Origin of the sequence: Vibrio genomosp. F6 (genome assembly GCF_005146325.1) — a bacterium.
In the GTDB taxonomy this organism is placed as follows: Bacteria; Pseudomonadota; Gammaproteobacteria; order Enterobacterales; family Vibrionaceae; genus Vibrio; species Vibrio cortegadensis.
The window spans coordinates 1-99,595 of record NZ_SYUT01000023.1 but is presented as its reverse complement, the minus strand read 5'-3'; the positions used below and the strand labels follow the sequence as shown (position 1 = coordinate 99,595).

General features: G+C 43.0%; 112 protein-coding genes, 1 tRNA gene, 2 pseudogenes and 1 riboswitch. Of the genes and pseudogenes, 38 read left to right on the top strand and 77 right to left on the bottom strand.

Annotated features, from left to right (window positions below; all coding sequences use genetic code 11):
- Window positions 1–36: 36 nt before the first annotated feature.
- The 10 genes from FCV43_RS09000 to FCV43_RS08955 form a co-directional block, all read right to left on the bottom strand.
- Window positions 37–639, bottom strand: a complete 603-nt coding sequence (locus tag FCV43_RS09000; RefSeq protein WP_136994941.1) for a hypothetical protein — start codon at window positions 637–639, stop codon at window positions 37–39.
- Window positions 640–721: 82 nt separating this feature from the next.
- Window positions 722–1,558, bottom strand: a complete 837-nt coding sequence (locus FCV43_RS08995) for a hypothetical protein (protein ID WP_136994940.1) — start codon at window positions 1,556–1,558, stop codon at window positions 722–724.
- Window positions 1,559–1,721: 163 nt separating this feature from the next.
- On the bottom strand, window positions 1,722–4,427 hold the full coding sequence (locus tag FCV43_RS08990; RefSeq protein WP_136994939.1) for a hypothetical protein: 2,706 nt from the start codon (window positions 4,425–4,427) through the stop codon (window positions 1,722–1,724).
- Window positions 4,428–4,501: 74 nt separating this feature from the next.
- On the bottom strand, window positions 4,502–4,936 hold the full coding sequence (locus tag FCV43_RS08985) for a hypothetical protein (protein ID WP_136994938.1): 435 nt from the start codon (window positions 4,934–4,936) through the stop codon (window positions 4,502–4,504).
- A 520-nt stretch (window positions 4,937–5,456) separates the two neighbouring features.
- Complete coding sequence (locus FCV43_RS08980) at window positions 5,457–5,705, bottom strand: hypothetical protein (protein WP_136994937.1); 249 nt, start codon at window positions 5,703–5,705, stop codon at window positions 5,457–5,459.
- Between the two features lie 4 nt (window positions 5,706–5,709).
- Complete coding sequence (locus FCV43_RS08975) at window positions 5,710–6,885, bottom strand: tyrosine-type recombinase/integrase (protein WP_136994936.1); 1,176 nt, start codon at window positions 6,883–6,885, stop codon at window positions 5,710–5,712.
- 83 nt (window positions 6,886–6,968) lie between these two features.
- Window positions 6,969–7,973, bottom strand: coding sequence for a hypothetical protein (locus tag FCV43_RS08970; protein ID WP_136994935.1), 1,005 nt, complete (start codon window positions 7,971–7,973; stop codon window positions 6,969–6,971).
- 195 nt (window positions 7,974–8,168) lie between these two features.
- On the bottom strand, window positions 8,169–8,393 hold the full coding sequence (locus FCV43_RS08965; RefSeq protein ID WP_016797467.1) for a hypothetical protein: 225 nt from the start codon (window positions 8,391–8,393) through the stop codon (window positions 8,169–8,171).
- Between the two features lie 109 nt (window positions 8,394–8,502).
- Window positions 8,503–8,967: a hypothetical protein gene (locus FCV43_RS08960; RefSeq protein WP_108173355.1), complete on the bottom strand. Its 465-nt coding sequence runs from the start codon at window positions 8,965–8,967 to the stop codon at window positions 8,503–8,505.
- A gap of 5 nt (window positions 8,968–8,972) precedes the next feature.
- Window positions 8,973–9,626 carry a TM2 domain-containing protein gene (locus FCV43_RS08955; RefSeq protein ID WP_108173354.1) on the bottom strand — a complete coding sequence of 218 codons (654 nt, stop codon included), beginning with the start codon at window positions 9,624–9,626 and terminating at the stop codon, window positions 8,973–8,975.
- A 241-nt stretch (window positions 9,627–9,867) separates the two neighbouring features.
- On the opposite strand from FCV43_RS08955, the gene FCV43_RS08950 reads away from it, so the two are divergent.
- Together FCV43_RS08950 and FCV43_RS20370 are read left to right on the top strand one after the other, a co-directional pair.
- A complete protein-coding gene (locus FCV43_RS08950; protein WP_136994945.1) occupies window positions 9,868–10,749 on the top strand; it encodes a helix-turn-helix transcriptional regulator in 882 nt (293 codons plus the stop codon).
- Between the two features lie 412 nt (window positions 10,750–11,161).
- Window positions 11,162–11,314, top strand: coding sequence for a hypothetical protein (locus tag FCV43_RS20370; RefSeq protein ID WP_170961631.1), 153 nt, complete (start codon window positions 11,162–11,164; stop codon window positions 11,312–11,314).
- A 123-nt stretch (window positions 11,315–11,437) separates the two neighbouring features.
- On the opposite strand, the gene FCV43_RS08945 is transcribed toward FCV43_RS20370, so the two are convergent.
- The 10 genes from FCV43_RS08945 to FCV43_RS08905 all read right to left on the bottom strand — a co-directional run bounded on the left by FCV43_RS08945 (window position 11,438) and on the right by FCV43_RS08905 (window position 19,985).
- On the bottom strand, window positions 11,438–11,869 hold the full coding sequence (locus tag FCV43_RS08945) for a DUF2787 family protein (protein WP_136994934.1): 432 nt from the start codon (window positions 11,867–11,869) through the stop codon (window positions 11,438–11,440).
- Window positions 11,870–11,971: 102 nt separating this feature from the next.
- Window positions 11,972–12,472 (bottom strand): hypothetical protein, encoded by a 501-nt coding sequence (locus tag FCV43_RS08940; RefSeq protein WP_136994933.1) that lies wholly within the window; start codon window positions 12,470–12,472, stop codon window positions 11,972–11,974.
- 45 nt (window positions 12,473–12,517) lie between these two features.
- Window positions 12,518–12,901, bottom strand: a complete 384-nt coding sequence (locus FCV43_RS08935; RefSeq protein ID WP_136994932.1) for a hypothetical protein — start codon at window positions 12,899–12,901, stop codon at window positions 12,518–12,520.
- Between the two features lie 103 nt (window positions 12,902–13,004).
- Window positions 13,005–14,240 (bottom strand): tyrosine-type recombinase/integrase, encoded by a 1,236-nt coding sequence (locus FCV43_RS08930; protein WP_136994931.1) that lies wholly within the window; start codon window positions 14,238–14,240, stop codon window positions 13,005–13,007.
- A 342-nt stretch (window positions 14,241–14,582) separates the two neighbouring features.
- Window positions 14,583–15,311 (bottom strand): hypothetical protein, encoded by a 729-nt coding sequence (locus tag FCV43_RS08925; protein ID WP_136994930.1) that lies wholly within the window; start codon window positions 15,309–15,311, stop codon window positions 14,583–14,585.
- Between the two features lie 58 nt (window positions 15,312–15,369).
- Entirely contained in the window at window positions 15,370–15,507 is a 138-nt protein-coding gene (locus FCV43_RS20365; protein ID WP_016796248.1) for a hypothetical protein, read from the bottom strand.
- A gap of 9 nt (window positions 15,508–15,516) precedes the next feature.
- Entirely contained in the window at window positions 15,517–15,663 is a 147-nt protein-coding gene (locus tag FCV43_RS08920; RefSeq protein WP_102570708.1) for an alpha-amylase, read from the bottom strand.
- Between the two features lie 538 nt (window positions 15,664–16,201).
- Entirely contained in the window at window positions 16,202–17,107 is a 906-nt protein-coding gene (locus FCV43_RS08915) for a sensor domain-containing diguanylate cyclase (protein WP_136994929.1), read from the bottom strand.
- 202 nt (window positions 17,108–17,309) lie between these two features.
- Window positions 17,310–19,223, bottom strand: coding sequence for a methyl-accepting chemotaxis protein (locus FCV43_RS08910; RefSeq protein ID WP_136994928.1), 1,914 nt, complete (start codon window positions 19,221–19,223; stop codon window positions 17,310–17,312).
- A 677-nt stretch (window positions 19,224–19,900) separates the two neighbouring features.
- A tRNA-Leu gene (locus tag FCV43_RS08905) sits at window positions 19,901–19,985 on the bottom strand.
- A 194-nt stretch (window positions 19,986–20,179) separates the two neighbouring features.
- On the opposite strand from FCV43_RS08905, the gene FCV43_RS08900 reads away from it, so the two are divergent.
- Window positions 20,180–20,656, top strand: a complete 477-nt coding sequence (locus FCV43_RS08900) for an RDD family protein (RefSeq protein WP_113795540.1) — start codon at window positions 20,180–20,182, stop codon at window positions 20,654–20,656.
- Window positions 20,657–20,698: 42 nt separating this feature from the next.
- Here the strand turns inward: FCV43_RS08900 and lptG are convergent, their stop codons facing one another.
- Both lptG and lptF read right to left on the bottom strand, forming a co-directional pair.
- Window positions 20,699–21,769 (bottom strand): LPS export ABC transporter permease LptG, encoded by a 1,071-nt coding sequence (lptG, locus tag FCV43_RS08895; RefSeq protein ID WP_017051825.1) that lies wholly within the window; start codon window positions 21,767–21,769, stop codon window positions 20,699–20,701.
- 3 nt (window positions 21,770–21,772) lie between these two features.
- Complete coding sequence (lptF, locus tag FCV43_RS08890) at window positions 21,773–22,873, bottom strand: LPS export ABC transporter permease LptF (protein ID WP_136994927.1); 1,101 nt, start codon at window positions 22,871–22,873, stop codon at window positions 21,773–21,775.
- A gap of 190 nt (window positions 22,874–23,063) precedes the next feature.
- Between lptF and pepA the strand changes: the two genes are divergently transcribed.
- From pepA to FCV43_RS08875, 3 genes are all read left to right on the top strand, one after another.
- Window positions 23,064–24,584, top strand: coding sequence for a leucyl aminopeptidase (gene pepA / locus FCV43_RS08885; RefSeq protein WP_017051827.1), 1,521 nt, complete (start codon window positions 23,064–23,066; stop codon window positions 24,582–24,584).
- Window positions 24,585–24,687: 103 nt separating this feature from the next.
- Window positions 24,688–25,137, top strand: coding sequence for a DNA polymerase III subunit chi (locus FCV43_RS08880; RefSeq protein ID WP_136994926.1), 450 nt, complete (start codon window positions 24,688–24,690; stop codon window positions 25,135–25,137).
- A gap of 147 nt (window positions 25,138–25,284) precedes the next feature.
- Window positions 25,285–28,158 (top strand): valine--tRNA ligase, encoded by a 2,874-nt coding sequence (locus FCV43_RS08875; protein WP_136994925.1) that lies wholly within the window; start codon window positions 25,285–25,287, stop codon window positions 28,156–28,158.
- Window positions 28,159–28,267: 109 nt separating this feature from the next.
- Here the strand turns inward: FCV43_RS08875 and FCV43_RS08870 are convergent, their stop codons facing one another.
- Both FCV43_RS08870 and FCV43_RS08865 read right to left on the bottom strand, forming a co-directional pair.
- Window positions 28,268–29,263, bottom strand: coding sequence for a M48 family metallopeptidase (locus FCV43_RS08870; protein WP_136994924.1), 996 nt, complete (start codon window positions 29,261–29,263; stop codon window positions 28,268–28,270).
- Window positions 29,264–30,436: a YjgN family protein gene (locus FCV43_RS08865; protein ID WP_136994923.1), complete on the bottom strand. Its 1,173-nt coding sequence runs from the start codon at window positions 30,434–30,436 to the stop codon at window positions 29,264–29,266. It abuts the gene before it with no gap.
- A 238-nt stretch (window positions 30,437–30,674) separates the two neighbouring features.
- Between FCV43_RS08865 and FCV43_RS08860 the strand changes: the two genes are divergently transcribed.
- Window positions 30,675–31,580, top strand: a complete 906-nt coding sequence (locus FCV43_RS08860) for a bifunctional helix-turn-helix transcriptional regulator/GNAT family N-acetyltransferase (protein ID WP_136994922.1) — start codon at window positions 30,675–30,677, stop codon at window positions 31,578–31,580.
- A gap of 101 nt (window positions 31,581–31,681) precedes the next feature.
- Here the strand turns inward: FCV43_RS08860 and FCV43_RS08855 are convergent, their stop codons facing one another.
- Both FCV43_RS08855 and rraB read right to left on the bottom strand, forming a co-directional pair.
- Window positions 31,682–32,491, bottom strand: a complete 810-nt coding sequence (locus FCV43_RS08855) for a glycosyl hydrolase 2 galactose-binding domain-containing protein (protein ID WP_113795528.1) — start codon at window positions 32,489–32,491, stop codon at window positions 31,682–31,684.
- Window positions 32,492–32,622: 131 nt separating this feature from the next.
- Complete coding sequence (gene rraB / locus FCV43_RS08850; protein ID WP_017051834.1) at window positions 32,623–33,039, bottom strand: ribonuclease E inhibitor RraB; 417 nt, start codon at window positions 33,037–33,039, stop codon at window positions 32,623–32,625.
- 572 nt (window positions 33,040–33,611) lie between these two features.
- On the opposite strand from rraB, the gene arcA reads away from it, so the two are divergent.
- The 3 genes from arcA to FCV43_RS08835 all read left to right on the top strand — a co-directional run bounded on the left by arcA (window position 33,612) and on the right by FCV43_RS08835 (window position 36,572).
- Window positions 33,612–34,832: an arginine deiminase gene (gene arcA / locus FCV43_RS08845; protein WP_017051835.1), complete on the top strand. Its 1,221-nt coding sequence runs from the start codon at window positions 33,612–33,614 to the stop codon at window positions 34,830–34,832.
- Window positions 34,833–35,007: 175 nt separating this feature from the next.
- Entirely contained in the window at window positions 35,008–36,012 is a 1,005-nt protein-coding gene (gene argF, locus FCV43_RS08840; protein ID WP_136994921.1) for an ornithine carbamoyltransferase, read from the top strand.
- A 170-nt stretch (window positions 36,013–36,182) separates the two neighbouring features.
- On the top strand, window positions 36,183–36,572 hold the full coding sequence (locus tag FCV43_RS08835; RefSeq protein WP_136994920.1) for a RidA family protein: 390 nt from the start codon (window positions 36,183–36,185) through the stop codon (window positions 36,570–36,572).
- 247 nt (window positions 36,573–36,819) lie between these two features.
- On the opposite strand, the gene FCV43_RS08830 is transcribed toward FCV43_RS08835, so the two are convergent.
- The 8 genes from FCV43_RS08830 to mlaF form a co-directional block, all read right to left on the bottom strand.
- Window positions 36,820–37,560, bottom strand: coding sequence for a 1-acylglycerol-3-phosphate O-acyltransferase (locus tag FCV43_RS08830; RefSeq protein WP_136994919.1), 741 nt, complete (start codon window positions 37,558–37,560; stop codon window positions 36,820–36,822).
- A gap of 113 nt (window positions 37,561–37,673) precedes the next feature.
- Entirely contained in the window at window positions 37,674–38,939 is a 1,266-nt protein-coding gene (murA, locus tag FCV43_RS08825; RefSeq protein ID WP_017052147.1) for a UDP-N-acetylglucosamine 1-carboxyvinyltransferase, read from the bottom strand.
- 9 nt (window positions 38,940–38,948) lie between these two features.
- The gene (gene ibaG / locus FCV43_RS08820; protein ID WP_017052146.1) at window positions 38,949–39,203 is read right to left on the bottom strand and encodes a BolA family iron metabolism protein IbaG; all 255 of its coding nucleotides are present in this window, start codon (window positions 39,201–39,203) and stop codon (window positions 38,949–38,951) included.
- Between the two features lie 13 nt (window positions 39,204–39,216).
- A complete protein-coding gene (locus tag FCV43_RS08815) occupies window positions 39,217–39,525 on the bottom strand; it encodes an STAS domain-containing protein (protein WP_136994918.1) in 309 nt (102 codons plus the stop codon).
- A complete protein-coding gene (locus FCV43_RS08810; RefSeq protein WP_017052144.1) occupies window positions 39,525–40,184 on the bottom strand; it encodes an MlaC/ttg2D family ABC transporter substrate-binding protein in 660 nt (219 codons plus the stop codon). The genes FCV43_RS08815 and FCV43_RS08810 overlap by 1 nt, the downstream gene beginning before the upstream one ends.
- A gap of 9 nt (window positions 40,185–40,193) precedes the next feature.
- On the bottom strand, window positions 40,194–40,691 hold the full coding sequence (gene mlaD, locus FCV43_RS08805; protein WP_113795518.1) for an outer membrane lipid asymmetry maintenance protein MlaD: 498 nt from the start codon (window positions 40,689–40,691) through the stop codon (window positions 40,194–40,196).
- Window positions 40,692–40,693: 2 nt separating this feature from the next.
- Window positions 40,694–41,476: a lipid asymmetry maintenance ABC transporter permease subunit MlaE gene (gene mlaE, locus FCV43_RS08800; protein ID WP_017052142.1), complete on the bottom strand. Its 783-nt coding sequence runs from the start codon at window positions 41,474–41,476 to the stop codon at window positions 40,694–40,696.
- The gene (gene mlaF / locus FCV43_RS08795; RefSeq protein ID WP_017052141.1) at window positions 41,477–42,271 is read right to left on the bottom strand and encodes a phospholipid ABC transporter ATP-binding protein MlaF; all 795 of its coding nucleotides are present in this window, start codon (window positions 42,269–42,271) and stop codon (window positions 41,477–41,479) included.
- Window positions 42,272–42,547: 276 nt separating this feature from the next.
- Between mlaF and FCV43_RS08790 the strand changes: the two genes are divergently transcribed.
- The 12 genes from FCV43_RS08790 (at window position 42,548) to mgtE (ending at window position 51,887) form a co-directional block, all read left to right on the top strand.
- Window positions 42,548–43,513, top strand: coding sequence for a calcium/sodium antiporter (locus FCV43_RS08790; protein WP_113795514.1), 966 nt, complete (start codon window positions 42,548–42,550; stop codon window positions 43,511–43,513).
- Window positions 43,514–43,576: 63 nt separating this feature from the next.
- Entirely contained in the window at window positions 43,577–44,548 is a 972-nt protein-coding gene (gene kdsD / locus FCV43_RS08785) for an arabinose-5-phosphate isomerase KdsD (protein WP_017051728.1), read from the top strand.
- Complete coding sequence (gene kdsC / locus FCV43_RS08780) at window positions 44,548–45,105, top strand: 3-deoxy-manno-octulosonate-8-phosphatase KdsC (protein WP_017051729.1); 558 nt, start codon at window positions 44,548–44,550, stop codon at window positions 45,103–45,105. The genes kdsD and kdsC overlap by 1 nt, the downstream gene beginning before the upstream one ends.
- Window positions 45,102–45,665, top strand: coding sequence for an LPS export ABC transporter periplasmic protein LptC (gene lptC, locus FCV43_RS08775; RefSeq protein ID WP_017051730.1), 564 nt, complete (start codon window positions 45,102–45,104; stop codon window positions 45,663–45,665). Before kdsC ends, lptC begins: the two co-directional genes overlap by 4 nt.
- Window positions 45,646–46,146 (top strand): lipopolysaccharide transport periplasmic protein LptA, encoded by a 501-nt coding sequence (gene lptA / locus FCV43_RS08770; RefSeq protein WP_017051731.1) that lies wholly within the window; start codon window positions 45,646–45,648, stop codon window positions 46,144–46,146. Before lptC ends, lptA begins: the two co-directional genes overlap by 20 nt.
- Window positions 46,147–46,148: 2 nt before the next feature.
- Window positions 46,149–46,874 carry an LPS export ABC transporter ATP-binding protein gene (gene lptB / locus FCV43_RS08765; RefSeq protein WP_017051732.1) on the top strand — a complete coding sequence of 242 codons (726 nt, stop codon included), beginning with the start codon at window positions 46,149–46,151 and terminating at the stop codon, window positions 46,872–46,874.
- Between the two features lie 48 nt (window positions 46,875–46,922).
- A complete protein-coding gene (locus FCV43_RS08760) occupies window positions 46,923–48,413 on the top strand; it encodes an RNA polymerase factor sigma-54 (protein ID WP_017051733.1) in 1,491 nt (496 codons plus the stop codon).
- 25 nt (window positions 48,414–48,438) lie between these two features.
- The gene (gene hpf / locus FCV43_RS08755) at window positions 48,439–48,726 is read left to right on the top strand and encodes a ribosome hibernation promoting factor (RefSeq protein WP_017051734.1); all 288 of its coding nucleotides are present in this window, start codon (window positions 48,439–48,441) and stop codon (window positions 48,724–48,726) included.
- A gap of 2 nt (window positions 48,727–48,728) precedes the next feature.
- Window positions 48,729–49,211: a PTS IIA-like nitrogen regulatory protein PtsN gene (gene ptsN / locus FCV43_RS08750; protein ID WP_017051735.1), complete on the top strand. Its 483-nt coding sequence runs from the start codon at window positions 48,729–48,731 to the stop codon at window positions 49,209–49,211.
- Window positions 49,202–50,059, top strand: coding sequence for an RNase adapter RapZ (gene rapZ / locus FCV43_RS08745; protein WP_017051736.1), 858 nt, complete (start codon window positions 49,202–49,204; stop codon window positions 50,057–50,059). The genes ptsN and rapZ overlap by 10 nt, the downstream gene beginning before the upstream one ends.
- Window positions 50,060–50,067: 8 nt before the next feature.
- Window positions 50,068–50,343 carry an HPr family phosphocarrier protein gene (locus FCV43_RS08740; protein WP_136994917.1) on the top strand — a complete coding sequence of 92 codons (276 nt, stop codon included), beginning with the start codon at window positions 50,068–50,070 and terminating at the stop codon, window positions 50,341–50,343.
- A 188-nt stretch (window positions 50,344–50,531) separates the two neighbouring features.
- Window positions 50,532–51,887, top strand: a complete 1,356-nt coding sequence (mgtE, locus tag FCV43_RS08735) for a magnesium transporter (RefSeq protein WP_113795506.1) — start codon at window positions 50,532–50,534, stop codon at window positions 51,885–51,887.
- A gap of 113 nt (window positions 51,888–52,000) precedes the next feature.
- On the opposite strand, the gene pmbA is transcribed toward mgtE, so the two are convergent.
- Window positions 52,001–53,344, bottom strand: coding sequence for a metalloprotease PmbA (gene pmbA, locus FCV43_RS08730; RefSeq protein ID WP_017051479.1), 1,344 nt, complete (start codon window positions 53,342–53,344; stop codon window positions 52,001–52,003).
- A 119-nt stretch (window positions 53,345–53,463) separates the two neighbouring features.
- Here pmbA and yjgA point away from each other — a divergent pair, with 119 nt between their 5' ends.
- Window positions 53,464–53,994, top strand: coding sequence for a ribosome biogenesis factor YjgA (yjgA, locus tag FCV43_RS08725; protein WP_113795504.1), 531 nt, complete (start codon window positions 53,464–53,466; stop codon window positions 53,992–53,994).
- 135 nt (window positions 53,995–54,129) lie between these two features.
- Here the strand turns inward: yjgA and thiQ are convergent, their stop codons facing one another.
- The 5 genes from thiQ to mpl all read right to left on the bottom strand — a co-directional run bounded on the left by thiQ (window position 54,130) and on the right by mpl (window position 59,846).
- Entirely contained in the window at window positions 54,130–54,834 is a 705-nt protein-coding gene (gene thiQ, locus FCV43_RS08720) for a thiamine ABC transporter ATP-binding protein (protein WP_136994916.1), read from the bottom strand.
- Window positions 54,831–56,453, bottom strand: coding sequence for a thiamine/thiamine pyrophosphate ABC transporter permease ThiP (gene thiP, locus FCV43_RS08715; protein WP_136994915.1), 1,623 nt, complete (start codon window positions 56,451–56,453; stop codon window positions 54,831–54,833). The genes thiQ and thiP overlap by 4 nt, the downstream gene beginning before the upstream one ends.
- Before the next feature lie 22 nt (window positions 56,454–56,475).
- Window positions 56,476–57,468, bottom strand: a complete 993-nt coding sequence (gene thiB / locus FCV43_RS08710; RefSeq protein WP_136994914.1) for a thiamine ABC transporter substrate binding subunit — start codon at window positions 57,466–57,468, stop codon at window positions 56,476–56,478.
- Between the two features lie 55 nt (window positions 57,469–57,523).
- A riboswitch (TPP riboswitch) is annotated at window positions 57,524–57,644 on the bottom strand.
- A gap of 38 nt (window positions 57,645–57,682) precedes the next feature.
- Complete coding sequence (locus tag FCV43_RS08705) at window positions 57,683–58,324, bottom strand: flavin prenyltransferase UbiX (protein WP_017051474.1); 642 nt, start codon at window positions 58,322–58,324, stop codon at window positions 57,683–57,685.
- A 169-nt stretch (window positions 58,325–58,493) separates the two neighbouring features.
- Window positions 58,494–59,846 (bottom strand): UDP-N-acetylmuramate:L-alanyl-gamma-D-glutamyl-meso-diaminopimelate ligase, encoded by a 1,353-nt coding sequence (gene mpl / locus FCV43_RS08700; RefSeq protein ID WP_113795497.1) that lies wholly within the window; start codon window positions 59,844–59,846, stop codon window positions 58,494–58,496.
- Between the two features lie 256 nt (window positions 59,847–60,102).
- Here mpl and fbp point away from each other — a divergent pair, with 256 nt between their 5' ends.
- Window positions 60,103–61,116 carry a class 1 fructose-bisphosphatase gene (gene fbp, locus FCV43_RS08695; protein WP_017051472.1) on the top strand — a complete coding sequence of 338 codons (1,014 nt, stop codon included), beginning with the start codon at window positions 60,103–60,105 and terminating at the stop codon, window positions 61,114–61,116.
- 126 nt (window positions 61,117–61,242) lie between these two features.
- Here fbp and FCV43_RS08690 read toward each other — a convergent pair whose 3' ends face one another.
- Genes FCV43_RS08690 through tamA form a run of 3 tightly spaced genes read right to left on the bottom strand, consistent with a single transcriptional unit; the run spans window position 61,243 to window position 67,096 of the window.
- The gene (locus FCV43_RS08690) at window positions 61,243–61,587 is read right to left on the bottom strand and encodes a gamma-glutamylcyclotransferase family protein (protein ID WP_136994913.1); all 345 of its coding nucleotides are present in this window, start codon (window positions 61,585–61,587) and stop codon (window positions 61,243–61,245) included.
- A gap of 20 nt (window positions 61,588–61,607) precedes the next feature.
- A complete protein-coding gene (gene tamB / locus FCV43_RS08685; RefSeq protein WP_136994912.1) occupies window positions 61,608–65,381 on the bottom strand; it encodes an autotransporter assembly complex protein TamB in 3,774 nt (1,257 codons plus the stop codon).
- On the bottom strand, window positions 65,378–67,096 hold the full coding sequence (gene tamA / locus FCV43_RS08680; protein ID WP_136994911.1) for an autotransporter assembly complex protein TamA: 1,719 nt from the start codon (window positions 67,094–67,096) through the stop codon (window positions 65,378–65,380). Before tamA ends, tamB begins: the two co-directional genes overlap by 4 nt.
- 181 nt (window positions 67,097–67,277) lie before the next feature.
- On the opposite strand from tamA, the gene msrA reads away from it, so the two are divergent.
- From msrA to FCV43_RS08640, 8 genes and pseudogenes are all read left to right on the top strand, one after another.
- Window positions 67,278–67,904 carry a peptide-methionine (S)-S-oxide reductase MsrA gene (gene msrA / locus FCV43_RS08675; protein ID WP_136994910.1) on the top strand — a complete coding sequence of 209 codons (627 nt, stop codon included), beginning with the start codon at window positions 67,278–67,280 and terminating at the stop codon, window positions 67,902–67,904.
- A 174-nt stretch (window positions 67,905–68,078) separates the two neighbouring features.
- Complete coding sequence (locus FCV43_RS08670) at window positions 68,079–68,630, top strand: YtfJ family protein (RefSeq protein WP_113795493.1); 552 nt, start codon at window positions 68,079–68,081, stop codon at window positions 68,628–68,630.
- A gap of 102 nt (window positions 68,631–68,732) precedes the next feature.
- Window positions 68,733–68,999: a DUF2607 family protein gene (locus FCV43_RS08665; RefSeq protein ID WP_017051466.1), complete on the top strand. Its 267-nt coding sequence runs from the start codon at window positions 68,733–68,735 to the stop codon at window positions 68,997–68,999.
- Between the two features lie 183 nt (window positions 69,000–69,182).
- Entirely contained in the window at window positions 69,183–69,857 is a 675-nt protein-coding gene (zrgA, locus tag FCV43_RS08660) for a zinc uptake protein ZrgA (protein ID WP_136994909.1), read from the top strand.
- A gap of 73 nt (window positions 69,858–69,930) precedes the next feature.
- Window positions 69,931–70,653: an ABC transporter ATP-binding protein gene (locus FCV43_RS08655; protein WP_136994907.1), complete on the top strand. Its 723-nt coding sequence runs from the start codon at window positions 69,931–69,933 to the stop codon at window positions 70,651–70,653.
- A complete protein-coding gene (locus FCV43_RS08650) occupies window positions 70,650–71,915 on the top strand; it encodes an ABC transporter permease (RefSeq protein ID WP_136994905.1) in 1,266 nt (421 codons plus the stop codon). The genes FCV43_RS08655 and FCV43_RS08650 overlap by 4 nt, the downstream gene beginning before the upstream one ends.
- A 136-nt stretch (window positions 71,916–72,051) precedes the next feature.
- Window positions 72,052–72,480: pseudogene (locus FCV43_RS08645) on the top strand (DUF3299 domain-containing protein); the annotation flags it as partial.
- A 305-nt stretch (window positions 72,481–72,785) separates the two neighbouring features.
- Window positions 72,786–73,685: a TIGR03899 family protein gene (locus FCV43_RS08640; protein ID WP_017051461.1), complete on the top strand. Its 900-nt coding sequence runs from the start codon at window positions 72,786–72,788 to the stop codon at window positions 73,683–73,685.
- A 56-nt stretch (window positions 73,686–73,741) separates the two neighbouring features.
- Here FCV43_RS08640 and cysC read toward each other — a convergent pair whose 3' ends face one another.
- The 4 genes from cysC to cysD all read right to left on the bottom strand — a co-directional run bounded on the left by cysC (window position 73,742) and on the right by cysD (window position 78,673).
- Complete coding sequence (gene cysC / locus FCV43_RS08635) at window positions 73,742–74,383, bottom strand: adenylyl-sulfate kinase (protein WP_017051460.1); 642 nt, start codon at window positions 74,381–74,383, stop codon at window positions 73,742–73,744.
- A 65-nt stretch (window positions 74,384–74,448) separates the two neighbouring features.
- Window positions 74,449–76,173 (bottom strand): SLC13 family permease, encoded by a 1,725-nt coding sequence (locus FCV43_RS08630; RefSeq protein WP_017051459.1) that lies wholly within the window; start codon window positions 76,171–76,173, stop codon window positions 74,449–74,451.
- A 142-nt stretch (window positions 76,174–76,315) separates the two neighbouring features.
- The gene (cysN, locus tag FCV43_RS08625) at window positions 76,316–77,746 is read right to left on the bottom strand and encodes a sulfate adenylyltransferase subunit CysN (protein ID WP_017051458.1); all 1,431 of its coding nucleotides are present in this window, start codon (window positions 77,744–77,746) and stop codon (window positions 76,316–76,318) included.
- A gap of 18 nt (window positions 77,747–77,764) precedes the next feature.
- The gene (cysD, locus tag FCV43_RS08620) at window positions 77,765–78,673 is read right to left on the bottom strand and encodes a sulfate adenylyltransferase subunit CysD (RefSeq protein WP_136994903.1); all 909 of its coding nucleotides are present in this window, start codon (window positions 78,671–78,673) and stop codon (window positions 77,765–77,767) included.
- A 320-nt stretch (window positions 78,674–78,993) separates the two neighbouring features.
- On the opposite strand from cysD, the gene FCV43_RS08615 reads away from it, so the two are divergent.
- The 4 genes from FCV43_RS08615 to FCV43_RS08600 all read left to right on the top strand — a co-directional run bounded on the left by FCV43_RS08615 (window position 78,994) and on the right by FCV43_RS08600 (window position 83,174).
- Window positions 78,994–80,955 (top strand): bifunctional 2',3'-cyclic-nucleotide 2'-phosphodiesterase/3'-nucleotidase, encoded by a 1,962-nt coding sequence (locus FCV43_RS08615; RefSeq protein ID WP_136994901.1) that lies wholly within the window; start codon window positions 78,994–78,996, stop codon window positions 80,953–80,955.
- A gap of 232 nt (window positions 80,956–81,187) precedes the next feature.
- A complete protein-coding gene (locus FCV43_RS08610; RefSeq protein WP_136994899.1) occupies window positions 81,188–81,757 on the top strand; it encodes a Crp/Fnr family transcriptional regulator in 570 nt (189 codons plus the stop codon).
- Between the two features lie 69 nt (window positions 81,758–81,826).
- Window positions 81,827–82,279 (top strand): GNAT family N-acetyltransferase, encoded by a 453-nt coding sequence (locus tag FCV43_RS08605; protein ID WP_017051454.1) that lies wholly within the window; start codon window positions 81,827–81,829, stop codon window positions 82,277–82,279.
- A gap of 7 nt (window positions 82,280–82,286) precedes the next feature.
- The gene (locus FCV43_RS08600) at window positions 82,287–83,174 is read left to right on the top strand and encodes a DMT family transporter (RefSeq protein WP_136994897.1); all 888 of its coding nucleotides are present in this window, start codon (window positions 82,287–82,289) and stop codon (window positions 83,172–83,174) included.
- Window positions 83,175–83,180: 6 nt separating this feature from the next.
- On the opposite strand, the gene FCV43_RS08595 is transcribed toward FCV43_RS08600, so the two are convergent.
- The gene (locus FCV43_RS08595) at window positions 83,181–83,738 is read right to left on the bottom strand and encodes a LysM-like peptidoglycan-binding domain-containing protein (RefSeq protein ID WP_113795483.1); all 558 of its coding nucleotides are present in this window, start codon (window positions 83,736–83,738) and stop codon (window positions 83,181–83,183) included.
- A gap of 257 nt (window positions 83,739–83,995) precedes the next feature.
- Between FCV43_RS08595 and FCV43_RS08590 the strand changes: the two genes are divergently transcribed.
- Together FCV43_RS08590 and FCV43_RS08585 are read left to right on the top strand one after the other, a co-directional pair.
- Window positions 83,996–84,616 carry an FKBP-type peptidyl-prolyl cis-trans isomerase gene (locus FCV43_RS08590; RefSeq protein ID WP_017051451.1) on the top strand — a complete coding sequence of 207 codons (621 nt, stop codon included), beginning with the start codon at window positions 83,996–83,998 and terminating at the stop codon, window positions 84,614–84,616.
- Between the two features lie 93 nt (window positions 84,617–84,709).
- Window positions 84,710–85,210, top strand: coding sequence for a DUF2780 domain-containing protein (locus tag FCV43_RS08585; protein ID WP_136994895.1), 501 nt, complete (start codon window positions 84,710–84,712; stop codon window positions 85,208–85,210).
- A gap of 197 nt (window positions 85,211–85,407) precedes the next feature.
- Here the strand turns inward: FCV43_RS08585 and rplQ are convergent, their stop codons facing one another.
- From rplQ to FCV43_RS08440, 29 genes and pseudogenes are all read right to left on the bottom strand, one after another.
- Window positions 85,408–85,788 (bottom strand): 50S ribosomal protein L17, encoded by a 381-nt coding sequence (gene rplQ / locus FCV43_RS08580; RefSeq protein WP_004729812.1) that lies wholly within the window; start codon window positions 85,786–85,788, stop codon window positions 85,408–85,410.
- Between the two features lie 25 nt (window positions 85,789–85,813).
- Complete coding sequence (locus FCV43_RS08575) at window positions 85,814–86,806, bottom strand: DNA-directed RNA polymerase subunit alpha (RefSeq protein WP_017051449.1); 993 nt, start codon at window positions 86,804–86,806, stop codon at window positions 85,814–85,816.
- A gap of 23 nt (window positions 86,807–86,829) precedes the next feature.
- Window positions 86,830–87,450 (bottom strand): 30S ribosomal protein S4, encoded by a 621-nt coding sequence (rpsD, locus tag FCV43_RS08570; protein ID WP_017051448.1) that lies wholly within the window; start codon window positions 87,448–87,450, stop codon window positions 86,830–86,832.
- 33 nt (window positions 87,451–87,483) lie between these two features.
- Window positions 87,484–87,873 (bottom strand): 30S ribosomal protein S11, encoded by a 390-nt coding sequence (gene rpsK, locus FCV43_RS08565; protein ID WP_004738778.1) that lies wholly within the window; start codon window positions 87,871–87,873, stop codon window positions 87,484–87,486.
- Window positions 87,874–87,892: 19 nt separating this feature from the next.
- Window positions 87,893–88,249 (bottom strand): 30S ribosomal protein S13, encoded by a 357-nt coding sequence (gene rpsM / locus FCV43_RS08560; RefSeq protein ID WP_017051447.1) that lies wholly within the window; start codon window positions 88,247–88,249, stop codon window positions 87,893–87,895.
- A gap of 148 nt (window positions 88,250–88,397) precedes the next feature.
- The gene (gene rpmJ, locus FCV43_RS08555; RefSeq protein WP_000868186.1) at window positions 88,398–88,511 is read right to left on the bottom strand and encodes a 50S ribosomal protein L36; all 114 of its coding nucleotides are present in this window, start codon (window positions 88,509–88,511) and stop codon (window positions 88,398–88,400) included.
- A 40-nt stretch (window positions 88,512–88,551) separates the two neighbouring features.
- Entirely contained in the window at window positions 88,552–89,886 is a 1,335-nt protein-coding gene (gene secY, locus FCV43_RS08550) for a preprotein translocase subunit SecY (protein ID WP_017051446.1), read from the bottom strand.
- A 20-nt stretch (window positions 89,887–89,906) separates the two neighbouring features.
- The gene (gene rplO / locus FCV43_RS08545; RefSeq protein WP_017051445.1) at window positions 89,907–90,341 is read right to left on the bottom strand and encodes a 50S ribosomal protein L15; all 435 of its coding nucleotides are present in this window, start codon (window positions 90,339–90,341) and stop codon (window positions 89,907–89,909) included.
- A 5-nt stretch (window positions 90,342–90,346) separates the two neighbouring features.
- Window positions 90,347–90,526 carry a 50S ribosomal protein L30 gene (gene rpmD, locus FCV43_RS08540; RefSeq protein WP_017051444.1) on the bottom strand — a complete coding sequence of 60 codons (180 nt, stop codon included), beginning with the start codon at window positions 90,524–90,526 and terminating at the stop codon, window positions 90,347–90,349.
- A 5-nt stretch (window positions 90,527–90,531) separates the two neighbouring features.
- Complete coding sequence (gene rpsE, locus FCV43_RS08535; protein WP_017051443.1) at window positions 90,532–91,032, bottom strand: 30S ribosomal protein S5; 501 nt, start codon at window positions 91,030–91,032, stop codon at window positions 90,532–90,534.
- Window positions 91,033–91,046: 14 nt separating this feature from the next.
- Window positions 91,047–91,400, bottom strand: coding sequence for a 50S ribosomal protein L18 (gene rplR, locus FCV43_RS08530; protein WP_017051442.1), 354 nt, complete (start codon window positions 91,398–91,400; stop codon window positions 91,047–91,049).
- A gap of 9 nt (window positions 91,401–91,409) precedes the next feature.
- Window positions 91,410–91,943: a 50S ribosomal protein L6 gene (rplF, locus tag FCV43_RS08525; RefSeq protein ID WP_017051441.1), complete on the bottom strand. Its 534-nt coding sequence runs from the start codon at window positions 91,941–91,943 to the stop codon at window positions 91,410–91,412.
- Window positions 91,944–91,955: 12 nt separating this feature from the next.
- Window positions 91,956–92,348, bottom strand: a complete 393-nt coding sequence (gene rpsH / locus FCV43_RS08520) for a 30S ribosomal protein S8 (RefSeq protein ID WP_017051440.1) — start codon at window positions 92,346–92,348, stop codon at window positions 91,956–91,958.
- A 29-nt stretch (window positions 92,349–92,377) separates the two neighbouring features.
- A complete protein-coding gene (gene rpsN / locus FCV43_RS08515; protein ID WP_017051439.1) occupies window positions 92,378–92,683 on the bottom strand; it encodes a 30S ribosomal protein S14 in 306 nt (101 codons plus the stop codon).
- 17 nt (window positions 92,684–92,700) lie between these two features.
- Window positions 92,701–93,240: a 50S ribosomal protein L5 gene (rplE, locus tag FCV43_RS08510; RefSeq protein WP_017051438.1), complete on the bottom strand. Its 540-nt coding sequence runs from the start codon at window positions 93,238–93,240 to the stop codon at window positions 92,701–92,703.
- A 23-nt stretch (window positions 93,241–93,263) separates the two neighbouring features.
- Entirely contained in the window at window positions 93,264–93,581 is a 318-nt protein-coding gene (gene rplX / locus FCV43_RS08505) for a 50S ribosomal protein L24 (protein ID WP_017051437.1), read from the bottom strand.
- Between the two features lie 13 nt (window positions 93,582–93,594).
- The gene (rplN, locus tag FCV43_RS08500) at window positions 93,595–93,966 is read right to left on the bottom strand and encodes a 50S ribosomal protein L14 (protein ID WP_017051436.1); all 372 of its coding nucleotides are present in this window, start codon (window positions 93,964–93,966) and stop codon (window positions 93,595–93,597) included.
- A 161-nt stretch (window positions 93,967–94,127) separates the two neighbouring features.
- The gene (rpsQ, locus tag FCV43_RS08495) at window positions 94,128–94,382 is read right to left on the bottom strand and encodes a 30S ribosomal protein S17 (protein WP_017051435.1); all 255 of its coding nucleotides are present in this window, start codon (window positions 94,380–94,382) and stop codon (window positions 94,128–94,130) included.
- The gene (rpmC, locus tag FCV43_RS08490) at window positions 94,382–94,573 is read right to left on the bottom strand and encodes a 50S ribosomal protein L29 (protein WP_017051434.1); all 192 of its coding nucleotides are present in this window, start codon (window positions 94,571–94,573) and stop codon (window positions 94,382–94,384) included. Before rpmC ends, rpsQ begins: the two co-directional genes overlap by 1 nt.
- Window positions 94,573–94,983, bottom strand: a complete 411-nt coding sequence (rplP, locus tag FCV43_RS08485) for a 50S ribosomal protein L16 (RefSeq protein WP_017051433.1) — start codon at window positions 94,981–94,983, stop codon at window positions 94,573–94,575. Before rplP ends, rpmC begins: the two co-directional genes overlap by 1 nt.
- An 11-nt stretch (window positions 94,984–94,994) precedes the next feature.
- On the bottom strand, window positions 94,995–95,693 hold the full coding sequence (gene rpsC, locus FCV43_RS08480) for a 30S ribosomal protein S3 (protein WP_017051432.1): 699 nt from the start codon (window positions 95,691–95,693) through the stop codon (window positions 94,995–94,997).
- A gap of 18 nt (window positions 95,694–95,711) precedes the next feature.
- Window positions 95,712–96,044, bottom strand: a complete 333-nt coding sequence (rplV, locus tag FCV43_RS08475; RefSeq protein ID WP_026026743.1) for a 50S ribosomal protein L22 — start codon at window positions 96,042–96,044, stop codon at window positions 95,712–95,714.
- Window positions 96,045–96,054: 10 nt separating this feature from the next.
- Complete coding sequence (gene rpsS / locus FCV43_RS08470) at window positions 96,055–96,333, bottom strand: 30S ribosomal protein S19 (protein ID WP_005435078.1); 279 nt, start codon at window positions 96,331–96,333, stop codon at window positions 96,055–96,057.
- A gap of 19 nt (window positions 96,334–96,352) precedes the next feature.
- Window positions 96,353–97,177 (bottom strand): 50S ribosomal protein L2, encoded by an 825-nt coding sequence (rplB, locus tag FCV43_RS08465; RefSeq protein WP_017051431.1) that lies wholly within the window; start codon window positions 97,175–97,177, stop codon window positions 96,353–96,355.
- A 15-nt stretch (window positions 97,178–97,192) separates the two neighbouring features.
- Window positions 97,193–97,495 (bottom strand): 50S ribosomal protein L23, encoded by a 303-nt coding sequence (rplW, locus tag FCV43_RS08460; protein ID WP_017051430.1) that lies wholly within the window; start codon window positions 97,493–97,495, stop codon window positions 97,193–97,195.
- A complete protein-coding gene (gene rplD, locus FCV43_RS08455; protein WP_113795473.1) occupies window positions 97,492–98,094 on the bottom strand; it encodes a 50S ribosomal protein L4 in 603 nt (200 codons plus the stop codon). The genes rplW and rplD overlap by 4 nt, the downstream gene beginning before the upstream one ends.
- A gap of 16 nt (window positions 98,095–98,110) precedes the next feature.
- A complete protein-coding gene (gene rplC / locus FCV43_RS08450) occupies window positions 98,111–98,740 on the bottom strand; it encodes a 50S ribosomal protein L3 (protein ID WP_017053626.1) in 630 nt (209 codons plus the stop codon).
- Between the two features lie 14 nt (window positions 98,741–98,754).
- Window positions 98,755–99,066, bottom strand: a complete 312-nt coding sequence (gene rpsJ / locus FCV43_RS08445; RefSeq protein ID WP_017053625.1) for a 30S ribosomal protein S10 — start codon at window positions 99,064–99,066, stop codon at window positions 98,755–98,757.
- A 416-nt stretch (window positions 99,067–99,482) separates the two neighbouring features.
- Window positions 99,483–99,595: pseudogene (locus FCV43_RS08440) on the bottom strand (elongation factor Tu); the annotation flags it as partial.

The window sequence follows — 99,595 nt, the reverse complement described above, 5'->3', positions numbered from 1 at the left end:
CATCAGGGGAGCTTTGTTGGCGTTGAATGTAACGTCTTAATAATCGTAAAACACGCAGTCTACCTTCCTAGTCAACAGAGAAACCCACTCATCAAACTCATCCACAAACCGCACCTTCGACAAACCATACTTAACCGAAATTTCATCAATACTCAGATTCTCAACCTCACCTTTGTTCTTAGCCCGACGAGCCTTGTCATTCAGCGAAGTAACAGCCTTACCTAAATCACCACCAGCAACCAGTGTCGGATTAGCAAGCAACAAATGACGCGCAGAAGGGTAGAGCTTACCTTGGTAGAACATTGGTTTAGATTGACCTTTCAGCTTCTCACGCTCGGAGTGCGGACCAGACAGCGCTTCCTCTACACCAATACCAGACTTTATGCGATTCATCAGCGTACTTTGCGCCACACCAAGCTCTTTAGCAGCCTGACGCATACTTGAGTACTCTATCCCGTCTATAACGACTTTCTTGCGGTAGTCACCTTTAGGGCGCGCTTCTAGCTCAAGGGCTTGCTCTAGTGTCCAGCCAAATTTGCTAATGCGTTCATTAACCATCTTAGGATTCAAGCCATAGTGACGTGCAGCAGCACTGCGAGATGAGAATTCTTGGTCTTCAATTTGATAAACTTTTTTCATGATTTATTTTTCCGAATAATAAGATCTAAAAAGCCCCACTAGCCAGACAGGGCAAGCCTGTCAGACTAGTAGGGCTAGAAATTTAGAAAGGTAATGACTCACTTGCTTCACGCTTACCTAAAAAGACTTTAACTTTAATAGCATCGTAAAGCGCCACCATAGGTTTCACAAGTTCAATGTTTGCCAACGGTTTGCCGCTTGAAGCCTTCCAATCTCGGAGCTTAAATCCATCAGCCCATATAGTCAGCGTGTTTACCACAGTGACATCCAGACCAAGTATTTCGACGGTATCAGCACCTTGCTTAAGAGCGTCATCTGCTAGTTTAAGAGCCGCATATCCAAGCTCTAATCGCTTTCGTGGAGCCTTAGCGCCAATCTCATGCTCTACTTGAGTAACGCCGCCAGAAACTCTCTTTATCTGAGATGACTTACCACCTACACCAAAGTCACACTCGAACTTCACATGCTTTCTATTTCGCTCATTCTGCTCTTGAATCTTTTCCCATTCACGCTCTCTAGCTCGCTTAGATGAAGCTCTTAATGATTCAACTAGACTAGGCTGATTACGCTGTTCCTCCTCCTTTTCGAGTGCTATTTTACGCTCAGCTTCAACCAACGCTAATTGCTCAGCCATAAATTGCTCAGGGTTCGCATCCATTGCAGCAATGATTTCCATGGCTTCGGGAGCCGTCATGTTACGCGCCTTAAATTCAGGAGCTATTGACTCCCACTTCTGAAATAAATTTAAGTCGCGCATACCAGCTTCAATAGTTCCGCACTTATAAAAGATAGCGCAGCCCTTGCTACCTTTAACACCTTTACCACCCGAATAGTAAGGTCTTGCTTCCTTATCACTTGGGAAAACTGAACATTTCTTACCACGAAGAATTACGATGGGATTTTTCTTAGATTTAGCCACGATAGGCTCCTTAAATATTAAAAATTGGATAAACTGCCGGAATGACGGCTATGAATTTGAATAAAGGTCATTGCGTGTGGGATTGCTGTCTTAATACCCCTACGGTGCTATGACATACAGGATGAAAAGCCCTTGAGGACAAGGGCTCATCTATAATTGATATTTACGAACTTAGCTGGCTGCTAAGCGCTGCTCGTAGCGATTCACGAGCTATAGGTTCGAAAAGTTTTTCGATTTCGAAGCTGGGAAACTTCGATTTAATTAGAATAGCTAATTTGATAGTCAGCTCCGTTAACGGTACTGCTGCTTCAATTAGCTTAGATTTACCTGCCGAACGAACTAACGTCGATTTGGTTGGGTAACCCTGCTCCGTTAGCCATGAAGCAAGTTGATTAGCATTTATGTCAGATTTAGATATGCCGCCCTGTTCATGGGCGTAGAAGCGCAGGAATAGACGCGCCATTAAGCTATCCGATGTTTCATCAGATTTAAGTCTTAGTGACTTATTGTTAGAAGCTTTCGCCATTGCTAGGCGATCCAGCCAGTTATACCAGTCCTCTAAAGTCTTTAAACAATGTTGTTTTCGCCAACGGTCAAAACGAAGGCGAGTAAACAGCATATCGTCCAACGAATAATGAGGTTTAGTTTCCAAAGCTATATGCTGTCGGTCTTTTACATCGATCATTTTTGGATTCAACAACTCTCGCTTATGATCGTATTCCATGTTCAAAAAGATCGAACGCTTTTCAAGCATTAAATCCTTATGTTCTAAAAAGCGCATCCGATTCGGTGTCAGGTAACTACCATCAACTTTGTCATCAAAAGCACGGTTCAAATACATATCCACCATATGAGCACTTTGATCTGCTACTGTTGGCTCTACCTTCACGCCGCCTTTAGCTAATACAGGTTCAAAGCCTTCACTCTCTATAACGGTATATTGAGCACGGGTTTTAGCGCCTATTAACTGACTAGCTTGATGCTTAAGTTCCAGTACCTCACCACCCGATGGATCGATACGATGATATAATTCCCTAAACCGCTGACAGATAGCACCTGATAGGTCTATTTGTTCCAAGTCAGCATTGGTTAAGAAGCCATCCGTCGTAACAGACACAACAACCTTCTCATCAGGTATACTATGAAGCATCTCACCTAACATAGCTCTAGCAAGACCAGTAGTATAAGCCGCAAAGAAAGGGTTCGTCAGTGTCGACGGGGGTAATTGCTTGGAGTATCCAGCCTGTATATCAAACGCACTTTTAGGGCGCAGTGATTGAGCCATTTTTCCGTAGCAACTATTTAGCATTTCCTTGGTTAGTTTTTCGTCAAAGCTACCTTTAACAAATGACTTACGCCTCTCTCGACCCCATTTCATGAAATCTTCGAAAATACGTACATCATTTTTCCAAGGGATAACAAACGCCTGCTTAATGGTGATCTCAGCGCCTTGGTTATAAGCGACTTCCAACTCATGACCTGTAACATACGTTTCGCCAGTGATGGGAAACAACAAACCATAATCTGAACGAACCGCCAAGCTTGGGAAGCGAGTATTCTCAGGGAACTTAAACTCAACCCATGCCATAGCACACTTGTCACCAAATAGGTCATGCAAGTCCTCAGTCATATACATTTGCTCATTCGCTAGCTCACGTAGACCTAACGTAATCGCCGAGTAACATGAAGGAATATCATAATCTCGCCAAGTATCGACTTGAGTTGGACCAGCGACAAAGCTTTCGTTTCTACCACCGTGATAGCACTGGGTTGCAAAGCCCTCTAGTGTCATACGTGCAGCAACGGGTACATCTCTTGTTATCGTTAATGGCTTATTTCGATCTGATGGCCAAATTTCTTTAGTCACCTTCTCAAAGCCAAATAAACCACGATAACCGCGCTTATCTTCCAAGCCATTCACAAAAGCTTTAACGGCAATGCCACCAATAGTGAATGGCACCGACTTTAAACCTAATGTGTGTTGGCAAAAGAGAGAAACGCGCTCAAAGTGGCGAGCACTAATAATCGCATCGGTTAAAGCATATTCAGCGAACTTTTCAGGTTCAGCTTTCAAGAACTCATCCATACGAGAAATAGAATAAGGCTCAGGGATCTCGACCTTCGGGATCTCAAGCAAATCGCCCACCGATGAAAGTGACGAACCATTCGGCGATAACAGCATCGTGTCAAAGAAAGTGATGTAGAGCGTTTTCTTATTACGCGACTTGGTATTGACCTGAAGCGGTTCCTTATCGATGCGGCGAGACATCACTTTATCAAGCTCTAGTCCGTATACATCATCAAGGCTCGCTACCGTCTTTCGCAATCCGTTTACATGTGTCTTTAACTGATCAAATGCTTTACTGAAGTTAAACAGATCAGCCGATAACCAGTGAGCACAAAGGATTATGTCAGTCGGAAAAGCATCTAATACACCTTCATCTATTGCCTTTTCGATGGCTTGAACCAAACATCGATCCAATGCCAAACGACCAGACTTTTTCGTCGATTCAGGATACAAGATAAGAGTTGAAAGTAGACCTTTATGCAGAACAGCAAGTTGATAACTCAAGATACTGTTGTACTCTCCGCAATCAGACTCGGTGTACTCTGTATCGATAGCTATTACAGGTCGCTCAAAGAAAGGAGTGACCTCTCTTTTCTTCCGCTTAACTTTCGCCTTCTTCTGCGGCTTCTTGCCGATATAAGGCTTAGCTTTAGGCTCAACCGCCTCAAACACATCAACAGGTTCTTGAACCTCCCAGCTATCCATTGCCAGCTCTTGCTTTGACTCTTGCCAACCAGCCTCAACCAAGCTGTCCATCATCGTACTGGCATCTTGCTCCAGCCATTCAAATGTCTCTTTCATCTACCTAATCTCCAAACGCAAAAAAGGCTCCACTAGGGAGCCTTAATAAGAAAATGATGTTTCATACCAAAGTGTTACTTTTGATATGCTGTCCACTCAATGGACGCCACCGTTTTTCCTTCACTAATGTCCATAAGCACATCAGCAAGTGCGTCTGCAAGACCTTCAATATCGGAGTACACTTCCTTATCAAAGATACATACTGGTCTTCCATTTAGACCGATTAGAATCAAGTTTCCAGTCTTAGGAGACTCAAATACATTCTTGATAATTCGAGCATCAACAAAACCACCGTTTTCAAGCACTATGGCGAACTTTTTTGATGGATTAACACGGTTTCTAACCTTCTCAAACAAAGCAAATGACGATTCACTTTTATCAAAAATAGTCTGTTCACCTTGAGAATCCAGTGCAAAGGTTAGCTCACCAGTATGCACGAGGGTTGTTGAAGAACCCGCATTTACAATATCATTACCATTACGAACGAATAGAGGTGCAGAAGTAGTCATAATTACTGTTTCCTATTAAGATTTCCAAATTGTTAAAGAGCGTCCATTAGAGGCTCGCTCCATGGGTATCAAAGGCTGTAGCCTTAAACACATGGGTATTATTCAATAACCGTTACTTCCACTTATTCAGTACAAAAATGGCTTTTTGTTAGGAAATAAAATTGCCGTATCAAAACACCACGTAACATCATTGAGGAAAACCCAGTATCAAAACAATTGCCTTAAACACAGGGACATTATTCAATAACCATTACTTCTACTTATTCAGTACAAAAATGGCTTTTTGCTAGGAAATAAAATCGCCTTATCAAAACACCACGTAACATCATTGAGGCAAGCCCAGTATCAAAAGCTGTTGCCTTAAACACAGGGACATTATTCAGGAACGGTTACCTCCACTTATTCAGTACAAAAAACCACGTTTGTTGGGAAATGAAATCCTCTGACAAAACACCACATAACACCATTGAGGCTGAACGCCTCAATAGTGTTATTTTTCATGCGGTTAGCTATTAACACCTTAAATCATCCATCGAGGCTTCAATGCTTGCTCTTGGGCTGCTAATTGCTGCTTCTGTAATTCAGCCAGTTCATTTTCCCAAGCAATCACATCACTTAATCTGAAACGAATAGGACTATTTCGATTAGTGCCTAACTTAAAGAATGGCGGTACAGAAGACGGGTTGCGTGAACAAGCTGTCGTGATCGATTCCAAGCTACGTTGTTGACGCTCTGCTAAGTCAGCTTTAGTTAAAATGGCGTTGTTCATGATTTTATCCTTGATGCAAATTGAATGATTGAGAGTGACCAGAGATCAGCGATGAGGCAGTATCTTGGCTCGCTTGGGTAAGTGATTGGTCACTATGAAAGGCATAACGCTCGGTTGTCGTTACGCTTTGATGAAAAAGATTTTGCTGAACCAATCGCGCATCACCTGTTAGGGCTAATTGACGGCTGGCATAGGTACGGCGAAGGTCATGAATAACCAAGTGCTCATGACAGCCAGTTGTTAAGGCAACATGTTCACGGATCTTGGCATGGCAAGCTCTCGGTGATGCAATATGCTGGTCTTCATGTAACGCAGATGGAAATAACCAAGTATTCCAAGTTATCGCCGCACATTCAGTTAGAAGCTTTCTGGCTGGCTCATTAATCGCAATGCGATAAGCACGACCATTTTTAGTTTGAGGCAACGATAAGATGGTGAAATCATGATTGATCATCTCTTTGCTAATGCTGATCACGTTACTGATACGCAATCCAAGAAAAAGACTCACCAATAATGCCTTAGCATGAAACGAACCGATCTCAAGTGCTTTATCGATGTAGTGAAACAACTCAGTATCACTTAACACGCGATCACGGATATTAGATTCAGGCCACTTTTTAATACCTTTACAAGGATTTCGGTGCAGTAATTCAAGTTCTACTGAAATAGAAAAGATTCTAGATAAAAGCGACAAGTGACGGTTAACCGTAGAACCTTTCACCTCAGTCGCTAGTCGAGTCAGGATTTGCGTAATATCAAGACGGCTCACATCACCTAGAGACAGGTGAGCAATATCACCAGCTAGACGACGCCAGCGAGTCTTAACACTTTGTATATCGCGATTATGGGTTTGCATCATCGGCAGGACATAATCAATGAAAAAATCACCGACTAATATTGATGAGGCTTTATTGTAGTAACCTTGCTCTATCTGAGCTAAACGCTCATTGGCAAGTTTTTCAAAGGCAGAAATACTCATCGCAGGCCAGTGTCCAATGACTTGATTGAAACGCTGGCCTTTAAACGATTTAGAAATACTTAGTGATATTGTATTAGCATAAAATGTAACCTGCTGATGACGAGCGCCATCACGCCGCCTAGTGATAGGTTTCTCACCTACTCTAGGACGAGGATGTGCCTTAAAGGCATCGGCAGTAAAAGAAATGGTGTTAGTTGACAAGACAAGCTCCGCTACATAATTAATACATGTAACGGATTCTATAAAGCAAAGGGAGTAGTGTTATTCAGTACAAATGGGCCGTTTTAGAGGGTTTTAACTTTGCGCTCAGTTAAGTCTATTTGTTTAAGGTGACGTCTCAGTTTAGGTAAATTTATAGATATCATCTCCAAACTAAAGTCATAAAGATCTGTAGGCGACTCATCATCAACTTCTAAAGTACAGCAATCTTCAAAGTCAGAAGCTAACTTGGAAAGTTCTATAACAAAATCTCGTTCAGATTTTCTAATTGATCGATATGCACCAGGGTCAATATTATCAATGGAGCTAGACACTCCCTTTACACATGCAGAAATAATATCTTCAGGCCCAGATGGCATAGCTTTAGACTCAAGAAGTGATTTAACATTAAGTGCATATTTGGTAACAACCGATTGAAAGTCTTGACTCGCTTTATAGACAACAGTCCGCTTTACTAACTCACTCCTGACATTGGAAATTTTTTCTTTATGTTGCTTCTTATTCGCTACGACAGCTTTATAAGGAGCAGGGTTCAAGTATTGGTGAACCACAATAATCATCTCAGCGATTTGACCAACTTCCTCAAGCAGTAACTCAACATCATCAAAATTATCTAGGCTAATTCCATCACGGGCTTTCGTCAGTTTGTCACGCGCTAAAGCAGGCATAAGCAGTTCGACAACATTCGAATTTGTTTCTACGACGTCATCAATATCAGGATATAACTCGGGAACAACCAACGAAATAAATAAAGCTTGAGCATCGGTTAACTCATCAAATCTATCTAACAGGGGTAAACCATGAAGCTCGCAGAAAGCATCATCAATGAAGTCATAGGCATTAACTCTAACGTCAGCAATAGCGTCATAGACGTAGTTTACGGCGTGGCCTCGCGTCTGTGCGGTATCAAGCTCTAATGCTTTAGCGTGATAGTTAAAACCCGTCAGCTTTTTACTCGCGCTGTTAGATAGCTCGTGTTCCTTACGGAAGGTCATGGATTGCTTGATGTTGTTTTCAAGTTCGTTACATCGCTTTTTTAGCGCAGCTTTTTTATTGGTCGGTCTAGCCAAAGGAAATCTCTTAGTTAAGATTGAGTTAGTTGAATATTGAAATCAAAGTCTAACTGCTGGGGTTCGTTACATTATTATATCTTCCCCTACCGTCTTGAAGCACACATACACATTCCCCTTATGTGATAAGCGTTGCAATAAAAATAAGATTACGAAAAAAGTGAGAGCAACAGCTCTCACTTACTCTACTTCTCTTTAATCTTCAGGGCCGACACATGCTCCCACGCAGCCACCAATTACAGCTCCGACTACAGCGGCTTCGGCTCCACACGTGCGGCCGATACTAGCCCCTATCGCCAAACCCTTCATAGCACCTGATGTACTAGGGCGAATTTTCACCTTAGTCGTTGGATACTCACGCTCAATTTCAATCGCTTTCATCGGTAGCGATGATTGCCCCAGTGTTAATAAATTCATCATTGTATTACCTCTATTTCTCTGCAATTTTCATTGCTACAAACAAAGAAAAGACCATGCTCAACTAAGAACATGGTCTTTTCGCTTAGACAGCAGCGTTAACTCGCTACCATCAATTCATGAAATGGAAGATACCGTTCATTTCCATCAAATTAGGCTTCACTTTTTTAAGGCACATCCATTCGTTATCACGTTGATTTTCCCACTCAGCTAAAGAGTCGATACCTTCGTCTTTCGTCCAGCCTTCGAAGAACTCGACGGTTTCATTAATAGAGGCAACTATGCTTTGGTGATACTGCTTTTGCTGCGATGGTTGTGATTGGGAAGCGATTTCTAATATCGTGCTGATCTCATCTAACGAGTGACCTCTATCAAGGTACTCATTTAACAGACCACCTGAAATGTAGTAACTCGCAAGGTCGGTATCAGCTTCACCGCCGTTTTTAGCTATGCCCAACTCAATCACGCTACACGCAATATAAGGGAAGGTATCTTGTTGTAAGTTAGCAGCTTGAGAAGTAAGTGCGGTTGACAATAGTGATGTTACAACTAAGGTTTTTAATAGTGTTTGTTTCATTAATATCACCAGATAAAGGTAAAAGGTTTAGGTTCGGATTGGTTGTATTTTTCATCGAAAGAGTCGGCGGACAACGTCAAGACACGAATGAACTCGACTAAAGCGACCAAGGCAGACAGTCCCGGAATTAAGAAACAGCTACCTAGATAGACAAGACCCCAACCCCAACATCCGGCATAGAACTTGTGCAAGCCAAGACCACCACCGAAAAAGGAAATCAAAGCCATTGCCAATTTAGTTTTGTTTCGACTTGCGTTAACAGGCTTATCGTTAAATGCAGGAGGATTGGTTGAAGATGTGGATGTAGCAGTAGTCGTTATATCGGTGTCATTCTGCTCTTGGAGTAATGCTTGAATGATTTCTTGCGCTTTCTTTTCCGGAGCACCAGTAGTAGCAAAGCTATCTTTAAAACCCGCTTTCACCGTGATAGAAATCGCACCATCTTCTAGCGTTCGGAAAATAAGACTGCCCCGAAGACCAAACGGGTTAATACCGTATTTCCAAGACGCTTCTAATAAACCGGATTGAGGGTCGGCTTTCTTGACCTTACCGCCAATCGAAATCAGCGTATTTTTACAAAATTCGAATACATTCTGGTAGTCATGCGTCGTTGATAACACGGCATGGTCTACACGTTCGAATTGGATTGCCTCAGACATTTAGAGTCTCCTTGAGTTGTTTTTAATTAGATGATTTTTGTAACAGTACGATTATTGCGGATACACCCGACAGGTGGTGTCGCATGAAGTTGGAAGTGTTGACGATAGTTATGGATGCCTTACAACGCATAACCTCATCGGACTGATGAAAGCTATAGCAATATCAGTAACCTTATGAATTTTGGTTAGAAATAATCATGCTCGACACGACCTGACGAGCGACCTATTTACAATGCGTAGGATGAAAGAGCATGACACCCTAGCGAAAAGACTTGGCATTATCCTGACCCGTTTAAATACTGGCGAGAAACTGTATCTGGAAGAGTTGAGCCGGGAATTTAGGGTGAGCGAAAGAACGCTTCAACGGGACTTCAACGAACGGTTAAATTACTTACCTATTCAGCGTGACGGTGCTTGTTACTTTCTTGATCCACAAGTGCTAGGTAGGCAGACCAATAATGAAGTGTCATTGCTGCTGATGAAGATGGGGTTCGATACGTTGTTTTCCGGTAAGCACTACCTAAGTAATGGCGTATTGAACAACAAGAGCGCCCCACCCTTTCTATTCAAGAATCCGCAAATCGAAGACATCAGTAAAAATGCTTCCGTGTTCGAGAAACTTATCGAATCGATACAACGCAAAAGTACCATTGGTTTTACTTGTAATGGGAAAAGTTACGATGAGTTTCATCCCTATCGGTTGGTGAATGACCGTGGACACTGGTACTTAGCCGGAACACACAGAAACTGCCTAGAGTCACTCAGAGTGGCTAAGATTCGCGAGTTAGTGCGATACGAAGATAAATATTCTCCTGACCTAAATGTTGAACACAAGCTCACTGGTCGAGGATATGAGGATGAGTTACCACATCCCGTTGAGGTGGTTATACAAATTAGCGGAAGAGTCAGCGAAACCTTCTTCAAGGAAAATAATCCCAATGACTTTCGAGAGTTAAAAGAACTGGGGTACGGTGATGTATTGGTAAGCTATACGACTAGCAACATTCAAGCATTACTGCGACTACTCAAAGCGTGGCTTCCTGATGTCGAAGTGCTGTCTCCTGATTGGGTGAGATACAAGTTGAAGCAAGAGTTACAAACCTATCTGGACGCAACCAAGTAGAAGCCATGCAGATAGCTGTAAGGTGATGTATTGCAAATTTCTGGTTGAGTCACTCTCAGTATCAGCGCCTGACATAATGCAGTCACCCGACAATCACCAACCAAGCCCTAAGCTTAAACTGACCACTATGCACCCAAATTAAACCTGTCGATGCGTAACAAGCGCAGTGATTGATTTGATGAAATGACCAACCGATACAGGGTAAGGAGAAGTGTTAAATGCCCTATTTTTACTCCGCGAAAACTAACACTTTAATAGATTAGAACAGTGCTTTTCGCTGAGTTAATTATATTAATATTATTAACTTAATCATAAGGACTTTCAGCTCAGGTTAGGCAAGGAAGCCATACCAGCTCTAGATTTAATCTACAAAAACGCTCCCATTACTTCGACATAGTAATGGGAGTCATTAATGTCAAAACACCAGCAAGAAGACAGCAACCCCGTTAAAATTAGAGTCCCTTTCCTAGGTACTTCCACCGCCCATAATAAGCCAGTCACTTCATCTTCTCTGACGCCTGAACTCAACGGATTGGCAAAACGTTGTAGAAACTTGCTCCAATGAAAAAGGCTTCCCATCACACCATGACAAGCATGGAACAATAGGAAGCCTTAGTGTCACTAGGAAGTGAGAGGCGGATTTTATGGTGCATACATGGTGCTTTCAACTTGATTCGTTAGTGATGGACTAATCTACCGTGACTTCTATCTCATCAAAGCAGTCCATTCCGATGTAACTTAGAAAGTTGGTTTCCCACATCGAGTAGAACTCCATTACCTCACTACTTGTTATTGGTAATTCCGGAACATAGGAAAAACTCGCTGTCCCACATCCGAAGTTGAAATCCACCTCTTTAACCAGTTCGGGATAGGGACCACCGCAATACGCAAAGTCAGTGATGTAATCAAATACCCATTGGTCATAGAGTCGAACAAGCCTGATTTCAACAGGATGAAAGCCGCCGTCCTCAGAGCTGTAGCTTGTATCTCGGAAGTTAATCACGACCGATTGGATCATGGGTGTCCATTTACCTGATTCGTTGATCACTCGGTTTAAAGTATCTTGAAGATCGACACTTACTGGCAGCAGTAAGCGCTCAACGTCAAAAGTTAAGTTCATAATAAAGTCTCGTTTAATTTGCTAAGGAAGCACTCTTGTTAAATGCTAGGTATGAAAAGCCAGAGTTGGCTTAGGGGATAAGGATTGATGTGAGTTTCGAGGTTATTTAGCTTCGGTTTCACCGTCCACTAATGACAGGAGTTCATCACGACGTTGCTCGTAGTCTGGCGCAAGAACGTGGAGAAACACCGATTTCTCTGACGGCAGGATAAGTAATAACCCACGCAGTGCCGCCGCCATAAATCCAGCATTATTAGCAGACCCACCTTTGAACACAGATTTAAGTACAGTGCTTTTAAACGGCTTGTCGTCTTGCTCATTTAACACAGCGACAATATCTTCAAAGGCTACCCACTCTTTACTATGAAGACCGCCACCTTCATTACCCGAAAGTCTAAGGAATAGAGCATTTAGATCATCATGTACCGAAAGCTCATAGAACACATGATTCTGAGTTTTCGGTGATAACTTTTTCGCTTTGCCTTCGAGCACGATATTAGTGAAATGGTCTACTGGATTATCGTCAGTAACCGTGACTTGTTCATTACCCTCTAATACTTCAGGTTGAACGACTTTTTCCTTTTGATTGGTTTTACGTGCCATGGGTCACCTCCATACTATTAGTGACTATTAAGATTAGATTCAGAGTTAAACTTCAGCTTGTTCAGCAAGCTTGACGACAGGGAACGTTGGACTGTTCATTGGAGCGCAGCAATACACCCCACTACCAGCCGTAGTAACAATGGCAACAGCAAGTAGCCAAGGACAGTCATCATCATTTAGTAATAAAACCCATTCAGGGTAGTTAGTGACAAAGCGTAGAAAGCTTTGATCGACTTCCGGTTCTTTACTCAAGGTTTGATCGGTATCGGACTCCTCAATCAAATACAAAGTAGTGCCAACCTCACCCCAGAACGCTTTCGTGCTTTCTTCATCACCGAATGGCTCTATCAAGTGTTCTAGCAGCTTTGCTTTCACATCATCAGGCATTGGCAATGATTCAATGTCTTCAAACTTGTTTACGATTTTCATAATTAATTTCCCTCTAATAATGAAAAAGCCCCTGTTTAGCTCATCGCTAAACAGGGGCTTTTTCTAATGTAATATCAAACCTAAATACTTAAATTCACCGCAGTCATTCCCATCGTACTTCAGGCTTAGCCGTTACCATCTCAGATAGCCTAGACCCAATTTCTCGTTGCCTTCCCACCGTTAACTTCGCATAGCGCCTAGAGCTAGATAAGTCTTTATGATTTAACTGTTTGGCTATGTCATGTAAAGGCACGCCTTGAGACGCCAATAGTGACCCGACAGTATGTCTAGCACTGTGTAGAGTTATGTTAGCTTTATCTCCTGGAATGTCAGGCAGCCCCATTTTGATCTTTATTGACTTCAAAGCGTGTCTAGCAGGGCTAATTGGTTTGCCCTTGTGACGTCCAGCAAAGAGATAAGGATTATTCGACACCTTAGGCAACGACTCCAAAACCTGAATCATGTAATCACTTAAGTAAATAATGTGGCTACTGCCGTTTTTCGTATGCGGGATAGTGAGGGTTTGTTCTTCCCAATTCACCTCATCCCATAAACGAAACCTCAACTCTTTGTCACGAAGCCCAGTCAAGAATAACAAAGCTAAGAACGCGCCCGTTTGTCTATCTGGATAGTCGAGCGCATGACCAATAAATTCCTTGAGCTGTGATTCACTCAGGTACCCGGTTCGCACATTATTCTCTTTCAACAAGCTAACCTTATTGGCAATAAACGGCGCATCAATCAACTTGTAAGCTTGCTTGTTAATCGTCTTGAGCAGAGCCAATACTCGATTGATAGTAGCAACCGCATAAGGTGTTCCCTTATGACTAACCCCATTCTGCAACTCCATCTGTACCTTGATGATATGGGCAGCGGTTAATTCGTTAATCGGTACATGATGTATCGACTTAGCTAACCTAAACCGCGCCACTTCATCTTTCCAACTACGCTTTTGCTTAGCCAGCGGTAAATAGACTTCATCAAAGAAGCGCTCTAATGTCATTGCCTTCTCGACAGCTTTATTATCACGTTCAAGTTTAGGGTCAACACCTTCAAGAATCTGCTGGCGATATTCCTTAGCAATTTTACGCAGAGTAATGATGCAGGTTTCAGGGTGTTTACCTAACCCTATCGATGCCTTCTTACCAGTAACAGGGCTTGTATATCGAAGCAGGAACCGCTTGCCGCCAGACTTACCGACTAAGCAGCGAACACCAGTAGGTAAACCGGAGTCTTTCATAGCTGATAAGTTGACTTCGTAATCGGTGGATTTTGCAGTTGTGGGATTGGGTTTAAGATTGTTGAGGAAAGTGGTGGTGAGTCGTTGTGATTTACTCATTCAAACCTCCGTTAATTTATATACTTACATTTCAGTAATATAAATTTGAAAGGTCTTTAGTTACGGAGATTTAGGACAAAATAAAAGCCGAACGATACAACACGAAGTCATATGGTTCGGCTTTACCCACCCCTATCCCTAATGAACCTTGAGCAGTTTCAGCTACTTGCCTCAGCGTTTTCACCTAGTCAATGACAGGCTACAAGGTTGTCCAAATACCTGTACACGACCCAGCCAATGAAGCTAGGGTGGTGCTCATAATGAAAGGTATTGTTGTGATGAACTGGCATCCAGTTCTGGTTTGAGGATTGAGCCCCTCATTAGCTATTGGAATATCCTATATTACTCAAAGGGAAAACTATCGCAACTTAACCCAAGCTTCATCATTTTTTGAAATAGACAATACTCAATTGGCTGAGTTTGAGTTTGTAAAAATACTCTACTATCATTTTGCGTTTGTCTTTCGCCAAAATAAAGGTCGTCTACAGGATTCTGCCCGCTTAAAAGCGAAGCGATAAAATTTTGAAATGATGCAACAACCTCATCTAAATCTAGGTTCTGTTCGATACTATATGCCAACCAATTCGCTTCTTCATTATCACTATGATACAAAGTCGGATAGTTTCCGTTATGTAGTTGAACTTGAGTTAAACCACCTCTGATTTGTCTAATAATGTGATATTTATGTTCATTATCTATGACGACGAGCCTAGCGAGTGCTGTGCTACCAATTGACTTTCCTTTCCGAGAAGGTACTCGTATTTGATGTTTAAATATGACTTCACCAGATAACTTTCTATACTTAATACCTATCGCGCCACTTACCTCTTCTTGGTAAGAAAATAAATGTTCCATTCTTCGTTTAAGTAAATGTCCATACTCCTTAATAAAGTATACCATCTGCGCTTCAGTAGCTTCTTTTTGACCATTACGCCACCTTGAAACCTGAGCAACAGATTTATTACTCAACCTAGCCTTAACAGCGATATCTTCATTCCGATACCCACCATTTTCAATCGCCAACTTGAGTAGCTGCCTTGTATATTTATATTTTTTGTTCATACCACTCATAGCCAACCTACTGTTATCAATAAAAAAGCCGACGGTAATTTAACCATCGGCAGTAACTTTAGTCATCACCTATATAATCATCGTTATTAGGATTGTGAGCATCCGCCCAATCATCCATATCGGCATCATTATTAGGATTATTAATATCAGACCAAACATCTAACTCGTCTTGAGACATATCTGAAGAATCGATCATTGTAACCTCCTACTTTTTGCCTTGGTAACGTGAATTATTAGGGTTCATCTGATTAGCATGATTGTCATTTGCTTTTTGATACGCCGTATTTTGACCAGTAGAACCTTTGTTACTGTTAGCTTGATTTGATTTATGGTCGTTCTGTTTGTTACTCATCGTTCTATCTCCGTTGTTAAATGAACGATGCCATTGTATGAAAGACCGAAGCAAAACGACGATGATAGAACAGAGATATTCTGGTGATTATCAGTGATGTTTAGTGATTCTTGATGAAAGGTGAGATAAGTACACGATATGTCGAAAGAAAAGTTACCATCTACATGAACACCACCACACGGCACACTGATCATGCCCACTTACCACCAGAAGCACCTCAGACAATCACTCAGTGAGCTTACAACAGCAAAGTTAACCCATCGAACGTTAGTAATAACGATACTGAATCATCGCGTTAAAATCACTTCTGGTGGGTGTAGTGGAATTAGTTGGTAAGTTTCTAAAGGGAATATCGGGGATAAAGTTCATTGAAGTAATTGAGTAAACAATCTCATGGTCGTTTCGCTGTGTATTAGTGTGATTGATTATTAATGTACATCCCCAACACACTAATGACACACTAGACAACAACGCCCATGATAAAAGGCTTAACAACAACCCCATCAAAACGATCAATCACTTTATTTACTAACGCAGATCAACTTAAAGTTGAAGTAAACACATAAGGTAGTTTTTGTTTTTTAGCTACATACATAGCTCTATCCGTCTTATCTATTAACACTGATAATTCACGGTCATCATGCGGATAAATGCCAATTCCAATACTGACTCCAACCGTAATGTCAGCATTGGAATTATCTACCGAAACTGGCGCTGAAATTAGTTCATGTAGTTTATTGGCGATACCTTTAGCTTCATATTCGTAATTCTGATGGTCATTAATATCAAACAATACAAGGAATTCATCCCCACCTACTCGAAAGCAAATGTCACTACTACGTAACTCTCCTTTCAAGCGAGCCGATATTTCAACAAGAAGCTGGTCACCAATATCATGCCCAAAAGTGTCATTAATTAATTTAAATCCATTTAAATCTAAATAGGCAACTCCCAAGCAACCAGAATCAAGAACACTTAATGACTGATTTTCTAATACACTCTCAAGGTGTCGCTTATTGAATAAGCCTGTTAGTGCATCAGTATTAGCTTCATCCTTTAGTTCATCTATTAACTCTTGAACTCTTGAGTAATCATGTAAAGTGGCTATCCCACATTGCATACCATTGAAAACAATATTTGCTATGGAAATTCTGGCGTTAAACCCACCACCACTTGCATTTCGACAAGGCATAATGCTTCTAGACATCATAGCTCTTGCTTGTGATTGGTTAAGTACGAAGTTACTAACCTTCACATCGTGATGACTGACAACATCCGGTTGCATCAAGTCGCTCAGCCTAAGGGTTAACAATACCTCTCTCTCATAACCAAATAACCGAGCGCATGACTTATTCGCAAATACAATATTAGAATGCTGATCCACGATCAAAATGGCATCCACGAGAAAGTTTAAAAACTGAGAAATTTCATCTGATTGTGTCATTACCACAAACACCTGTAGTTATTCATTTAGTGGCATATTATCCCATTTTCACCTAAATAGCCTTCATCAAATCACACATTCATATGTATAACTTATAAATTTGACCCCATACTTATAATTAACAAATTAAGTATTTGCTGAGCCAGTTCCCTCTATTTAGGAAAGGGTCGATAGCCTAGGATATCGACCAATATCACTCAAATCACTGTAACTTAAATTGATCAACAAGCACCGATAGCTGCCTATTGCTTTGGGTTAGGTTTTGAGTGTTTTCCATTGTTTGAGTGCTATTACCTGTCAGTTCATGCACCATACTTTGAATCGTAGTCATGTTACGACTAACTTCATCTGTCACAACATTTTGTTGCTCAGCAGCAGTAGCTATCTCTAAACCTAAGTCATTAATGCGTGTAATAGAGTTAACCATTACATCTAAACTAACATTCACATTTTCCGTTGCCTCTGCTGTTTTTTCACAGCGTAACTTAGTTTCATCCATAGCCTTTACTACAGTTTTAGTTCCTTCATTAAGGTCAGCGAGCATGCTATTAATTTCGGACGTGCTCTGCTGCGTTCTTGCAGCCAAAGCTCTAACTTCATCAGCGACAACAGCAAACCCTCTTCCTTGCTCCCCAGCTCGAGCGGCTTCAATCGCTGCATTAAGCGCTAGTAAATTTGTTTGGTCAGCAATTTCCCCTATAACAGTTAAAACAGAGCCAATTTTTTGCGAGTCTTGATGCATAGAGTGAATACTACAAGCCATTGCCTCAACTTCCGTAACTAAATCAGCAACACTTCGTACTGAGTTCGCCACAACAAGCTTAGATTGCTCAGCTTCATCATTAGTTGTTTTAGTAAATTCAGCAGTCTGAGAAGCACTTTGAGCAACACTTTCCGCAGTTGAACTCATTTCATTAATAGCAGCCACCACTTGACTAGTTTCCATTACATGTGACGATAAAACTTGATCATTACTCAAAGTCTGATTTGTCAGCTGATTAATATTATTAGAAATCTGTTTCGATGACTTAGAAACATCCAACATCATAGCTTGCAAATTACCGATGAATGTATTTACAGCTCGCGCTATTTCACCCAAATCATCATTGCTATCAACATTCAATCTACGAGTTAAATCACCATTGCCTTTAGATAAATTAACAACAGTACTTTTCAGCGCTAAAATTGGTCGATAAGTTAAGTTGAAAATAATGGAAAAGATCACAAATGAACCGATGAGCAGGGCAATCGAGGTATACAGAGACTCTTTCAAGGCGACATCCAGCTCAGAATAAGCAACTGACTTATCAACACCAACAAGCAAATGCCAGCTGCGACTTTTATCTACATCTATGGTTTTAAAAAATGCGACTTTTTCTACATCATTCAAACTATAATCCACAATTCCAGACTTCTGTGATAACAGAATATCGGTAAGAGTCCGTAAGCTATCGAAATCATATAATTTAGTCTCCCCCGGCACATCAACCTCACCGTTCGATGCAATAGTCAAACTGGTGTCATCATAAACCCCCATAATAGCACCGGGGAATGGAGACTTTTGTACAAGTTCATCTAGCAAACTCAGCTCTATATCAGCGAGTAACACACCTTTTAATTGACCTTCGGAATAGAAAGGTTCAGCAATACTCACCAATAAACTTTTAGTTAGTGCATCACGATAAATATCCGTCATGACCACCTGACCTTCTTGCTTAGCTAGCTGATACCAACTACGGACCCGAGGATCATATGTTGACAGTTCACGTTTACCACTAGCGTTACCATATGAACGGCCATCTTCAAATCCCACGACGATATCAGACGCTAAAGATGTATTAGCAATCTGCCTTAGCATCAATAAAACTTGTGGGTCACTGTATTCATTCGCAAAATCAGGGGCGTTAGCAACTAACCCAGACTTAATCGTATTAAGCCATGTTTTAATTGTGTCACTTGTTGTCTCAATTTTAAGCATCGAATACTCATTGACACGTTCGTGTATCGATGAAGAAATCTGTTTATAAGATAGCATATTGGAGACTATCAAGGAGGCTGAAAGTAAAAAAGTTACAGCGACAAAAAGCTTCCCTTTAAAGCTGCCTAGAACATTCATATCACTTCTCTCAAATTTATAAATTGAGAGAATACTCTCATTAAATTCCGTCGATATACACCCCACTCAATCAAACTTATGAATCAAGTCACTCTATGCAATACAAGGCTTCCATAAACTCCACTTATCATCCTGTCTATACATTTGAATTCATGAACTTGTGCATTTGCGAAGGGGACAAAACCTAGTTACATCTGATAAGAGTCAATCTGGAGAAAATTAATCTAATAATGACAATTGCGAATTTTCAGTGTGATTGGTTGTTAGTGTATATCCCCAACGCACTTACGACACACTAACCAACAACGCCCATGATAAAAGGCTTAACGACACCCTATCAAAACGATCTTCTACTCAAACCAGAATCACATTAAAAATTCATAACACCGTAAAGTCACCATGGTCGTACCATGGTTCTTCAAGCTCACAAACCTTGGTGATACTGACTTGCGAAGTTACAGGATTTTGCATCTGTTGGATTTACTTGGATTCCCTTGAGCACAGAATCGACATGCGATGAACCATAGATGCACCATAGAAGAAAACTCAAGACTGATAAAGAAGGTCGATTGGAGGGGAAATAGAGCTGATAACAAGAAAGGGAAACTGAGCCAAGCTTTTGATTGTGCTAGAAACAACAAAGCCCCAACTAGAGTCGAGGCTTTATCATTTAAATATGGTACCGGTAGGCGGACTTGAACCGCCACGCCCGAAGGCAACGGATTTTGAATCCGTCGTGTATACCAATTTCACCATACCGGCATTATCTTGGGGCATTGCCCTTTCGATGTTTGGCATTATACGTAAGATGGGTACCTGTGCAAGTGCAAAAGATTGAATTACAAATCGTTTGACGATATTTTCGCCATAAATGACGAAGCTGTGCGTAATCTCTCTTCCCTCTGAGCTTTCAAGACTATATTCTGACGCCAATATTTCCAAATAAGAAACGAGCAATGAGTACACAACATAATTTACCACCAGCCAGTTTAATGCGTCGATTAGGCGCTCTTCTTTATGATGCTTTAATTGTTATTGCTATCGAGATGATGGCTGCGGGCATCGTAATTGCCATCCTTGAAGCATTAGTTGCTGCTGGTCTATTGCATTACGGTACTTACACCGATGCAAGTGACCTACTCTCCACGCATCCTGTATGGAGCTATGTTTATACTATTTACCTAGTCAGTGTTTGGGTCTACTTTTTTGTGTTCTTTTGGACTCGTGCAGGTCAAACATTGGGGATGAGGGCATGGAAATTACGTTTACAAAATTCGGATAATAGCCCGATAACGACCACTCAAGCTTTAATAAGATTAGGAACTTCCGGCTTCGGTTTAGCAAATCTGGCGGTTCCATTTGATCCCCAGAAGCGAGGTTTCCAAGATATCTGGGCAAAAACTGAAGTTGTCGTGCTACCGAAAGCAAACTAAAGTTCAAAAAAATGGAAGACACGATGTCTTCCATTTTTATATCTATAGCTTTCTTCTGAGCAGTATTATCGAGATGGTCAAAAATACGATACTTGGAGCTATCGCACCAAACATTGGTGGGATGTTATAAACCAGACTTAATGGTCCGAAAAATTCACTTGATATATAGAAAGTAAAACCGGCGATAACACCCGATAGAATTCTGGCCCCCATGGTCACACTACGTAATGGACCAAAAATAAATGACAGAGCCATAAGCATCATAACCGCGATTGAAAATGGTTGCGTTATTTTCCGCCATAGCGCTAATTCATAACGAGATGAATCTTGCTCTGATTCTTTAAGGTAATTAACGTAATCATAAAGGCCACTCAACGACAACTCACCCGGTTTAACTGTCACCACAGCAAGCTTGTCTGGTGCTAATGATGTTTTCCAGCGATATTCAGGTAATTGTTGTTTGGAAATTTCGACTTCATTCATCATATTGGTAATCTGTACATCTTTCATCAACCACGTATTATCTTTTAAATAGCTTACCGTTTCCGCTGAAATGATGGACTCTAACTGCTTGTCAGCATTAAATCGCCACATGTTTAAAGCCCATAACTTGTCATCATCGACTTTGCCTATAAAGATAAAATCATTGGCATCACGAGCCCAAACACCACTTCTAACAGAGACAATGCTTCCTCCAGAAACAGCAAAAGCACGCATTTCCCTAGCAATTTTTTGTGCTTGTGGTGCGCCCCACTGACCTAGTAGCATTACCGCCAACATCAAAGGAATCGCCGTTTTCAAAACAGAAGATCCAATGTTCAATTTTGAAAACCCAGCAGCTTGCATCACCACGAGTTCAGAGCTCGAAGCCATCATTCCAAGCCCAATTAAGGCACCAAGCAGAGCCGCCATTGGGAAAAACATTTCAATGTCGCGTGGAATACTCAATATAACGAAGAACAACGCATCCAGTAGATCATAACTTCCTCTGCCAACTTTTCGCAGTTGATCTACATATTTGATAATTCCAGACAAACCAACGAAGGTCACTAACACCAAAGAAGTGGTTGCAATGATTGTTCTGCCTATATACAAATCAAGAATTTTAAACACAGTCTAGGCAAGCCTCTTCTTTCTTAAGATATCTTTAAATCGACGAACGGGAATGCTATCCATCAAATTGGCTCCTACAGCAACAATTAACAACCCGGCATTAATGGGCCACAATCCAATTGAAGCGGGAATACTTCCATCTTCTAAAGCAGATTTAGTCGCACTAATCGACAAGAAATACGCTAAATAGATCAAGATAGCAGGCCCCATTTTAGCAAATCGACCTTGACGAGGATTAACCGCAGAAAGTGGTACAACTAGCATGGTCAATAAAGGTATACAAATAAATAAGGAAATACGCCATTGAAGCTCAGCTTTGGCACTCGGGTCTGGATGAGTAAGAAGCTCAAATGTTGGCAATGCTTCCCAATCTCGACCTTTGCGTTTCACTTCTCGCTGCCCTATTAGCCCATCATATTCCTCAAATTTCGTCACCATATAGTCAAGCCTTGTTGGTACGCCTTCATATCGGACACCATCACTCATCGAGATGATCTGCCTTCCATCTGTCAGCTCTTTTACAACACCTGACGACGAAAACATAACGCTTGGTAAAATGGAATCTCTAGGCAATAACTGAGCAACAAAGACATTCGATAATGTACTATTTTTGATATCGTCAATAAACACGACCGACGAACCATCAGGAGTGCGCTGAAAATGTCCTTTCTTTAATAAATCGACACTGTTTTCCGCAGCGATTTGTTCCATTAACTGCGCTTCTTTTTCCTGACTCCAAGGTGAAAGCCATAGCGAGTTAAATGCAGCGATACTGCCTGTAATCAATGCCAAATACAGTGCAGCTTGAATTAAAAACTTATTGCCAATTCCTGTCGCGTTCATGACCACAATTTCACTTTCGGCGTACAAACGACCAAATGTCAGCAAGATCCCAATAAACAGACTAAGTGGGAGCATCAACAGCCCCATTGCTGGCATATTCAAACCAACAACCGAAAGAATAAGGCTCGCAGGAATATCGCCATCGGTAGCGTCGGCCAAAACGCTAATAAATTTTTGGCTTAGAAACACTAAAAACAGGACGAAAAAAATCGCAAACTGGCTCTTAAGTGTCTCGCGGATCAAATATCTAACAATAATCACGCTCAAATTACCTATACAAAACTTGTTTTTTTAATTGAATCACTATAATTTCCCGTTGAACCTTTTATTTTTTTAATTTTAGCTAAGTGTTAATTGGTTTATTTAGGGCCCTTTCGAATACAGGATCCAGCAAGTAAACTATCATTATCTAACATTTAGTTCGATTTGTCTTCAGGATGTAGGAGTACGCATGGAGTTCAGTGTAAAAAGTGGCAGCCCAGAGAAACAGCGCAGCGCATGTATCGTTGTTGGTGTGTTTGAACCACGTCGCCTTTCTCCAGTCGCTGAGCAGCTAGATAAAATCAGCGATGGCTATATTAGTTCACTACTTCGCCGTGGTGATCTCGAAGGAAAACCAGGTCAAATGCTGTTGTTGCATCAAGTACCAGGAGTTCTGTCTGAACGTGTACTTCTTGTCGGTTGCGGTAAAGAACGCGAGCTTGGTGAACGTCAATACAAAGAAATAATTCAAAAGACGATCAGCACGCTTAATGAGACAGGTTCTATGGAAGCTGTTTGTTTCCTTACAGAGTTGCACGTTAAAGGTCGTGATACCTACTGGAAAGTACGTCAAGCGGTTGAAGCAACTAAAGATGGCCTTTACACCTTCGATCAATTCAAAAGCAATAAGCCAGAAACTCGTCGCCCACTTCGCAAGTTAGTATTCAATGTACCGACTCGTCGTGAGTTAAATCTTGGTGAAAGAGCGATCACTCATGGCCTTGCTATTTCTTCAGGCGTAAAAGCGTCGAAAGATCTTGGCAACATGCCACCCAATATTGCGAATCCTGCTTACCTCGCTTCTCAAGCAAGACGCCTTGCAGATGATTTTGAAACGGTAACGACAAAAATCATCGGTGAAGAAGAGATGGAAAAACTGGGTATGACCTCATACCTAGCAGTTGGTCGAGGTTCTCGTAATGAATCTCTGATGTCAGTGATGGAATATAAAGGCGCAGCCGATCCAGATGCCAAACCAATTGTACTGATCGGAAAAGGCTTAACATTTGATTCAGGTGGTATTTCACTTAAACCAGGCGAAGCTATGGATGAAATGAAATACGACATGTGTGGCGCAGCGTCGGTATTCGGCACCATGAAGGCCCTCGCTAAATTGAACCTGCCAATCAACGTAGTTGGTGTTCTAGCGGGCTGTGAAAATATGCCAGGTAGCAATGCTTACCGTCCAGGTGACATCCTTACCACTATGTCAGGCCAAACCGTTGAAGTATTGAATACCGATGCTGAAGGACGTTTGGTTCTTTGTGATGCACTGACTTACGTTGAACGTTTCGAACCAGATTGTGTTGTCGATGTCGCGACACTAACAGGCGCATGTGTGATGGCGCTTGGTCACCATATTAGTGCTGTGCTTTCTAATCACAATCCACTGTCTCATGAGCTAGTGAATGCATCAGAGCAAGCAAGCGACCGAGCATGGCGTCTACCGATGACCGATGAGTACCATGAGCAACTATCAAGCCCATTTGCAGACATGGCAAACATTGGTGGTCGTCCTGGTGGCACCATTACTGCGGGTTGTTTCTTATCGAAATTTGCTAAGAAATACAACTGGGCACACATTGATAGCGCAGGTACTGCGTGGAAGTCAGGTGCTGCGAAAGGCTCAACGGGCCGTCCGGTCTCAATGCTTGTCCAATTCTTATTGAACCGAAGTGGCCAAGAAACTGAAGAGCAATCTTCAAAATAGTAAAAGGGCCTCAGGGCCCTTTTTTGTTGCTCGCATTATTGTGAGTTCAATCAGCTATACACTTATATAGATAAACGAGATAAAGAAAAAGTGAGTAAACACTATGCAAACAGCAACATTTTACATCGTAAGTGCTGATGGCCCCCAAGCTAATCAGGATGGTTTTGCACAATATTTGCTTTTTCTTACTCGTCATTTTGTTCAGCAAAATGCAAAAGTCTATTTGCACTGCAATGACAAAGAACATGCCGAACAAATAGCTGAACATTTTTGGCAAGTGCTACCCGAAAACTTCATGGCGCATAACCTAGTGGGTGAAGGCCCTAAATATGCAACCAATATTGAAATCGGTTATACCGGTGTAAAACACACTTGGAACCGTCAATTGGTAATAAATTTGGCTGATAATCAGACAACCTTTGCTCGAACCTTTGCTCAAGTGATAGACTTCGTTCCCTGTGATGAAAAAGCTAAGCAACTCGCTCGTGAAAGGTATAAAGTTTACCGTCAGGCAGGGTATCAATTGCAAACCATCGACATCGTATATCCATAGTCAAACATCATACCTAAATCGCTCTCAGTTATTTTTGAGGAGCTAAAGCGCTAAGAAGCATAAGCTCTGAGATTCAGTACATTCTGAGAAGCGTTAGTTATGAAGTTTGACCTGTTTTAAATAATCAAAGTATCCGTTAAGAGCACTATGGAAAAGACATATAACCCAACATCAATCGAACAAGCTCTGTATAAGACTTGGGAAGAGAAAGGCTACTTTAAGCCACACGGTGACACATCAAAAGAAGCTTACAGCATCATGATCCCGCCACCGAACGTCACTGGTAGCCTACATATGGGTCACGCGTTCCAAGATACGATCATGGATACTCTAATCCGTGCAGAGCGTATGAAAGGTAAAAATACGCTTTGGCAAGTGGGTACTGACCACGCAGGTATCGCAACTCAAATGGTTGTAGAGCGTAAGATCGCTGCTGAAGAAGGCAAAACAAAACACGACTACGGCCGTGAAGCTTTCATCGACAAGATCTGGGAATGGAAAGGCGAATCTGGTGGCACGATCACTAAGCAACTTCGTCGCCTAGGTGCATCTGTAGACTGGGACCGTGAACGTTTCACTATGGATGACGGCTTATCTGCTGCGACTCAAGAAGTCTTCGTTCGTCTATACGAAGAAGACCTAATCTACCGTGGTAAGCGTCTAGTAAACTGGGATCCTAAACTGCACACTGCGATTTCTGATCTTGAAGTTGAAAACAAAGACAAAAAAGGTTTCATGTGGCACTTCCGCTACCCTCTAGCGAACGGTGTTAAAACCGCGGATGGTAAAGATTACATCGTTGTCGCGACTACTCGTCCAGAAACCATGCTTGGTGATACTGGCGTAGCGGTAAACCCAGAAGATCCTCGCTACAAAGATCTTATAGGTAAAGAGATCCTACTTCCTGTTGTTAACCGTCTTATCCCTATCGTAGGCGATGAGCACGCTGACATGGAAAAGGGTACAGGTTGTGTGAAAATCACCCCTGCTCACGATTTTAACGATTACGAAGTTGGTAAGCGCAACAACCTACCAATGATCAACATCCTAACGTTCAACGCTGATATCCGTGATGCTGCTGAAGTATTCACAACCAACGGCGAAGAAAGCGATGTTTACTCAACAGACATCCCTGCTAAATACCAAGGCATGGAGCGCTTTGCTGCTCGTAAAGCTATCGTTGCTGAGTTCGATGAACTTGGTCTTCTCGAAGAGATCAAAGATCACGATCTAACCGTTCCTTACGGTGACCGTGGTGGTGTGGTTATTGAACCAATGCTGACTGACCAATGGTACGTACGCACAGCACCTCTTGCTGAGCCTGCAGTTAAAGCCGTTGAAGATGGTCAAATCCAATTCGTTCCTAAGCAATACGAAAACATGTACTTTGCTTGGATGCGTGACGTACAAGACTGGTGTATCTCTCGTCAACTTTGGTGGGGCCACCGTATCCCAGCATGGTACGACAACGATGGTAAAGTTTACGTAGGTCGCACTGAAGAAGAAGTTCGTGAAAAGAACAATCTAGCGCCTGTTGTTGTGCTTAAGCAAGACGACGACGTTCTCGATACTTGGTTCTCTTCTGCACTTTGGACGTTCGGCACGCAAGGCTGGCCTGAAAACACAGATGCACTAAAAACATTCCACCCATCTGAAGTTCTAGTATCTGGTTTTGATATTATCTTCTTCTGGGTTGCTCGTATGATCATGATGACCATGCACTTCGTGAAAGACGAAGATGGCAATGCACAAGTACCTTTCAAAACAGTTTACATGACGGGTCTTATCCGTGATGAAAACGGCGACAAGATGTCGAAATCGAAAGGTAACGTACTTGACCCTATCGACATGATCGATGGTATTGGTCTTGAAGAGCTAGTAGAGAAGCGTTGTGGCAACATGATGCAACCTAAGATGGCTGCTAAGATCGAAAAAGCAACACGTAAAACCTTCGAAAACGGTATTGAACCATACGGTACTGATGCACTACGTTTCACTCTTGCGGCTATGGCTTCAACTGGCCGTGACATCAACTGGGACATGAAGCGTCTTGAAGGTTACCGTAACTTCTGTAACAAGCTATGGAACGCAAGCCGTTACGTACTGATGAACACAGAAGAGCACGATTGTGGCATGTCACTGTCTGCTGAAGACCGTGCAAACATGGAATTCTCTCTAGCAGATAAATGGATTGAATCTCAGTTTGAAGTTGCAGCGAAAGAGTTTAACGCTCATCTAGACAACTACCGTCTAGACATGGCGGCAAACACACTTTACGAATTCATCTGGAACCAATTCTGTGACTGGTACTTAGAGCTAACGAAACCTGTTCTTTGGAAAGGTACTGAAGCTCAACAACAAGCGACTCGTTACACGCTTATCACAGTTCTAGAGAAGACACTGCGTCTTGCACACCCTGTTCTACCTTACATCACTGAATCTATCTGGCAGAGCGTTAAGCCACTAGTAGATGGCGTTGAAGGTGAGACAATCATGACTCAAGCGCTTCCTCAGTTTAACGAAGATAACTTCAATGCTGAGATCGTAGAAGACATCGAATGGGTTAAGACTTTCATCACTGCTATCCGTAACTTACGTGCGGAATACGACATTGCACCTAGCAAAGGCTTGGAAGTAATGATCAAAGTAGCAGACGAGAAAGATGCTACTCGTATCGAAGCAAACATGATCGTTCTGAACTCTCTTGCTAAGTTAGACGACATTAAAGTTCTAGCCGATGGCGAAGCAACTCCTGCTTGTGCGACTAAACTGGTTGGCAAATCTGAATTGATGATCCCAATGGCGGGTCTTATCAACAAAGATGCCGAGCTTGCTCGTCTAGATAAAGAAGTAGCAAAAACTCAAGGCGAAATCAAACGTATCGAAGGTAAACTAGGTAACGAAGGTTTCGTTGCTAAAGCACCAGAAGTCGTTATCGCTAAAGAGCGTGAAAAGCTAGAAGGTTACAAAGAGACTTTAGTGAAGTTGGAAGCACAAAAGCAAACTATTGCTGCGCTATAATTCACTCTCTGATTAATCAATGAAGTATAAAGGGCAGATTTTTCTGCCCTTTTTATTTATCACAATAATTCAGCCCTACTCTTTTCTGAGCCGATCTCGCACCAAATCATTAATGCGCCCTTTTTAATGACTCAATTCGTTCATTCAACTCAGGATGAGAACTTAACCATGTAGGTAGCTCCATGTGTCCTTCCTTCCCTAGCAACTCAAACATATCTACCATCGCTTGATTTGAGCCGTACAGCCCAACCATTGCATCAGAGGCAAAAACATCGGCTTCACGCTCCGCTTCTTGAGACTGCCCATTATTCGCGACAAACACTCCTAACCCCGTAAAATTATCGATCACACCTGAGCTTTCACCCGTCAATAGCGCCACCGCAGATGAGATCAAGCTAGAACGTACTAATGCTTTCATCACATGCTGATGCTTAATATGACCTAATTCATGCAATAGAATACTGTCTAGCTGCTTCTCCGTTTTCGTTAACCGCACTAAGTCATCCAAAACAACAATGGTTCCACCACTGAGAGCAAAAGCATTTGCACCAACATCTGAAGAACGAAAAACTAATTGTACTTCGTCATGAATATCCATCTGCTCAAGGTGAGAATGAAAACGTTGGCGAATATGAACCTGTTGCTGTTGTGAAAGAGTAGAGTGCTCAAACAATTGCTCATCCAAAGATTCCAGTACCTGTCTCTCAATCAATTGAGGAACTGAATCAGGCAAGTTAGCCACAATCTGATGGGTAAGCCAAGGGATGCCATGAGTAAAGATTGAGACAGTGAGAAGCACCAAAGCTAAACTACTCAGTAAAATAGCGGTGATGTTTTTCTCAAGCTTACCAATGAGGTTATTTCGTCCCTTACTTTGCAAATAATGATTCAACTCCTCATTACTGCTTGCGATAAATTGCGAGCCATCAGGGAATCGAATCTTCGTCGGGGACGCTCCAACTCCATGCACAATATCTACACGGTTTAAATATGCGGAGATGCTCCTTTCCGGAAAGTTGAGAGTAACTTTATCGGGTTGAGAAACATCTAATGTCGCCTCGCAGCGTTCAGAACTACGAGGCGGGTGTGCAACGCCTGATATCATTTAACCAATACCAAGGTCGATATTAAAGGCTTGGGAGATCTCATCTGAAATAGCGGAACTCACATCTGAAGCTTGATCATTGACCAGTAATAGGTCCAAATTCCCTTGAACATAAGTGTTCTCTGATAAGTAACTCATCGTTCGAACCATAACCCACGGCCTAGCTAAACCAAGAGTAAATACTTGGAGTAAGAAGTTCGTTACCACCAATGAGATGTAACTTACGACGGTTAACGTCGACGAAAAGCTTAATGCTGAATCCGCTTCACCTTCTTTACCATCAAGCACTAACTCTGAAAACGTATAATTTCTTATTGTCACTCGAATATAGGCAGCAATCGCCATACTCATCACAATGAAACCAAAATACAAAATGGCAATCATTGAAGCCAAACTTCCACTATTAGCCACCTCAGCAAGCGAGCCTGGGTTATTGATTAAATTAAAGCCTGCAACACTAAAGAATGCCAAAGCGGCAACAATCGATATTAAAGTCCAAGCAATCATACCCTTTAAATACACTTTAAAATAAAAGCGGTTTTGGTAGTCGGCTATAAATTGACGGTCACCATAGCGATAGCCATTCGCAAAGTAATTAGCAATACCGGCCAATGACCAAGATTGAAGATAAACATAAGCAGGCATCAAGAATAGAATCGCAATACCACCAGCAATCATACTCGCTTTCATAGCAAACACGGTTACAGCAATCGCTGCGATGAAGCCAGTCATAGCGATAAGGCCACGTCCAAGTATTGCCCAGTAAGCTCCTGACGTCGTACCTTGAAAAGAAAAATGAACATTGCGAAAGCTTGTCATTGCAGCATCGAAGCGAGCATTACTACGAGCTAATAATGGCAGAAGTGCAAAAAAACCAACCAATAGCACCAATGAAATTTGAGGTGCTAATTGATTACTGACACCCCAAGCCACAACGCAGATCATTGCGATAATACGGCCTTTCAATATTTGTATCGGTTTACCGTGGTATTCAAAACTATCTCCACCAATCGCTGTATGTCCATAAAAGTATCGTTTATTACGAACCTTCGCCCATGCAGAATAAATACCCAGCGTAATGATTGATAATAAGATATTAACAATCCAAATCCCGAAATACTCTTTACCCTGACCACTAAAAGCAACCTGGGTTTCTAACTCATTCTTGTCCATTTTCTATAATTCCATCTGACAGTAGTAAAATTCATATACGTCTTTGCGCACATCTACCAAAGAAAATACAGAAACAGATAGTTTAAATCAATTTATAAATGACGACATATACGCACTTTTTATATATTTAAGTTATTGATTTATTAATCATTAATGATGAATAAATGATGCTTATTGACATAGTTGCCATTCGCGACTAAATTAAGTTGCAGTACGCAACTACTTTTAGGTAATAATTATGAACCCAGCCTCATTAAGAGATCTATCTCGCCAACTTGTCAGGCAATTGGGCATGCTAGAAACCCAGTGCGGAGAGGTATCGCTTACCCCCGTTCAAGCTCATGCTCTCATTGAATTAGAAAGATCACCTTGCAGCGTGAACCAAATGGCGAAGCTTTTAAATGTCGATAAATCCAATGCGAGTCGAACTCTTAACCGACTAAGCAAGTTAGGCTTCATCAAAAGTATCACCAACCCAAAAGATAAGCGTAGCCAAGTGACCACCCTAACTGAACAGGGGTTACATACATTGCAGCAATTACACCAGCAACAAAATCACCATTACCAGCAAGTGATTGACCAACTTCCAATCGAGCAATTAACTCAGCTTGAAAGCACCTTAACCATCTATAACCAAGCACTGCTTAATACGGAACGACAAAAAGGTTTAAAGGTGCGTCCTTTAACACCAGCAGATAATTTACCAATAGCCTCCGTCATCCGCACCGTTTCTGCAGAATTCGGTTTAACCGAAGAGCAAGGCTATGCCGTTGGCGATCCGACTTTAGATTGCATGAGTGAAGTATACTGCGCGAGCAATGCACAATATTGGATAATAGAAGCAGGAGAGACCGTCGTTGGTGGTGGCGGTGTTGCTCCTTTAATTGGAGAGGAAGGGGTTTGCGAACTACAAAAGATGTATTTCTTACCTCAAATCCGAGGTAAAGGTTTAGCGAAAACGCTTGTCACCAAAGCACTAAACTTCGCTCAGAAACAAGGCTACAAGCACTGTTACCTAGAGACCACCGCAGAATTAAGTGCCGCAGTGGCACTTTATGAATCATTAGGGTTTGAGCATATTAAGCAAGCGATGGGGAATACTGGTCATGAGGTTTGTGAAATTCGAATGCTGAAAGTGTTATGAGCTAAGCAGACCCTTTGCTTTGACAAACGCTTCTATCAACCCCAAAAAAACAAAGTCATTAGTACTAGATGATGGAATCATTAGCACCTGAAAAAGAGCCATCACGCAGATAACACAGGAAAATGAGTCACGCATAAGTCTTGACTCAATCCCACCTGAAGCTTCAATTCTTGCCCATCAAGTTTGATTTCAAGTTGATACATATCGTCAGAATTAGGGTTATTTAAATCGATGTATTTAGGGGCTTCAATCTGGAATAGAGCTCCCGCATGGTCGGCTCTGACATCAAGTGGAACATGGTAAGTCATACCATTAAATTTGATCGAAGCAGAAATGAGGCCCGAGGCGAATGTTTGATAGTAAACATCAACTTTAAATTCACAGCCGCCACCGTAATGCCAAATCTGCTCAGTGGTAATATGATCTAGGCGAACGTGTTTAATAAATTGTAAGTACGGCGCTTTCCAGATCCCGATACGACGATCAGAAGGCGTCACTTTCTGTTCACCTAAAGTGCATATATCCAATTTATCTTCTTCAAACAATAAATCTTCTTCTTGCTCTAAAAAGAGAACTTCAAAGCGATTTCTCCCTAACTGTAAGTAAGGTCGAATGTCTTTCTTATATACGTTTTGAGTGGCATCGCAATCAAACAGCGCCACGCCATTCAACCTAACCTCCGCAAAATAATCGACACCAGCCATTACAAGCTCAACCGCAGGAAACGAGAGCATAGTTTCGTCTACATCAATATCATGCATTAAGTGCCACTCTTGATCCGCGATCATCTCTTCTGTTAAATCACTAGGCAGTACCGCACTTAATGCGGATGGGAAAGTAATATCATTTTGAGGTACAGAGAGATCGGTCAATGGTGAGATTTGCCACCAGCCAGCCAGAGGTAATTGCATAATATAAATTGAGCTAGATCAAGTTTGTCTGCATTATAGAGAATGGGTAGATAGAATGACATCTCTTTTTGAGGAATAAAAAATGCCGACTCATAAGCCGGCATTTTAGTAAACAAAAGGATAATTAACGATTACTCTTCGTCATCTTCTTCTTCGTCTTCATGGATAGCGTCCTCACCTTCATAGTAAGTACCCCAGCCATCATAAATAATGTCGAACTTCTCAGCTAAGTTAACCAACTTAACCACTTGCTCATCAATCACATCCGCTTTTAACACAGATTGCATCGTCGCATCACAACAAAGAAGCTTGTTGCCATCTTCATCTTCCGTCTCTTCTGCTTCAAGAACTTCGAAACCCATCTTGAATGCTTCAACAACTGCTTTTTCAAGTACTTCAAAATTTTCAGCAAAAAGGTGGTGCTCGATGTCATACAGCGCATCCGGATCACTACCGTCTTCAATTAAGGCTTCAATGATGTCGCGTGTATCTTCTTTTTGAATCTCAATTAAATCTTCAACTGATAGATATTCATCTTCGTGAGACATGTTTGTGCTCCAGAATGTGTGCTTATAAGGATCAAATATTATAGCGATGAAATATGTCATGGATCGAGCTTAAAAGCCACTATCAAACCCTCCTAGAACCGATCTTTTCTGGATCAGATTTAAATATTTAATGGCAAGCAAAAAAACGAACAAGGTACATACAGGAAATTAACATTTTTTATGCATAACGAAATTCAGAACAATATTTTTATGGCTTAAAATGAGAAGTGCTCAGTAAACCGCCTGTTTATTATCCTTGATTGCATATAGTCAAAATCAGGAGAGTGCATAATAACGTAATCCAATGATAAAAATGGCATCCGTAATGCATATAAATTCACAATCAAGCTACTGAGACCGCCACTTTTCTATATCTCTCATTGCATATTCACTCACAACATATTGTTAAGATCGAATGTTAGCTTTCAGTATCAAAATTCACCAAACTCCTACATATCAGAGCTAAGCATTACAATAAGCCCACTTCATCAGAATGTTTCACTTATGTTCAATTTGCATATTGCCGATAACCTTGCCATAACTACATACTGGACTAATAGTAAGGATACAAAATGAGTAAGTTGTACGTTGGCTCTGAAGTCGGTCAGTTAAGACGAGTATTACTAAATCGTCCGGAACGCGCCCTCACCCACTTAACCCCATCCAACTGTCATGAACTTCTTTTCGATGACGTATTAGCCGTTGAAGCTGCCGGGAAAGAGCATGATGTTTTCGCCAATACACTTCGAAATCAAGGAGTCGACGTTCTCCTGTTGCATGATCTTTTAGTCGAAACTCTCGATGTAGCAGAAGCAAGAGAGTGGCTTCTGGAGACCCAAATCTCTAATTTCCGTTATGGGCCAACGTTTGCTCGTGAGCTGCGTATCTACCTCGCGAGTATGGATAATGAACACTTAGCGACGATACTTCTTGGTGGTCTAGCCTACTCTGAGTTGCCGATTCAATCCTCTTCAATGCTGCCTAAAATGCATCGCCCACTCGACTTTGTGATTGAACCTTTGCCTAACCATCTCTTCACTCGCGATACATCTTGTTGGGTATATGGTGGCGTCTCCCTTAACCCTATGATGAAAGCAGCAAGACAACGTGAAACGAATCACTTGCGTGCTATCTATCGCTGGCATCCCACATTTGCAGGGCAGGACTTCATTAAGTATTTCGATGATGAACATTTGAATTACGATAATGCCAATATTGAAGGCGGTGATGTTCTTGTTATCGGTAATGGTGCCGTTCTGATTGGTATTTCAGAGCGAACCACTCCACAAGGCGTTGAGAATATGGCGCAGAACCTTTTCAAAACAGGCCAAGCGAGTGAAGTGATCGCTATTGATTTACCTAAACATCGTTCATGCATGCACTTAGATACCGTAATGACTCACATGGATATTGATACTTTTTCCGTTTACCCAGAAATCGTTCGTAAAGATTTGAATACGTGGCGTTTAACTCCTAAACAGAATGGAGAAATGAAAGCGGAAGAGTCGCATAGCTATATGAGCGCCATTGAGTCGGCTTTAGGGATTGATCAACTTAAGATCATCACGACTGGTGGGGACAGTTATGAAGCGGAGCGTGAGCAATGGAATGATGCCAACAATGTTCTCACAGTGAAACCTGGTGTCGTCATCGGTTATGAGCGTAATGTCTATACCAATGAAAAGTATGATAAAGCAGGAATCGAAGTGCTTACCATCCCTGGTAATGAGTTAGGACGTGGTCGTGGTGGCGCTCGCTGTATGAGTTGCCCTATTGAGCGTGATGGCATTTAGTTTATCTACCTATGAAAACGAATCTCTAAACCTTAATCTCTAAAACCTCTATCGATACTTCTAAGGGCTGATTTTTTCAGCCCTTTTCTATTTTTGCGATAAATAATTATTCACAATTATGGCATTTATATGTATAAGTGTTTTCTACCCTATTCATTATCTTAAGGAATGAGACATGGCTTTCAATTTGCGCAACCGTAATTTCTTGAAACTGCTCGATTACACTCCTAAGGAGATCCAATTTCTACTGGATCTCTCGATGGATCTTAAAAAAGCGAAATATGCTGGCACTGAGCAGAAGCGTTTAAGCGGTAAAAATATCGCTCTGATTTTTGAGAAAGCTTCCACGCGAACTCGTTGTGCTTTTGAAGTTGCCGCATTTGATCAAGGCGCTCAAGTTTCTTACCTAGGTCCATCGGGTTCTCAGATCGGTCATAAAGAGTCAATGAAAGACACCGCTCGTGTATTGGGGCGCATGTATGATGGAATTGAGTACCGCGGGTTTGGGCAAGATATTGTTGAAGAGCTTGGTGAGTATGCTGGCGTTCCGGTTTGGAATGGCCTCACCAATGAGTTTCACCCGACTCAGATTCTAGCCGACTTCCTCACCATGCTTGAACATGGCCGCGGCAAGTTGCTCCATCAAACCACTTTTGCCTACCTTGGCGATGCTCGTAATAACATGGGCAACTCACTGTTGGTTGGCGCTGCAAAAATGGGGATGGACATCCGTTTAATCGCACCAAGATCATTTTGGCCTGACGAATCATTAGTTAAAGAGTGTCAGCAAATCGCCGAACTTACTGGAGCGACGATTACTCTGACAGAAGATGTAAAACAAGGCGTGGAAGGTTGTGACTTTCTCTATACCGATGTTTGGGTCTCAATGGGAGAATCAGAACAAGCATGGGATGAACGTGTTGCATTAATGACGCCCTATCAAATCAACATGGATGTCATTAAAGCGACTGGCAACCCTCAAGTGAAATTCATGCACTGTCTACCTGCATTTCATAATGATGAAACGACTGTCGGTAAAGAAGTCTCCGACAAGTACGCCATGAATGGTTTAGAAGTGACGGATGAAGTATTTGAATCAGACTACTCGATTGTTTTTGATCAGGCTGAAAACCGTATGCACACCATCAAGGCTGTCATGGTTGCAACCTTAGGGAACTAAGTCTCACGAACTTATAGTTTTCAAAAATTTAAAGCTCTCACGAATTGAAAGCTTTCTCGAATTTAAAGTTTTCACAAGCGTAATAGGTGGCGACTTTTGCGCTTTACCTCTTCGGGGTTTGAAGGCAAACTAACCACCTAGTTTCCCCTAACAATCGATGGAATATTATAATGACTAAAGTTCTTCATACAGAATCAGCTCCTGCAGCAATCGGTCCATACATTCAAGGTGTTGACCTAGGCAGTATGGTTCTGACTTCAGGCCAAATCCCTGTAGATCCAGCAACAGGCGAGGTTTCTGATGACATCGCAGTTCAAGCTCGTCAATCTTTAGACAATGTAAAAGCTGTCGTTGCAGCATCTGGCTTAACCGTATCAGATATCGTTAAGATGACGGTATTCGTAAAAGACTTAAATGATTTCGGTGCTGTAAATGAAGTTTACGGTAAGTTCTTTGACGAACACAACGTTGAACATTACCCAGCGCGCTCTTGCGTTGAAGTAGCTCGTTTGCCAAAAGATGTGGGTATCGAAATCGAAGCGATTGCCGTTCGTAAATAATTCCCTTCCGGGAGTTATACCAATCACAGTAAGTAGATAGTCATAAATAGCGCAGGAAAAATGCTTGAGAACAAGGCAGAAATTTTCGATGAATAGTTATTCTACAATCAAAATTTTTAACGCCGTTATCGAGTATTTTAACAAGCTAGGATGACCAGTTATTTACTACGATTGGTATTACAATACGATAGAAACAAGAAAGGGTTGAACTCACCAGTTCAACCCTTTTTTTTGCTTAAGGTTATTCTTAATCTGTAACGGTTTGCTTTTTATTAAGCAGAGCAACTTCTTGATCTAAAGCCTCGAGTTTCTCTTTCATTTGCTCACGGCATGTATTCGCAAGCTCTCGAATATTACTCTTGTTATAACCTTCAACACTCACTGGAGGAAGCATTTCGACGATAACGTGACCGTTATTCCAACGGTTCAGTTTTACACCACCCGTGCTGCTGCATACAATCGGTACGATTGGCACTTCAGCGCCTACTGCTGCATGAAATGCACCGGTTTTAAATGGCAACAAACCACGTCCACGCGAACGAGTTCCTTCAGGGAACATCCAAATAGAAACATCACTATTTTTAATGCTGCTGACAACTTGATCAATCGTACCTACCGCTTTGCTGCGGTTCGCACGGTCAATCAAAATGTTACCTGTTAACCAGTAAAGCTGACCAAATAGCGGCATCCAAACTAAGCTCTTTTTTCCTACCGTAACTACTTTTGGTGTCACAGCAGCAGAAACCGTAAACAGATCCCACGTATTTTGGTGGTTAGCGACGTAAACGTGCTGACCACGCGTGTAGGCATCATCAGGAAGGCGCAGCTCCAATTTAATACCAAACACTTTAGACATATAGCCAAAGTAACGGCCAAATCTAAATACATGCTTTGGGTTGCGTGGGCTAAACAAGCAGTAACCACAACCAAACACAAACATGACGATAGCAAAAACAACAACCGCCAACAGGCGTAAAAGTGCAATCATTTTAGTTCTCCAAACAACGCCCATGTTCCATTCGTAGAAAATGGAACAGGAAGAAATTAATTCAATAAAAAAGCCGAAACCCTAGGATTCCGGCTTTCTAAGCAAGCGATCAGTTAGCTTGACTCTCGAAAACGCTCAATATTGGCGCCAAGAGCCGAAAGCTTATCTTCGATCTTATCGTAGCCACGATCAATATGATAAATACGATCAACAATCGTCTCACCATTGGCGATACAACCAGCAATCACTAAACTTGCAGAAGCACGTAAATCAGTCGCCATTACTTGAGCGCCACTGAGCGATTCAGTGTCACCACAAATAACCGTATTACCTTCGATTTCCGCTTTTGCTCCCATACGTTGCAGTTCAGGAACGTGCATGAAGCGATTTTCAAAGATCGTTTCCGTGATCATGCCATTGCCTTTCGCCATCATATTCAACAACGTAAATTGAGCTTGCATATCTGTAGGGAAACCAGGGTGAGGTGCAGTAACAATTTTGACAGACTTTAACTCACGATCGGTCATATCAAGGCTGATCCAGTCATCACCAGATTCAACGACAGCTCCCGCTTCTTCTAATTTTGCTAATACGGCTTCAAGTAAATGTGGGTGGGTATTTTTACATACTACCTTGCCACCAGATACCGCAGCAGCAACAAGGAAGGTCCCTGTTTCAATACGGTCAGCAACAACTGAGTGCTTACCACCAGCAAGGCGTTCAACCCCTTCAATGGTAATGGTATCAGTACCTGCACCAGACACTTTCGCGCCAATGGCATTTAAGAAGTCAGCAGTATCTACAATTTCAGGTTCACGCGCTGCGTTGTCTAAAATTGTCGTACCTTCTGCTAAGGTCGCCGCGCACATAATAGTGATCGTTGCACCAACGCTGACTTTGTCCATGACAATGTGAGCGCCTTTTAAACGACCATCAACTTCAGCTTTAACGTAACCATCTTCAAGCGTAATCGTTGCACCTAATTGCTCTAAACCATGAATATGGAGATCCACAGGGCGAGCACCAATCGCACAACCACCAGGCAAAGAAACCTGACCTTGACCAAAACGAGCGACCAAAGGACCTAAAGCCCAAATAGAAGCACGCATCGTTTTCACTAAATCATATGGCGCACAATATTCATTGATTTGACTACCATCAACATGCACGCTGCCATTACGGCTCACTTTTGCACCTAAACGCTTAAGCAGTTCCATCGATGTATCGATATCACGAAGATGCGGCACGTTCGCCACTTCAACTGGCTCTTCCGCTAAGATAGATGCAAATAAAATAGGAAGTGCTGCGTTTTTAGCACCAGAGATAGTCACTTCACCTGTTAACGGTGAATCAGACCCAATAACTCGAAACTTTTCCATCAATAAACCTTACAGCGACATCAATTTCTTATCGCGATCCCACTCTTCTGGAGTAAACGCTTTGATTGAAAGTGCGTGAATGTCATTACGTTGAATATAATCCGTTAGCGGACCATAAATTAATTGCTGCTTCTTTACTCGGCTCATGCCATCGAAACAAGCATCAACTGCGATTACTTCAAAGTGACTGCCTTCGCCTTTCACTTTGATCTCTTGAAGGCCTAGTGCTTCTTCTAATAATTGTTGTACTTTTGTGCTGTCCACAAATCACCCCTGCCTAGTTTTGGATATGTTCAGCCATCAATGGCTGTATATTGCTCAATTGGAACAATGTGCGTAATTGTTCTGGCACGAAACCGAGCATTATATGACAATTTTGTTTTTTTGCATGCTCTATTAAGTGGATTAACATCACCATTCCAGACGAATCAATACGCTGAACTGACGATAAATCAACATTTACTTGAGTTTGAGCTATTTTCCAAGCGCGTAAATATTCCCATAACGCGGGGACTGTATCTCTATCTAAGTCACCACTTAGCGCAAATTTATCGTCGCTCAGTTGCTGCCATTGTGAGTGGGTCATTATTTAGCACTCTCAAAACGAATCGGTTGTTTCGCTAATCTTTCTAGCTCTTGAGCGACAGCGACAATCCCATCTTGACGAATTTTACCGTTCCACTCTGACTGCTTACTCGATAACAGGCTAATTCCTTCCGCGATCATATCAAATGCTTTCCACTCACCTGTTTTCTTATCTTTTCTTAGCTTGAATTCAAGCTTGATGTTCGGTCGAGGAGCATCGACAATATCAACTCTTACGCTTGCAATTCGTTGAGTCGGTTTGATTTTAGATTCGGGTGCAAACTCAATCACTTGATCTGTATATTGAGTCAGAACTTGCGCGTAAGACGCGACTAAATAACCACGAAACGCATCAATAAAGACTCTTACATCTTTCTTGTACCCTTTTGGATTCTCTTTTTTCGCCGCTTTTAAATTAGGCCCAAGTAGTTTCAAAGCAGCATACTGCTCATTGACATACGGCATTAACTCTTCTTCTACAACCACTTTCAAATGTTCTGGGTCGTTTTGAATGATCGCCTGATCCGCTTTCAAACGAGAAAATGCTTGCTCAGCTACCTGCTTCATCATTGCGTATGGTTGAGTTTGATCAACCTCTTGGGCAAATAGCGGTAATGAATACAAAAATGCGGAGGCAATTAATAAAATTCGTTTAAACATAGGCACCTACTATTTATCGTCAGAGTTACTTTCAGAATCAGAGCCGCCAACGCTATACAAAACTTGGCCGATTAAATCTTCTAAGACTAATGCTGATTTAGTGTCTTCAATAAAGTTACCTTCAACCAACATCTCTTCATCGTCAAAAACGAAGCCAGGAACAAGGCCAATATACTGCTCACCAATAAGACCTGACGTTAAAATTTGTGCACTAGAGGTATCCGGAAACGGGCCGTATTGGCTATCAATAGATAACGAAACTACGGGTAAGTAACTTTCCGTGTCTAAAGTAATGTCACTCACACGTCCAATCACCACACCACCAACCTTCACTGGTGAACGAACTTTTAAGCTACCGATGTTATCAAATGCCGCTTTAAGGGTATAAGTATCACTTGAACCTAAACCTTTAACGTCAGCGACTTGAAAAATCATCACCAAGATTGCGCAAATTCCTGTAATGACAAAACTGCCAACCCATAATTCTAATTTTCGAGTTTGTTGCATGATTAATTCCCAAACATCAATGCTGTAAGTATAAAGTCTAGCCCCAATACTGCTAGAGATGAATGCACAACTGTGCGTGTTGTCGCTCGGCTGATCCCTTCCGATGTCGGAATCGCATCGTAGCCATTAAACAGTGCAATCCATGTAACCGTAATGGCGAATACCATACACTTAATCATGCTATTGCCGATATCTTGTCCTAACTCCACTGAAGATTGCATCGCAGACCAGAAACTACCGTGATCGATGCCTTTCCAATCAACACCAACAAGTTGACCGCCCCAAATACCAACGGCCATAAAAATCATCGCCAATAATGGCATTGAAATTAACCCTGCCCATAGACGAGGTGCGATCACTCGCTTAAGCGGGTCCACAGCCATCATTTCTAAGCTTGAAAGCTGTTCTGTTGCTTTCATAAGACCAATCTCCGCAGTTAATGCTGAGCCTGCTCGACCAGCAAACAGTAAAGCGGTAACCACTGGGCCAAGTTCACGTAGCAAAGAGAGAGCCACCATTTGGCCTAAACTACCCTCCGCACCATAGTCAATTAAGATCACGTAGCCTTGTAAGCTAAGAACCATGCCGATAAATAGACCAGAAACCACAATAATCGCGAGTGACTGAACGCCAACATGATAGAGTTGCTTGATCAATAGAGGGAGATTTTGCATCGGTCGAGGTCGCCCTACCAATGCGCCAAATAACATAAGGCTCGCACGCCCCCAAGCTTCGCATATCGCTAAGGTTCGACGCCCTACTTTGGCAATGTAATTTGCAAACATTTAGAACAGATCCTTTTCTAAACTTTGTGCAGGGAAGCGGAATGGAACAGGACCATCGGCTTCACCTTGGAGAAATTGTTGGACCATAGGATCAGGGTTATTGCGTAACTCTTCAGGTGAACCACACGCTATAATCCGTCCATCAGCCAAGAGATAAACCCAATCCGCAATGCTCATTACTTCTGGAACATCATGAGAAACAACAATAGAGGTAAGCCCTAACGCATCATTTAGGTTACGGATTAATTTGACAAGAACACCCATTGTAATCGGGTCTTGCCCGACAAAAGGTTCGTCATACATAATTAAATCAGGATCTAATGCAATCGAACGGGCTAATGCCGCCCTTCTTGCCATCCCCCCCGAGAGCTCGCTTGGCATCAATTCGGCTGCACCACGTAAGCCAACCGCTTCAAGTTTGAGTAACACGATGGTTCGTAGTAACTCTTCACTTAATTCCGTATGTTCACGCAACGGAAACGCCACGTTATCAAACACATTTAAGTCCGTGAACAGCGCTCCAGATTGAAACAGCATGCTCATTTTTTTTCGTGCTTGATACAGTTTTCGACGGCTTAACTGAGGAATGTCATCACCATCAAACAATATTTGACCTTGTTCTGGTAACAACTGTCCGCCGATCAAACGCAAAAGCGTCGTTTTTCCGATCCCAGACGGCCCCATGATCGCCGTTATTTTACCTTCGGGAACATGTAAACTGATGTCATCGAAGATAAGACGATTTCCACGAGAAAAAGTTAAATTATTAATCGTTACAAGATCGGAACTAGGCATAGTATCTCTATATTGTTCGCTATCAAAAGTGGGTAGCTATCAAAAATCACCGATATTAATTAGTAATCATAAGCATTAAAAAATAGAATTAAAAGCACTGTTCGATTAAATTACGTAATAATGACAACTCACGTCATTTAGAGCCAAGATAATAAGTCTGACAATAAAACTCATTATTTTACAGATTAATAGCAATTTATCTTATCTTCATCTTCCCTTTTAGCAGCCAACAGGTCAAAATTAGCGGTTATCTAACTTTAATATTTGGGAATCATCATGCTTGAAGCCGTTGCGTTTCTTATTGTAGGTCTAATCTTTTTAGTTTGGAGTGCCGACAAATTAGTCTTTGGTGCAGCTGCACTTGCAAGAAACGTCGGGATCTCACCACTAGTGATTGGCATGACAATTCTAGCGATGGGCTCTTCCGCTCCAGAAATGATGGTTTCAGCAACCGCCGCTCTTGATGGAAAAACCGATACGGCGGTGGGTAATGTGCTTGGTTCTAATATAGCCAACATTGCCTTAATTCTCGGCATTACCGCTCTGATAAAACCCATGTCGATCAGTTCAGGCGTCATTCGTCGTGAACTGCCGCTCATGATTGCCGTGACACTTTTGGCTGGTGCTCTTCTATGGGATAGCCACTTAGGTTTTCACGAAGGCATCTTACTGTTTGTTCTTTTCGCGACATTTTTAATTGCCATGCTACAGATCAGTCGCAATGAGAAAAAAAATGGCGACGCCTTCATCGAAGATCAAGAGTCAGAAATTCCAGAAGGTGTCAGTAACAAAAAAGCGGCGATGTGGGTCGTTATTGGTCTTATCGTTCTCCCATTATCTGCGGATGTTTTAGTCGACAACGCTGTCGTTATTGCTAAATTTTTCGGTATGAGTGATTTGGTTATCGGCCTCACCATTATTGCGATTGGAACAAGCCTTCCAGAACTTGCTGCATCATTAGCAGGTGTCATGAAAGGCGAAGATGATATGGCCGTCGGTAATATTATTGGTTCCAACGTATTTAACATCCTTGCCGTGATGGGGATCCCTGGCGTGTTGAACCCGTCAATCCTCAGCGAATACGCAATGGGCCGAGATTTTTGGGTCATGCTAGGCCTATCACTTCTTCTTGTTGTGATGGCGTTAGGGAAATCTCGCAGCATTAACCGTATTGAAGGTGGCATTCTGCTAGTCTGCTTCCTGACTTACCAAGGTTATTTATTTATGAACATGGCCGCTTAACCGTGTTTGCCATCGTTCCACGACGATAAAGTCTTTTAATTCGCTCAAGTTCCGGAGTTATTAATGCCTACTACATTTGACTATCGCAGTGTTGCAGAACAAGTGTTACAAACGGAAATTGCTGGTCTACAGCAGTTATCGCAATACTTTGATGACCAATTTTGCCAAGCGTGTGAGCAGATCTTACAAAACCAAGGCAAAGTCGTGGTTATGGGGATGGGTAAGTCTGGCCATGTCGGAAAGAAAATAGCCGCGACCCTGGCGAGCACAGGAACATCCTCTTTCTTTGTTCACCCGGGGGAAGCTGCACACGGTGATTTAGGTATGATATCACCAGGCGATATCGTCATTGCTATCTCAAATTCTGGCGAGTCATCTGAAATTCTGAGTCTTTTTCCAGTACTAAAGCGCCTCAACATTCGCATCATTAGCATGACAGGCAAAGCCGAATCTAATATGGCGAAACTGGCGGATCTGCACTTACGAATTACGGTGCCGGAAGAAGCATGTCCATTAGGATTAGCACCCACAACGAGCACCACAGCAACACTCGTGATGGGTGATGCGCTTGCTGTCGCCCTGCTTCAAGCAAGAGGGTTTACCGCTGAAGACTTCGCTCTTTCCCACCCTGGCGGTGCTCTAGGTCGTAAACTGCTGCTAAAATTAGAAGACATTATGCACACTGGTGATGAACTGCCAGTCGTAACACCTAACGCGTTAATCCGAGATGCCTTACTTGAAATTTCGCAAAAAGGATTAGGTATGACCGCCATTGTGGATGATAACGACCAAATGGTTGGAGTGTTCACTGATGGTGATTTACGCCGAACGTTGGACAAACGCATTGATATCCACAGCGCCACCATTGGCGAAGTGATGACACAGAACCCAACGGTTGCAGAACCCAATATGCTCGCGGTTGAAGGCCTGAACTTAATGCAAGATAAAAGCATTAGTGGCTTAATGCTATGCGACAATGGCAAACTTGTTGGCGCACTAAATATGCATGATCTATTGAAAGCTGGAGTGATGTAATGACTCAAATGACCGAAACATTATACGGCCCAGTCGCCACTGACATCATCAATATTGCAAAAGAGATAAAACTGCTTATCTGTGATGTCGATGGCGTATTTTCTGATGGTTTAGTCTACATGGGGAATAATGGCGAAGAGCTAAAAACCTTTCATACTCGTGATGGGTATGGCGTGAAATCATTAATGAATGCTGGCATTGAAATAGCCATCATTACAGGACGCCAATCTCAAATTGTCGAAAATAGAATGAAAGCGTTAGGTATCTCGCTGATTTACCAAGGGCAAGACGATAAAGTAAAAGCGTATCGTGATATTTGCGAAAAATTAAACATTGCGCCTGAACATACAGGCTATATTGGTGACGATCTTATCGATTGGCCAGTAATGGAACAGGTTGCACTCAAAGTTTGTGTGGCAGACGGTCACCCTCTTCTTGTCCAACGCGCTAACTACGTCACTACCATTCATGGTGGACGAGGTGCAGTTCGAGAAGTCTGTGATTTGATTTTGCACGCACGCGATGAGCTGGATACCCATAAAGGTTTAAGTATATGAGTTTGTCTCGTATTCTTTATATCTTACTGCTATTTATTGCCTCTTGGTCTACTTATTACCTTTTCGATAAGAGCCAAGGCACAACCGTTCAAGTTGCTCCTAACTTAGAACTTCCAATGTTCAGCGGTAAGAACTTAGAGAATATATCCTTCAATTCAGAAGGCGTTCGTAGCCACAGCATTACATCGACAAATTTAGACCACTATGCAAAAAGTGGTGAGACTATTTTTGAGAACCCAAAACTGTCTGTTTTCCGAGATGGAAAAACAGTGGAGTGGAAAATTACGGCTCGCCGAGCTGTTCTCGATGAAGAGCAAGTACTGACACTTTATGATAATGTGTCTGTAGAAAATTTATTGCCTGGCGCCAGCTTTAAAAGCATGTCGACAGATGAATTGCGTATTGAACTCGTGAGCCGAAATTTTCAAGCCAACAACAGTGTCTTGTTGATTGGTCCTCAGTTTAAAACTGAAGGACAAGCGATGAAAGGCAGTTTCGAACACAATAACGCCACCCTCTTTAACCATGTTCAAGGTAGATATGAAACTCTTACACCTTAGCTTATTAGCGTTTGCTTTCGCGGCACCAAATGCACTTGCGCTATCGTCAGATACCGACCAGCCGGTATACATTGACTCTGATAGCCAGCAGCTTGATATGAAAAGCAACCAAGTTACTTTTATTGGTGATGTGAAATTGAAACAAGGTAGCATCAGTATCAATGCCGATACCATCACCGTCACTCGAAATCCAGATGATGGTTCAATTAAGCAGATCAAAGCATTGGGTACGCCAGCCTCTTTTTCTCAGTTAACCGATGACGGTAAAACCCTCTCAGGTGAAGCTGAGAAACTTAATTATCAATTATCATCAGATGAACTTCTGATGACAGGTGAAGCAACGCTTTCCCAAGATGGGAATGTCATCAAAGGCTCTTCCATTCAATACCAAATTAAGTCTCAAAAACTGGTTGCTGACAGTAACCAAGATGAACGCGTAACGACGGTATTACAGCCTTCAACTCAACAGCCGAATAAGTAACTATGTCTGTACTCAAAGCGGAAAATTTAGCCAAGAGCTATAAGAAACGAAAAGTGGTCACCGATGTTAGTCTTGAAGTCAATTCAGGGCAGATCGTTGGTTTATTGGGGCCAAATGGTGCAGGTAAAACCACCTCTTTTTATATGATTGTAGGTTTAGTTGCTCGTGATGAGGGCACCATCAGTATTGATGGTGAAGATATCAGTATTCTGCCAATGCACAGTCGATCTCGCTTAGGTATTGGTTACTTGCCTCAAGAAGCGTCGATTTTCCGTAAGTTGTCTGTAGAAGATAACATTATGGCCGTCCTACAAACTCGTAATGAACTGACGAGAGAAGAGCGACAAGATAAGCTTGAAGATCTTTTAGAAGAGTTTCACATTCAACATATCCGTCTTAGTAACGGTATGGCACTTTCTGGTGGTGAGCGCCGCCGAGTTGAAATAGCACGTGCCCTTGCTGCTAACCCACAGTTTATTTTGCTTGATGAACCCTTTGCAGGTGTCGATCCCATCTCGGTGATTGATATTAAGAAAATCATTGTTCACTTGCGAGACCGTGGCTTAGGCGTACTCATAACCGATCATAACGTGAGAGAAACGCTTGATGTCTGTGAAAAGGCTTACATCGTTAGTCAAGGCCACTTAATTGCGGAAGGCACTCCTGAAGACGTCCTCAATAATGAGCAAGTAAAACAAGTTTATCTCGGTGAACAATTCCGTCTATGATTAAATAGAGAACGGAAAAAACTAGAATAATAAGGTAAACCATACTGAATGAAACCTTCACTACAACTTAAGCTAGGTCAACAGTTAGCAATGACACCTCAGTTACAACAAGCGATCCGTTTGTTGCAACTGTCGACATTGGATTTACAACAAGAGATCCAAGAAGCGCTAGAATCCAATCCACTTCTCGACATAGAAGAAGGAAATGATGAGAGTGCCGCTACTGATGACAAGAGCAGTAGTGAGGCGAACAACGCTTCAGAATCCTTAAACGCTGAGACCACCAATGCTGAACCTACCAGCGAACCTGAACTACCTGACAGTTCAGATCTCATAGAGAAGTCAGAAATCAGCAATGAACTCGAAATAGACACCACTTGGGAAGATGTTTACAGCGCGAATACGGGCAGCACAGGCATCGCTTTTGATGATGACATGCCCGTATATCAAGGTGAAACGACCCAAAGCCTACAAGATTACTTACTGTGGCAACTCGACTTAACCCCATTTAGTGACACAGATAGAACCATTGCCCTCGCAATTATTGATGCGATTGATGATTATGGCTACCTCACCACCTCTAGTGAAGATATTTTAGAGAGCTTTGATAATGAAGAGATAGAACTCGACGAAATTGAAGCGGTAAGGAAAAGAGTTCAGCAGTTTGACCCACTAGGCGTTGGCTCACTTAACCTTCAAGACTGTTTACTGTTACAACTTGCCACCTACCCTGAAGATACCCCTTGGCTCAATGAAGCCAAACTCGTATTGGCCAATCATATTGATCAACTCGGTAATCGTGACTATAAGTTGGTGATCAAAGAGACCAAGTTAAAAGAGGCGGAACTACGTGAAGTTCTGCACCTTATCCAGCAGTTAGACCCAAGGCCAGGAAGTAAAATCACCCCCGACGAAACCGAATATGTCGTGCCTGATGTCTCTGTCTTTAAAGATCATGGCAAATGGGTGGTAACCATTAACCCAGATAGCGTTCCTAAGCTAAAAGTTAATCAACAGTATGCGCAATTAGGCAAAGGCAATAGCCCTGATAGCCAATACATCCGAAGCAACTTACAAGAAGCGAAATGGTTAATTAAAAGCCTAGAAAGCAGAAACGAGACTCTGCTCAAAGTTGCAAGGTGCATAGTTGAACATCAACACGATTTCTTTGAATATGGTGAAGAAGCGATGAAACCTATGGTGCTCAATGATGTAGCACTATCAGTAGAGATGCATGAATCCACCATATCTCGTGTCACCACACAAAAATTCATGCATACACCCAAAGGAATTTTTGAGCTGAAATATTTCTTCTCTAGCCATGTGAGTACCGACAATGGTGGAGAATGTTCATCAACAGCAATACGTGCACTAATTAAAAAATTAGTTGCCGCAGAAAACACAGCAAAACCTCTGAGCGACAGCAAAATTGCGGCTCTACTGGCTGACCAAGGGATTCAGGTTGCTAGAAGGACGATAGCGAAGTACCGAGAATCATTAGGCATTGCCCCTTCAAGTCAGCGTAAACGCCTGCTTTAAGGCCAATAACTGAAAAGGAAAGTCTATGCAAATCACCATTAAAGGCCATCACGTTGATCTTACCGATTCAATGCAAGACTATGTTCAAACCAAGTTTCAAAAACTTGAGCGATTTTTTGATCACATCAATAATGTTCACGTAGTATTACGCGTAGAAAAAGTGACTCAAATTGCTGAAGCGACTCTCCATGTTAACCTTGGGGATATTCATGCTACCGCTGAAGATGAAAACATGTACGCCGCGATCGACTCACTTGTTGATAAGCTCGTTCGCCAACTTAATAAACACAAAGAAAAGCTAAGTAGTCACTAACCATGCAATTAAGCGAAGTACTTTCATTGAACTGCACAAAAAGTGCAGTTCAATGTACTAGTAAAAAAAGAGCCCTAGAACTGATCAGTCAGATTGCGGCTGAATACACGGGCCAAAACTCCCACGAACTCTTTGAATGCATGCTCAGCCGTGAAAAAATGGGCAGTACTGGCATCGGAAATGGGATCGCCATTCCCCATGCTCGTATGTTTTCAAGTGACAAAGCCATCGCTGTCTTACTTCAGTGCCAAGAACCGATTGAGTTCGATGCCATTGATAACCGTCCTGTCGACCTTCTTTTTGCTCTTCTTGTTCCTGACGAACAGTGTAAAGAGCACCTAAAAACTCTCTCGTGTATGGCAGAACGTTTAAACGATAAACAGACATTAAAGCAGTTACGTAAAGCTCAAAGTGACGAAGAGCTATACAGCATCATGACTCAAGCGTCTTCAACAAATAACGAACAGGATTCACCGTGCGTTTAATTGTAGTAAGTGGACAATCTGGAGCGGGAAAAAGCGTTGCATTACGAGTATTAGAAGACCTTGGTTATTACTGCGTTGATAACCTTCCGGTCAATTTACTCGATGCGTTTGTAACCTCAGTACAGAGTGGCAAACAGAATGTTGCCGTAAGTATCGACATTCGAAACTTACCAAAAGAGCCCACTCTTGTTTCCGAAACGCTAGAAAGGTTGAAGCCTCACAATGACGTCAGCGTATTGTTTCTGGATGCCAATGAAGAGACATTATTAAAACGTTATAGTGAAACGCGTCGGATACACCCTCTGTCGCTCAATGATGATAAGCCATCCCTGATCCAAGCAATTCAGCGTGAGAAGGCGATACTCTCTCCCTTAAAAGAGCAAGCTGACTTAGTTTTAGATAGCACCAACCAGTCACTTTATGATTTAAGTGAAACGATACGAATGCGTATTGAAGGACGAGAACGCCAAGATTTAGTCATGGTATTTCAATCTTTTGGTTTTAAATATGGCTTACCTAGCGATGCAGACTATGTGTTTGATGTTCGCTTCTTACCGAACCCACACTGGGAACCTGATTTACGCCAATTTACTGGTTTAGATGCACCCATAAAGTCGTTTTTAGAAAGCCATTCCGAAGTGATTGAACTCAAGCAACAGATCCAAAAGTTTATTGAGAACTGGTTACCTATGCTTGAGAAAAACAACCGCAGCTACCTCACGGTTGCGATTGGTTGTACCGGAGGAAAGCATCGCTCAGTCTATATCACCCAACAAATTGGGGAATATTTTTCAGAGTTAGGTCATCAAGTTCAAATTCGTCATGCCTCATTAGAAAAAAATAAATAGGGAATAGCATGAAACTCAGCAAGACGGTTCTTATTCAAAATAGACTAGGTTTACACGCTCGAGCTGCAGTAAAACTGGTTGAATTAGCGCAAAGTTTTGATGCCATAATTACCGTTCATAATCACGAAGATAAAACCGCAACCGCTGATAGCGTAATGGGTTTATTGATGTTGGAGTCCGCCCAAGGACAAGACATAACCGTTCATAGTGAAGGCGAACAAGCTCAGCAAGCTCTTGATGCGGTATGTGAGTTGATTGAACATAAATTTGATGAAAGCGAATAATTTTTCACAGATCTTTCCTGCACTTATTATTGAATCTCAGCCATATCACCTCTATTTTTAAACAGACTTATCTTCGCTCGAACCGAAAGCCAATAAATTCTTGCAGAAACAAGTATTTTGAGGTGGTTTGAGCATAAAATTAAGTTACTATTCCAACCATTATCAGTTTAACGAGTTAGGAGGAAACCATGGCAGAGCAATTAGAATTCGACCAAGCTCACCAAACCCTCCAAGAAGTTAGTGAAGCGCTAGAAAATGGCCGTTTTGTTCATGTCCGCCGCCAACTTCAGGACATGGAACCCGAAGATATTGCTCACCTGCTGGAAGCTTCTCCACGTAAAGGTCGTGAAGTACTTTGGCAACTCACCGATCCTGAAGATTATGGTGAGATCCTTGATGAATTAAACGAAGATGTAAAAGATGGCCTCGTATCCAAAATGGCCCCAGAGACGCTTGCAGAAGCAACTGAAGGCATGGATACCGATGATGTCGCTTACGTACTTCGTAGCTTACCGGATAAAGTTTCAAAAGAAGTACTGTCGCAAATGGACAGTGCTGATCGTGCTCGTGTAGAAACCGCTCTATCTTATCCAGAAGATACCGCTGGTGGGATCATGAACACCGACGTAATCACGATTCGTGCTGACGTCGATGTGGATGTGGTATTACGTTATCTACGTATGAAGGGTGAATTACCCGAAGCCACGGATGCTCTCTACGTCATCGATGATGAAATGCGTTTAATTGGCCACTTATCATTAGTTTCACTGCTGACAACTCAACCCGATGTACCTGTTACTGAGGTGATGGATGATGCAGATGAAGCGATCTCGGTTGATGCCAGTGACTCAGATGTCGCCAGCCTTTTTGAACGACGTAATTGGGTATCGGCTCCTGTCGTTGATGAAAACCAACACCTCGTTGGCCGTATCACCATCGATGATGTGGTTGATATTATCCGTGAAGATGCCGAACACTCGATGATGAGTATGGCGGGTATGGATGATGACGAAGATACCTTTGCTCCTGTCGTAAAATCAGCACGACGTCGTAGTGTATGGCTTGGTGCAAATGTCCTTGCCGCCCTTGCTGCTGCGTCTGTTTCCAACATGTTTGAAGCGACCCTAGACCAAATGGCCGCCATTGCCGTATTAATGACCATTGTTCCATCAATGGGTGGTGTTGCCGGGAATCAAACCGTTGCACTAGTGATTCGCGGTTTAGCACTCGGTCATATCGGTGACAGTAACAAACGAGAACTCCTTTTTAAAGAAGCCGCCATTGGCTTTTTAAACGGCATTCTTTGGGCGCTGATCATCGGTGGGATTGTCGTTGCTTGGAAAGGGAATTGGATGCTTGGCGGTATTATTTCAGCCGCGATGATGACGAACTTACTCATGGCGGGAATTGCAGGGGTCACTATTCCAATCTTCCTCAAGAAAATGAATATCGACCCAGCACTTGCCGGCGGGATGGCGCTTACAACCGTCACCGATGTGGTCGGTCTATCGGTATTCTTAGGGTTAGCCACAATACTTATCTAAGCGCAGTCAATATTTCGATATGATGCGACTGAAATAAGATACCAATAAAAAAAAGGGGTTAATGCACATGCATCAACCCCTTTTTTAATCTTCACTCACTCACGAGAGTCGTGTTACTCACCCGCAATTTTTAATGATTCGAGTAGAATAGAGCCCGTTTGGATTTGAGAGCGTGTCTCAACATCATTACCCACGGCGACAATCTGCTTGAACATATCTTTCAGATTACCCGCAATCGTAATTTCAGACACAGGGAACTGAAGCTCACCATTTTCAACCCAGAAACCTGCTGCGCCACGAGAGTAATCACCCGTAACCGTATTCACACCTTGGCCCATTACTTCAGTAACGAACAAGCCAGTACCTAACTCTTTTAGCATCTGCTCAAAGTTTTGACCTGTCGATTTCACAAACCAGTTATGGATACCACCAGCATGACCCGTTGGCGTCATATCCATTTTACGCGCAGCGTAGCTCGTCAATAAGTAAGTAGAGAGCACACCATCGGTAATAATATCGAGATCTTGAGTAAATACACCTTCGCTATCGAAAGGACTTGAAGCTAAACCTCTTAGTACATGCGGCTTCTCACATACATTAAACCAATCCGGTAATATCTCTTTACCAAGATGATCCAGTAAGAATGACGCTTTGCGATATAGACTGCCGCCACTGATCGCGCCAACAAGGTGCCCCATTAAGCCTGTTGCCACATCGGCAGCAAACATCACTGGGTATTGACCTGTTGACAGCTTTTTCGCATCTAATCGGCTGACCGTCTTTTCAGCGGCTTCTTGGCCTACTCTCTCAGGCGTCCACAAATCATCGCGGTGACGAGCAAGGGTATAACTGTAATCTCGCTCCATCTCACCATTTTTGCCTTCGCCAATCACACAGCAACTAGTGCTGTGACGACTTGAAGCATAGCTTGCTAATAACCCGTGACTATTACCATAAACCTTCACACCGTAATGGCTGTCGTAGCTAGCACCATCGCTTTGCTTAATTTTGTCACTGTAAGCAAGAGCTTGGCGTTCCGCTGCAATGGCAATTTCCGCCGCCGCATCAGGGTTTGGTTCATCAGGGTGAAACAGATCCAAATCTGGGATCTCTTTCACCATCAATTCTTTAGGTGCAGGGCCTGCAAAAGGGTCTTCTGAAGTGTACTGAGCAATATCAAGTGCAGCTGCAACCGTCTGTTGAATCGCTTTTTCGCTAAGATCGGATGTAGACGCGCTGCCTTTGCGTTGACCTCGATAAACCGTGATCCCTAGCGCACCATCACTATTAAACTCAACATTCTCGATTTCACACATACGAGTCGAAACACTAAGTCCAGTACTCTTAGTAATCGCGACTTCTGCAGCATCTGCACTGACTGCTGCCATATCCAAAGCTTTTGCTACTGCGGCTTCTAACTCAACGCGTTGTTGAGCGACTTGCTGTCTTACATCCATATTCAATCTAACTATTTGCTATCAATATTGATTAGGATAACAAGAATTTCGCTTTCTCCCCACGATTCTTGCTAAAATAGGGATATATTCGTTTGAGATAGTGATATAGGCATACAAACATGGCACGTAAAAACCAAAAAGCGCCTTGGGAACCAGAAGAAGAGATCATCTGGGTCAGCAAAACCGAGATGAAGGAAGACATGGAAGCACTGCAAGTTTTAGGCGAAGAGTTAATCTCGCTAAAACCATCAGTACTGGCTAAATTTCCACTGACGGAAGATCTTGCTGAAGCAATCAAGGACGCGCAACGCTTTAAAAATGAAGCTCGACGTCGCCAGCTACAATATATTGGCAAGTTGATGCGATTCGTCGATCCTGAACCGATTCAAGCAGCTCTTGATAAAGTTCGTAACAAGCACTCACAAGCGACGGCTACATTGCACAAGCTTGAACAGACTCGTGATCGTATTATTGAGAACGGTGACAGTGCTATCGCAGACGTGATGGAAACATACCCATCAGCGGATCGCCAACGTCTACGTCAGCTTGCTCGTCAAGCAAACAAAGAGAAGGCTGCGAAAAAAGCACCGAAATCTTCACGTGAAATCTTCCAAGTTCTAAAAGAGCTACACGAAGGAAGTGAAGATTAATACGCTTTCACTTTAGTGAATACAATAAAATGGCTGACAGGTTCAGCCATTTTTTATGCCTGAAACATAATCATAATGCGAAGAAAAAACACCTCGACTCAATAAAGACGAATAAGCGAAATGAAAGGCAGGTTGCTACTCCCCCGCTTTCACAAAGTCACTCAACATATTGTTGTCATGGGTTGCCTTAAGGTTTTCAATAGGCTCACACAACACCACCTTACCTTGAGCTAAGAATGCAAAATGGCTGGCAATGGCTTTGGCATCACTAATATGGTGCGTCACCATCACAACCGTAATCTCTCTTTCTGCGGCAAGTCGTTTAACAAGATTGAGCATTTCGGCACGAAGAATCGGGTCCAACGCCGAAAACGGTTCATCTAACAACCAAACTCGATGAGGCTGTACAAAACAACGCGCCAGTGCGACACGCTGTCTTTGGCCTCCCGATAAGTGCTCAGGCAAGCGATCTAACATGTCAGCGACACCAACTTGCAGGGCGGCATCATTCACTTGCTTCACTTGATCTGCGTTCAATTTAAGCCCCGGATGAAGCCCTAGGCCAATATTCTCTCGAACGGACAAGTGAGCAAACAAGTTATGTTCTTGAAACAACATCGCAAGTGGTCGCAAGTAAGGCTCTTGTCCGAGAACAGACGACCCATCAACACGAATATCCCCATCGGTTGGGTCAATAAAACCAGCAACCAAACTGAGTAACGTTGATTTACCAGCACCACTTGGCCCCATCAGCGCCACAATAGAACCTTGCTTCGCAATTAGGTCAAATTCAAATCCTTCATGATGGTAGTCATATTCGACATTTGAAAGCTGAATCATAAATATTCCTTAACCGCCTGTGGACGGGAGTTTTTCGCCTTAGGCGTCACTTGAAATGCACGTTCAATGATGGAGAAGCACGCCACGCACAGCAGTAATAAGCTCAAAGCGACCACGGCAGCAGCCTCCATTTGATAACTGCCTAGTAACTGAAAAAGGTAGAGAGGTAAGGTTCTAAATTCTTGGCTACCAAAAAGAGCTATCGCACTTAAATCGCCAACAGACAGCATAAAACTCAGCGCAAATGCATTAGCGATAGGCTTGCGTAATGCTCGCCACTCCACAAGACGAAAACGTGAGAACCCACTCATTCCAAGACTTGGGCATAATAATTGGTACTGCTGCGCAATATGCAGCATAGGCTGAGATAGAGTTTTAATCACGTATGGCAACGCCATTAAACTGTTCACGCCAATGACAATCATCGGGGCAATGCTGAAAACATCCGTGACATTACGCAGCAGTAAAAATAGCCCCGTACTAATGACTAACCCTGGCGTAACGAGAATAATCGTCCCGACCAGTTCGATACCATCGGCTTTCAAGCTTTGAGAACGCAATCGCCACGCCCGGCTTGTCTGTATAATGGCCATCCCCGAGATCAATGACAACCCGCTGGCTAAGATGGCAATCTTAAGGGAAGAGAACATGGCTAGCCAAAAGCTCATATCGCTCAACACAGACGGCGCTTTCACATTCATGCCACTGAGTACCACCATCAATAATGGAGGTAATACGAGCATTGAGACACCCACGATCCAAAAGCCATCCCAGCATTTAGCCGCCATCGAATCTCGAGTCATAAAGGTATTGCGACTGACCTGTCCATTGGATACCGATATTGGTTTTGATAAGCGTTGAATCGACATCGATAACACTCCACATAACAGCATTTGCCATACCGCCAGCAGCGCACCAGATTGCAAATCAAAATCAAACTTAATCGCTTGGTAGATAGCCAGTTCGATAGTGGTGGATTTGGGGCCGCCGCCTAGAGCCATCACCGTTGCAAAGCTAGTAAAACAGAGCATGAACACTAAGCCACACACATGAGGAAGTTGCTGTCGTAATCTAGGCCATTCAACCCACTTAAATTTATCCCAATGACTCATTCCAAGGTGAGCACATAGCTTGTGTTGCTCGGCTGGAACCGCATCTAAAGATTGTAATAATAAACGGCTAGCATAAGGTAGGTTAAAGAAAACATGCGCCAGTAAAATGCCATTTAGGCCGTAAATAGAAAACGGTAATTGATGTTCAAACCACGCAAATAAGCTGGCAAGTAAACCACTATTTCCATAGATCGCCAATAAGCCAAATACCCCCACCAGCACTGGTAACACCAATGTTGACGCGAATAATTTGAGTAATAATGAACGACCAAAAAACTGGCGACGAAACAGAGCGTGCGCCACAGGAATAGCAAAACCGACACTCAGTAACGTTGAGAGCCCGGCTTGATAAAAGCTAAATTTGGTCACATGACGATAATAGGGATTAGACCAAACACTAGAAAGCTCTAGCGAAGGCGCATACTGAAAAAGTGCAGCCAGAGCACAAAGAACAAAGGTCGCGATAACTATCGCGACCCATAATCCAACTTTAGGAACTGAATTCATTAATTCTATTGACTAATTAGTATTAAAAAGTGAGCGCATGTTGCCATTCACGGATCCAAGGCTTACGCATTTCAGCCACCTCTTCTGCACTGAAGCTTAATGCTTGCTTTGGTAAAGAGAGTGTTTCAAACCCTTTTGGCAAGGCGACATTTGTAACTGGGTACATCCAGTTCCCGGTAGGCATGACCGATTGGAAGTCATCACTTAAAATGAAATTCATGAACTCATTCGCCAGCTTTTCATTGTTCGAGCCCTTCACTTTTGCCGCGACTTCAACTTGAGTGTAATGCCCTTCTGCAAAATCCGCTGTCGCATACTTCGTCTCATTTTCAGCAATAATATGGTAAGCCGGAGAGGTCGTATAAGAGAGCACTAAATCAGACTCACCCTCTAAGAACATCGAGTAAGCTTCAGACCAACCTTTCGTTACTGTGACCGTTTTCTTAGCCAATTTTTTCCATGCATCACTCGCACTGTCGCCATAAACAGACTTCATCCACAGCATCAAACCTTGGCCCGGAGTTGAAGTTCGCGGGTCTTGATAAATCACTTTCAAGTCATCACGTTGCTCCACCAGCTCTTTCAAGCTTTTCGGTGGATTGGCCAATTTCTCAGTGTTGTATACAAAGGCAAAGTAACCGAAGTCATAAGGAACAAACGTCGTATCTGTCCAACCTTTTGGCAAAGCAACAGAAGAGGTATCAACGTGATGCTCAGTCAATAAACCGGTTTTCTTCGCTTCTACCATTAAGTTGTTGTCCAAACCCAATACGATATCCGCTTTGGTATTTGAGCCTTCAAGACGCAGACGATTTAAGATCGACACTCCATCATCAAGCGCGACAAAATTCACGTCACAACCACACTTTGATTCAAATGCTTTCTCAACAGCCGGGCCCGGGCCCCACTCTGATGCAAAAGAGTCATAAGTATAAATAGTCAGTGTGTTATCAGCGGCAGACGCCGAAAAAGAGGTGATGGTAGCAAGTGCTACTGCGGTTAGAGTGGTTTTCACTGTTCGCTTTCCTTGTAGTAGGTACGACACAGGACTTGAGGGAGGAATACGAAAAGGTTGCTCCAAACTCAATTCCTACGCCGGCATTATCCGGTTCAGGTTTACGGGTCCCAAGCAGATGCTTGATCTCAGCTGATCATCCACAAAATGAATGACTGGCCCCCCGATGAGTAAGTCGAATTGTAATGGTAATTAGATCAATAAGCCATAAGGATCAAGATTCAGGCTTCACAACTCGCTGATCATAACCCCAACGAGGCACTAAACCTTGTTCAATACCAAGATGATCAAGCACTCGTGCCACCATGAAATCGATGAGATCTTCAATGGTTTTAGGTTGATGATAAAAACCTGGAGCCGCAGGCATGATAGTGACACCCATGGTCGAAAGCTTATGCATATTTTCTAAATGCAGAGTTGAAAATGGGGTTTCACGCACCACCAACAACAGTTGCCCACGCTCTTTCATCACCACATCTGCTGCTCTTTCTATCAGGTTATCAGACATTCCATGTGCAATCGCGGCCACGCTTCCTGCTGAACAAGGGCAGACCACCATTTTTTTAGGTGCCGCAGAACCCGATGCAACTGGGGAGAACCAGTCATCTTTGCCACATACGGTTAGCTTTTCCGCATCGCAATTCAAATGCTTTACTAGCGCTGTTTTTGCAGCATCAGGTCCACTAGGAAGCTTGAGATCGTGCTCTGTCGCCATAACCACTCGCGCAGCCGAAGAGATCAATAAATAGACGTGATAATCCGCCGCAAGTAAACACTCTAGCAGTCTTAATCCGTAAGGCGCACCAGACGCGCCAGTGAATGCAAGGGTGATGGTTTTCGAGTCACAAGGTGCCATAACTATCCCATACTAAACTCATATGGATCAGCCAAAAGCGAATCCATGAGTAAATTTAATGATGGCGAAGAATACTCGCCTACGGCTATTTCATCAATAAGAGTGTCATTCCTACTCTACCAATCATAGCTACTTAACAAAGACTACTTAACAAATAGGAGCAGACGAATTAAACAGACAATGCAGCAATCAACTTGTCGTGTATCCCTTCAAAGCCACCATTACTCATCACTAGAATTTGATCGCCCGGCTTAGCTTCAGCGGCAATTTTAGCCACAAACTCCGACATCTCAGCACTAGTAAAAGCAGGTTGAGTGCACTGCTCAGCCACATCTTGAACCGACCACGCGATATTATCCGGTTGATATAGATAAACGGAATCCGCTTTCGCTAACGAGGCGGCGAGTGTTTCTTTGTGTACGCCTCGCTTCATGGTTGCTGAACGTGGCTCTAATACCGCAATAATTTTACTGTCACCCACTTTGTTACGCAGGCCGCCCAACGTCAGTTCAATCGCGGTTGGGTGGTGTGCAAAATCGTCATATACGGTGACTCCATTGATCTCCCCTTTTAGCTCTAAACGGCGTTTAGTATTGATAAACTTGGCCAAAGATTCGCACGCAAGATCAGGGGTAACGCCGACATGTCTCGCCGCGGCAATCGCCATTAGGGCATTATCGACATTATGATCGCCAACAAGATCCCACTTAACACGGCCGGCTAACTCACCTTGGAAAAGCACATTAAATTCCGATCCGTCGTTAACGATTTTCTCGGCTTGCCACTCTCCGCCTAGGCCACTGCTCTCTTGTTCGCTCCAGCAACCACGATCAAGTACGTCATGAATCGCAGCATCTTGTTTTGGTGAGAAAATACGCCCATTGCTCGGAACGGTTCTCACTAAGTGGTGGAATTGACGCTTGATCGCCTCTAGATCATCAAAAATATCCGCATGATCAAACTCTAAATTATTCATCACTAAGGTTCTTGGGTGGTAGTGAACAAACTTAGAGCGCTTATCAAAAAAGGCACTGTCGTACTCATCCGCTTCAACCACAAAAAACATGCTTTCGCCTAAGCGAGCTGATTGATCAAAATTACCTAATACACCACCGACTAAAAAACCCGGAGCGTAACCACAATCTTCTAAAATCCACGCCAACATGCTCGACGTGGTCGTTTTTCCGTGCGTACCAGAGACAGCCAATACCCAACGATCATGCAATAAGAACTCTTGTAACCATTGAGGCCCAGAGGTGTACCTTAAGTTGTTGTCTAATACATATTCGACACAAGGATTACCACGGCTCATCGCATTACCGATCACCACTAAATCTGGACGGGGCTCCAATTGAGCAGGGTCAAACCCTTCGATTATTTCCACACCTTGAGATTCGAGCAAAGTGCTCATTGGAGGATAAACATTGGCATCGCAACCAGTGACCTTGTGGCCTAATTGACGGGCTAAAATGGCAGCCCCACCCATGAAGGTACCGCAAATACCCAAGATATGAATATGCATAATTCTCTTCCAAAAATAGACAAAACGAAACTAACTCATTTCTTACCATGAATAGACGGGGAAAAGCGAGATTGTTTGCAAAACTTCTGAGCTCGACATTTGAAGTGAGATCTGTGTCGGTTACTTCATTACCATTAATAAGATCCAACATTTACACTATTTGTTAGATGCTTAGGTCGTAAAGTCCATCAAGAGGCAATCGCTTACGCATCGAAAAAAATCCCCCACATGATTCAGAGAACGTTAAGGAAATAACATGTCTGATTTACGCACCCTTGGTGAGTTTATTGTTGCAAAGCAAGCTGACTTCCCCCACGCAAGCGGTGATCTTTCGTCTCTTTTATCTTCAATTCGTCTTGCTGCTAAAATTGTAAACCGCGAAATTAATAAAGCAGGATTAGTTGATAGTATTACTGGTGCTGTCGGCACTGAAAACGTCCAAGGTGAAGAGCAACAAAAACTCGATCTTTACGCGAACGATAAATTTAAAGCGGCGCTAGAAGCCCGCGATCAAGTTTGTGGTGTCGCCAGTGAAGAAGAAGATGAAGCGGTTGCTTTTAATAAAGAACTAAACAAAAACGCTAAATACGTCGTATTGATGGATCCGCTCGACGGCTCTTCAAATATTGATGTGAACGTATCTGTTGGAACTATTTTCTCGATTTATCGCCGAGTATCTCCAATCGGAACACCACCGACTCAAGAAGATTTCTTACAGCCAGGCAACAAACAAGTGGCTGCAGGTTACGTCATTTACGGTTCATCAACCATGTTGGTTTACACCACAGGTAAAGGCGTAAATGGTTTCACTTACGATCCATCGCTAGGCACTTTCTGTCTATCTCATGAAAACATGATGATCCCAGATAATGGTAAGATCTATTCGATCAATGAAGGCAACTATATTCGCTTCCCAACAGGCGTTAAAAAATATATTAAGTTTTGCCAAGAAGATGTGCCAGAAGATGGTCGCCCATACACCTCTCGCTACATTGGTTCATTAGTCGCAGACTTTCACCGCAACCTGCTTAAGGGCGGAATTTACATGTACCCAAGCACACAAAGCCATCCGAAAGGTAAGCTACGTTTGCTGTATGAGTGCAACCCTATCGCTTTCATCATGGAGCAAGCAGGCGGTCTAGCATCTGATGGCGTTAATCGCATCATGGACCTAAAACCAACAGAACTGCATGAACGTGTGCCCTTCTTTGTTGGCTCTCCAAGCATGGTTAACAAAGTTGAAGAGTTTCTTGAGTTAAACCAAGACTAACTTTTGATGGATTTATCTTCTATCAGTATCAACGAAAAGTAGACGTCAAAGCGCTGATTAATTCAGCGCTTTTTTATTTAAAGAGAAAGGCAAAATTAAAGAGGAAAACAGCCAATCTTTTTTCACTTAACGCAGGCACCAATCTCCTGATTCTATCGGTTTACGCAGCTGGCGAGTATCTTGATAGAGGTAGGCCCATGCCAACCCAAAAGGTGTATTGATTGATTCTCTTCGATACTCAATAGGGATATCTTCTAAACGATCAAGCTGCTCTAAAATGTCATCGTTAATCGCATAAACCTCACCGACGATACATTGCTTTCCTTCAATAATTGCGGGGTATCGCCCCAAGTCAAACAGGGCGAAGTTTGGTGGCGTTGTAAAATTTCCGATAAATTCGGCATCATCTAGATAGAAATGGTTCGGTTCATTTTTACGTAATGTGCCGTAAACAAAAACGAGATGCGTCATACCCAATACCACTTTATTACTTAATTGAATTCAAACTGATAAAGAAGATCCACTGCGCTATCAAGCCCAGAAACGGCTTCGACATATAAATCCTGCATCAAACGATAACGCACAGTAAATTCACCAAGCGAGTTAAAAATACCCACGCCATATTTCACTTGGAGACCCGGAAAAATATAACCACTAACCGTCACTTGTGAGTCATCACCTGAGCCTGCGGTATCCAGCTGTAAATCTTGTACACCAAAGGCTTCGCCAAGCTCGCCTACGATTTGGCCACTCTTCGCTAAACTTAAACCAATTAACGTCGTGGTCATGGCGTTACCTCCAGATTCTCCATCAATGTTTTGTCCACGCAGCAGGTATGACAAGGCATTAGCTTGAGGCATTGCTGGATCTGAAAAAATCTCAACAACGGGTTCACTGGCAGGCCCAGAGACTTTCACACCCGCAGTCACTTTATCCTGCGTATTATCTGGGTTACGGATCGCTTTAATCGATACATAAGGCTCATCAACCGGGCCATTCATCAAAATTTTGCCCTGCTTAATCAATAAGTCTTGCCCAAAAGATCGGTAAGACCCGTTGGCTATATTGATCTCACCAGTCACAAATGGACCTTTATCTTTTTGTGCCACATTAAGTTGACCGATCAAACCGCCTTCAAGTCCAAATGCGGAGAGTAGAAAATCATCACCTATCGAAATATTGATGTCCGTTTCAACATCAAAAGGAATAGGGGTAGCTTCATCGACTGGTTGTAGATCTTTATTCAAAATTACCTGATCTTTTGATATACCCACCGCACTTTGTGGCAACTCTTCTACAACAATTCGTCCCCAAGGTAGAGCAATGCTTCCTGTGATCTTCGCTAACTTCGGGCTCACATCAATCGTCATATCCGGTACTAATTTAATCTTCACCATAGGCGGCATATCGACCTTCAACTGCTCGGCAAATACTCGAATATTGGTATGCCAATCTTTTAAATCTTGCCAGTCTCCAGTACCTGCGATATTTAAGTCGCCATCAGGGGTAATAATATCGGCATCTAACTTGGCTTGGTAACCCATGAAATCAATGGCAAGGCGACCTGAATTGACATCGATAGGCGACACATCCCCTTTTAATACCATGTCATCAACGATCAGTTTTCCCTTCACTTTCGGATGCATTAATGGCCCGCTCAGTGCAAGGTTCGTTTCTAGATTCGCTTTCAATAAACTATAGTCACCGACCAGTGGTTGAAGGAAATCAAGATTAAAGGTAGATAAGTTAAGCTCGGCATCCACAAGCTTATCTTCCGCTTGAACATCTGGTAGCGCTAAATGACCGGAAATATCACCATTATCCGTCATATCCAATAACCACTTAGCTTGCAGTTGGTTATCCTTTAGTGCCATTTGTAAACCTATTGAATCCCAACCGACCACGATCGGTTGCTCTAACGTTTGAGTCACTTGACCTTTTGGCATCTCCACTTCGACAGTCAATTCTGGTGCTTTCTCTGGAGCCCATTTCGCCCAGGCAGTGGCATTCACCTTCCCATCAACCTCTGTTTTTTCTGGGATAAATTGCTTTACTTGCTCAAAATCAAACTGTTGAATAGCTAAACTCGCCTCACCCGATTCCCCAGCTTGCATATCTTTCGTTAAGCAGACTTTCGATTTTGATTGTGTCCAACAATGCGCTTGCACAGAAGCTTGTTTATTGTCGATATCAAAACCTAACTTCACGGCATGATCAAGCTCCCACGGTCCTTGTTCGCTACTCACGAGAACCCTTTGTAACACCCCACTCCATTCCATTTTTGGCTTATCGTTAAATGAACCCGAAAGTGCCAAGCTGGTAGAGACAATATTTGAAGCCACATCGAGCACGAGTTGGTGAGCATCCTGAGTCCCTGAAAGATCCAACTTAACGCTATCGACAAGCTTATCTTCATAGGAAAGATGACGGGCAAGCAATTGGATGTCTGCTTTCGGCTGCGGTAATGGTTTTACACGACCAGATAGAGATAAGTGTTGTAAACCCATCTGTTGTTGCCACTGAACATTATCGACATTGATATCCAGCTCAATTTCAGGCTCTTTTAGCGCGCCACGTAATTTCAAATTACCTTGCATGTTGCCACTGAGTTCTGGAAGCGATTTAGCAAAACTGGGGAAGTTTAACTGAACGTCCATCTGCCAGTTTTTATCTAACAAGCCTTTTGCGTTAATCGAGTTGGGACCATGAGATAACGCGAACCCATCAGTTTGTACTTTGAACGCTCCTTTTCCTGTCACATCCGATGCTTTCAACTGCCCTACAATGTTGAGTGGATAATCTCGTAAAACTCCGTCGACATTCAAACTCGGTAACTCTACCTTCCAACCGCCCTCAGCCGTTAAAGAACCTGAGGTAGCCAACTTACCGCTTATAACCCCTTCCGCCTCTTTCCATTGCAAGCCAGGCTTGATGTCACTAAAGCTCAAATCCGCTTTCCAATTGATGGGTGATGTCCAATTTGCCATCACTTTACCACCCAGTTCACCGCCGAGTGTTTTGATCGCAATCGAATCAAGATCAATCTGGCTCAGAGTTCCTTTGCCATTGAGGTTAACCTTCATTTCTGGAATGTCTTTGCCAGAGATTTGAGTATCAAGCAGTAAAGAGTAGCCCTCTAAAGAACCTTGCGTTTTAAGCTGATCTATCGTCACTTGGTAGTCGCTTTTTCCAGATAGCGGCCACTGAGCCTTCCCCTCGGAAAGTCGAAGATCAAAAGGTAACGTCGATTCAAGTGGCTTAATGTCACCAGACAATAGCGCATCAATCACACCAGAAAACTGACTCGAAAAGGTCAGTTCTCCTACACTTCCTGAGGCATCTAAAGAGAGTTTCTGCCCTTTTAGTTCTGTCTCTTTAAGTAGTGCATCCAGAGTTAAATTTAATGGGTAATCTTCTTTTAACTCCACTTCTGCCTGTGCACTTGCTTTAATTTGCGGCATATCGAGTTCAAGAGTGTTGAGGACGACCGAGTGCTCACCTGCTTTTGCTTCCAGCCCCAGATGGGTGACATTGACTGGCGAGTCCTGGATCAAGGTAAAACTAGAAAGATCAAACCGTTTGAGATCCACTTTCAGTGGGATCCAAACTTCTGGCAGTTTGATCGCTGTTTTGTCCGCTTCAGATTTTACCTTTTCAGCACTCTCCGCCTTAGGCTCGACAGGCTTATCTTCATGCCCTTTTGCTAATTGAACATTAATCGTCTCAAGGCGAGTGCGACCTATCGCGAGTCTGTCTCCCTGCATCGACAGGCTCGTCGAGAAGTGTTGCCAATCCACTTTATAGCCTAAAATATTCAGATCAATATCAAGCAATTCAATGCGCTTAATGTTAATTGGCAGAGGAACGGCAATGGATGTTAGCGGCTCTTTCGAAGGGTCTTCCGACGACGAGGGAGGCAATTCAGATAAATTCAGCGCTAACCCTTGAAGGGCGATTTCATCAATACATAACGAAGGGTCAAAAAAGCACTGCGCCTTTACCGCTAAGGTCAGTTGCTGTAATTGAGCGTCGATATGCAAGCTATCATCAACAAAACGGACATTATTAAGACTGAACCTCGGAAACAAAGCTCCCTCTGTTGATTCAACACTGAGTTGAGGTAGCGCTTTTTGTACCCCCCAAATAGTCAGCTTTAGCCCTGAATTGGTAAACAGTAATATGGCAATAAAGAGAGTGAGCAACAGCAGTAAACTCAATGCGCTCATCGAGAGCCATTTTGTCCACTTAAACATCACCTTAATCATAATTCTGGCCCTAAGGTAAAGTGAACTTGGAATTCGTCACCGGGCGTTTCATCTAACCCCCATGCAAAATCAAGACGAATTGGGCCAACAGGAGAGACCCATCTAACCCCGACACCCACACCTGTTTTCCAATCTGGTGTATTGTTGAAAGCATCACCGTAATCAACAAACGTCGCTGCCCACCAATTCCCCACCACTCGGTATTGGTACTCTAAGGTACTGGTCGCAATATATTTCGCCCCGGTTAAAGCATTACTTTCATCTTTTGGCGAGATAGATTCATATTTATAGCCACGCAAATTATTGTCACCACCAGCAAAGAAACGCAATGAAGGCGATAGTGAATCAAACTCATCCGCAAAGTTACCTCCCCCTTCTAAACGAAGTAAGCCTCGGTGGTTTTCTCCTATCCCGCGGATCCAAGATGTACGCCCTTGCAACCGAAAAACACGAGTTTCAGACAGCAGTTCATCATCACCATACTCAAACGTTATGCTTTGCTTATCTCCCCACATTGGCATCGCCCCGCCTCGGCTGCGACTGCGACTGCGTGAAAACGACATGCCAGATAGCAAGAACCGCCCAACATCATCTTGTAAACCTTGCTCGTAATTTTCAATCAAGTAACGGACAAATAGCGTTCTGTGCCAACCATTATCCAACAGCCAGTGCCTTTCGACGGCCAAATTTGACTCTAAACTTACCGTATCTCGAGTATCGACATTTTTCATTCCATATTGGATGCGATAGTAATCATGAAGCACGTCTTCAAGTGGGATTTTATAACCTGCGGTAATGGTTTGTTCAGGCACAGACAAAGACAAACTGCTATCAAAACTATGTCCGTAACGATTAACCCACGGTTTTTTCCAGTTCAATGTTCCGCGGACACCGACATCGGTTGAATAACCAATACCCGTTTCAATTTGATTTTTAGCTTGTGGGGCTAACGACACCTTCATGGGTAAATCTCGACCTTTACCTAACGAAGTGAGATCCGGTTCGACAAAGACAGATGAAAACCAATCGGTGTTCGACAAGGATTGATTAAATGCACCGACTTTAGACACCAAGTAGGGTTCTCCCGTCTCATAAGGCTGTAATGATTGAACTCGCACCTCTTCAATTTGACTGCCATTAATCTGGGTAGAACCAAAGTGATAGCGAATACCACTTTCATAATGAAGTTTTACGTAGGCGCGATTTAATTCCGGCACCACCTCTAAGCGACTTATCTTATAATCCGCATCGAAGTAGCCTTTCTGCAAAGCCAGATTTCGTATGCTTGATTTCAGGCCATCATAATCACCATGGTTTAACACCGCACCCAGCTTTAACTTTGAATTCGCAACCAAGGCCAAAAAGTCAGGGTCATTTTCCGCTTCTCCTGAAATCACGATGTCGTTACTAAAAATGGTAACGGGCTCTCCCAACGCTACCGTCGCGATGAGCTTTTTATCCCCTTTAGGTACTGTAAAATTGATGGTTGAATGGTAGTAACCCAAAGCATTTAAGGCATCACGAACACTGGTTTCAATACGAGATTGAAAGCGCAACGAAATGGAGTAGTCCTCTTCAGGAATCGAAGATAGATACGCATCGACATTATCTTCTAATGCACCTTTTAAACCTTTAATCTCCAAAGAGACATTCGCCATTGCATTCGTTGAGAGAATCAAAAGGCTAATCAATACTAGTAATGTTTTTCTTATCATGCTTAATTGGATGAACCACGTTAATGAAAAGTAAAATCAATTAACTAAAATAATAACGCTAAATTCTCTTTAAGTCTGTAATAAAACAGAGGGTTCTTCGGTCTGTTTCTATAAATAAAACCTCTATTTTTCTCTCCAGATTTCATTCTACTGACATAAAATTAAACAAAAGGATGCCGTAATGTTCTCAAAAACAACCCTGATCAACGTAAACGATGCGCTTCCCGGACGCTCTCAAGCAATGCCGCTCACTGAGGCGCATTTTGTCAATCACTCAGCCCTAGATTCTCCGTTAGCGCCAGAGCAACAACAAATTCTATTCGGTATGGGTTGTTTCTGGGGAGCGGAACGACTGTTTTGGTCTCTCGATGGCATCGTTTCAACGTCTGTTGGTTACGCTGGGGGCTACACTCCGAATCCTACTTATGATGAAGTCTGCTCAGGGCTAACTGGGCATACCGAGGTAGTACGCGTTGTCTTTGATACAACTAAAACGCACTTAGAGGATATTTTAGAGCACTTTTGGGAACGCCATGACCCGACTCAAGGGATGCGCCAAGGTAATGACTCTGGCACTCAGTATCGCTCCGCCATTTACTGCTTTAGTGAAGAGCAACTCAATATAGCAAATGTCTCCAAGTTGCGTTATCAAGAGGCGTTAAATCACCAAGGCCAGCCGCACATAACCACTGAAATATTACCTGCGGGTCAGTACTATTTTGCAGAAAGCTATCACCAACAATATTTGGCAAAGAACCCTGAAGGATATTGTGGTTTAGGTGGCACAGGTGTGTGCTTTCCTGCTTAAGCGCTCCATCATAGCCAATGATGGATACATGAAAGAAACCGCATAAAAATGGGATCTATATCAGATAGCACTGGCTTTATTCTCTGAAAAGAATCAAGTCGCTATCAATTATTCGTCATGTTACAAAAATGTGTTTTATACTTGCCGAGCAAATACATAAACGGAAAAAAAATAATGAACAAAAAGACTCTCCTAACTCTAATACTTGCTTGCTCACCTATGCTTACATCGGCGCATAACCTCACAGTAGGAAAAACGGTTCCTGACATTGCCGTCAGCTCTTATGGCGAAATCGTCCTAAATGGCGATGACACGGCTTACCAAGCTTGGAACAACGAACAACTGCTCGGCAAAGTTCGTGTGATCCATGCCATTGCAGGGCGCAGCAGTTCAAAAAAAATGAATTCACCGTTAATGGCCGCCTTAACCGCAGCCAAATTCCCAACCGATAGCTACCAAACCACCACCATTATCAACCAAGATGATGCCATTTGGGGGACAGGATCATTTGTGAAATCATCAGCAGAAGAGAGTAAACAAGAGTTTCCATGGTCTTCAATGGTGCTGGATGAGAATGGCAGTGTTGCAAATGCTTGGGAGTTAGCAGAAGAGAGCTCAGCCATTATTGTGCAAGATAAGCAGGGCAAGATTTTATTCGCCCATGAAGGTGCATTAGATGATACTCAAGTCCAACAGGTATTAGGTCTCATTAAAGCCAGTTTGTAATAACGAATAGTAAAAATAGGTTTCCATTTAAGGATATTGTTATAGTATAACAATATCCTTTTTCCATCTCGTACTTGAACTATGTGGTTACGTCGACAGTCAATGAGTAAGCTAACGACCGTAGTAGCAATTTTGCTAACGCTATGGCTTAACGTTGCATTTGCGGCACACCAAGTTGATCTAGACTCTTCACACCACCAGCACCATCAATGCGAGTTGTTTTCCGTTGCCCAGCAAGGGTTATCACATTCTGCACCACTCATTTTCACACCTCTTACACCTTTCTTCTTCCCTAATACAGAAGATGTGAGAGCGACGGCTCGACTCTATTTTCCCTACCTTGCACGTTCTCCTCCGTCACTAAAATAGTTATTCCTATACCGCTATGCATTTCACGATCACATCCATGACTTAATTTTAAGAGCTTAGTTGTAAGATCTCGGTTTTAAGTACTGAGTTTTAAGGGCTTGGTTTTAATAACTTGGTTTTGGATACGTATCGGCATGGCGATGATCAATATTTTCACTATTTTAAGTTATTAAAGGGCACATCATGCAACAGCAAACAAAATGGACAACACTCGCAGGTCTTATCGCACTCTCTTTACAGGTTTCTTCAGCGCACGCAGAAGATGATTTTCGTGATCACGAAGCGCATGTCCATGGTCATGTAGAGCTAAATATCGCCCAAGATGGTCAAGAACTTTTATTTGAAGTATCCGCACCGGGTGCCGATATCGTTGGATTTGAACACCCACCAGAAACCGATGCAGAGAAACAGGCTCTTGCAAAAGCCATTGCTTTACTAGAACAGCCACAACAGCTTATTTCTCTCTCTGGTAATGCACGCTGTGAACTGGAATTCAAATCGGTAAAACACACGCTATCAGATAGTCACCATGACGAGCATGATGACGCAGAACATCACGACGAACATGAACATCATCAAGACAAACATGATGACGCAGAACACCACGATGAACATGACGATCATGATGATGCAGAACACCATGATGAGCATGAACACGACTCAGAAGCACACGCTAAACACGGTTCATTTACCGTTGAATACCACTATCAATGCGGCGACATCACTAAGTTAACTGAATTCCAAACCTCTTGGTTCAATGCATTTCCAAGTACAGAGTCGATTGAAGTGAATTTGCTCACTGACACTAAGCAAACGGCACTAGAACTCTCACCAAAGAACACCAAGTTTAACTTTTAATTAGCTAGCCAAGTAAGTAGGTGCTTACTTGGCTATCTCTTTATGTTGATTTTACTATCAAGTGGGGAGCTCAATGATAGAGAATAATCACTCAAACCAACCGACGAAGAGTGTGGTAAAACTAAGAGATGTCAGCTTTCGCTGGAAGGAGGAAATGGAACCGACGTTACTCATTCCATCTCTAGAGATCCAATCCAAAGAGCACCTTTTTATTAAGGGCCCGAGTGGATGCGGTAAGTCGACACTATTAGGGTTAATGACGGGTATAAATACAGCTCAAGAAGGTGAAGTCTCCATTTTAGACACCGACTTAAGTACGTTGAAACCGAGTTTGCGAGATCATTTTAGAGCGGAGCATATTGGTTATATATTTCAACAGTTCAACTTACTGCCTTACTTATCGGTTCTCGATAATGTCATTCTTCCTTGTCAATTTTCCACTCTCCGTAAGCAGAGAGTCCAAGGTGATATCAAGCAAGCAGCAGAACAGTTACTCAAAAGATTACACCTACCTAGCACGTTAATTCATAAACCAGTAACCGAACTGAGCATTGGACAACAACAACGGGTTGCGGCAGCTAGAGCTTTGATTGGTAACCCTGAAATTATCATCGCAGATGAACCGACTTCCGCTCTTGATCATGATAATCGTAGCGCTTTCATCACCGTTCTAATGGAAGAAGTTGAACGAGCAAATTCAACACTGATATTTGTCAGCCACGATCCAACCTTAGAACCACTTTTTCAACGTTCAATTAACTTGAAAACCATCAACAAAGCGGGATTAGATTCATGAAAACAACCGCACACCTAGCATGGAAGAGCGTCTTAAACCGCAAAACGACGGCTATCCTTACCATTTTAACCGTTGCGATTTCAGTCGTGTTGTTAATGGGTGTTGAGCGAGTCAGAACTCAAGCGAAAAGCAGTTTTGCTAACACCATTTCAGGTACCGACCTTATCGTAGGTGGTCGCTCTGGACAGGTAAATTTGCTGCTCTATTCTGTATTTAGGATCGGCAACGCGACCAATAATATTGATTGGAAAAGTTATCAAGAGTTTAGCCAACACCGCTCTGTCGATTGGGCGATTCCCATTTCATTAGGCGATTCTCATAAAGGGTTTCGTGTCATGGGAACCAACCATAGCTATTTTGAGCATTTTAAATATGGTAGTAAGCAACCACTTACTTTTAGCCAAGGTGCTGAATTTAAATCATTATTCGAAACTGTGATTGGTTCAGATGTCGCTAAATCTCTTGGTTATCAAATCGGGACAGAGATTATCTTAGCTCATGGGATCAGCGACGTTGGATTTAGTCGCCATGATAACCTTCCTTTTAAAGTGGTCGGTATCCTTGCTTCAACAGGCACCCCAGTCGATAAAACGGTGCATGTTTCACTTCCTGCCATTGAAGCCATCCATGTCGGATGGGAGTCAGGTGCCAATTTAGGTAACAACCCAACCGCCGCGCAATTAGAGGCTCACCAACTCAAGCTTCAACCACAACAGATCACGGCCATGCTGCTTGGGCTGAAGTCAAAAATTCAGATTTTTTCGCTCCAAAGACAAATCAATACTTATCGTAAAGAGCCACTCAGCGCCATCATGCCCGGTATTGCTCTGCATGAATTGTGGGGAATGATGTCGGTAGCAGAACAAGCGTTAATGATTGTTTCAGGATTTGTGGTTGTTGCCGGTTTACTCGGCATGCTAAGCAGCTTACTGACCAGCTTACAAGAAAGACGCCGAGAAATGGCCATTCTCAGAGCGATGGGGGCAAGGCCAAAGCATGTATTTGCTCTACTGATAAGTGAAGCAAGTGTATTAACTTTCGTGGGTATTACCACTGGTGTCATCACTCTGTATGCCCTGCTTGCCGTTATCGGCCCAATTATCCAGCAGCACTATGGCATCAACATCGCACTTAATGGAATAAGCCATCATGAATGGTTGCTACTCGGATTAGTCCAAACGGCTGGTTTAGTTATCGGCTTCATTCCCGCTTTTCGTGCTTATAAACAATCTCTCAGTGATGGCATGACCATACGAATTTAAATAGATAAGGTAAACAATAATGAGAAAAACCCTACTAATACTGCTCTGCTTTTTAGGGGTAACCAGCCCTAGCTTTGCAAACTCTAAGGTTGAAAGCCAAATCGTTGAAAACCAAAGCGTTGAAATGCCGAGTAGTGATGAAGTCTTGACCCTAGATTGGATAGATCTGATCCCCAAGAGCGAGCGTAACAAATTTGATGAGTTTGGAATGCCAACCGTAGATCATTCAAGCACAACAATGAGCCAATCAAAACTCGGAGCGGTGAGAACAGAATTAAATGGCAGCAAGGTGAAGATACCCGGATTTGTGATTCCGCTAGAAGGTGATGAAAATAAGGTCACGGAGTTCTTACTTGTGCCCTATTTTGGCGCTTGCATCCATGTTCCACCACCGCCACCGAACCAAATTATTTATGTAAAATTCCCTAAAGGGGCTCCCGTTCAAGACCTATGGGATGTAATTTATCTAGAAGGGACATTAAAAACTGAAACGATGAACCATGATTTGGCTGAAACTGGATACTTAATTGAGGGTACGTCAATAGAAGCGTATGACGACATGTAATATTTTTAACAAATGATCAACCAGTAAAAAAGACTAGTCTAAACAATATATTTAGATAAATAGACTAATACAGCGACGTACACTATCAGCAATAGTGTTATCGACAGCTGTTTCTTCCATTTATTCTGTTTAAATTGCATCATAAGACCTCACTTTGACGGTAACAATTTTAACAAGTTATTATCATTTGTGGTAGTCAAATTTTCTTAGTTCAGATCTCACCTTAAAGGGTTTGACTAGCACCAAACCCTTTAAAGCGGTACATTTTATCTAGGTGCATACACATCCTTGAAACGGTATCCAATATGGCAGAGACAAACAAACCAATCGTTATTGAGCATGAATCAAATACTCAAAGCTCTACGCATCAAGAAAAAAAGTCATACATAAAAGATAGTGCAAGTCGAGTTATGAACATTGCACAAAGCTATAGCTTAGATGCGATGCTGCAAAAAGATGCACCAGAAAAAAAACTGATTGAACGCGCACTCGTCCGAGAGAAGAAGCGTAAAGAACAGCGGCAAAAGAACCTAGAACAGATCCTAAAAATTACCCACGCATCATGTAAAGATGAAACCGCAGGAGAGCCGGATCAAGATTGGTTGTATCGCTTCTTCGACATGGCTCAAGATATTCATAACACGTCAATGCAAAGACTCTGGGCACAGGTACTCAAAAGAGAAGTGACCAACCCAGGTTCAACGTCGATGAAGGCATTGAAAATACTCAAAGACATGACCCCGAAAGAGGCGCAAAACTTACAAAGAGCCGCTTCATTGGCCTGCAGTTTTGGGAGTGATAATAGCCGAAAACTACTGCTCGGGTATAAGTCGCATGCGGGGATCTTCAGCTTTGGTAAACGAGATACCACCAGCACCATTAATTTAGGTAGCTTCCAAATTCCCTACTCCAGTCTATTGCTATTGATTGAGCTTGGGCTACTACTTGGTACCGAATTGGAATCTGGGGAGATCGAGTTTGATCCAGCTCTTAGCTTGACCTATCAAGGTAAACAGATCAGTTTGCAGCCGCTAGGTAAAGGGGTGAAGCTTGTCTATTACCGCTTCAGCCCGACGGGTAATGAATTATGCAAGCTGCTAGGTAATAAGCCCAATATGCAGTATTACGATCAACTGGTGGGGCTGCTTAGTCAAAAGTTTACCGTTCAAACCGAGGTAAAAAGCACCGTTCACCACACCGTTTAAGATCAAACTCGAACTTATATGAATTAAGGGCGACATAACATCGCCCTTAATTCTCCTTATGAGATCACCGCGCGATCCTTTAGCGCCTGAATACAAAGTTCAACAAGTTGCTCGACCGATAGTTCCCCAGCAGGAAGATCGATCTCAGGCTTCAATGGCGCTTCATACACCGAATCAATGCCAGTAAAGTTGGCAATTTGCCCTGCTCTCGCCTTTTTGTATAAACCTTTTGGGTCCCTTTGTTCGCACACTTCGAGTGGTACGTTAACAAATACTTCCAAAAACTCCCCCTCAGGTAATAAATCTCGCACTAACTGCCGCTCAGCACGATGAGGCGAAATAAACGCAGAAAGCACAATCAATCCAGCATCGGCCATCAGTTTAGCGAGCTCTCCAATACGACGAATATTTTCACGGCGGTCTTGATCAGAAAAGCCCAGATCGCCACACAAACCATGGCGGACATTATCCCCATCGAGTAAATAGGTGTGGTGACCTAACTGAGCCAGTTTTGACTCTAAAGCACCTGCGACGGTTGATTTCCCAGCGCCAGATAACCCCGTAAACCAAAGTACTACCGGTTTCTGATGCTTCAATTTAGCTCTGAACGCTTTATCAACCGAGTGTTGATGCCAAACGATATTTTCATCTTTATTTACTGTTAGTGGCGCTGTTGATGTAGCCGTCGATGTTGTCATAGTCAATCCTTGTCAAGTACCAAAACAGCCCATTCCTTCCATGCTTTGGTACTGTTTTAATATATTCAAAATGGGAAAAAGTAAGGGATCAGGCTTAAAACCAATCCAGAGTAAACGATAGAAATCGGCACTCCAATTCGTAGATAATCTTTCATTTGATAATTGCCCACGCTATAGACCAATAAATTGGTTTGATAGCCATAAGGGGAGATAAAACTGGCGCTGGCACCAAACAACACCGCCATAATAAATGGCATGGGATCGACGCCATATCCTATCGCCATACTGTAGCCAATAGGAAAAGAGAGAGCGGCAGCGGCGTTATTGGTTACGAGCTCCGTTAAAATCAAAGTCACAAAGTAAGTCGCCACTAAAGCACCAAATACCCCCCAACCATTGAATGCCTCCATGAACATTTCCCCCATTCGCATGGAGAGGCCAGAGGAAATCATCAACTGGGCAATAGAAAGAGCCGAGCCCACAATAACGACAATATCAATGGGGAAACGTCGACGGATCTCACCAACCTGAATAATACCCATCACAATCATCGCCAGTAGGTACAGTGACAACCCTTTAATAATCGGAACATAACCCAATAGCGAACCACCAATCACGGCGGCAAAACCTAGCAATACGAGTGTTGACTTGCTTTGATCCAACTTTGCACTCGAATCTAGATCATTAATCAATACAAATTCACGTCGATGAGCCTGCCTTTCGGATTCAAAACGCTTACCAGGAACCAAAACTAAAGTGTCCCCAGCCGTTAACGTGATATTGCCTAGTCCACCTTCTAACCTTTCATGCCCACGCCTAATTGCCACAACTACTGCATCAAACCTATCTCTAAAATGGCTGGTTTTTAATGTCTTGTTGCAAAAACTCGCCGAAGAGCTCACCACCACTTCGACAAAACTCTGTCCATTTAGGTGATGCTGACCAAATAGAGTGAGGCCTTGTATTTCTTGCAGAGTGGCGACACTTTCAACATCGCCACAAAACAACAATCGATCTCTTGCCATGAGAACAAAGTCTGGATCAATGGAGGTTTTTGTTTCGCCATCGCGGATCACTTCAGCCAAAAAAAGTTTACGTAACGCTCTAAGGTTATTTTCACTCACGCTACGCCCCACCAATGGTGAACCAGGTTCTACTCGCGCTTCAAGAAAATAAGGCAAGTCATCTTGGTTTTGATCGTCATAATCAGGCAATAAATAGCTCAAAGGGATCAAGATCAAGACACCGCCAAACAACACGGCAAGTCCGATCATTGTTGGAGCAAAAAAGCTGAGGCTAGGTAATCCAACATCTTCAACAAAGCTGTTGATGATCAAATTGGTTGAAGTGCCAATCAGCGTTAACGTTCCCCCTAAAATAGCCGCATAGGAAAGGGGAATAAGTAATTTTGATGGCGCATGTTTCTGGTTGCGCTTAATGGCACTAATTAACGAGACCACCACTGCGGTATTATTGGTAAACGAAGAGAGTAAAGCCGTTGAAACGCCGAGCTTCGCCACAACTGTACCCAACTTCCCATTAGAAATAATTCGGCTCACCCAACTGATAAGGCGAGTTTTTTCTAATGCACAGGAGGCTAAAACAAGCAAAACTAGCGTTAATAATGAAGAATTCGTGAAATTTTCAGCCACACTTTTCAGCTCTATCATCCCCGCTAAAAAAGCGATGAATGAAGCACTGGCAAATATGATGCTAGGTTTAATTTTAGTTGTCAGTAGGCAAGTGATGATGCCAAGCAGCACTGCTAACACAAATCCTTGTTCCCACATAAACGCTTCCCTGAGTGTGAAAGTGATCACTCACTTCCACACATTCACCTATTTGAATTAGAGACATAACCCCAAGTGAGACATTCGATTGTTAGTCAATCTCACACCCTACTTTTACATCTCTACTGGCTGACTTTTATCTCTACTTGCGAAGTAGTTGGCTCAAATCTTTCGCATCCCAGTGCGGGAAATGTTTACGAACTAATGCATTGAATTCGATTTCAAATGCAGAGAAGTCACCTTGAACCTTCGCCACGCTATCTAAACCTTCACGGATAAGCCCTGCTCCCACCGTAACGTTGGTTAAGCGATCAATAATGATAAAGCCGCCAGTATCCGCACATTCACGATATTTATCTAACGCCACAGATTCGGTTAGTGACCACTCACACAAGCCGATACCATTGAGCGGTAATTCACTTGCCGTATGGGTTGAGAGGTTATTAATATCGTATTGATGGCGAATAGAACTGACTTGGCCAAGTGTTTTCTTACCTGCCACTTTAATATCATACTCACGACCCGGTTTAAGCGGTTGCTCTGTCATCCATACCACATCGGCTAACAGATGGTTCGTTGTTTCAATTTCAGCATTCTCCAACACGATTAGATCGCCTCGGCTAATATCAATCTCATCTTCAAGAGTCAGTGTTACCGCCAGCCCCGCTTGAGCAGATTGTAGTTCACCATCAAACGTGACAATGCTCGCCACTTTAGAGAACTTGCCTGAAGGAAGTGCTTTGATCGTGTCGCCAACAGCTATCTGACCTGAAGCAATCGTGCCAGAAAAGCCTCGAAAGTCGAGATTAGGACGGTTGACGTACTGCACAGGGAAGCGGAAGTCACCACCAGAGCGACTTTGATCAATATCGACAGTCTCAAGAACCTCTAACAGAGTTGGGCCTTCAAACCATGACATCTCTTGACTCGCCGATGCAACGTTTTCACCTTCTAAAGCAGACAGTGGAAGAATCTGAATATTGGTATCGCCTTGCAAATTTTCAGCAAACGATAAATATTGATCGCGGATCTCTTCGAATCGTTGTTGTGAATAATCCACAAGATCCATTTTATTGACCGCGACGACAAAATGTTTCAAGCCAAGTAAGTTAGCTATGAATGAGTGGCGACGAGTTTGGTCTAGTACGCCTTTTCGAGCATCAATCAAGATCACTGCAAGATCACAAGTCGAAGCTCCGGTTGCCATATTCCGCGTATATTGCTCGTGCCCAGGAGTATCCGCGATAATGAACTTACGCTTCTCAGTAGAGAAATAACGATAAGCAACATCAATGGTGATCCCTTGTTCACGCTCAGCTTGCAAGCCATCAACCAGGAGGGCCAAATCAGGCTTTTCACCCGTCGTTCCAACGCGTTGGCTATCTGAGTGAACCGCCGCTAACTGATCTTCATAGATCTGCTGCGTATCATGGAGCAAACGTCCAATTAAGGTACTTTTCCCATCATCAACCGAGCCACAAGTTAAAAATCTGAGCATCGATTTATATTGGTGTTGATTAAGATAACCTTCAATGCCTAACTCAGCGAGTTCAGCTTCAACTGCACTATTCATTATTCTTTCCTTAGATCCTTAGAAGTAACCTTGGCGTTTTTTCAGTTCCATTGATCCTGACTGATCGTGGTCGATCGCTCGCCCTTGTCGTTCACTCGACGTTGCCACCAACATCTCTTCAATAATTCCCGTAAGCGTATTTGCCTCAGACTCAATCGCCCCTGTTAATGGGTAGCAACCAAGGGTACGAAAACGCACACTTTTCTCTTCAACCACTTCATCTTCACCAATATCCATACGCTCATCATCAACCATGATCAGCATGCCATCACGATCAACCACAGGGCGCTTCTCAGCAAGATACAGCGGTACAATTTCAATATTTTCTAAATAGATGTACTGCCAGATATCCAATTCCGTCCAGTTTGATAGCGGGAATACGCGTATGCTCTCCCCTTTATTCACCTGGCCGTTATAAGTCTTCCACAATTCAGGGCGCTGGCTTTTAGGATCCCAGGTATGATTTTTATCTCGGAAAGAGTAAACGCGTTCTTTAGCTCGCGATTTTTCTTCATCACGTCGAGCGCCACCAAAAGCAGCATCAAATCCATAATGATTTAACGCTTGCTTTAAGCCCTGAGTTTTCATGATGTCGGTATGTTTAGATGAGCCATGCACAAATGGGTTTATCCCCATCTCAAGCCCTTCAGGGTTCTTATGCACCAGTAGATCAAAACCATACTTTTTGGCCGTGCGATCACGAAATTCAATCATTTCGCGAAACTTCCAGTTGGTATCGACATGCAGTAGTGGGAATGGAATTTTCCCTGGGTAAAACGCTTTTCGAGCCAGATGCAGCATCACAGAGGAGTCTTTTCCAATGGAATACATCATGACAGGATTGCCGAATTCAGCAGCAACCTCGCGGATAATATGAATACTCTCCGCTTCTAGCTGTTTTAAGTGGGTTAAACGTTTTTGGTCCATCTTTCTGCTTCCTTATCGCGATCCTTGCTTCATTGATGCACCCATTATGTCCATCTATATATATTACTGGAAATTCTAAAATTTCATTTTTTATTCGAAAAGCTGATAAGGGAGGATCTTTCAGGTGAACTTTTCTACATTAATAGCGGTTTACAAAACAAACAGAGCGAACAAAAAACAAGCAAAGCTGAGACATTCATGGCAGAACGCTATTAAGTAATCGTGATACATCACACTTTATTAACGGCATTCATCATTGTTTCAGCGCCTTTTGTTACATTACACCCGTTATTAATCTCCCCCTCATTTTGGAGCGAACAATGAAAGTGGCAGTGAAACCTCTATCTCTTGCAATTCTTGGCGGCATGCTAGCAATGGCAGGTCCAGCAATGGCCGATACAATTAAACTACGTATCGTTGAAACAACAGATATTCACACGAACGTAATGGACTATGACTACTACAAAGATAAAGCAACGAAAAAAACAGGTCTTAGCCGCACTGCTACTTTAGTAAAAGAAGCCCGAAATGAAGTGACTAACAGTGTATTGGTCGACAATGGCGATCTCCTACAAGGTAGCCCAATGGGGGATTACCAAGCAGCAAAAGGGATTAAGCCTGGTGAAATCCACCCTGTTTACAAGGCGATGAACCAACTTGATTATGATGCTGCAAACATTGGTAACCATGAATTTAACTACGGTCTTGATTTCTTAAAAGAGTCGTTAAACGATGCGAACTTCCCTTACGTCAATGCTAACGTGTATGACAAAGAGACTGGCGAGCACTACTTCAAGCCTTACTTAATCAAAACGCATACTTTCAAAGATGTAGACGGTAATGCTCAAGAAATTAAAGTCGGTTACATTGGCTTTGTTCCACCACAAATCATGGTGTGGGATAAGAAGAATCTTGAAGGTAAAGTGATCGCGAAAGATATTAAGCAGACCGCTGAACTTTACGTACCTCAAATGAAGAAAGAAGGTGCGGACGTTATTATTGCGATCCCACACTCAGGTGTCTCTACAGAACCTCATAAACTCGGTGAAGAAAACTCAAGCTTCTACTTATCAGAGGTTGAAGGCATTGATGCGATTGCCTTTGGCCATGCGCACGCGGTTTTCCCAGGTAAAGGGTTTGATGGTATTGAAGGTATCGACAACGAAAAAGGCACCATGAATGGCGTAGCGGCAGTGATGCCAGGTCGTTGGGGTAGCCACGTTGGGGTAATGGATCTTATTCTAGAGAAAAAAGACGGCGGTTGGGAAGTGACTTCAGGTCAATCTGAAGCTCGTCCAATCTACAACAAGAAAACTAAACAGTCTCTTGCAAAAGCCGATACTGGTATTTTGAAAGCACTTGAAGAAGATCACAATGGTACACGTGACTTTGTTAACCAACCAATCGGTAAAGCAAGCGATGTCATGTACAGCTTCCTTGCATTGGTTCAAGATGATCCTACTGTTCAAATTGTTAACTTAGCACAAAAAGATTACGTAGAACGCTTTATCCAAGGTGATCCAAACCTAGACGGAACGCCAGTTCTATCAGCTGCGGCACCATTTAAAGCCGGCGGTCGTGGTAACGATCCTGCTAACTTTACTGAAGTGGAATCTGGCCAACTAACGTTCCGTAATGCTGCGGATCTTTACTTGTACCCAAACACTTTAGTTGCAATGAAAGTAACAGGCAGCGAAGTAAAAGAGTGGCTTGAGTGTTCAGCTGGTCAATTCAAGCAGATCGATCCTAACAGCACAGCATCACAATCGCTGATCGATTGGGACAACTTCCGTACGTATAACTTTGATGTTATCGATGGCGTAAACTACCAAATCGATATTACTCAACCTGCGAAATACGACGGCAACTGCAAAGTCATTAACGCTAATTCGCAACGTATTGTTGGCCTAACCTACCAAGGTAAACCAATCGATATGAAGCAACCGTTCATCATTGCAACAAACAACTACCGTGCTTACAGCAACAAGTTCCCAGGTACTGGTAGTGATTTCGTAGCGTTTGATGCACCAGATGAGAACCGTACGGTACTAGCAAGCTACATCTCACGCGTAAGCAAAGAGAAAGGCCAAGTAATTCCAAGTGCAGACAACAACTGGTCATTTGCACCAATCAAGACGGATGTAAAACTCGATATTCGCTTTGAAACATCGCCAAGCGAAAAAGCCGCACAATTTATCAAAGACAAAGGTCAATACCCAATGACACAAGTCGCGACAGATGAAGTTGGCTTTGCGGTATACAAACTGGACTTAGCAAAATAAATTAACGCTAAGCGTATTACTTTAAAACGCAGCTCACTTTGAGCTGCGTTTTTTTGTTTATGTTTCCTAATTTCGCCACGATTTTCCGTTAGCGCAATCCACAATCCATGACACGTTGCATCGGTAGTCAGATGACTAGAGGCCTACCTATGGTTTCCTCTAACATCGCAACGGCTAGGTATTTCAGTATATGATAGACCCCATAACGCGCATATTCTGGAAGAACACTCTCATGCATGAACAGCTACATCATCAACTATCAATGAACGGATTTGATGCCAACGAGATAGACAACCTACTCTCAATAGCAAAGCCATTAGAACTACCCACACGACATATTTTAGTCAACCAAGGGGAAGTCGCTGACTCCATTTACTTCCTGATTGAAGGGCTCTGCCATGCATGCTATTTAACGGAGCAAGGCAAACAATTCAGTAAGGAATTTTATTGGGATCAAGATTGGATGATTGGGTTTGAAAGCTTAATCAAGAACCAGCCATCCCCATATTTGCTAGAGACCTTAACCCCTGTCAGTTTGCTATGCCTACCAACTCAGGCGTTGCACTCATGGCGAGAAGAGTCTCATCCGCTCTATCTAAAGCTCCTTGAAACTCAATTGATGCATAAGGAGAATAAGGAACGTTTCATGCTGCTGTACACACCAGAAGAGCGATACGGGCTATTTTGCCAACACTATCCAGATTTATTAGCTCGCTTGAACGATTACCAAGTTGCCGCTTACCTTGGTATCACTCACATCAGCTTAAGCCGAATTAAAGCTCGCATCAAAGAAAAGAGTTAACATAAGTTAATGTCAGAAAGCCACGAACTTGATAGATTGTAGCTATCGATTAAGCAATTTGGTGTGTATATGATCTCTTGGCAACTGGCGACGTTCTCTCAACTGACAACCTCTCAACTTCATGAACTCATTCAACTCAGGATCAATATTTTTGTTGTTGAGCAAACCTGCCCATACCCTGAACTAGATGGTAAAGATTGCATGGATGGCGTGCATCACCTCATGGGCTTTGATAACGGCAACTTAGTGGCTTGCGCTCGACTCCTTCCAACAGGTATCAGCTATGACAATGTCAGTATTGGCCGAGTAGCAACAAAAGAGAGTGCTCGTGGTACAGGTTTAGGTCACCAACTCGTCAAGCAAGCGTTATTACAATGCGAAAACCTATGGCCGGGCGAAACCATCGACATCGGCGCACAAGAACATCTAAAGCATTTTTATCTGCAGCATGGTTTTCAAAGTATCTCAGAGACCTATTTGGAAGATGACATTCCGCATATTGATATGCGCTTAGAAAAATAGAACCTCAATGCTAGGTAACCCTTTCACGAATGTGTCACCAACCAATTTGGCGGTAACCTTACTGATTCTGGGAAATTTAACCGCTTCGTTATCTGATGTTGCGGTTAAATTGTTGGACGGAGGGATATCACCATACCAATACATTTTCATCCGCCAAGTAATGTCACTCTTGCTGATCCTTCCTTTTTGGCTTCGCCAATCGAAATCCAAAAGAGTACTGAATAACCGCCGAGTCACGGCAATACGAGCACACTTAGTTTTGATTGGCAGTGGTTGTATGATGGTAGCCATTACCTATCTCCCTCTCGCAACGGCTAACGCTATTTTCTATGCCGCACCACTGTTGATGTTACCATTATCGGTATGGCTTTTAGACGAAAAACCACGCTTAAATAAAGTGATTGGTACTGTGGTGGGTTTCATTGGGGTGATGATTGTTCTTCGACCTTCGGAGTTTCATTGGGCAGCTTTTTTCGCTCTTGGCACCGCATGTACACTCGCATTATTTAATGTATTAGTCAGAAAAATACCAGCAGAGCAACCTGTGATCACCACATTGATGTGGACAACGTTGATGTCTATTCCCGTTGCGGGTGTATTAGCAGTGCTGAATTGGCAGCCGATAAGTGTAGCTGAACTTGGGTGGGTAATATTAAGTGGGTCTCTAATTTTGACCTATAATGGTCTAGCCGTTGTCGCCTATAAAAAAGCGCCAGCGTCTCAAATTGCACTTGCAGAATATTCAGGGTTAATATTCGTTGCGATCTTGGGAGTATGGTGGTTTGATGAAATACCTAATTGGCTGACCGTAATCGGTATCTGCTTAATTTTATTACCATTGATACCGAAAAAATGGATAAGCCAGCAACTTGTCACGCCCCGTTCTAGTAAGTGATTTTTTCTATTTACTTCTTCCGAAGCCACCATCAGATAAACGGAAAAACATCACTGAAGAACTCCCTTTTTCCAATTGTAGAATGTCCAAATTACCATCAGATGCCAATTTAAAACGGACTAACTGCCCTTTCTTAATTTGGCTTAATGGCTTATCAGAACCTTCTATTTTTACCAGCGCATTTAAATCTGTCATCGGCAATGAATTATTACGGAAAACTTGCGATAAGGTGTCGCCATTCTTAACCGTGTATTCACGCCATGATTCAGATTTTAAAGAGGATTGTTCCGTGCTTTGCTGTTCGCTTAAACTTTGAGTATTAATACTCAGCTCAACACGTTCATTCACTACTGGACTTTTAATACTAGGCTTTGGTGCAGGTAAAAGAGCCAGAATACAAATTAAAGGAGCCAACACGCTGATTATACGGCGATGTAGACGCGGTAAACCCTGCCAAAAATTCTTAAGACGAGCCAGCACAATTTTTCCATCAAAAGCGCTTAATTTCGCTTTTGCCAGTTCAACATAATTAACTTGCTGCTTTTTCTTGTGTCGACGATTCATCGCTACACATCTCCTTTATTTTGAACCAATATTATAAAAAGCATTGCCGCTTGAGTATAGAGGAAAGCATCAATTTCCTTAACCTTGTTACACTATTTCGACCCATAGTGAATGAATGCATAATTACAAGATACTTAGTAACCTGAGTAATGTCACATCGTGTGCCTTTTCCTGTTCGAAAGAGGCTTTAGCGTTTCCTCCTCGGTTTAATACTGGTATCCTTTCTCTTTTCTTTGTACAAATAAAGAGTGACATTCATGTCTGAAGTAAAATTTGAAACAGTAGAGCAAAAAGCAAGCTACGGCATCGGTCTACAAATGGGCCAACAACTAGCGGGTTCTGGTCTTGAAGGTCTTAACGTTGACGCTATCGCAGCTGGTATCGCAACAGCACTAGTTGGTGACATGCCAGCTATCGAAGTTGACGAAATCAACAACGCACTGCAAGAGCTACACACTCGTGGTGAAGCAGCACGTCAAGAGCTTGCTAAAGTAGCAGCAGCAGACGGTGAAGCATTCCTAACTGACAACGCTCTTCGTTCAGAAGTAACGGTTCTTGAATCTGGTCTACAATACGAAATCCTTACAGAAGGTACTGGCGAAATTCCAACTTCTGACAAGCAAGTTCGTGTTCATTACCACGGTGAGCTAACTGACGGTACTGTTTTTGACAGCTCTGTTTCTCGTGGTCAACCTGCAGAATTCCCAGTAACTGGCGTAATCCAAGGTTGGGTACAAGCTCTACAAATGATGCCTGTTGGCTCTAAGTGGAAACTATACATCCCACAAGATCTTGCATATGGTGAGCGTGGCGCTGGCGCTGCAATCCCTCCTTTTGCAGCTCTTGTGTTTGAAGTTGAGCTTCTAGCTATTCTTTAATTCTTAGAATTAATAAAAAATCAAAGCGACGCAATTGCGTCGCTTTTTTTCGTCTAAAATAAAAGTAATAACAATCGACGACAAGAGTTCAAAATGAATAGACGCTTATGTACTGCAGCAATATGTTTCTTTCTATGCTCCGCACCCAGTTACGCTTTTTTTGGCTTTGGCTCAAAATCAGATGATGCCCCAGCAACGGATTTATCCTCGATGGTCACAAATACACTAACACAAACAAATTCGGTATCTGAAGAGTCACCTCTCACCTCATTACTGACTTCTCAGCTCCCTATTTCAAACGAACAGGCAGCAGGTGGTGCTGGTGCTCTTCTTGCTTTGGCTAACAGTAGTTTAGGCAGTGATGATAAGAGTGAGCTTTCAAGCCTTATCCCAGGAATGTCGGCATTAACAGGGGGAACCTCAGGATTAATGAGTATGGTTGGAAACATCGATGCTGTAAAAAATGTTTTCAGCACTTTAGGCTTAGATCCTGGAATGATTGCGCAATTTGCACCTGTCATTATCGACTATCTTGCCAAACAAGGGGCGACATCAGGTCTATTGGAATCAGTAACAGGGCTTTGGGCTGAGTAAAATTAACTTATCGCTTCAAATATCAACAAGAAGCATGTTGTTACGTCGAACGTGTTGATTGCTAACCAATTTGATGGTTGGCGGCTACTAGATAGCCTGAAAACCTAAATAGCCTAGATGACCTAGACAGTAATAACTTTTCTTTGGGGTACAAAAAAGCCGAGCATAAATGCTCGGCTTTTATTTTATCGAACTGATTACTCAGCAGCTTCTTCAGCAGCTGGGCGATCTACAAGCTCAATGTATGCCATTGGAGCTTTGTCACCAGTACGGAAACCACATTTAAGAATGCGAGTGTAACCGCCTTGGCGTGCCGCGAAACGCGGTCCAAGTTCGTTAAACAATTTTGCAACAACTTCGTTATCACGAGTGCGTGCAAATGCAAGACGACGGTTAGCAACACTGTCTGTCTTAGCTAGGGTAATCAAAGGCTCAATTACGCGACGTAGTTCTTTTGCTTTAGGCACGGTAGTTTTGATAACTTCGTGACGAACAAGAGAGCTAGCCATGTTGCTGAACATCGCTTTACGATGACTGCTGTTGCGGTTGAGTTGACGACCACTCTTACGATGGCGCATGACCTAATCCTTCTAACTTTTACGATTAATCTTCAGCAATTGACGCTGGTGGCCAGTTTTCTAGGCGCATGCCCAGAGACAGTCCACGTGAAGCAAGAACATCTTTAATTTCAGTAAGAGACTTCTTACCAAGGTTTGGAGTTTTAAGTAACTCAACCTCAGTACGCTGCACTAGATCACCGATGTAGTGAATCGCTTCTGCCTTCAAACAGTTAGCAGAGCGAACTGTTAGTTCAAGATCGTCTACAGGACGTAGTAGGATTGGATCGAATTCCGGCTTCTCTTCCTTCTCCTCAGGTACACGTACATCACGAAGATCTACGAACGCATCCAGTTGCTCAGCTAAAATAGTAGCTGCGCGACGGATCGCTTCCTCAGGTTCTAGAGTACCGTTCGTTTCCATATCGATAACGAGCTTATCTAAATCAGTACGTTGTTCTACACGTGCTGCTTCTACTGCATAGGCGATTTTATCGACTGGGCTGTAAGTAGCATCAACAAGTAGACGACCGATAGGACGCTCATCTTCTTCAGTATGGATACGAGCTGAAGCTGGAACGTAACCACGACCACGTTCAACTTTGATACGCATAGCGATCTCAGCGTTGTCATCAGTTAAGTGACAAATAACGTGTTCAGGATTAGCGATCTCTACATCACCATCGTGGGTGATGTCACCTGCAACAACAGGGCCTGAGCCTGATTTGTTAAGCGTAATAAACACTTCATCTTTGCCTTCGGCAACAAGCACAGCTAAACCCTTAAGGTTCAGAAGGATTTCAAGAACATCTTCTTGAACGCCTTCTTTTGTGCTGTACTCATGTAGTACACCTTCAATCTCTACTTCTGTTACGGCACAACCCGGCATAGAAGATAGTAGAATGCGGCGAAGCGCATTACCTAGAGTGTGGCCAAAACCACGCTCTAATGGCTCAAGAGTTACTTTTGCATGTGTTGTATTGATCTGTTCGATGTCAACAAGACGTGGCTTAAGAAATTCTGTTACAGAACCCTGCATTGTGTCCTCTCTTTAGTTTAACCTTACTTAGAGTAAAGTTCGACGATCAAGTGTTCGTTGATGTCAGCTGATAAGTCAGAACGTTCAGGCATACGCTTGAATGTACCTTCCATTTTGCCAGCATCGACTTCAATCCAAGTTGCTTTTTCACGTTGTTCAGCAACTTCTAGAGCTGCTTTAATGCGAGATTGCTGTTTAGCTTTCTCACGAATTGACACAACGTCATTAGCATCTACTTTGAAAGAAGGAACGTTAACAACTTTACCGTTAACTAGGATAGCTTTGTGGCTAACTAGTTGACGAGATTCAGCACGAGTAGCGCCAAAGCCCATACGGTAAACTACGTTATCAAGACGACCTTCAAGAAGCTGAAGTAGGTTTGCACCTGTATTGCCTTTAAGACGCGCAGCTTCTTTGTAGTAGTTACGGAATTGTTTTTCTAGAACGCCATAGATACGACGTACTTTTTGCTTCTCACGAAGCTGAACACCGTACTCAGATAAACGACCGCGACGAGCGCCGTGTACACCTGGTGCGTTATCAATTTTACACTTGGTATCAATCGCACGAACACCAGACTTAAGGAATAAGTCAGTGCCTTCGCGACGACTAAGCTTCAGCTTAGGACCCAAATATCTTGCCATGATTCTTCTCCAATATTCCTAGAAACGTGAACGTTATACGCGACGTTTCTTAGGTGGACGACAACCGTTATGAGGGATAGGAGTCGCATCTACAATGTTTGTGATACGGAAACCAGCAGCGTTCAGTGCGCGAACAGTAGATTCACGACCTGGACCTGGACCCTTAACCATAACTTCCAAGTTCTTTAGGCCATATTCTTTAGCCATTTCACCACAACGTTCAGCTGCAACTTGTGCTGCGAACGGAGTAGATTTGCGAGAACCGCGGAAACCAGAACCACCTGCAGTAGCCCAAGCTAGTGCGTTACCTTGACGGTCAGTGATGGTTACGATGGTATTGTTAAAAGAAGCATGGATGTGCGCTACGCCATCTGCGACTTGCTTGCGTACGCGCTTACGCGCGCGAGTTGGTTGTTTTGCCATTGTACTCTACCTTATCCGACTATTTCTTGATCGGCTTGCGCGGACCCTTACGGGTGCGAGCGTTGGTTTTAGTACGCTGTCCACGTAGTGGTAGACTGCGACGATGACGAAGACCGCGGTAACAGCCAAGGTCCATAAGACGCTTGATGTTCATCGATACTTCACGACGTAGATCACCTTCTACAGTGTACTTAGCTACACCATCACGCAGTTGATCGATCTGCTCTTCAGTTAGTTCACTGATCTTAACATTCTCAGCAATACCCACTTCAGCTAAAATAGCTTGAGAACGGGTCTTACCGATGCCGAAGATTGCAGTAAGTGCAATCACAGCATGTTTTTGATCAGGAATGTTAATGCCTGCTATACGGGCCACTATTCACTCCTAGGTACTTTAATAAAGAATTATCCGCAGCAAAGCCCGTCGAGGATACGCTGCGGCATACTACTTCTTTTGCACGCAAAAGGTAGGCCGAGGAATATACTCGACCAACCCTTATATTTCAAGTAAAAATTTCTGCTAATTAGCCTTGGCGCTGTTTGTGCTTTGGCTCACTGCAAATTACGCGCACAACACCGTTGCGCTTGATAACTTTACAGTTACGGCAGATTTTTTTAACGGAAGCACGAACTTTCATTGCTAAACTCCGTAAATGGAACTGAACTTCTACAACCGAATTAACGGCCGTAACCTTTCAGATTCGCTTTTTTCAACACAGAATCATACTGTTGTGACATCAGATGAGTCTGTACCTGTGCCATGAAATCCATGATAACTACCACTACGATAAGTAGTGATGTGCCGCCAAAATAGAAACGTACGTTCCAAGCGACCATCATGAACTCAGGAATCAGACATATAAAAGTAATGTATAGAGCACCAGCTAAGGTTAGTCTAGTCATCACTTTATCGATATATTTCGCTGTCTGCTCACCTGGGCGGATGCCGGGTACGAATGCACCTGACTTCTTCAAGTTATCCGCTGTTTCACGTGGGTTAAACACCAACGCTGTATAAAAGAAACAGAAGAAAATAATTGCAGCAGCATAAAGCATTACATACAACGGTTGACCAGGGCTAAGAGCCAAAGACACATCAGTTAACCAACCGAATGCGCTGCTCTCACCATTTTGACCAAACCATTGAGCCAATGTTCCTGGGAACAAGATAATACTTGATGCAAAAATTGCTGGTATTACACCTGCCATATTAATTTTAAGTGGCAAGTGAGAACTTTGTGCTGCGAATACCTTACGACCTTGTTGACGTTTTGCATAATTAACGACGATACGACGTTGACCACGCTCCATGAAAACTACGAAGTAGATAACAGCAAAAGATAATACCGCAATAAACAATAGAAGAAGTACGTGCAATTCACCTTGACGCGCTTGCTCAATTGTTTGTCCGATTGCCGAAGGCAACCCTGCAACAATACCTGCAAAAATTAGTATCGAAATACCATTACCGATTCCACGCTCTGTAATTTGTTCACCTAACCACATTAAGAACATGGTACCAGTTACTAAACTCACGGTAGCAATAAGCGTAAACATGGTTTGGTTGATAACAACCAGATTATCGACCATGTTTGGTAGGCCTGTTGCAATACCTATAGCTTGGAATGTTGCAAGTACAAGCGTGCCATAACGCGTATATTGGCTTATCTTACGACGGCCTGCTTCACCCTCTTTTTTGAGTTCCGCTAACGCTGGATGAACTACAGTTAGCAATTGGACAACAATAGATGCCGAAATATACGGCATGATGCCCAATGCTAATATAGATGCACGCTCAAGAGCACCACCGGAGAACATGTTAAACATTTCAACGATGGTACCTTTTTGCTGCTCGAACAAATCGGCAAGTACAGCTGCGTCAATACCAGGAATCGGCACAAAAGAACCGGCTCGGAATACTAAAAGTGCACATATTACGAATAACAAGCGCGACTTTAATTCACTTAAACCGCTCTGAGCACTACGAAAATCTTGTCCTGGTTTCTTAGCCATCTGTACCTCGTTCCTCGAGATTATTCCTCGATTTTACCGCCTGCAGCTTCGATTGCAGCTTTAGCGCCTTTAGTCACGCGTAGACCTTTAACAGTCACAGCTTTGCTTAGTTCACCAGAAAGTACGATTTTTACAAATTCGATATTCTTAGTTACTAAGTTAGCCGCTTTAAGGCTGTTCAAGTCAACTACGTCACCAGTAACATTCGCTAGCTCAGCTAGACGAATTTCAGCAGTCACAAGACTCTTACGAGATGTGAAACCGAATTTAGGTAGACGCTGTTTCAAAGGCATTTGACCGCCTTCAAAACCTGGACGAACAGAACCGCCAGAGCGTGATTTTTGACCTTTGTGGCCACGGCCACCAGTTTTACCAAGGCCAGAACCGATACCACGACCTACACGCTTCTTAGAAGGTTTAGAGCCAGCAGCCGGTGATAGAGTATTCAAACGCATTCTGATTACTCCTCAATCTTAACCATGTAGTAAACCTTGTTGATCATACCGCGAATACACGGTGTATCTTCAAGTTCTACTGTATGGTTGATGCGACGAAGGCCTAGACCTTTCAAGCACGCTTTGTGCTTAGGTAGGCGACCAATTGAGCTCTTAGTTTGAGTCACTTTAATAGTATTAGCCATGGTTCTTACTCCGAAATTGTTTTAACGGTTAGACCACGTTTAGCTGCTACCATTTCTGGTGACTTAACGTCTGACAAACCAGCAATCGTTGCGCGAACAACGTTGATTGGGTTAGTAGAACCGTAAGCTTTTGCTAATACGTTATGTACACCTACAACTTCAAGTACTGCACGCATCGCACCGCCGGCGATGATACCAGTACCTTCTGCAGCTGGCTGCATGTAGATCTTAGAGCCCGAATGACGACCTTTCACCGCGTGGTGAAGTGTGCCTTCGTTAAGTGCGATAGTAACCATGTTACGACGCGCTTTTTCCATTGCTTTTTGAATCGCAGCTGGTACTTCACGAGCTTTGCCGTAACCGAAACCAATGCGACCATTACCGTCACCAACTACTGTTAGTGCAGTGAAGCTCATGATTCGACCACCTTTAACCGTTTTAGAAACACGGTTAACAGCGATCAGTTTTTCTTGCAAATCACTAGCTTGTTGTTGTTCTTTAGCCATCTTCCAACCCTACCTTAGAATTTCAGACCAGCTTCGCGAGCAGAATCTGCTAGCGCCGCTACTCGACCGTGGTATTGGAAACCAGAACGATCGAAAGCAACATTTGAAATGCCTTTTTCGATTGCGCGCTCAGCAATAGCTTTACCTACAGCTTTAGCAGCGTCTACGTTACCAGTATTCTTAACTTGCTCACGGATCGCTTTTTCTACGGTAGAAGCTGCAGCGATAACCTCAGAGCCATTTGATGCAATAACCTGAGCATACACGTGACGAGGAGTACGGTGTACTACTAGGCGAGTTGCACCCAGTTCCGCAATCTTACGACGCGCACGTGTAGCACGACGGATGCGAGATGCTTTCTTATCCATAGTGTTACCTTACTTCTTCTTAGCTTCTTTAGTACGCACATTTTCATCTGCGTAACGAACACCTTTACCTTTATAAGGTTCAGGCTCACGGTAAGAACGAATGTCAGCCGCAACTTGACCTACTAGCTGTTTATCACAACCAGTAATAACGATCTCAGTTTGACTTGGACATTCAGCTTTAACACCTTCTGGTAGAGCGTGCTCTACAGGGTGTGAGAAGCCCAAAGTTAGGCCTACAGCGTTGCCTTTCATAGCAGCACGGTAACCTACACCCTTAAGGGTTAGCTTCTTAGTAAAGCCTTCAGTAACACCAACAACCATATTGTTCACAAGAGCACGTGCTGTGCCTGCTTGTGCCCATGCGTTAGCAACGCCTTCGCGTGGACCGAACGTAATGGTGTTATCTTCCTGTGAGATAACTACAGCGTTGTTTAGAACGCGAGTTAGTTCACCTTTACCACCTTTAACAGTGATTTCCTGGCCGTTTAGTTTCACCTCTACGCCGGCAGGAATTGCAACAGGTGCCTTAGCAACACGAGACATATCCTACTCCTATTAAGCTACGTAGCAGATGATTTCACCACCAAGACCTGCTTTGCGAGCAGCACGGTCAGACATCAGACCCTTGGAAGTGGACACTACAGCAATACCCAGACCACCCATCACAGACGGTAACGAGTCTTTATTTTTATAGACGCGAAGACCAGGACGTGATACACGTTGGATTTGCTCGATTACAGGTTTAGCTTGGAAGTACTTAAGTGTAACTTCTAGCTCTGGTTTTACTTCGCCTTCTACAGCGAATTCAGCGATATAACCTTCAGCTTTAAGTAATGCAGCAATTGCAACTTTAAGCTTTGAAGAAGGCATTTTCACAGCAACTTTATTTGCTGATTGACCGTTACGAACGCGGGTCAGCATATCCGAAATCGGATCTTGCATGCTCATAAGATTTACTCCAAATGATTAAGTGGCAATTACCAGCTAGCCTTACGAAGACCCGGAATCTCGCCTTTCATGCAAGCTTCGCGAACCTTAATACGGCTTAGACCGAATTTACGTAGGAAACCGTGTGGGCGACCAGTTTGGTTGCAACGGTTACGCTGACGTGATGCACTTGAATCACGAGGAAGAGCTTGCAGTTTAAGAACTGCATTCCAACGATCTTCTTCAGATGCGTTTACATCGCTAATAAGAGCTTTTAACGCAGAACGCTTTTCAGCGAACTTAGCTACTAGCTTCGCACGTTTAACTTCACGTGCTTTCATTGATTGTTTAGCCATAACAGTAACCCTTCACCTTACTTACGGAATGGGAAGTTAAAGGCAGCCAGCAAAGCACGGCCTTCCTCATCGGAGCCTGCAGTCGTCGTGATAGTAATATCAAGACCGCGGACACGATCGACTTTATCGTAGTCGATTTCCGGAAAGATGATTTGCTCGCGAACGCCCATGCTGTAGTTACCGCGTCCGTCAAAAGACTTAGCGCTAACACCACGGAAATCACGTACACGTGGAAGAGCAATAGAGATTAAACGCTCTAAAAATTCCCACATACGCTCGCCACGCAAGGTTACTTTACAACCGATTGGGTAGCCTTCACGAATTTTGAAACCAGCTACAGATTTGCGAGCTTTAGTGATAAGCGGCTTTTGACCAGAGATCGTTGCCATATCAGATGCTGCATTTTCTAGTAGTTTCTTATCGTTGATTGCTTCACCAACGCCCATGTTTAGGGTGATTTTATCAATCCTAGGGACTTGCATGACGCTTGTGTAGCTGAACTCTTTGGTAAGTTCAGCGACTACAGACGACTTGTAGTAATCATGCAGTTTCGCCATAGTAGAACTCCAAATTACTTCTATTAGTTAGAAACGGTTTCGCCGTTAGATTTAAAGAAACGAACTTTCTTACCATCTTCGATACGGAAACCGATACGGTCTGCTTTACCAGTAGCCGCGTTAAAGATTGCAACGTTAGAAGCATCAATTGCTGCTTCTTGTTCAACGATGCCACCTTGCTGACCTAGAGCCGGAACCGGCTTTTGGTGCTTTTTCACAAGGTTGATACCTTCAACGATAACTTTACCAGTTGTCAGAACCTTAGTTACCTTACCTTTCTTGCCTTTATCTTTACCAGCAAGAATGATTACTTCGTCATTACGACGGATTTTAGCTGCCATTTTGTAACGCTCCTTACAGAACTTCAGGTGCTAGTGAAACAATCTTCATGAATTTCGAGTTACGAAGTTCACGAGTCACTGGCCCAAAGATACGTGTACCGACTGGTTGCTCAGTAGTGTCGTTCAACAATACGCAAGCATTACGGTCGAAGCGAATGACAGAACCGTCTGGACGACGAACGCCTTTACGGGTGCGCACTACAACCGCCTTAAGAACATCACCTTTTTTAACTTTACCGCGAGGAATTGCTTCCTTAACAGTAACTTTAATGATGTCTCCGATATGTGCATAACGGCGGTGAGAGCCACCCAGAACCTTAATACACATTACTCTACGAGCGCCGGAGTTATCCGCAGCGTCGAGTGTACTTTGCATTTGGATCATGTTAGTGCTCCGCTAAATATTAAAACTAGACCCATCACGGGTCGGGCTGCCTCTTTAAAAGGGACGCGAATTGTACCACCCTTTTTTGTGATTGGGTAGACAAAAAACAAGCGGCCCCAAAATTATTTTGGAGCCGCTTGGAAGTTATTGAATAAGCGAGATTAAATCTTCGCCTTTTCGATAACTTTTACCAATGCCCAAGACTTAGTCTTAGACAGTGGACGACACTCATGAATTTCAACTGTATCGCCTTGACGACATTCGTTGTTTTCATCATGTGCGTGTACTTTAGTCGTGCGCTTTACGTATTTACCGTAAATTGGGTGTTTTACCACACGCTCGATAGCAACAACGATAGACTTGTCCATCTTATCGCTAATAACACGACCTTGTTGTGTACGGTTTTGTTCGCTCATTATGCGCCTGCCTTCTCAGTCAAAACAGTTTTCACACGTGCGATATCACGACGAACAGTTTTTAGAGTATGAGTCTGCTGTAGTTGACCAGTAGCAGCTTGCATGCGCAAGTTGAACTGTTCACGTAGCAAACCCAAAAGCTCTGCATTTAGCTCTTCAACGTTTTTTTCGCGTAGATCTTGTGCTTTCATCACATCACCTGCTTAGTTACAAAGGTAGTTTTGAAAGGCAGTTTACGAGCCGCTAGGCGGAACGCTTCACGTGCCAATTCTTCAGGTACACCACCCATTTCGTACATTACCTTTCCAGGTTGGATTTGGGCTACCCAGTACTCAACGTTACCTTTACCCTTACCTTGACGAACTTCAAGTGGTTTTTCTGTGATTGGTTTGTCTGGGAACACACGGATCCAGATTTGACCTTGACGCTTAACGTGACGTGTCATAGCACGACGTGCCGCTTCAATTTGACGAGCAGTCAGACGACCACGGCCAATAGCTTTAAGACCGAATTCGCCGAAGCTTACATCAGTACCTTTAGCTAGACCACGGTTGCGACCTGTCATAACCTTGCGGAACTTAGTACGTTTAGGTTGTAGCATGTCTCGACTCCTTACTTACGGCCTTTACGCTGCTTCTTAGGCTTGTCAGCCTTTGGCTCTACTGCGTTAGCAGCTGGCATTCCGCCTAGAATCTCACCTTTGAAGATCCAAACTTTAATGCCGATTACACCGTATTGGGTGTGAGCCGAAGAAGTTGCGTAATCAATGTCAGCACGTAGAGTATGTAGAGGTACACGACCTTCACGATACCACTCAGAACGTGCAATTTCAGCACCGCCTAGACGGCCACTTACTTCCACTTTGATACCTTTAGCGCCTAGACGCATCGCATTTTGTACCGCACGCTTCATTGCGCGACGGAACATAACACGACGTTCTAGTTGAGACGCGATGCTATCAGCCACAAGTTGACCGTCTAGCTCAGGCTTACGTACTTCAGCGATGTTGATTTGTGCTGGTACGCCTGCAATTTTAGCTACAGCTGCGCGTAGCTTCTCAACGTCTTCGCCTTTCTTACCGATAACAACGCCTGGACGAGCAGTGTGAATAGTCACACGGATGCTCTTAGCAGGACGTTCGATAACGATACGTGAAAGAGACGCTTTTTTCAGTTCTTTAGTTAGGAACTGACGTACCTTGAAGTCGCCGTCTAGGTTGGCAGCGAAATCTTTGGTATTAGCAAACCATGTAGCATTCCAAGGCTTAACGATGCCAAGACGAATACCATTAGGATGTACTTTCTGACCCATTGCTTACTCTCCTAGTCTCTAGCGATCAGCTACAACGATGCTGATGTGGCTTGAACGCTTCAAGATACGATCCGCACGACCTTTAGCACGAGGCATAATACGCTTCATGATAGGGCCTTCATCTACGAAGATTTTAGCGACATTAAGATCATCAATATCTGCACCTTCGTTGTGTTCCGCGTTGGCGATTGCTGATTCAAGAACTTTCTTGATTAACACAGCAGCTTTTTTGTTGCTAAATGTTAAAATTTCTAGAGCCTGATCAACAGATTTACCGCGAATTTGGTCTGCAACTAAGCGAGCTTTCTGAGGCGAAATGCGAGCAAAGTTATGTTTAGCTAGTGCTTCCATCATCTACTCCTTAACGCTTCTTAGCTTTCTTATCTGCAGCATGGCCGCGATAAGTGCGAGTTGGTGCGAATTCGCCCAGTTTGTGACCGATCATTTCTTCGGTAACGAATACTGGTACGTGCTGACGACCATTATGGACAGCGATGGTCAAACCAATCATTGTTGGGATGATCATTGAGCGACGGGACCAAGTCTTAATAGGCTTTTTGTCTCCGCTTTCCACCGCTTTCTCTACCTTCTTCAGCAAGTGTAGGTCAATAAATGGACCTTTCTTGAGAGAACGTGGCATGGCGATTCCTCTTTATAGATTACTTATTACGACGACGTACAATGTACTTGTCAGTAGATTTATTTTTACGAGTCTTGAAGCCTTTAGTAGGCATACCCCAAGGTGATACTGGGTGACGACCGCCTGATGTACGACCTTCACCACCACCGTGTGGGTGATCAACTGGGTTCATTACCACACCGCGAACGGTAGGACGAACACCGCGCCAGCGGTTAGCACCAGCTTTACCAAGTTCACGTAGCATATGCTCAGAGTTACCAACTTCACCGATTGTTGCACGGCCTTCAGAAAGTACTTTGCGCATTTCACCAGAACGTAGACGGATAGTTACGTATGCACCGTCGCGAGCAACGATTTGAGCATAAGCACCAGCCGAACGAGCTAGTTGTGCACCTTTACCAGGTTTAAGTTCAACACAGTGTACAGTAGAACCTACTGGGATGTTGCGCATTGGCAGAGTGTTACCTGCTTTAATTGCTGCATCCGCACCAGATTGGATCTGATCACCAGCTTGAACACCTTTTGGTGCAATGATGTAACGACGCTCACCGTCTGCGTACAGAACTAGAGCGATGTTAGCGCTACGGTTTGGATCGTATTCTAGACGTTCAACTTTCGCTGGAATACCGTCTTTAGTACGTTTAAAGTCAATTACACGGTAGTGATGTTTGTGACCACCACCGATGTGACGTACTGTGATACGACCGTTGTTGTTACGACCACCATTTTTAGAGTTTTTCTCTAAAAGTGGAGCGTATGGCTTACCCTTGTGAAGGTCAGCGTTAACAACTTTAACGACGTGACGACGACCAGGGGAAGTCGGCTTACATTTAACAATAGCCATTTTTAACTACTCCTGTTATTCCGCACCGCCAACGAAGTCAAGATCTTGACCTTCTTTCAAAGTAACGTAGGCTTTCTTAACGTCTGAACGACGGCCTTCACGCATACCTTGACGTTTGGTCTTACCCTTAAGAACAAGAGTATTTACAGACTTAACTTCAACTTCAAATAGCTTTTCTACAGCTGCTTTGATCTCTTTCTTAGTTGCATCTTTAGCTACTTTAAAAACGATAGTGTTCGCTTTTTCAGCTGCCATAGTTGCTTTTTCAGAGATGTGTGGAGCACGTAGAACTTTTAGTAGACGCTCTTCATTGATCATGCCAGCATCTCCTCAACTTGCTTAACTGCATCAGCAGTCATTAGAACCTTGTTGAATGCAATTAGAGATACTGGATCAATACCAGCAACATCACGTGCGTCAACTTTGTATAGGTTACGAGCAGCTAAGAATAGATTCTCATCTACTTCGCCAGTTACAATCAGAACGTCACTTAGCTCAAGTTCATTAAGCTTAGCTACTAATTCTTTTGTCTTTGGAGCTTCTACAGAGAAGTTATCAACAACGATTAAACGCTCTTGACGAACTAACTCAGAAAGAATGCTCTTCATAGCTCCGCGGTACATTTTCTTGTTTACTTTTTGGCTGTGATCCTGAGGTTTCGCAGCAAAAGTAACACCACCTGAACGCCAGATTGGGCTACGAATTGTACCAGCACGTGCACGGCCAGTACCTTTTTGGCGCCATGGCTTAGCACCGCCGCCAGATACTTCTGAACGAGTCTTTTGAGCACGAGTACCTTGACGAGCACCTGCTGCGTATGCAACAACTACTTGGTGTACTAGAGCTTCGTTAAAGTCACGTCCGAAAGTAGTCTCGGAAACAGTTAGTGCATCTGCACCTTTAACCATCAATTCCATTACTTACTCCTAGACGTTATGCTTTAACAGCAGGTTTGACGATCACGTTGCCACCTGTTGAGCCTGGTACTGCACCTTTAATAAGGAGTAGATTACGCTCAGCGTCAACACGTACGATCTCTAGGTTTTGAGTCGTTACACGCTCAGCACCCATGTGACCTGCCATTTTTTTGCCTTTAAACACGCGACCTGGAGTTTGACATTGGCCAATTGAACCCGGTGCACGGTGAGACAAAGAGTTACCGTGAGTCATATCTTGAGTAGAGAAATTCCAACGCTTAACTACGCCTTGGAAGCCTTTACCTTTAGATGTACCAGTAACGTCTACTTTTTTAATTTCATTGAAAAGTTCTACGTTTAGCTCAGCGCCAACTTCAAACTCTTCTCCGTTTTCTAAACGGAATTCCCAAAGACCGCGGCCTGCTTCAACACCTGCTTTCGCAAAGTGACCAGCTTCTGGCTTAGATACACGGTTAGCTTTCTTAGTACCAGCAGTTACTTGGATTGCTGCGTAGCCGTCGTTTTCAAGTGTTTTAACTTGAGAAACACGGTTCGCTTCAACCTCAACAACAGTTACTGGGATAGAAACGCCTTCTTCGGTAAATACGCGGGTCATACCCACTTTACGTCCGACTAGACCAATCATTATTCTAATCTCCCTTAACCTAGGCTAATTTGTACATCAACGCCAGCAGCTAGATCAAGACGCATTAGAGCATCAACAGTTTTATCTGTTGGCTCAACGATATCGATCAAACGCTTGTGAGTACGGATTTCGTACTGGTCACGAGCATCTTTGTTAACGTGTGGAGAGACAAGAATAGTAAAACGCTCTTTACGAGTAGGTAGTGGAATAGGACCACGAACCTGTGCGCCGGTACGTTTTGCTGTTTCAACGATTTCCGCTGTAGACTGATCGATTAGCTTGTAATCAAACGCCTTTAGACGGATACGAATACGTTGGTTCTGCATGAGACAGAGCTCCAGTTTAATAAATTACACAAACAATATCGCCACTCAAACTCGTTAAGACGAGTGAATGCCGATTGATTTATGTGAAACCGTAGTATCCAAAATTAGGACACATTGTCAGTTAACTATAACCAGTAAACTAATTAATATTAACCGCGAACATGAGCTGAGTATACATTACCAAAACCTAATAGGTTTTGCTCCTCGATGCTTATTGGTTCACAACTGGCTTAACCAGTGCGGTGCATTATACAGATCACAGTTTAGGATGCAATAGTTTGGGTGAAAAAATAATCGCAGAAGAATTTAAAGAGTTATATCGAGGAAAATTCACTACCAGAAATAAAAAAGGAAGCCGAAGCTTCCTTTTTTTATCAATGCGGCTCTTAATAATAAGAGTGCAAAATCATTCGAAATTAAGCGAAGATTTTAGCAACAACACCAGCACCAACTGTACGGCCACCTTCACGGATTGCGAAGCGTAGACCTTCGTCCATTGCGATTGGAGCAATTAGCTCAACCGTCATTT

Coding starts and splice junctions, on each gene's coding strand:
- cysN (WP_017051458.1), bottom strand. CDS start 77,746: ATGAATAGTGCAGTTGAAGCTGAACTCGCTGAGTTAGGCATTGAAGGT.
- FCV43_RS08860 (WP_136994922.1), top strand. CDS start 30,675: ATGAACCCAGCCTCATTAAGAGATCTATCTCGCCAACTTGTCAGGCAA.
- FCV43_RS08935 (WP_136994932.1), bottom strand. CDS start 12,901: ATGAAAATCGTAAACAAGTTTGAAGACATTGAATCATTGCCAATGCCT.
- rraB (WP_017051834.1), bottom strand. CDS start 33,039: ATGTCTCACGAAGATGAATATCTATCAGTTGAAGATTTAATTGAGATT.
- FCV43_RS08600 (WP_136994897.1), top strand. CDS start 82,287: ATGCTAGGTAACCCTTTCACGAATGTGTCACCAACCAATTTGGCGGTA.
- FCV43_RS08950 (WP_136994945.1), top strand. CDS start 9,868: ATGAAAGAGCATGACACCCTAGCGAAAAGACTTGGCATTATCCTGACC.
- mlaE (WP_017052142.1), bottom strand. CDS start 41,476: ATGTTTGCAAATTACATTGCCAAAGTAGGGCGTCGAACCTTAGCGATA.
- FCV43_RS08810 (WP_017052144.1), bottom strand. CDS start 40,184: ATGTTTAAACGAATTTTATTAATTGCCTCCGCATTTTTGTATTCATTA.
- rpsH (WP_017051440.1), bottom strand. CDS start 92,348: ATGAGCATGCAAGATCCGATTTCGGATATGCTGACCCGCGTTCGTAAC.
- FCV43_RS08640 (WP_017051461.1), top strand. CDS start 72,786: ATGGCAGAGACAAACAAACCAATCGTTATTGAGCATGAATCAAATACT.
- FCV43_RS08610 (WP_136994899.1), top strand. CDS start 81,188: ATGCATGAACAGCTACATCATCAACTATCAATGAACGGATTTGATGCC.
- msrA (WP_136994910.1), top strand. CDS start 67,278: ATGTTCTCAAAAACAACCCTGATCAACGTAAACGATGCGCTTCCCGGA.
- rpmD (WP_017051444.1), bottom strand. CDS start 90,526: ATGGCTAATACTATTAAAGTGACTCAAACTAAGAGCTCAATTGGTCGC.
- FCV43_RS09000 (WP_136994941.1), bottom strand. CDS start 639: ATGAAAAAAGTTTATCAAATTGAAGACCAAGAATTCTCATCTCGCAGT.
- FCV43_RS08650 (WP_136994905.1), top strand. CDS start 70,650: ATGAAAACAACCGCACACCTAGCATGGAAGAGCGTCTTAAACCGCAAA.
- rpmC (WP_017051434.1), bottom strand. CDS start 94,573: ATGAAAGCACAAGATCTACGCGAAAAAAACGTTGAAGAGCTAAATGCA.
- hpf (WP_017051734.1), top strand. CDS start 48,439: ATGCAAATCACCATTAAAGGCCATCACGTTGATCTTACCGATTCAATG.
- FCV43_RS08955 (WP_108173354.1), bottom strand. CDS start 9,626: ATGTCTGAGGCAATCCAATTCGAACGTGTAGACCATGCCGTGTTATCA.
- FCV43_RS08865 (WP_136994923.1), bottom strand. CDS start 30,436: ATGGACAAGAATGAGTTAGAAACCCAGGTTGCTTTTAGTGGTCAGGGT.
- rpsK (WP_004738778.1), bottom strand. CDS start 87,873: ATGGCAAAACAACCAACTCGCGCGCGTAAGCGCGTACGCAAGCAAGTC.
- FCV43_RS08925 (WP_136994930.1), bottom strand. CDS start 15,311: ATGAGTGGTATGAACAAAAAATATAAATATACAAGGCAGCTACTCAAG.
- lptB (WP_017051732.1), top strand. CDS start 46,149: ATGTCTGTACTCAAAGCGGAAAATTTAGCCAAGAGCTATAAGAAACGA.
- FCV43_RS08690 (WP_136994913.1), bottom strand. CDS start 61,587: ATGACGCATCTCGTTTTTGTTTACGGCACATTACGTAAAAATGAACCG.
- rplO (WP_017051445.1), bottom strand. CDS start 90,341: ATGCGTTTGAATACTCTATCACCGGCTGCTGGCTCTAAACCTTCTAAG.
- pmbA (WP_017051479.1), bottom strand. CDS start 53,344: ATGGATGTAAGACAGCAAGTCGCTCAACAACGCGTTGAGTTAGAAGCC.
- FCV43_RS08880 (WP_136994926.1), top strand. CDS start 24,688: ATGCAAACAGCAACATTTTACATCGTAAGTGCTGATGGCCCCCAAGCT.
- FCV43_RS08760 (WP_017051733.1), top strand. CDS start 46,923: ATGAAACCTTCACTACAACTTAAGCTAGGTCAACAGTTAGCAATGACA.
- FCV43_RS08875 (WP_136994925.1), top strand. CDS start 25,285: ATGGAAAAGACATATAACCCAACATCAATCGAACAAGCTCTGTATAAG.
- FCV43_RS08855 (WP_113795528.1), bottom strand. CDS start 32,491: ATGCAATTACCTCTGGCTGGCTGGTGGCAAATCTCACCATTGACCGAT.
- FCV43_RS08915 (WP_136994929.1), bottom strand. CDS start 17,107: ATGACACAATCAGATGAAATTTCTCAGTTTTTAAACTTTCTCGTGGAT.
- FCV43_RS08830 (WP_136994919.1), bottom strand. CDS start 37,560: ATGATTGCACTTTTACGCCTGTTGGCGGTTGTTGTTTTTGCTATCGTC.
- rplF (WP_017051441.1), bottom strand. CDS start 91,943: ATGTCTCGTGTTGCTAAGGCACCTGTTGCAATTCCTGCCGGCGTAGAG.
- FCV43_RS08960 (WP_108173355.1), bottom strand. CDS start 8,967: ATGAAACAAACACTATTAAAAACCTTAGTTGTAACATCACTATTGTCA.
- FCV43_RS08605 (WP_017051454.1), top strand. CDS start 81,827: ATGATCTCTTGGCAACTGGCGACGTTCTCTCAACTGACAACCTCTCAA.
- rpsS (WP_005435078.1), bottom strand. CDS start 96,333: ATGCCACGTTCTCTCAAGAAAGGTCCATTTATTGACCTACACTTGCTG.
- FCV43_RS08790 (WP_113795514.1), top strand. CDS start 42,548: ATGCTTGAAGCCGTTGCGTTTCTTATTGTAGGTCTAATCTTTTTAGTT.
- rplC (WP_017053626.1), bottom strand. CDS start 98,740: ATGATTGGTCTAGTCGGACGTAAAGTGGGTATGACCCGCGTATTTACC.
- rplE (WP_017051438.1), bottom strand. CDS start 93,240: ATGGCGAAACTGCATGATTACTACAAGTCGTCTGTAGTCGCTGAACTT.
- FCV43_RS08575 (WP_017051449.1), bottom strand. CDS start 86,806: ATGCAGGGTTCTGTAACAGAATTTCTTAAGCCACGTCTTGTTGACATC.
- mlaD (WP_113795518.1), bottom strand. CDS start 40,691: ATGCAACAAACTCGAAAATTAGAATTATGGGTTGGCAGTTTTGTCATT.
- rpsJ (WP_017053625.1), bottom strand. CDS start 99,066: ATGCAGAACCAACGTATTCGTATCCGTCTAAAGGCGTTTGATTACAAG.
- rpmJ (WP_000868186.1), bottom strand. CDS start 88,511: ATGAAAGTTCGTGCTTCCGTTAAAAAAATCTGCCGTAACTGTAAAGTT.
- FCV43_RS08900 (WP_113795540.1), top strand. CDS start 20,180: ATGAGTACACAACATAATTTACCACCAGCCAGTTTAATGCGTCGATTA.
- rpsN (WP_017051439.1), bottom strand. CDS start 92,683: ATGGCTAAACAATCAATGAAAGCACGTGAAGTTAAACGTGCGAAGCTA.
- rplX (WP_017051437.1), bottom strand. CDS start 93,581: ATGGCAGCTAAAATCCGTCGTAATGACGAAGTAATCATTCTTGCTGGT.
- mgtE (WP_113795506.1), top strand. CDS start 50,532: ATGGCAGAGCAATTAGAATTCGACCAAGCTCACCAAACCCTCCAAGAA.
- FCV43_RS08590 (WP_017051451.1), top strand. CDS start 83,996: ATGTCTGAAGTAAAATTTGAAACAGTAGAGCAAAAAGCAAGCTACGGC.
- rpsC (WP_017051432.1), bottom strand. CDS start 95,693: ATGGGTCAGAAAGTACATCCTAATGGTATTCGTCTTGGCATCGTTAAG.
- kdsC (WP_017051729.1), top strand. CDS start 44,548: ATGACTCAAATGACCGAAACATTATACGGCCCAGTCGCCACTGACATC.
- FCV43_RS08940 (WP_136994933.1), bottom strand. CDS start 12,472: ATGGCACGTAAAACCAATCAAAAGGAAAAAGTCGTTCAACCTGAAGTA.
- rpsQ (WP_017051435.1), bottom strand. CDS start 94,382: ATGAGCGAACAAAACCGTACACAACAAGGTCGTGTTATTAGCGATAAG.
- FCV43_RS08985 (WP_136994938.1), bottom strand. CDS start 4,936: ATGACTACTTCTGCACCTCTATTCGTTCGTAATGGTAATGATATTGTA.
- FCV43_RS08630 (WP_017051459.1), bottom strand. CDS start 76,173: ATGTGGGAACAAGGATTTGTGTTAGCAGTGCTGCTTGGCATCATCACT.
- rpsD (WP_017051448.1), bottom strand. CDS start 87,450: ATGGCAAGATATTTGGGTCCTAAGCTGAAGCTTAGTCGTCGCGAAGGC.
- rplB (WP_017051431.1), bottom strand. CDS start 97,177: ATGGCTATTGTTAAATGTAAGCCGACTTCCCCTGGTCGTCGTCACGTC.
- rplD (WP_113795473.1), bottom strand. CDS start 98,094: ATGGAATTGATGGTTAAAGGTGCAGATGCACTAACTGTTTCCGAGACT.
- FCV43_RS08595 (WP_113795483.1), bottom strand. CDS start 83,738: ATGAATCGTCGACACAAGAAAAAGCAGCAAGTTAATTATGTTGAACTG.
- rplR (WP_017051442.1), bottom strand. CDS start 91,400: ATGGATAAGAAAGCATCTCGCATCCGTCGTGCTACACGTGCGCGTCGT.
- FCV43_RS08980 (WP_136994937.1), bottom strand. CDS start 5,705: ATGAACAACGCCATTTTAACTAAAGCTGACTTAGCAGAGCGTCAACAA.
- zrgA (WP_136994909.1), top strand. CDS start 69,183: ATGCAACAGCAAACAAAATGGACAACACTCGCAGGTCTTATCGCACTC.
- argF (WP_136994921.1), top strand. CDS start 35,008: ATGGCTTTCAATTTGCGCAACCGTAATTTCTTGAAACTGCTCGATTAC.
- fbp (WP_017051472.1), top strand. CDS start 60,103: ATGTCTGATTTACGCACCCTTGGTGAGTTTATTGTTGCAAAGCAAGCT.
- rplP (WP_017051433.1), bottom strand. CDS start 94,983: ATGCTACAACCTAAACGTACTAAGTTCCGCAAGGTTATGACAGGTCGC.
- FCV43_RS08740 (WP_136994917.1), top strand. CDS start 50,068: ATGAAACTCAGCAAGACGGTTCTTATTCAAAATAGACTAGGTTTACAC.
- FCV43_RS20365 (WP_016796248.1), bottom strand. CDS start 15,507: ATGATCGATTCTTCAGATATGTCTCAAGACGAGTTAGATGTTTGGTCT.
- FCV43_RS08920 (WP_102570708.1), bottom strand. CDS start 15,663: ATGAGTAACAAACAGAACGACCATAAATCAAATCAAGCTAACAGTAAC.
- tamB (WP_136994912.1), bottom strand. CDS start 65,381: ATGATTAAGGTGATGTTTAAGTGGACAAAATGGCTCTCGATGAGCGCA.
- mpl (WP_113795497.1), bottom strand. CDS start 59,846: ATGCATATTCATATCTTGGGTATTTGCGGTACCTTCATGGGTGGGGCT.
- FCV43_RS08815 (WP_136994918.1), bottom strand. CDS start 39,525: ATGACCCACTCACAATGGCAGCAACTGAGCGACGATAAATTTGCGCTA.
- FCV43_RS08835 (WP_136994920.1), top strand. CDS start 36,183: ATGACTAAAGTTCTTCATACAGAATCAGCTCCTGCAGCAATCGGTCCA.
- rplQ (WP_004729812.1), bottom strand. CDS start 85,788: ATGCGCCATCGTAAGAGTGGTCGTCAACTCAACCGCAACAGCAGTCAT.
- murA (WP_017052147.1), bottom strand. CDS start 38,939: ATGGAAAAGTTTCGAGTTATTGGGTCTGATTCACCGTTAACAGGTGAA.
- cysC (WP_017051460.1), bottom strand. CDS start 74,383: ATGACAACATCGACGGCTACATCAACAGCGCCACTAACAGTAAATAAA.
- pepA (WP_017051827.1), top strand. CDS start 23,064: ATGGAGTTCAGTGTAAAAAGTGGCAGCCCAGAGAAACAGCGCAGCGCA.
- tamA (WP_136994911.1), bottom strand. CDS start 67,096: ATGATAAGAAAAACATTACTAGTATTGATTAGCCTTTTGATTCTCTCA.
- rplV (WP_026026743.1), bottom strand. CDS start 96,044: ATGGAAGCACTAGCTAAACATAACTTTGCTCGCATTTCGCCTCAGAAA.
- cysD (WP_136994903.1), bottom strand. CDS start 78,673: ATGGACCAAAAACGTTTAACCCACTTAAAACAGCTAGAAGCGGAGAGT.
- rplW (WP_017051430.1), bottom strand. CDS start 97,495: ATGATCAATGAAGAGCGTCTACTAAAAGTTCTACGTGCTCCACACATC.
- FCV43_RS08910 (WP_136994928.1), bottom strand. CDS start 19,223: ATGAATGTTCTAGGCAGCTTTAAAGGGAAGCTTTTTGTCGCTGTAACT.
- FCV43_RS08965 (WP_016797467.1), bottom strand. CDS start 8,393: ATGATGAATTTATTAACACTGGGGCAATCATCGCTACCGATGAAAGCG.
- FCV43_RS08705 (WP_017051474.1), bottom strand. CDS start 58,324: ATGGCACCTTGTGACTCGAAAACCATCACCCTTGCATTCACTGGCGCG.
- thiP (WP_136994915.1), bottom strand. CDS start 56,453: ATGAATTCAGTTCCTAAAGTTGGATTATGGGTCGCGATAGTTATCGCG.
- FCV43_RS08615 (WP_136994901.1), top strand. CDS start 78,994: ATGAAAGTGGCAGTGAAACCTCTATCTCTTGCAATTCTTGGCGGCATG.
- thiQ (WP_136994916.1), bottom strand. CDS start 54,834: ATGATTCAGCTTTCAAATGTCGAATATGACTACCATCATGAAGGATTT.
- FCV43_RS08665 (WP_017051466.1), top strand. CDS start 68,733: ATGAGTAAGCTAACGACCGTAGTAGCAATTTTGCTAACGCTATGGCTT.
- FCV43_RS08655 (WP_136994907.1), top strand. CDS start 69,931: ATGATAGAGAATAATCACTCAAACCAACCGACGAAGAGTGTGGTAAAA.
- mlaF (WP_017052141.1), bottom strand. CDS start 42,271: ATGCCTAGTTCCGATCTTGTAACGATTAATAATTTAACTTTTTCTCGT.
- FCV43_RS08990 (WP_136994939.1), bottom strand. CDS start 4,427: ATGAAAGAGACATTTGAATGGCTGGAGCAAGATGCCAGTACGATGATG.
- lptA (WP_017051731.1), top strand. CDS start 45,646: ATGAAACTCTTACACCTTAGCTTATTAGCGTTTGCTTTCGCGGCACCA.
- rplN (WP_017051436.1), bottom strand. CDS start 93,966: ATGATCCAAATGCAAAGTACACTCGACGCTGCGGATAACTCCGGCGCT.
- FCV43_RS08585 (WP_136994895.1), top strand. CDS start 84,710: ATGAATAGACGCTTATGTACTGCAGCAATATGTTTCTTTCTATGCTCC.
- rpsE (WP_017051443.1), bottom strand. CDS start 91,032: ATGGCTAAAGAACAACAACAAGCTAGTGATTTGCAAGAAAAACTGATC.
- yjgA (WP_113795504.1), top strand. CDS start 53,464: ATGGCACGTAAAAACCAAAAAGCGCCTTGGGAACCAGAAGAAGAGATC.
- FCV43_RS20370 (WP_170961631.1), top strand. CDS start 11,162: ATGTCAAAACACCAGCAAGAAGACAGCAACCCCGTTAAAATTAGAGTC.
- secY (WP_017051446.1), bottom strand. CDS start 89,886: ATGGCTAAGAAACCAGGACAAGATTTTCGTAGTGCTCAGAGCGGTTTA.
- FCV43_RS08870 (WP_136994924.1), bottom strand. CDS start 29,263: ATGATATCAGGCGTTGCACACCCGCCTCGTAGTTCTGAACGCTGCGAG.
- FCV43_RS08670 (WP_113795493.1), top strand. CDS start 68,079: ATGAACAAAAAGACTCTCCTAACTCTAATACTTGCTTGCTCACCTATG.
- FCV43_RS08945 (WP_136994934.1), bottom strand. CDS start 11,869: ATGAACTTAACTTTTGACGTTGAGCGCTTACTGCTGCCAGTAAGTGTC.
- arcA (WP_017051835.1), top strand. CDS start 33,612: ATGAGTAAGTTGTACGTTGGCTCTGAAGTCGGTCAGTTAAGACGAGTA.
- kdsD (WP_017051728.1), top strand. CDS start 43,577: ATGCCTACTACATTTGACTATCGCAGTGTTGCAGAACAAGTGTTACAA.
- FCV43_RS08930 (WP_136994931.1), bottom strand. CDS start 14,240: ATGAGTAAATCACAACGACTCACCACCACTTTCCTCAACAATCTTAAA.
- ptsN (WP_017051735.1), top strand. CDS start 48,729: ATGCAATTAAGCGAAGTACTTTCATTGAACTGCACAAAAAGTGCAGTT.
- lptC (WP_017051730.1), top strand. CDS start 45,102: ATGAGTTTGTCTCGTATTCTTTATATCTTACTGCTATTTATTGCCTCT.